This is a genomic window from Bacillus sp. FSL R9-9497 (assembly GCF_038005805.1).
GTDB lineage: Bacteria > Bacillota > Bacilli > Bacillales > Bacillaceae_G > Bacillus_A > Bacillus_A cereus.
Genome location: NZ_JBBOTY010000001.1, coordinates 4,978,007 through 5,093,349 on the forward strand (window position 1 = coordinate 4,978,007; position 115,343 = coordinate 5,093,349).

The window sequence follows — 115,343 nt, forward strand, 5'->3', positions numbered from 1 at the left end:
CTTTCAACTCACTATATAACTGCCCTGCTAACGTTTTATTATGAGCCATAACAAGTGTTGGCTTTTGCACTTCTTTAATGACATTTGAAATCGTAAATGTCTTACCCGTTCCGGTCGCTCCAAGCAACACTTGCTTTTTCTTTCCACTATTAATTCCCTCTACAAGCTTCTCTATAGCTACCGGCTGATCACCTTGCGGGGAATACGCTGAGACAATTTCAAATTGACGTTCCAAGAAAATCCGACCTCCTCATAAAAATCTGTATTATTATTTTACCACGAATACCTATAAAAAACCTAAAAAAACGAACAGATATTCGGTAAAGTTTTCGACAATATACACATAGAAAAAGGAAGGAGTAAATACCTCCTTCCTCTACTCATTCTATTTTTTAGGTACATATACTAAGTCATATCCATTGCGCCCAGCTTCATTCATACAATCTATTAACCGATAAGTACTTTCTGATTCGCGCTGCTCTTTAACAATACTTTTACAACTATCTTTATATAACCCTTTATCCTTCCCAGCAAATTTGTCTTTTCTATTATCTGACACATAAAATATATCGTTCCCACTATACTCTAACGTTTGAAAAATCGGGTCCCCTTCAAGGGTATACTGTACAATTCTTATTTTATCAACTTCCCTTTGCTCGACATTCAAAACGAACTTTTCAAATTTATCTAGATTGAGAATTCCTGCTCCCTTTACAATGACATCATTCTTCTTATCAATTGTAGTGCTAGATGATGAACATGCTACTAAACTAAAGAGAAATAGACTTATAAAACTGGTTCTTTTTCCTATTGTCATCCTCTCCTATAAAAATTATTCGTATACCAGAAAAGCTACTTTCAACTATGAAAGTAGCTTTTCTTTTCCTTTCTCCTTCTTCGGAAAAATCACATATGAAAATGAAATCGCTGTATCAACTAAAAATATAATCGCCCATACTTGACTCACGCGACTTGCAGCTTTATTTAAAACGATTCCCGATTCTAACCAATTACCCCATTGTTCAAATGGAATAAATCCATACGCGAAGTAAAAGAATATGTGCACACCAACGAATAAAACAAGATGTAATACCCAATTTTTTATTTCCTGCTTTGCATAGGCCATGCCTGTTAATTCTACCTGTTCTTCAATAATAGGCGCCGGTTCATTACGCCATTTCGCAACTGATTTTTGTACAAATATATCAAGCTTCTTTAAATCCTTTTTCCCGTAGAAAACTGCATATAATAAAATGATTACAGTAATGATCTGAAAGTTAGAGAACTTTCCTGTTTGATAATAGTCCACTACCCCTAAAGTTAAAATAAACACTTCATTTACGAGGAGTACAATCCCCATAATAAAACTCGCCCTTTTCAAACGGAATCCGTAGCGAAGTAAAAAGAAACCGATAGCTGATAACCAAAATACAATTTCTGCCCCAATTAAAAAATACCAACGATATTCTGCGAGTATACTCATTTATCCTTCTCCCTTTCATCATAAATACGAAAAGCCTCATCCATATATACTAAAAGTTCTTCTTCAATTGGATACATGCTCATTTTCTGTGAATCTTCCTTCGATTTTCTAACTTCCCATAACTTATCTAAAAATGCTTCGTCACCATTAGCCATTTCTAAACACTTCTGCATTAATCTCTTCGTTGCCTCTTGTACTTCATCACTCGTGACTTCTTTACCTTCTTTCATAAAAGTACGTAATTGCTTTAATAAATCTACCCATTCTAAAACATTCGGATCTTCCTCACTCATATTTGGCAAATTCTGAAGCAATTTTTGTTCTTCCTTTGAAAATACTTCATTTTGAAATATTTCACGTATACGAGGAGACTGTTTTGAAAGCTGAATAAGTTCAAACATAACTTTCCAATCAAGTTCTCCCTCTACATCTACCGAATAAACAACTGCTTGTAAAACACGCTCCATTCGATTAAATTTCTTTTGTTCTTCCTGTACAAACCGAAGTTGTTTTTCAAGCGATTTTTTTAAATCCAGCTCACCTTTTACTAACATATTCGCAGCTTCTTTTAATGAAAATCCCATTTCTTTTAAAAATAAAATTTGTTGCAAACGAATAACGTCATTTTCACTATATAACCGATGTCCACCCTCTGTTTTTCCGCTCGGCTTTAATAAATCTATTTGATCATAATAACGTAGTGTACGTACTGTAACCCCTGTTTCTCTCCTCAATTCTTGTATTGAAATCACTACCATCACCTCTTCCCCTTCATTATAAAAGATGACGTAACGTCACTTTCAATACTTTTGTTAAAAAAATACAAAAAGCTGTTTATACTCTTCGTATAAACAGCTCTTACGGAAGTAATCCTTTTTGTACAGCGCGCCCACAAAATAAAATAAGTGCTCCAACGACAACACTCGTTGCTGTTTTATGATAATGAGCTGACATTAATAAATAATATGATAAACCTACAGTGCCAAGCATAATACAAATACTCGGTACTGGATTACGAGAGAAGTTCTGCATTCCCCAAAACAAAGCAAAAATAGCCGTAGCGACACATAATACCGGTAATCCCATCCCAGTTCCCCTTTTTCTATCTATTATTCTTTGTTGCTAACACGCTCGTTGATGCGATACTAATTAATAAATCAAAACCAATCCTTATATATTTAAACGTTTACTCTAATTGAAATCTCTCAAACTTATCGTTCATTTTCTCTCCCCTTACTCCAGCGTAAAGATTTCCTCCACCTTCACTCCAAAATACTTGGCGATTTTTAAAGATAACTCTAGACTCGGATTGTAATGATGGTTTTCAATCGCCACTATCGTCTGCCGCGTCACTTGCATCGCCTTTGCCATTTCAACTTGCGTTATATGATTTTGCTTTCTTAACTCTTTTATTTTATTTTTCACACCCATAGGCTCCACCTTCAAAAGTAAAGATATCTTTACTTGAATTATAAATATTTTCCAGTTATAAGTAAAGATATCTTTACAAATTTTAGAAAAACGTTTCACTGAACACCTACTCTAATAAAGTACAAGAGTAATTCAATTTATATCAGCGCAACTTAAATTATATCGGCGATTTCCCAAATATATCAGCGCAACTCCATTTATATCGGCGATTTTTCAAATATATCGACTTACCGACAAATATCGACATCCGTAGCGCTACTATAATCATAAGAAAAAGCTGTCCCCAAATACCTTCGGGAACAGCTTTCTCCTCTACTACATAAATCCTAGCGCATATACAAGAACGTATCCAAGAACCGATAAGCAAACCGAGCCAATCAGCCCCGCCACGAACGCTTTGCTTCCTAACTTACGGAACGTTTTAAACTCTACATTTAAACCAAGTCCTGCCATCGCCATTGCGATTAGCATATAAGCAATGACAACAATGTATCCCGCAACTACTTCTGGAATAATCCCGAGCGAATGCACTGCACTCATCGCTAAAAATCCGAAAATGAACCATGGAATTGGAAGGTCGCGCCACGATCTTTTTTCCTTGCTTCCTTCACTCTTTCCAAACCATAATCCAATTAAAATTGCTACTGGTACGAGCATTGCAACGCGCGTTAACTTCACGATAACTGCGATGTCTACAGCTTTACTTCCTCCTGGCGCCGCAGCTGCGATAACATGAGCAATTTCATGCAGCGTGGCCCCTGAGAATACACCGTAACCGTATGGAGATAGGCCAAGCACTGGATATAATAACGTATAAATAAGCGTAAATATCGTACCTAAAATAGCAATAATTGCAGCCCCAACTGCCGTTTCATCATCTTTTGCTTTCACTTGCGGCGCAATTGCCACGACCGCTGCCGCCCCGCAAATTGCTGTACCACATGCTGTTAAAATCCCAAGTTTCTTTTCTACCTTAAATACTTTCGTTAGTCCATATACAACGAAAATCGTAAATGTAATAACAACCGCTGCGATGACCAATACTTTCGGCCCTGCCTTCGCAATATCAACAAGATTTAATCGCATTCCAAGTAAGATGATTCCAAAGCGCAGCAACTTCTTACTCGCAAAGTTCGTCCCTGCAATCGCATCTTGAGGGACTCCAATTGCCGCACGCCAAACCATCCCAATTAGAATAGCAATTACTAATTGTCCCATAATATTTAAAAATGGAAGCTCTGCTAAATATTTCGCGGCAATTGCGATTAATAGCGTAATCCCAATCCCTTGCGAAAATCCAAAACGCTTCTTCTTTTGTATAACAAGTGTTTGTTCCATTTTGAACCACTCCAATAATCGTATTGGAACATGCATGTTCTTTCTACTTACATTATAAGAGAGTTTCTATAATAAGTTTAATACCAATACCAAATCTCTATCATCAGAAATACTTATGATAAGATGATAGAAAAAGAAAGGAGCCTATTATATGAACGTAGACATTTTAAAAATTTTTGTTACTGTCGTTGAACAGAAACACTTCTCCCGTGCAGCAGAATTATTAAACCTTTCACAGCCTGGAGTAAGTATGCATATACGCAACTTAGAAAACGAATTTGGCACTACACTTATTCAACGCTCCCCGAAGCACGTCCAAGTTACGGAAGCAGGAAACATATTATATATACATGCAAAGCAAATGCTCTCTCTTTACGAAGATGCGAAACAAGAAATTAACGAACTACATAACGTTGTAACAGGAACACTTCGCATTGGTGCTAGTTTTACAATTGGCGAATACTTACTTCCAAAAATACTGGCTAACTATGCGAATGAAAATCCACACGTCGAAGTTCATACTTTCATCTCAAATACAGAAGACGTTTTGCAAAGCCTTCGCTCTAATCAAATTGATATCGGCCTAGTGGAAGGACAAGTCGTATACGCCGACGTAGATGTTGAAACATTTATGCAAGATGAAATGAAGCTCGTCGTCCCGCCAAATCATCCATTGCTCCGCACAAATGAAATAAATGAAAGTACACTCCAAGATCAAGTATGGGTATTAAGAGAAAGTGGTTCTGGTACACGCGCTTATAGTGACCGCTTTATTCATCAACACCATTTAAAAATGAAACGATTCTTTACATTCAGTAGTATACAAAGCGTAAAGGAAGCTGTTAGTGCCGGGCTTGGCATCGCTATCCTTTCTGATTGGACTGTACGGAAAGAGCTATTAGCAAAAGAACTATTCCACGTCGAAGTTCCCAATGAACAACTAATCCGTCCATTCTCCATCGTGCGCGGTAAATATTTCATTCCATCTAAAGCCATTCAAGTGTTCTTAAATCATGTACATTCTTTTGCAAAAAAACAGAGTTGACCTTCACATTAGTGTGAAGGTTTACAATACATGTAAAAGGAGTGAAATACATTGCGAATTGGAGAATTATCAAAAGAAACTGGCGTTAGTGAAAGATCACTAAGACATTACGAAGAAAAGGGATTACTCCCTTCTAAGCGCCTTGCAAATGGTTACCGTGATTTTGATGAAAGTGCCATCGAAAAAGTGGAGCTTATTCAAATGTACTTACAAATTGGCTTAAATTTAGAAGAGACGGCAAGGATGCTGCGCTGCCTTGAAATTGAACCGCACCTGTACGACAATCCGTGCAGCAGTATCCTTACGCTTTACGAAGATAAACTCAATGAAGTAACAAAGCAAATCTCATTGCTTTCCAACATCCAAACGAATTTGCAAAAACACGTTTCACTCCTAAAACATGCAAAAGAAAAGGGATGATTACATGTTTGTTATACATGGCAGTTCAAGACAAAACGGAAATACAGAAGCTTTAACACATATGATGATAGAGGACATTGAAACAGAACAAATTTATTTGCGTGATCATACCGTCTATCCTATTACAGACCAACGTCATGATGCAGAAGGATTCCAATCCGTAAATGATGACTATGAGCAGTTAACGAAACGCATGCTAGAACACGACACGATTATCTTTGCTACACCATTATATTGGTACGGAATGAGTGGACATATGAAAAATTTTGTTGATCGCTGGTCACAAAGCTTGCGCGATACATCCCTTCATTTCAAAGAAAAAATGAAAGGCAAAAAAATGTATGTTGTCATCGTTGGCGGGGACAACCCAAAGGTAAAAGCATTACCGCTTATTGCTCAATTCCAATATATCTTTGATTTTGTTGGCTCTTCATTTGAAGGTTATGTTATTGGGAATGCGAATGGACTGGATGAAATTAAAAACGATGCTGAGGCGCTGGCAAAAGCACAATTGTATAATGATACATTCAAAAATAGCGAACAGAAATAAGTTTGACAAACCCTTTTGTATGCGCATACAATAAAAGTAATATTATGAAAGGAAGGTACTTTGACCAATGAAGTTCTAATTCTCTTATTTATTTCATCCATCACAAATAGTGAACAAAAATGATGAAAACTAGCAGGGGATTAGTCTGTCCATTTGTCGATACTTTCTTTCGAAACGATCATGTAAAAAATCGTTTATTTATGTACGATTTTTTACATACAAGGGCGACGTTTATCCTCTCTAGTGAAACTAGGGAGGTTTTTTTATGACTATTTTATTCGCAAGTAATATTGAAAAAAGCTTTGGTGATCGCACACTATTTACATTACCATCACTGGAAATTCAAGCACAGGATCGCATAGGAATTGTCGGAGTCAACGGAGCTGGTAAATCTACGTTATTACAAATATTAAGTAAAGAAATAGAAGCTGACAGAGGCATAGTAACTCATCATAGTTCTATCAGCATCATTCCTCAGCTTAGCGAAGAACTACCGGAAACCGCTTCTTCTCTCGCAAAAGGAAAATGGAGTATTTCAAACGTTACCGACGCAATGAGCGGCGGTGAACGAATGCGGCTAAAGATTGCCCATGCTCTCGAACAAAATGCAGGCATTTTATTCGCTGATGAACCAACAAGCCACTTAGATATGGTCGGTACAGAGCAATTAGAAAAGGCACTTTCTTCTTATAAAGGAGCACTTGTTTTAATATCGCATGATCGTGAATTTCTAGATAATATATGTACCAAAATTATTGAAATTGAAGACGGTACTATTCAAGAGTACAAAGGGAATTATTCAAACTATCGAAAACAAAAAGAACGTGAACGAATACAAAAACAAGCAGAATATGAGCAATATATACAAGAAAAAAATCGTTTAGAGCAATCCATTTTACAAAGAAAACAACGTGCTTCTAACATGACAAAAATCCCAACGCGGTTCAGTTCATCTGAATCTAGACTTTATAGGTTAAGTGGGGCTCATGGCCAAGAACAGGTTAGCAAAGCAGCGAAAGCATTAGAGACACGTCTCGAAAAACTAGAAAAGAAGGAAAAGCCAAAGGATCTTTCTCAAGCTCAATTTGACGTGCAATACCATACTCCCATTCATAGTAAGGTGGCAGTACAATTCAATAAAGCAACAAAGAAAATAGGCGACCGCACACTATTTAAAAATATGAATGGAACTATTGCCCCTGGTGCAAAGCTTGCCGTTTTAGGGGCAAATGGAAGCGGCAAAACCACTTTGTTCAACATGCTTCTCACAAACGAGCGTGGCATGCAACTATCGAAAAGTTGTAAAATTGGATACTTCGAACAAACATTATCTATTTTAAAAACAGATAAAACCATTTTAGAAAATGTTCTAGAAGAAACAAATTATACAGAAGCATTCGTTCGAACAATACTTGCACGACTTCTATTCCGCCGTGAGGATGTTCATAAACCTGTGCACGTTCTAAGCGGGGGTGAACGAATGAAGGTTGCACTCGCAAAAGTATTTTTAGGAAACTATAATATGCTTCTGCTAGATGAACCGACAAACTATTTAGACTTAGCAACGCAAGAAGAATTAGAAACCATGTTACAAGAATATCCTGGCACAATACTTTTCATTAGCCATGACCGTGCCTTTATTCGCTCTGTTGCAGACCATATTCTACAAATAGATGAGAGTACACCAAGAATCTTCGACGGTAATTACGAGCAATACACAAAAAGAACCACCGGAGATTCTGTAAACGTTACTGAGCAAGAATTGTTACGATTACAAACAAAATTAACAGAAGTCATCGGCCGGATTTCCATTCCAAATCATCACGATGACATCACATCTCTCGAACAAGAATACGCAAAATTATTAACTCAAATTCAAAAATGTAAAGAAGCGCTCTGATGTCTTCCCTATATATCGACGGGGCCTTCCACATTTCCCAAGAAATATTGAAACTTCGACATACAAAGTAAAAAGCCGTGCATCAGCACGGCTTTTACTTTAAATACGGACAGCAGTCCCGCTCACCGCAACCATTAACATACCTTCGCGAACTACTTCGTAATCCACGTCAATACCAACAATTGCATTTGCATTTTTTTGTCTTGCGAAAGTTTTCATCTCTTCCATTGCGATGTCGCGCGCTTCTTTTAATTTACTTTCATAAGCGCCAGCACGACCGCCGACAACGTCACGAACAGAAGCGAAAAGGTCACGAACGATATTCGCGCCCATAATCGCTTCTCCATTGACAATATCAATATACTCAATAATTTCTTTTCCTTGAATTGTAGACGTTGTTGTTACAATCATACTTTATAGCCTCCCATATGAGATTTTTACCTACTTATGGTGCACTAATTCAGTACAAATTATATTTACGAACTAAACTGAGCTTCGTATAACCTACTGTATCCTCCACCTTGCTCAATTAATTCATTATGTGAACCTTGTTCTGCAATGCCATCTTTATTTACAACGACGATGCGATCTGCATTTTTAATCGTTGCAAGTCTGTGAGCGATAACTAGCGTTGTGCGACCGACAGCTAATTCAGCAAGCGATTTTTGAATCGCAAGTTCTGTCTCTGTATCTAGTGCAGAAGTTGCTTCATCCAATATTAAAATTGGTGGGTTTTTCAAGAACATACGAGCAATAGCTAGACGCTGCTTTTGTCCACCTGAAAGTTTCACGCCGCGCTCACCGATAACAGTATCTAAACCTTCCGGCTGTGAGTAAATTAAATCTTCTAACTGCGCACGTTTTACTGCCTGCCAAATTTCAGGCTCTGATGCCTTTAAATTTCCGTAAGCGATATTTTCACGAATTGTTCCTGAAAATAAGAACACGTCTTGCTGCACAATTCCAATTTGCTTACGAAGTGAAGATAATGTCATATCTTTCGTATCAATCCCATCAATTTGAATTGATCCAGATGATTGCTCATAAAAACGTGGTAATAGGCTACATAACGTCGTTTTCCCAGCTCCTGATGGTCCAACGAACGCAACCGTTTCACCTGCATGTATTTTCAAACTAATGTCATTTAAAATTGGTTCTTTATTTTCATATCCGAACGTAATGTTGTTATATTGAATATCACCATGTACATGTTTAACTTCCATTGCATCTTTAGAGTCTACAATGTCAGGCTCTGTTTCAAGAAGCTCTACATACCTTTTAAAACCAGCGATTCCCTTCGGATAGCTTTCGATTACCGCGTTAATTTTTTCAATTGGGCGGAAGAAAATATTCGTTAATAGAACGAATCCGATAAATCCACCGTACGTTAATTCTCCTTGCAGAACAAACCATGTACCGCATATTAAGACGAAGAGCGTTACGAGCCGCATGAGCATATAACTAATCGATGAATTTAACGCCATAATTTTATACGCCATTAATTTCGTTGTACGGAAACGAGCGTTGTTGACAGCAAATTGCTCTTTCTCAAACTTTTCATTTCCGAATGCTTGCACAACACGAATTCCCCCAACATTGTTCTCAATGCATGCATTAAAATCAGCAACGTCTGAGAATAAACGTCTAAATGTACCTGTCATTTTTTTATTGAAGTAAAGTGCTAACCATAATAGGAATGGAATGACGAAGAACGTTAATAACGCTAACTTCCAGTTAATCATCATCATAAATGAAAATGCCCCAACTAAAGTCATTACGGCGATAAATAAATCTTCCGGTCCATGATGAGCAATTTCCCCAATTTCCATTAAATCGTTTGTAAGGCGGGAAATTAAATGACCTGTTTTATTATTGTCAAAAAATCTGAATGATAGCTTTTGAATATGATCAAATAATTTCTGCCTCATATCTGTTTCAATGTTAACACCAAGCATATGTCCCCAATATGTAACGACATATTGTAAGCCTGCATTTAACATATAAACTGCGAGTAAACCGAAACAAGCCCATAAAATAAGCGTCCAGTTTTGCCCTGGCAATAACTTATCAATAAATTGATTTACGATAAGCGGGAAGCCGAGTTCTAATAATCCTGCGACAACCGCACAAGAAAAGTCGAGTATAAATAAACCTTTATACGGTTTATAGTACGAGAAAAATTTACGCAGCATATCTTACCTCCATTTTCCAAAATTAAAAAGACTCCCTAAATGATAACCATTATCAAATAATTATTCAAGTTATCCGTCTATGAAACTGAAAATAAGCTTTGCGATAGTTGTCGTTTTTTGCTGGAAAGTCGATATATTTGCAAAATCGCCGATATATTTGCAAAATCGCCGATATATTTCAAGTTGCGCTGATATATTCGGATAATCGCCGATATAAATTTCATTTACTAACTATCCTCCCCCCAAAAACAAAAAAGGTATCACCACAAGGTGATACCTTTCCTTCTATTACATCGCTTCCGAATCCCACTCGTGCTCCTGCTCAACGAATACAATACCTAATTCGTGATGCCCACCAGCATATAATGCAGTTTGTGCAAGACGAAGCTCACCATTTGTATCTAATACTTCTAATTTACAAAATGCTCCTGTCGTCTTCGTTTGAAGCGCATCATAAAATTCCTCGGCGCTTTTTGGAATGACTCCATTTACTTTCGTAATAATTTCTCCAGGCAGTAATTTTAGTTCTGCTCCAATTGTATTTGGAATTGTATCTAGTACAACGAGCCCATCATTGCGTGCAGCAAAATATGCTGGTCTTGTTTCATCGGCAATTTTCTCTTGCATCGAAATTGTGAAACGCCCAAGCATTGCGACTCCCATCGCGATAATTGCAAGTACGTGCCACCAATAACTTGCGATTCCTAAAACGAGCACAAGTCCTGCTAATCCATAAACACGTCTTCCTGTAAATAATAAAGCTTCCGTCGGCTCATAACTTTTAATCTTTCTCATAAATCCAATTAAAAATGGAACGAGGAATAGAGAATATGTATTTGAACCGATTGAAACGACAGGCCACCATGAAATAAACTGCGTTACCGCATCACCCGGTACAAGAATAAAAATAGGAACGATCCATAAACGCTTTGATTCGTGTAAACCAATCTTTAATCCACGCTTCCCCTTCCTAATCCTCGGCGTCGAATATCCTACTGCGTTTTTAGAAATCAATAAGCCTTCTACAATAAGCATAACGCCTAGTAAAATAACAAGGGATACAATGGTACTCTCTTCACCTTCTCGAAGCTGTAAAAAGGAAACTGGTAGCTTAGAAGATAATAGAACACATACAATCGCAATGCTAAATGTATAAGCCGCCGATAAATATCGATACATAGCCGTTAATCCAAATAGTAACGTCCAAATTAAAATGGCCCATAAGCTCGCTTTAGAAACAACAAGTCCAAGCCCAATCGTAACAATAGATACTACTAATCCGTATCCAATCCCTGCAAATAGAGAGGTTCGCAGTTCAAACCAAATATCATAAACTTTAAAAGAAAAATCTTTTCGTTCTCTTAACATACGTAAGTATCCAACGAAGATACTACTTATTACAAATATATAGACAGCAGGGTGTAAGAAAAAACGTCCAACTGCCCGCATTATTTCAAAAATCCACGCCTCCATGAACTCATTCACCACCATTTATATCATTCTTTCTTTTTATATTATCATAACTAAACAAACGTTTGTTTAACACAAAAAAATACAGGCAGCAAACTGCCTGTATTTCTTCTTATTTTGCCATTAATTTTAATGCTGACTGTAATTGTAGATCATTTTCTCCAGAACGAATTTTTTCGATAATTTTAGTTTGAATCGCTTCAGCTGTCTTTTTATCAAGCTGTCCTGTCGCTTCCATCTCATTTGCATTTTGGAATGCTTTCAGAGCCGATTCTGTCTCTTTACTAAAGTATCCATCTTCACGACCTGGTACATACCCTAAGCTCTTAAGCATTTCTTGAGCATGTTTTACTTGTACATCATTTGAATTGTATGAAAGTGTTTTTTCAATTTGAATTGGTGTCGCATGATAATAATTTGGTTGCTTCACTTCTACTGTTGGCGCGATTCCTTTTTTATGAATCCAGTTCCCATCCGGTGTTAACCATTTAAACATCGTTAATTTAATGTTGCTGCCGTCTTTAAATGGAACAGCTTGCTGGACAGTACCTTTACCAAATGTCTTTTCACCAATTAAATCGTATCCTTCTCCTTCTTTTAGCGCACCCGCTAAAATCTCTGAAGCAGAAGCACTTCCATTATCAATTAATACTGAAATTGGATATGGTTTTCTCTCTTTCAGTTCCGTAGAGAATTTCTTCTTCTCACCATTTCGCTGCTCTACTTGTAGCATCGGCTTTTTATTCGTCATAATTTCCCCTAGTATATCTTCTACACTATTTAAATAGCCACCAGGATTACCACGCACGTCAATAACTAAGCCTTTTATATTTTTCTTCTCTAACTCTTTTAACTGATCCTTAAATTCTTTCGCTGTATTTTCAGCAAAAGAAGTGATTTGCATATAACCGATATCTTTTCCACTCTCTTGCTTCACAGAACTAAATACTGTAAAGATTGGAATCTTTTCACGCTTAATTTTAAATACGATCGGATCAGTTACTCCCGCACGTTTAATTTCAATTGCGACAGTCGTTCCCTTTTTACCACGAATTTTTAATACTGCTTCTTCACGTGATAAGTCTTTCACACTGTTTCCATCTACAGATAAAATTTGGTCATTCGGTTTAATTCCTATCTTTTCTGCTGGTGAACCTTTAATTGGCGATACGATAATAAGCTTACCGTCCGTCTTGTTCACCTCAGCCCCAATCCCCTCTAATTCGGGATCAAGCGATTCACTAAACTGTTTGGCTGTTTCTTTATCCATATACGTGGAATAAGGGTCCTTCAGCGTAGACAACATACCTTGTATTGCACCTTCAACTAACTTTTCATCTTTCACGTCTTCCACATAACGTGAATCAATTAGTGCATACGCCTCATTAATTTTTGCCAAATTCCCTTGCGCAGTGCTAGCATTCCCACTCGAAATTGTTTGCGTTACTTCTGATGGGTTAACCCCAAATACAGACATGCCTGCAAACATTCCGCCAGCACCAATTAAAAATGCAACAACCATTCCAATAATTGCAACTCTACGTTTCAATGCGGAATTCCCCTTTCCAAAACACACAGGTGGTGTAGCAAAAGGCATCACACAGTGTGTGATGCCTTTACCTATTTCTACTATATGATAAGCTTGTACGAATTATGTTTGCAACTTTTTATACTTTTAAGAAGCGACGAATTGACATTACACTTCCCCACATACCGATTAAAGCACCGATTAACACTAGTAAACCAGCTAATTGGAATACGAACGGACTGTATGGTAGAAGCTCGAAAATTGTTCCGCCAAGTTTTTCGTTAAACACACCTTGCAACGAATTATACGTAATTAGAATTAGGCCAATTGGAATAATTGATCCTAATACTCCTAAGAATAATCCCTCTAGCAAGAATGGCCAACGAATAAACCAGTTTGTTGCACCAACAAGTTTCATAATTTCAATTTCTGTACTACGAGCATAAATTGTAATTTTAATTGTATTAGAGATTAAGAACATCGCTGTGAATAAAAGACCAGCAATTAACGCAATCCCAATGTTACGACCAGTTTTTACAGTATCAAATAATCGTTCAACTTGCCCTTTTCCGTACTGAACATTACTAACAAACTGCATTTTTTCAACTTTCTTCGCGATTGTCGCTGTATCGGTTGGTTCTTTTGCTTTTACAATGAATACGTTTTTAAGTGGGTTATCTTGTTCAAATAACTCAAACGTTTTTCCACTATCACCTAAGCTTTTAATTAAACGTTTTAACTCTTCTTCTTTAGAAGAATATTTAATAGAATCTACTTTTGCAATCTTACTCATATCTTCTTCTAATTTCTTTTGATCCGCTTCTTTTGCAGCTGGATCAATGTGTACACGAATCTCTACATCTTGCTCTACTTTCGTCGCAAAATGGTTCATATTCATAATCGCTGTTAAAAAGACACCTACAAGTAATAATGTAACTGTTACTGCACTAACAGAAGCAAATGTCATCCATCCGTTACGTGATAGATTCTTTACACCTTCTCGCAAATGTCGACTAAGGGTCTTAGCCTTCATATCCGTATCCTCCCTCAATCTCATCTCGAACAATTTTTCCGCCTTCAATCGCGATTACACGATGACGGATTGTATTTACGATATCTGCATTATGCGTCGCCATAACGATCGTTGTGCCGCGCTCATTAATGCGAGTAAAAATATTCATAATATCAAGAGCTGTTTCAATATCTAAGTTACCTGTTGGCTCATCGGCAATTACAACCTTTGGTCTATTTACAATTGCTCTTGCAATAGCCACACGTTGTTGCTCCCCACCTGAAAGCTCACTTGGAAGTGCGTCTGCACGATCTTCAAGGCCTACAAGACCTAGAACTTCTGTTACACGCTCACGAATTGCATCCGGTTCTTCTTCAATTACTTCTAAAGCAAACGAAACATTCTCATATACCGTTAATTTAGGCAGCAATTTGAAATCTTGGAAAATTACACCTAATTGACGACGAAAATACGGAACGTCTCTTTCTGCCAATGTTTCGATAGTAAGTCCATTTACATTAATAGATCCTGTAGATGGTTTCTCTTCACGATACATCATTTTAATAAATGTAGATTTCCCGGCTCCACTCGGTCCAACTACGTATACGAATTCACCTTGTTTAATGTTAACTGTAAGACCAGCAATGGCTTTCATACCATTCGGGTACTCCTTATAAACATTCGTCATTTTTATCATTATTTATCACCCAATACTTAATGATTTTTTTCGAAATACTTTTCTGTACATCTGAAAATAAAAGACATCCTTCATTTTCATTTAGTCATCCTTGTTGAAGGTAGTTTACTTATGCTTTCTCATAAGCAATACCACTCTATGTAATATATTTCAGCAAAATTCTACAAACCCCATTGTAACATCAAACGGTTTCCAATTTGGATACATTTTTGTTACAGTTATGTTACATACCAGAAAAAAGGAAAACGAGCTGACTATATTATCAACTCGCCCATTTCACCTTTTTATTTATGTTCAGCTAACCATGCAGATACTTTTTTCGCATCTTCACCTTGAATAAGTCCTGGTGACATTGAACCACGGCCTTTTTTAATAATCTCTTCGATATCTGCAGCGTCGTACTTACCGCCTACTTTTCTTAAATCAGGTCCAGTTGCCCCTGATAAATCTGTTGCGTGACATCCCGCACAACTTCTTTGGAAAATTTGTTCTGCGCTGTCTGTGCTTGCAGACTGTTTCGAAGACTTACTCTCTTCTTTATTTCCGCATGCTCCTAAAGCAAAAACAACCGATGTCCCTAGCGCAATAGCCAACAATTTCTTTTTCACTTCTATCGCTCCCCATTGTTGATATTCTTTTTATTCCTAACACACTCATTTTCATTATAAGCATTATCTTTATATAGAAAAACTAAGGTGTATTTCATATTCCTCAAAAATACAGTGAGAACCTTGATAAAATAAAGCTTTCATAAGTTGTTTCAATTCTGTGAACAACTTAAAAAACTTCTATAAAGTATCCTTTTTAAAAGGAAAATTAGAAAAGTTCTATATAAATCTTTACCCTATTACCGCTCTATTTTACTATTCTCTACTTTTTACAAAACAATATACAGCATTGTAATCTACATATAATCCCATCAAAAAGAGAAGTTGTCGTTTCCAACTTCTCTTCCTCTTTACTTCATCTATAAAAATAGAATCAAATTCTTTATATCCTCTATTGTCCTCAGCATGCGCCAACAATTTCGTTGGCTTTTTTTCGCTTATTAGATACGAGAACGTAAGTAAGCATCAATAAATGGATCAATCTCTCCATCCATAACAGCTTGTACGTTACCAACCTCCGTATTTGTACGATGGTCTTTTACAAGAGAATACGGGTGGAATACGTAAGAACGGATTTGGCTACCCCATCCGATTTCTTTTTGCTCTCCGCGAATTTCATCTAATTCTGCTTGTTGCTCTTCTAGTTTCTTTTGATATAATTTCGCTTTTAACATTTTCATCGCATGCTCACGGTTTTTAATTTGAGAACGCTCCGACTGACATGTTACAACCGTATTTGTCGGTGTATGTGTAATACGAACTGCTGAATCTGTCGTATTTACGTGCTGCCCACCAGCTCCACTTGCTCGGTACGTATCAATTTTTAAGTCTTCTGTACGTACTTCGATTTCAACTTCATCATTGAACTCTGGTACAACTTCACAAGATACGAACGATGTATGACGGCGCCCTGAAGAATCGAATGGTGAAATACGTACAAGACGATGTACACCTTTCTCTGCTTTTAAGTAACCGTAAGCGTTATGACCTTTAATTAATAAAGTTACACTCTTAATACCAGCTTCATCACCTGGTAAATAATCAACCGTTTCTACTTTGAATCCGCGTTTTTCAGCCCAGCGTGTGTACATACGTAATAACATAGAACCCCAGTCTTGTGACTCAGTTCCACCTGCACCTGGATGTAATTCTAAAATCGCATTATTTTTATCATAAGGATCACTTAATAGTAACTGAAGCTCATACTCATTCATTTCTTGAATTAAGCCTTTTACTTCTGATTCTAATTCCTCATGTAAATCTTCATCATACTCTTCTTTTAAAAGCTCATGCGTGATTTCTAAATTTTCGAACGTCTCATCTAACTGACGGAACTTTCCAACCATATCTTTTAACGCATTCGCTTCATTAATTACAGCTTGTGCGCCTTGTTGGTCATCCCAAAATCCTGCGCCCATCATTTTTTCTTCTAATTCTGCAATTTGTTTCTCCTTAGTAGGGAGGTCAAAGAGACCCCCTAAAAGCCGCTAATCGCTTAGCCATTTTCTCTAATTCCTGTCTAATTTCTACTAATTCCATTTCCTTCACCTCTATGTAATTGCTATTACTTTCGTATGAAAACAAGGGAAACTCTCTCCACTTATTACGGAGAGAGTTTAATCCTTCTTAATTATACATTTTTGATATAAAAGTTTGCAAAACAGCCAAAGCTACCGTCCTATATTACTGAACGATACCACAGCAGTTTTTATATTTTTTACCGCTACCACATTTACATAAATCGTTGCGGCCCACTTGGTCACCTTTTACAACTGGCTTTTTCTTTGCTTCTTCGCCATCGCTAGAAGGATGAACAGCTTCACCTTGAACAACTTCTTGACGTTCTAAGTTTTGTTCAATTTCAGCTTTCATAATGTAACGAGAAATTTCCTCTTCAATAGAGGCAACCATTGACTCGAACATCGCGAATCCTTCCATTTGGTACTCACGAAGTGGATCGATTTGACCGTAAGCACGTAAATGAATACCTTCACGAAGGTGATCCATCGCATCAATATGCTCTGTCCATTTCGTATCTACAACGCGGAATACAACAACCTTCTCAAACTCACGCATTTGCTCTTCTGGCATAAGCTTTTCTTTTTCATTGTATCGCTCTATTAATTTCGCGATAATCGGTTCGCTCATTTCCTCAGGAGCAAGGCGACGTAATTCTTCTTCTTTTACATCTCCGTCTTGAAGAAGGTTTGTATTTAAGTAGTCAACAAGACCTTTAATGTTCCAATCTTCTTCAATTTCCTCTTGTGTATGAAGGGCAACAGCACGTTCTACTGTAGATTTCATCATACCTTCAATAATGCCGCGTAAGTTGTCAGACTCCATTACCTCTTGACGCTGTTTGTAAATAACTTCACGTTGTTGACGAAGTACATCATCATATTGCAGTAACTGCTTACGTGCATCATAGTTATTTCCTTCAACACGTTTTTGTGCAGATTCTACCGCACGAGAAACCATTTTACTTTCAATCGGCTGAGAATCATCCATACCAAGGCGGTCCATCATTGCTTTCATATTATCTGAACCAAATCGGCGCATTAATTCATCTTCCATCGATAAGTAGAACTGCGTAACACCAGGGTCCCCTTGACGACCAGCACGACCACGTAACTGATTATCAATACGACGACTTTCGTGACGCTCTGTACCGATAACTGCTAAACCAACGTTTTTCACATCGTCTCCAAGCTTAATATCTGTACCACGACCTGCCATGTTCGTCGCGATTGTTACAGCACCTTTCATACCAGCCTCTGCAATGATATCTGCTTCACGAGCATGGTTTTTCGCATTTAAGATGTTATGACGTACACCTTTACGCGTTAACATTTTTGAAATAAGCTCTGAAGTTTCAATTGCAACTGTACCTACAAGAACAGGTTGTCCTTTTTTATGACGATTTACAATATCCTCAACAACAGCATTGAACTTACCTTCCATTGATTTAAAGATTAAATCGGCACGATCATCACGAATAATCGGTTTGTTGGTCGGAATTACAATAACGTTCATATTGTAAATGTTACGGAATTCCTCTTCCTCTGTTTTCGCTGTACCAGTCATACCAGATAATTTTTCATACATACGGAAGTAGTTCTGGAATGTAATTGTTGCAAGCGTCATGCTTTCATTTTGAATTTCTACACCTTCTTTTGCTTCAATCGCTTGGTGTAATCCTTCGCTATAACGACGACCTTTCATAAGACGACCAGTGAATTGGTCTACAATTACGATTTCGCCTTCTTGTACAACATAATCTGTATCACGGTGCATAACAACGTGTGCACGAAGTCCCTGATTAATATGGTGAAGAAGTGCTACATGTTTTAAATCGAATAAGTTTTCAATATGGAAAGCTTTCTCTGCTTTCGTAATACCATCTTCTGTTAGCATTACATTTTTCGTTTTCACATCAAATGAATAATCTTTTTCATTTTCTAACGTACGAACAAATGCATTTGCAAACATGTATAGCTCTGTTGATTTTTGAGCTTGTCCTGAAATAATAAGCGGCGTACGTGCTTCATCGACTAAAATAGAATCGACTTCATCGATAATAGCAAAGTGAAGTGGACGTTGAACGCACTGCTCTTTATATAAAACCATGTTATCACGTAAGTAATCGAATCCAAGCTCATTATTTGTGCTATACGTAATATCAGCAGCATAAGCCTCTTGTTTCTCTTCCCGTGACATACTATTTAAGTTAATTCCTACCGTTAAGCCAAGGAACTCATGAAGTTGTCCCATTTCGCTCGCATCACGTTGTGCTAAATATTCATTGACTGTAACAACATGAACACCTTTTCCTGTTAAAGCATTTAAATATACAGGTAATGTAGATGTTAACGTTTTACCTTCACCCGTTTTCATCTCAGAAATATTCCCTTCATGTAAGGCAATACCACCCATTAACTGTACGCCATATGGACGCATTCCAAGAACACGAGTTGCCGCTTCGCGAACAACCGCGAAAGCTTCAGGTAGTAGATCATCTACTGTTTCACCTTTTGTTAGACGTTCTTTAAATTCAAGCGTCTTTCCTTTTAATTGTTCATCAGTTAGTGGCTTAATAGATGACTCTAATGCATCAATTTGCTCAACTGTTTTCTGCATACGTTTAATTTGGCGTTGATTTACATCAAACACCTTTTTTAAAATACCGATCATAGGAAATACGCTCCTCTTTTTATTAAAATAAAACTTCCGATTGTTTTTCTTTTTCTCTATTACAATCAGTCGTTATAAAAATCAAATGTATGTTATGCCAATTTTTCTCCTAATTAAAAAAACTAAAATGTATATACCTAATGATAATTGTAACACTTGTCTTATAACTATGACAACAATCGGCAAGATGTCGGGCCTTATATTCAAAAAAAGTTTTTATTTCATTTGTTACGTTCCTTTTCTCTGTCTCGCTATTTCAATTTCACGTTACAAATTTCGTATTCAATCTAAGTCATATTCTTTCAAGTTTCCTTTTAAAGAATATGACTACCAGAAATTCCTTAATAAAATCTAAATCAACAATTACAAAAAGCCGGAAACTTTGCAGGTGCAGCATCCATAGATACTTACACCTACAAAAAAACTCCGACTTTAAAAGATATTGTTATGTTGCAAGATCTACAAACACCATTAAAATATAGCTGTATCAATCATAAATTTTATTAATTTATCGGTATTTCTAATTCATGATATTTCCCTTTCTTATCCTTTATACAAGAAATGAATTTCACTTTAGTTGATTCATTTGAAAAGTTTTTATAATTTTTATAAGGGTCATCTCCTATAAAATAATTTGTCCCTATATACCCTCGTACTGTTTTACCAGCAGGTATTACAGGATCAAACTGATATTTTTTAGGTAATTCCATTGAATAAGGGATTAAATTATAAAACTCACCTATTTTAGAATAAAACATTGTATCGGAAATAGACTTATTACTAAGCAAGTTAATATCTCGATTTGTTGTATTTGTAATATCTAAAGGTAAAACATACGTCACTACTTCACGGTCTTCATAGGGATCATAAACTTTTGTAGGATCAAGAGGATTGAGTGCATGAAACGTAACTCCTTGCCCATCTTCAAAAGTTCTATTAGATAAAAACTCATCTTTTACCACTTTATAAGATTCATTATTAAGATTTAATGTTTTAAATCTTAATAGACTAGCAAATATACATAGCAACAGACATAATCCAATACTTATTAAGATATGTTTTCTCGTCACTCTTAATCTACCAACTTTCCATTATTAACATGTACAATACGATCTACCATTTCATTATCTAGAACATGCACATCATGACTGGCTACAACAATAGTCGTTCCCTTGGCTTTTTCTACTTTCAAAATATCTAAAACATCTTTTATCCCATCACTATCTAAAGCATTAGTTGGCTCGTCTAATAACAGTAATTTTGGTTGTTCCATTAAAGCTTGCGCTATCCCTAAACGTTGTTTCATACCTAAAGAGTATCTTTTATACTTTCTCTTATCTGTTTTATCAAGTCCAACCCTTTGAATAATATTATAAATCTCCTCATCGGAGATTTTATTGTTAATCGATGATAAAAATTTCAAATTCTGAAAACCAGTATACCCTGGAATAAAACTTGGATATTCAATCAATATTCCCATAGAATCAGGAAATTGCTTTTGTTTTCCAATTATTTCATTATCTATATAAACAACTCCAGAATTCAAGCGCATTAACCCTGATATAGCGCGTAAAATCATCGTTTTACCAGAGCCATTATGCCCCTTCAAAACTAAAAATTCGCCTTTTTTTACTGACAAACTAATATTATCTAACACAATATTTCCTTTTAATCTTTTCGTCATACATTCACATTTAATATAATTGTCCATAAATTATTCACCTATCACATCTAGTTTTTTAAAACAAAAACTACCTAATAAAATCATTACAACAACAATTACTACTCCTATTAAAAGTAAATCATTATATTGAATAGATTGATTATTACCTAAAGTCAATTGAATTGAACTGTGATCAACAAAATACCAACGATTTGGCATAACAAAAGAGCCTAAAAAATAAATACTATGAAAGAAAATAGACAAAAATAGGTACAACAACATTAGTACAAAAACAATAGTTATCGGTATATAAAAAGTTAAAAACTCAAAAATCAAAGCTAATAAAAAGCTTATAATTATTTGAATTAGCATAGTACCTAATATCTTATAAGGAAATTGACTATATAAATTCAAAAAATTATACTCGCCTAAAGAAAGCAAATAGTAAGCGCTAAACCAAATAAAATACATACCAATCCAAATAATAATTATATAAAAAAACAAAGATAATATTTTCGTTAACCACAGAAAATGCTTCTTCTTAACACGAGGAAATAAATAAACACCATTCTGTTGAATATCTGAAAAAGCAAAATTTCCTACAAGCAACAAAGGAGTGATTTGAAAGAATATCCAATAAAAAGGGATAGAAAATCGCCCCTCCTTATAAAAATAAGATAAATCCACAAAGTCTACTCCATGAAAAAATCGATAAAAGGTAACATCTACTAATACAGATTCTTTACCATTACTAAGAGGCTGATTGTATAAAAAAGCAATTGCAATAATAGCGTAAATTAAGAATAAAAAAACCATTATCTTGATGGAATCTCGAAACCTTACATATAAATCTCTTTTTAACAAATAATATAAGATCATAATGTAAACTAGACCACCTCTGTCTCATCATTCATAGAAATATAACTTTTTTTAGATAAAATCCATACACTTATAAAAAAGATAAAAAAACAGCCAAATAAGCGTATAAATAAACCAGTAGCATCTTCAAAGACATTTATATAAAAAGCATTTGTAAATAAAAATCCATGTAATATAAATCTATCTAATAAAACAGCAGTAATCATACATATTATTACAAGTAAACTAGGTAAAAATAATTGCAATAAAGCACTTATCATACATATAAAAACACTCGCAAATAATTGAATGCAAAATAATAATGGATAATTTACATCAACACTAGTTACAGCCATCATAGTTGACATCAAAAACAACTGTAAAATCATACTCCCAGCAAAAAAGTAAACAAAAACGAATAATTTTAAATAATATATAGAAACTAATTTCAATGCATTATTCACTCTGTAAACAACATAAATACTAAAAAAGTTCGACATAGAATATACAGAAAAAACAATTGTTAAAGGAATAAATATAGTCGACAAATTATACAACGACATAACCTTATACAAAGCTTCCAATTCGTTCATTTGCTCTTTTATAATTCCGGTTTCAAAATAATTGAACAAACAACCAATGATACTGACATTAAGTAAAAAGAGAATACTTAACCAAACATATTTCATCCTTATAGTTTCTTTCATAACATTATAAAAGAACATGCTTCCTACTCCCCCGTAAATAAAGAACTACAGAACAAAACCAAATACATAACAGTACACTAAGAAAAATTTGTAATTCAAAAAAGCCAAAATCTTTAATTAAATAATCTTTAGGATTGAGAATCCCTTTTCCAATACCAAGCCAAAAAATATGTAAAATAAATGGAACTAAATAAATAAAATAAACTCGTTTTATAAAAAACGAAACTGATAAAGCTAAACTCGAAAAAACCGCACCGTATAAACCATTTAAAAATACATACATTAGAAAATATAAAGTAGGGTACTTATAATAAACTATATGAAATTGAGCTGTTGGCGAAACAGTAGAAGCCATATAATTTAATATTGGATGCGGAGCAACTGTTGGATAAGTCATCACATATAAATAAAAATTAAATAGTAAAGGGACACTTATAATAAAAAAAGATACAATAAAATTAATAAAATAAAGCAGCTTAAAATAATAACATGTTCCCATCTTAGAAATAACAGGATAAATAAATCCATAATTTTTATCAATTCTATAAATCCCTGCTACAGCCATTGCGGAAAGCATAGGAAATATAAGTAAATAAAACTCACTATAAAACGATAATCTATTAAAATATAAAATATTAGATAAATATGGGGATACCTTTATAATCCCAGCATCGTTAAATCCTTTAGTTGTCACAAACATAGCAATATATTGAGCAATAACAATTACTAACATAATAAATAAAGACAACCAAAACATCCTACCTTTTAAAATCCTTCCTAAAAAGTAACTCATCTATAGCTCCTCCATAAACCATTAAATTTAAATCTTTTTTAATATGAACAATTGATCCGCAACACCATAACATTTCTTTTCTTTATTTAACCAAATGTAACGAAAAGAAACATTTGCTCTCTCTCCTTCAAATTTAGGAAACTCAACTTCATACTGATAAACATCATTTGTGCCTTTTCTTTTTACACTCTTAACTTCTTGTTTCCACTGAATTACTTCTCCATCAGTTTGTTCAATCCGTCCCAAGAGATACGTTGGTTTTTTCTTATTCGTAACACCCGTCAAAAAAACATAATAATTTTCTGGTATAACTCCTAATTTCAATTTTTTATTTGAAAGCTTATCCTCTATTAAACTATCATTTTTTTCTATTTGTCCTTGAAAGAAATCATCACCATTTTCACTTTCCAAAAACACTTGTTCAAAAATAGTATTTTTGTTAATTCCTTTTAATTCAATACTTTTCAAATTATCTTTTTCCGTTAAAGTATCTTCAATATGTACAATAGGTTCATCTACTTTCTTTTGACAAGAAACTAAGAAACTAGTACTCAATATAAAAAAACAAACTAAAATATTTTTTGAAATAAACCTCATTACAGCTCCTCCTATTTTAAAAATGAAATAACAGGAAAAGTCGTATAATCCGGATTTGAAACTATACGACTTTTTCTAGCACTATAAAATAAATAATTTCAATTTATAATTTCTAAATCAATATTCAATGTAAGGTCCACTAGGTCTTACACTATCAGGACTCCAAGCAGTAGGATAAGCATTATTTTCTCTAGAATAACCACCAAATCTCACAGGCACATTTTTCCCATGGTTTTCATATGCATAATTTTGAAAAAGATATGTTCTACCTGGTATCACTGTTCCTTCATGCTTACCTGAAACATTTACCCATTTTCTATCTTCTGCATTTTTATTTTTATCTGCTTCTGTCCAAACATTGAAAGAACCTCCGCCCTTCTCACTGCTCTTCACACGCATATACATAGAGGTAGGCGTCTCTTTAGGACGTGCATTAGTATAATCATATGGACTCCAAAGTCTAAAGGTAAAATTCACATGGTCATCCCTTGTACTAGCCTTAGCCGGTTCGGTTAAAGCGAAAGTACTAGCTAAAATACCTAACGATAAAACAGATCCAAACATAAAACGACTTTTTTTCTTAATGCTCACTAAAAGCACCTCCGATAATTTGTAGCATTATATTGATTGTATTTTTCCACTGAATGAATAAAATCAATATAATACAATATTATGGTAACAACACCTCAACACACCTTCAATGGATTTCAGAATATTTAATATTACTTTTACACTTGCGAACATTTCGTTAAATTTTTAAAAACAATACTATATCCCTAGCAAAGAATTACTTGTAAAGTTAGCTACATTCCTATGCTTGTTCCAAATAATAAAGAGTAACTCACCTCTCTAAGTTTCGAATTTTCTCCTGCTGTTTTGAGGAAATACCGCCTAAAAATCACTTCTTAATGAAATCGGCTACTTATAAAACTTTTTTAACCTTGCTGCGAAAAATACAAAAAAAGCGCAGCCATTTCGGCTGCGCTTTCGAATTATTATTTAGTTTCGATTAAACCGTATTTCCCATCTTTACGGCCATATACAACATTAGTTTCGTTTGTATCAGCATTTGTGAAGACGAAGAAATTATGTCCTAGCATATCCATTTGTAGGATTGCCTCTTCAACGTCCATCGGTTTTAAATCGAATCGTTTTGTACGTACAAGTTCTAATTCATCTTCTTCTACCTCATCCAAAACAGCTACTGCTTCTGGAAGGATAAAGTTCGTTTTCATAGAACCTTTCTCACGTAACTTACGATTGACTTTTGTTTTATGTTTACGAATTTGTCGCTCAATTTTATCAACTACTAAATCGATAGCAGCGTACATATCGCTATTAGTTTCTTCTGCACGAAGTAATAAATCAGTAAATGGTATTGTTACTTCGACACGTTGCTTGTCAGAGTATACTTTTAAATTAACTTTAATCTCTGGGAATGTATCAAAATAACGCTCTAACTTACTTAGTTTTTTCTCTACATATTCCTTTAATGCTGGAGTTACTTCAATATTTTCACCACGAATGTTGAATTTCATAGATGAATTCCTCCTTTCAAGCCTATGTATTATAATTTCGACATTGGCTTAAAAACTCCTTCTAACTTTTTTAAAAAAATTAGTGGAATTGCGATTTTTTTATCGTTTTTTGTTGAAATGAAAAGATGCATCGTTTCTATCTTTATTTTATCCTATTAACATCGTGAATAACGAATATTTCTGTGGACAATTCGTTACAGAAAAGAAACAACTTTTTGACAACTTATCCTATAACAAAAACCCCTTGCGAAAAACAAGAGGTTCTACTATATATAACGTTGCCACAAATGCAGCTTTCTCTTCCAAAAACAATATACCCTACAGTTTCACAACATTAGCTGCTTGTGGTCCACGTGCTCCATCTACAATGTCAAACTCTACTTGTTGCCCTTCTTCTAATGACTTATATCCATCTTGTTGAATAGCAGAAAAATGGACAAATACATCGTCACCATCTTCACGCTCAATAAACCCAAATCCCTTTTCTGCATTGAACCATTTCACTCTTCCTTGCATGTTCATTCCATTCCCTTCACTCTAAAAATCAGGGCATTCGCCCCATATTTTGACTATAACGAATGACAACATATGAAGTCAAAGAAGACTTATCGCCTTTTTATTATCCCTTTCGACACTTCCATATTAACTTCTACAAAGTGTCAAACTAGATACTTCCCTTGCCCCTCTTTCATATAACAAACTTCCGATTTGCCTAACTGTAATCCCTGTCGTATACACGTCATCAACGAGTAAAATATGTTGCCCAGAAAACATCTCTTCTCCCTGAAAATAAAAAGGATTGCTTCCTGACACCCTTTCTTTACGTGTCTTCTTACTTTGCTTTTCTGTTTCCCTTCTTCTTAATGATGGATAAGAAATTTTGACAGGCAAACAAGTTGCTAATAACTCAGCTTGATTAAAACCACGTTCAATTTCCCTTTCCTTACTAAGCGGAACAGCGATAACGGTTGAAACATTGGCAAAATACTTTTGAAATAAACTTCGAAAAGGACGATAAAAAATGTGCACTAACTCTGCATCCCCCCGAAACTTAAACTGTGCTACTATTTCTTTCATCTCATCATCATACATATATAACGAACGGTTTTTAAAAGAACGATACTTCTCCTCTTTCGTCCACCTTATACAATCTATACAAATACCGTCTTCTTGAAATGAGGCAGGAACAAATTCTAAAGGTCGCCCGCACTCCATGCAAATTTCTCCTATAATATAGGAAAGTTTCTGCTCACATCTATCACATATATATTTTCTATGACACTTTACAAAAAAAGTGTACCAACTAATCTTTTCTACAAAACACTCATCACAAAGTAAACAATGCATTAATCGATCAATCCTTGTTCTTTCGCATTTTTATTCATACCTTGAATATGTTTTTTCGCGCGCACCATCGCCTCTGTCTTGCCATAGTGAAAATAAATGACCTCTCCATACGGTGCTTCAAAGCTCCGCCCTGCTCGGCCCGCAATTTGTACGAGCGCACTTTCTGAAAATATTTCTTCTTCCGCCCCTAAAACTGCGACTTGCAAATTTTTCACCGTTACGCCTCGCTCTAAAATTGTCGTTGTAACTAATAATGGGATTTCTCCCTTTCTGAAAGCCGCTACTTTTTCTTTTCTCTCCGGATCTTCTGCATGTACACCTTCAATTCGATTGTTTAATGGTTTTAACAACAAGCTTATTTCTTCTATATATCGCACATGGGGGACGAATAAAAAAATAGGGAATTTTTTATTTAAGTATGTTTGTAACCACTGTAGTAAAACTCGAGGAATTCTTTTATGAATGAGGTTTTTTTTCCAATTCCCGCACCAACAAAATAAAGGAACTGGCAAAGGATGACGATGATATCGTCCAGAAACAATAACACCTTTTTGTTTACCTTGTTTAAGTTTTCGCTTCCATGTTTCATCTGGAGTCGCAGTTAAATAAATACGCGCCGCTTTTTCTTTCATCGCTTGTTTTACCGCGTACTGTAACATTTGATCTGCACAATATGGAAAAGCATCTATCTCATCTACAACCATGACATGAAACGCCCTATAATAACGTAATAATTGATGCGTAGTCGCAACGACTAGTACTGCATCTTTTTCTTTATCCACACTCCCTCCATATAAAGCCGCTACCTGTATATATGGAAATACTTCTTGCAATCTCGGTGCTAATTCCAGAACAACATCCGTTCTCGGCGTTGCGATACAAACTCTTTCTCCTTTTTGAAGCGCTTCGTTAATTCCGTAAAACAACATCTCTGTTTTCCCAGCCCCGCAAGTAGCTAGTCTTGAATACCGAAAAAATTCGAGACAAAACAAAAGAGCACAGCCTGTATATAAAGTGCTACCAACACTCTATATACCGTCCACCTGATTGCGCCAGGTAAACACTTGCTATACTCTCATGAATTATTTTACATCATGCAGGGTTTATTCAGCAACGTTTACCAAATTGGTGACGTTGCTTTTTTGTTTCCACAAAGGAGACATATAGTATGGAAAGAAAACGTATCGATGTTATCGCAACTAAAGAATCCTTCCACAACTTATCATCACTCAAAGATGTAGAAGAACTAAACAAAACTATACGTACATACAGAGATAATATCCGTATGTCTATTAAGCGTACGGATGTACAATCTAAACTCATTACATTACTTGAAATTTTAAAACGCCACAGCTGCAAATATGTAGGCGTTAGTTTCCTATGCAAAAATTCAATTGCTGACATAATGGAAGTTTCATATAAAACTGTACAACGTTTAATGAAGAAACTTGTGGATCTAGAGATGATTAAACAAGTAGCAATGAAACGTAAAAAAGATATGCTTCAAACTTCTAATGCTATTATCATTCAACCAATTGTGGAAGAAGTGTCCAACAAGGTAGATGCAAAAAGTCCTACAAAGTGTCCTACCATTAAAACAAAACCTGTTTCCTTAAAACAAAATATAAAAGATATAAACAAACGTAATAGTAATGAGAATAGCAATACTCCAGAAAAGAATATTGAACAAGCTGATTTCGTTGCTCACTGGGTACCAGAACGTTTTGTTTCTTTAGTTAGCTCTTTTTACAGTGAATCTAAAACAATTCAAGAACTGTGGAAGGTCGTAAGACAGTGCAATAAAATCATTAACCACACAACAGGTAATAAAGCATTTGATAATGACCAGGAGCTTACTATTGGCCTAAAAGCTATTAAAGAGTTTGTTATGAAAATTAAATCCGGAGTAAAAATGAAGAAAGGTAAATTCGCTTATTTCAACGGGATTGTAAATAAATTAATGGACAAGTTCTATTTCGATAAGGAATTTATGGGGATGTAATATTTACAGTTGTTGCATGAAATTGGTATGATTTAGGTATTATTTCAAGGAGGTTTTTTCATGAGTTATGATACAGTCGCATCCTTACAACGTATGCAACAATTACAACAATCTGAAGCCGCTGCTGGGGATAGATTAATTTTAAAAAGAGCTGATTCCAAAGCAGAACTTATAATCACTGTCTCTGCAATAGTATTAATTCCTTTCACATTAGGAATATCCCTTGTATTATTCGCAATTTGGTTCTTAATAAAAGAACTTACAGCTAAAACATATTTAGTAAAAAATGTAGCTACCGGTGAGAAGTTTAGAGTCGACCGGAATGACTTTAAACAATATAAAAAGGACTTTAAAACCAAAGAAAAAGAAGTCAAGAAAATCTCAGACTTATAAAGTGTGAGAATGAGAGGACGTTAATCTTATGAAAGTTATTCGTTCAATCTTTAACGCATTTCGTTTATTGAGTAAAATCATAAACCCTATATTAAAAGCATTATCTAAAAGTAAATTCTAGCTACATAACAACAAAAAAGCCGACTCATAAGAGAGTTGGCTTTCAAATTATTCATATGGTCGATATTTTTCTCTTAATTGCCCTAATTCTTCAGCCAGTTTTTCCACATCTTCACGAAAGTACAACGAAACCCTATCAACTACTTTAATAGGAACAATTCGCCCTTGTTTTACAAGTACATGTAATCTTTGGGTTGTGACACCTAATAAATTTACGGTCTCATTCGCTGTTAAAACTACTTGGTTAACTAACTTTTCTATTTCTTCACGACTTATTTTATAGTCCATACTCATTTTTCTTCCCTGCCTTTTTTCCATAAAGAAATTAAATTAATAACAAGCGCTATAGCTAAAATTATTGTGGAAGCAATTCCTAGGTAGTCACTTACTTCAGGCTTCTTATAGTTTGTTACTGTAACCACTAATACTAAAAATAATGCTAATACCAAAGTATTTCGATCTAACTTCATTTTTACATGGATTGGATTTTGTTTAATTTTGTAATCATGTTATAATCTTTTTTAGGAGTGGGGGAATTTCTTCCCCCGTTGTATTACTTGCGTCTAGTCTTGCGGGCTAGACGTTTTTCTATTTCTTCTTCCTTTTTCTTCTCCTTTCTATCTTTCATATCGTTTAGGTTTTTCTTTGCTGTTATGATTCCTACCCCCATGCCTACTATGTAAGCTAGATTCTTAAGAACCTTTTCTGTTAAGTCCCAATCCATGTTTCTCACCTCCCTTACATATATAATTATACCATAGCTGTTTATTCAAATCAACAGTTAGTAGTTAAATAATTGCTATAAACTAAAAAAAAGCCGTCATAATGACGGCTCTTACTTTAATCTTCAAACTTCACATATTCGCCTGAAACCCATTGGTCTCCACCCACATTATACCAACCATCTCTATATCCCCACGACTGATACTGTTCTCCTTGGTACACATTTTTTACAATGCCATAATTAGTTCCTGGACCTCTACGAACACGCAATACATCTGCTGTAATAGTAACTATTCCTACGCCATTATTGACGGATTGCAAACTTATCGGTGTGCTTTCTCCAGTAAAACGAATGTATGATGAATCATTATAAATCCACTGATCGCCACCAAGGTTTAGCCATCCATTTGATTGTCCCCATACTTCGTAGGACTCACCTTTACTTAATTGACGAATAACCCCGTATCCAGTACCTGGACCTTTACGCAGGTTAATGCCATTCCCCTCAATATACGCAATACCTGTCCCGTTAGTTGACGGTGGAATAAGCGTAGGAGTTACTTTACTACCTCCATTGTATGCATTTTGGACTCTCTCGATAAAGCTATCCCAACGTCCTTCTGCCAACATACGATGAGGACAGTACTTCCCACTCCATGATTGATGTGTACGGACTTTATTAATTGGAATATCGTACTGTTTCATTAGTTGAGCTACAACCATAGCTGCATTGTCTTCCGCTTTATAATATCTATCTCCACCACTTAAAGAGTAGCAAATTTCAACTCCAATAGATTTGCGATTACCATTCCCGTTACCGTCGCCAGTATGCCAGGCGTTACGCTCTAAAGGGATTCCTTGTACTGCTTCTTTATCATCTACCGCGATATGAAACGACACTTGGTTGTCATTACGAATCATATAAGATACTTCATTTTCTGCTGTAGCATCGTTGTAAGTATTGTGGACTGTAATGAATTCCGGATTCATTGTGTAAGGACACTTTATACCATATTTACTTGGGTCAACTAGTTTTTTTCTAATTTCCATTATTGAACATCTCCCTTTTTCTCTTCTTGTTTTTGTTTACCACCTAAAATTTCGACTGCATTTGTTAAAGCTGAAGGCAAAGGTATTCCCATACGCCCTGCATTTTCTAAAAGTGAAAGCAACTCATTTCCGATAAAGAAAAAGATTGTTGCTTCACGAAGAGCACTATTTGAACCCACAATTGCATCAGCTTGAGTAGCTGCTGCAACTAAAAGAAAAAGCACCACCTTTTTGGCGATGCCTTTGAAACCAATTTTACTTTTCAATTCCCCATTAAATCCTGCTGCAATTACTCCCGTTATATAGTCGATTGCTGCCATGATTACTAGAACTTTCAATGTTGTATCCCACCCTCCTAAAAAGTAACCACAGAAGCCACCGAAAGTGGCAATAAAAGCCTTTAACAATACATCAATACGATCCATCTTTTCATCTCCTTTTTTAGCAATAAAAAAAGACCAGCTATCGCTGCTCCTGCTCTGTTTGTGTGTTATTTTCAGTTGGTAATGGTCCTTGTGGAGGATATTCACCTGTAAGTTTAAAATAATCATTTGCACAAATGCGCCTTTTAGCAACTCCTAAATCTAATTCATATAGTCTGGAACCACGACCACATAACTCACATTTTGTTAACACTCTAAAACAAATAGCTCCTCCGTCATCCATTTGCCTCCATACCTCAACTTTACTAGTATCATTGGCAATACCAGCATTGTCTAACATGTCAGCGGGTATTTGAACAAAAACTCCATTTTCTGTTCGTTTTATGTCTACTATTCTTCCCATATAAGGAAGAGTTGCTCCTTCTTGAAAAGGCATCATATAGTTAATATCGTTCATTTATATCTTTCCTTTCTATCCCAATGCATTGAATTTCCAACCATTTGGGCTATTCACGTAAAAGCCTGGGCCAAGATTACCATCTGCAAAACGAATATGTCCCCACTGTTGAAATGCATTCCCACCAAGACTTACACCTTGCAATGCTCGGATGTTAGTGTAAAACTTAACCTCTTTGTTCGTGCTTATATCCAATGTGTATCCATCAGGCGCTATACCTATGTTGGTATTCGCATCTCCTATTGCAATCTTATTAAATGGCTGAAGACCGTCTGCTCTTTCTGCTGCTGCTCTATCCCAGTCATACATAGATGCATATTTGCCACTCACTAAAGTAACACCTGACACGCAAACTGCTGTGCCTTGTCCAATGTTTGCATCAGCAGACTCTACTTTTATAACAACGGCGTGTTCCTGCGGTTTGTAGCTAGCTGGGATTGTAAAAGTAAACGACCTACGCTGAATGTCGCCATAGTATGTGCTAGGTGCATCAAATGAAAGTTTTGATTCATACCATATATCATAATGAACATTATCTCTATACGTTACATAACAAATGTGCAACTGTGGTTTAGCAGTTACTCTCTTTCCATTAATCATAGCGCATCGAAAATGTGCTGATAGTGTATAAATATTGCCTGGATGTATTCCGTTTTTAACGGTTGTTTCAGGATAGTTATACATATCTACTCGTGCTGCATTCACCATTTGTTCATAATTAAACAAGGCTGTATTTTTTTCTATAACTACGTTGCCATTCGCTCTCCACGGAAGACCATATCCACCATCAAAACCCCAATAATCAGGGTTCCCGATGTCTTTCTTTATAGCACTTGAAAAATCATGGTCGCTAATTAGATTGCGTTTAGACATAACTGTTGTTTTCATTCCTCTTTCGTCTTCGTAGAGGAAATCTAACATTTTAATTGATACACCATTTTTATCAATGGTAATTTTATCACCACGAACAGATATAAAATTGGTATCAATCCCTTCAGCCGTAAGCCACTTTACAATTGTCGCTGCATTAATAGCAAGCTTCGCAACATCAATCGTAATTTGCTCTGCCGTTTGATTGATAGAAGAAATAATATCGCCTTTTTTTACGGTACTAAGAATATTTTTCTCAGTGACTTGAACACGTCCTTCTAGCTCTTTTACATATGCATCTTTAGCATACCTACCATCAGATTGAGTTTGTGTATATACTTCTGATTTTGAAGCCTTTAAATCTAATCCTTGCTCATTAATAGTTAAACGATTATCGATTTGCGTTACCTTTTGGTTGTAGTCCGAAGTATTGACTTTATTGGAAACGTCGCTGATCAATTGTTCTTGATTCGTATAATCAAAAGGTGAAGGGTAAAAATCAGTTGACGCAATTTTCCCCGCTTGTAACGTAGGTTGCGAGATCATCAACGTTCCATTTCTTACAACATGGAAACGGAAAAACATCGAAACTGCGTTATCTGGTGCTTTGTATTCATCCGTTTGGAATTTCTTCCATGTATTGATAGGAAGGTTTGCATCTGTAATAGACGAATAAGCCGTTCCAATTCGAGTGCCCGCTTTATCAAAGAACTGAATTTCATACGATGCACCGCGATCCATTGCCGTTGTTCTGTACGCCCACGCGCTAGCTACGTAATAATTACCACCTACACATGGGTATCTATCTGTATACGCTCCACGCCATGAATCCACAGTTAAACCAGATTGTACAGTTTTTAAAACGCCGTATCCTTTGTAATTTAAAGTTGGATCATGTGAAACACTTGCATGAAATCCCCAATACTTCACGCTAGACAGAACCGCGTTTTTGATAATGTTCTCTCTTCCTGCTGCCGAAACATACCCCTGCGCTTCGTCTTTAGAAACGGTTAAAGTGATTTGATTCTTCAGTACGTTAATTTCGCTCGTATGCGTTGTGATTGTTTGTCCTTGTTGTGTTAACGTGTTGCCTTGTGCAGTATTCACTTTTTCAACTTCAGTTACACGCGCCGTAATACCAGTAGATGTAGTTTCTAACACCCCTACACGACTTTTGACGCCTGTTAAACCAGACTCCGTATTTTCCACACGTTGAGTAATTCCATCCACTGTTTGGATAATCTCGGACGTTTTCTTGACGAACTCGGTATTTAATGTGAGATCATCGGCATTTCGATTCCAGTCGGACGCAATCTCTCCTTCTTCGATTTGAACTTTCTTAAATCTGAAAATCTTTCCGTTTGATGCTGCATTTTTCGGAAAACGTAACCTGAAGAATAAACCCGTAATGCCCGCAGTAGTTCGGAATCTGACTTCATATCTTCTCCAATTCGAAACACAAGCAAATGTTTTTGTATTAACTTCTGTTAACGTCCCATTCGATAGATATTCAAACAATACGAAATTCATATCGGTTGAATCCGTGTCGGCTTCGAATGATAGAACGTAATTTGTATCAGCTTTAAAACCGTACATTTCCGTTTTAGCGCTTGTTATATCCGTGAACTGATAGAAAGAGTCGGTGTAATCGTTACATACCATGTGAATATAATCGCCCACGTTTGTAACGGTTGCTTTATTCGTGAAATGTTTCGCTGCTCCTTTATGTTTTACAAACTCGTTGTTACCCGATGAATTTAACAATAAGTTAGTACCGCCAGACAATTGACGATCCATCGGCGACGGCGACCATTCGAGCGGTAAGTTTCCACGGTTTAACATGAAGTTCGAAACTTCGATATCACCGTTTCGACGTAACCATATTACGATTTGCGGGTTTTTAAATGATTTCGTAACTGTAAATGTGTGTGTGACTTTTCGCCATTGTTGAACCGCCGTTCTAGTAACATACAGATTCGATACGAAAGGCTTGTTAGAATCCGTTGTATCCTGTAATTCTACTGCAAATTGATCATCATTAAGATTTGCTGCTGCTGAATTCCATTTAATGAAGAATGAAATAGAAATCTGCTCGCCTACTTGACCGCTTTTCGGGATTAGATCGATCAATTGTTGTTTAACCCCGATATATTGATCAGTAGCAGCGCCCGCATTTGCGATTTTTAAAACTGATCCTAAATCAGGATTTTGCGGAACAGTTATTTTTGCTTTAGCGGTTGAATTATTGTAGTCCCAATCCATAAGACCGCGATCAAAACTTGAATTTCGAATAACGTTACCGCCCCCCGATGTGAACGCATCTTTTGATGATGGTTTGTAACTAGAAACAATATTTCCTTCTTCCAGTTGATAAGCTGCATATTCGAACCTAGTTGCTCCAATTTCCGTAGCCGTGTTGATCGGTTCGAAACGTAAACGATCATCGGACGTACTGATCCATTTGAAAGTATGTGTTACTCGTTGCCATGCAGCGCCCACGTTTGCAACTGTTTTCCCATTGTCCGTAGCTGATCCGCAGTAGAACTTCACATCGACTTTCTTGTCACTATTTGGGCTAACTACTCGCATATACATGCTGAATGTGTAGTCCGTTTGTAACTTCTGTACACCTTGATCTCGTAAATATGCAGTTAAATATTCAAGCCCGCTCCATGCTTCAGTTGACGACCAAACACTCGTATCGAGATATTTTTCAGCAGTTTTTGTATTGCCTGTTATTGCCCAGAAAGGCGTTTCATTATCCTTTGATCTGATCAGCAAGTTTTCAACGCCGAATTTCATCCCGTTAACTTTGCCCGTCACTTCTGAAACGCTCGTACTGATTTTGCCGACTTCGACTTTTAACTCACTTGCTTCCTTCTTCACGTTGACCATATCGCCCTCTAAACCTGCGACTTTTCCGTTTGTCGTGTTTAGTTTACCGTCAACCGTAGTAACTTTTCCGTCGACTGTTGATAATTCCGTTTTAGTTGCGCTTAGTGTGATATCTTTCGCGTTTTGGTTAATTTGCGTTTGTTGGTTCTCAAATTTCTGTAAAACACCCTGCTGATCCGTTGTATATTTACTATTAGAAACCTTACCATTTAAAGCCGTGTCAACGTCTGTTTTTGTGTAGGTGTCCGCTTTGTTTGCTTTACCTTCCATTTGCTGATTAAGCCAGTTAATATCGACTAAATCCTCCATATCGCCTTTGATCTTGTCTAACTCGCCATTAACCCACGTTTGCACATCTTGTTCAAGTTGTTTGGTATCTGGAACGATTGCTTCCCATGTTGTGCCATTCCACTTTTTCAAAATTCCTGGCTTTCCTTTTGAGATATCCAGCCACAATGATTTCCCTGCAACTAGTCCCGTTGTCGGTGCATTAGTGCTTTCTATTATGACTGTTTGCCAGGTTGCAGAATCCTTATTGATTTGATCAGCTAACGCCTTTGCATATTCTGCATCCTCTTTCGCTTTTTGTGCTGCTCTATCGGCTAGATTAGCGTCAATTATTGCTTGTGCTGCGTCTGCTTCAGCTTTTTCAGCGATTAATTTCAATTGATCAACATAATCTTGTGTTGCTTTTCCGCCTAGTTGCGATACCAATTGTTTATAATAACGACGCCATTCTTCAGACTGATCAACAAGTTCACGATAGTCTCCAAACACATATTTATCTTGTGAAGGATCAGTAAATGATTCATCACCAGCGATTGCCCGTGCTTCTAAATAAAGTTTCGGTGTAAATCCTGTATCTTTTATTCGGATTGTATCCCCCTCATTAATCAGCTCATGAGCTAGTCCAAATACACGACCAATACTTTGTGCATTTACTTCATAAGAAACAGATGTATTAACGCGTTTCTTTATCTCTGTTTTCATAAGAGTCATTAAACGTTGTGGTGTTATATCTTGCTCTGTCTCCGGTGTATAGAATCCGAATTTATGTTGTCCTCGTTCATTCCATCGCTGAAATGCATCATTGTCTACAAGATAAGGAACCCCATTATTAATACTAGAGATGGTTATAAAGTCTCCACCTTCTTTTTTTACGAACCCTAATAGGGCTGTACAGATGTTTTGGGAATTCTCAATTCGTTTGATACCCATCAAATCTTTACCAAGAGTTACTTCTTTGCCTGTATCACGTCCTCGCTTTTTCACCATATCTACATAACGACCAACAATTTGAGATCCTACAACTTCCGCGCGATATTGAATTTCTAAATCGAATAAGGAAGCAATGTCTTTTAAAAATTTCAGTGGATTTATGAATTCATCAATCGTCATAGTGTGGAAGCCAGCGTATTCTGTTTTCCCCCTTTTCCACTTCGTACCCACAAGAGCTATATCGATAAACTCATTGACTGTTTTCCCTACAAGCTTCTGTGGATTGATAACGCCAGCTTTCGCGAGTTGAATCCATTCACCAGATGCATAAGCAATGACTGATCTATCATCTGAATCTTTTTCAGCTTCAGTAATTACATATGGAACAATGCGACCATCACGAACTTCTTTTAAAACTAAATTTTGTTGCATGAGTGTAGCTGCATGATCTGTATTATCAAATACTTTAAACTCTAAAGTATCAATGTTATTTTTTATCTCCCAATGTCGCTTATCGTCCCAATAATCTTTTGGTTGTATATTGGAAACGATTTGACTCGTTTTAAAATCAACAACATGTAAGATTCCACTTGGTGTCCTCATCTAAATCGCTCCCTATACGTTACTTTGGCTGTTCCGACAGTTGAAGGCATGATTTCTAGCTTATTCGAACCTTTATGAATAACAGGATAGTCACTAAATATATCTTTTAGATTAATAGCACTTTTACCATTTATCGTTACAAGACTTCGCTCAGTATCAATAACTACTTTGTCACCAACATCAAAGATATAAGGAGGATTATTTTGAGTATTCATGTTAACCTTCCAAATTTTCAAATCGTCAATAGACATTTCCGAACAAAACATGTTATTAGAGAATTGAGAAATACTGATTTGTACTTGAGTAACTTTATTCATATTGACGTTATTTTCATCGAACCATACAACAAACCTTTCAGCATCATCAATTTCCGTACCTAAAATAAATTTAGAAATATACGCTTCCCATCTGTTTCCAGTTCTAGCAAGCCATAAACGACCTCTAAAATTTGTCCAAGTGTCTGGGTGATCTCCATGTTCATTAATAAATACCTGTCCACCTGGTTTTTTACTATTACCAACAGAAGCGAATCCGCTGTTTTGCTCGGCTTCCCATTGAACATCGCTCATCGATATACGAGCTACATAATCGCTATTTTCATCAAGAAGACCTATTTCCACACGTCCCATTTGATCCCAATGATGACTATTAATACGTACATAGGCTTGCATGATGAAATCCTGTAAAGGTCCTTGTGGAATATTCTTTTTGGCTATGCAACCATGCCATCCTTTTACTGTAGGTTCACCTAGATATTCAGCCATAAAACGATATCCATCTGATTTAAACTTTCCTCCACCAGTCATATCTTCTGTTTTAGGAACATCTGTCCATCCTATGGTTGTCCCCATTTCGTCCCATAACACACGTTGATTTCTTTCCACTGGAACCTGGTCTGCTTTCAATGGGTATCCAATGCGAAAATAATCCGTTCCATTCCATACATCAAGAAATGTGGAAGGCTTCGTCACTTCAACCTCTATAATTGGATTGGATTCTACACTTCCTTTATTTTGCACATTTGCTATTAACCCACGTCCATCCATTTCAAATTCTACCGTTTTAGTAGGCCCTAACTTATATGGCATCGGACAAACAAAATTCAAAGTACCTTTACCTAAAGTAACAAAATCCTCAGGATCAAAATCTTCATCAATAACCGCCAGGTATGTCCTATCAGGTGTTACATCAAAGACTAATTCAACAGGTTTTTCTGTAATTAACCACTCTGCTATTTCTTCTTTTAATGTTTCTAGGTCAGATCCATCAGGAACAATAATTCCGACCGGAACAGGTAAAACTCGCATTTCAGTTTCTGTCGTTAATAATCTTGCACCTGGATAACCTGGAACACTTAGAAATTTCCGTTTTAACGGCGCCCACGCTGGTCTTTTCCACCCCTTTTCTATTTGAATAAAATCTTTGCGTATGTTGTTAAATGTAAAAGAACTCATACTGTCACCCCATTTCTTTATAAAATAAAAGAAACCCAAACCTAAAAGTCTGAGTTTCTTTTCGCTTCTCTTTCTTGATATTCGGTTGTATAGCGATAAGTACCGCGTGCCACGTCTCTTCCTTCTAAATTAACAGGTACTTCAATAACTAAATCTCCACCAAGCATTGGAATGACTCCACCGCCAGATGATCCTGAAGAATAATTAATCACTTGATTCGCAACACTAGCTGCCATAGCTTGTCTACTATTTGACATATTTCCATACACACCACTCATAACACTCTTTAACCCTGATAATTGACTCATTGAACTAGCCATCATTCGGCTCATATCACTCATTAGTTGATTCATAGTTCCAGTGATCCCGAGGGATCTTTCTTTTGAAGATAACGGCGTAACTGTAATTGAATTTCCTCTTTTAGTAAACAGTTCGGGGCCTTTTTCTCCAGTAATAAATGAACCATCTCCTACAGGCTTTCCGCCTTTAGCAAGCATCGGTACATGTGGAATAGTCGGCGCGCTAACTCCTGGTATATTGTTTAGTAATTCCGCTGGTGTATTAAAGCCATCTATAAATTTATTTATGATACGAATAATTCCATTGATAGCTGTACGAATACCACTTTTAATACCATCCCATACGCCTAATACTGCTGATTTCATGCCTTCAAATGCTCCACTAACCGCATTTGTTACCCAACGAACAGGAGTCATAATGGCTTCTTTTAATCCATTCCAGACAGAAGATGCGGTTGACTTGATACCTTCCCAAATGTTTGAAAGTGTAGATTTAATGCCATTCCAAATACTACTGCTTGTGCTACTAATCATGTTCCAAACTGTTGAAATGGCTTCTTTGATGCTATTGAATACAGAGCTTGCTGTGGAAACAATTGCGTTCCATAAGCTAGATAGATAGCTTTTAATCGTGTTCCATACTGCACTTGTTGTGGAACTAATTGTGTTCCATGTATTCACAATCCAATCTTTTATTGAAGTGAATATCGGCGTTACAAAAGCTACTAACCCGTTCCAGCATGATTGTAAGAAATTCTTAACAGCATTCCATACAGACATTGTTGCTGAACTGATTGTATCCCAAACGGTTGTAACTGTATTTTTAATCCACTCAAATACAGTTGTTGCAATTGAAACTATTCCATTCCAACAAGTTGTTAAGAAATTTGTAAGTGCATCCCACACCGCTGTAGCTTTTTCTTTAATAGATTCCCATACCGAAGCTAAAAACTCTCGTATAGACTCGAAAATTGGAGTGGCGAAATATAAAATAGCCGTCCAAATTGCTTGTAAGTATTGAGTAATAAAATCCCATACAGTTTGAATCACTGTGGAAATACCGTTCCAAATCATAGAGAAGAAATCAGCAATTCCTTGTAAAATTGGCGTGATAAAAGCTACTAATCCATTCCAGGTCTCTTGGAAGAACTCACTAATTGACGTCCACACTTCGGAAGTGGTTTGGCTAATACTATTCCAAACTTCTGATAGTGTTTCAACTACTCCATCCCAAATTCCAGTCAAATACTCCACAACGGAATTCCAGGTTTCTGTAGTAGTTTCAACGATAGAACTCCATATTTCAGATAAAGACTCAACTATCCCATTCCATAACTCCATTAAGTATTCTTTAATCGAGTTCCAAACTTCCGATGTAGATTCACTAATACTATTCCAGGTTTCACTTGCCCATTGTACAATCCCATCCCATATTCCTACTAAGAATTCTCCAATTGCATTCCAGGCATCAATGGTCCATTGTTTGATAGAATCCCAATTCTCATAAATAAGGACACCCAATGCAACTACAGCGGCTACAACCACGGCGATTAATGCTACCCATCCCATCATTGCAGCCCCTATACTCGATATAACGACGACTATAGGCATTAAAGCCATAAATGCTCCCGAAATCACACCAATAGCAATTGCAATCGCTGTTAACGTTGCTGCTAATTCAGGATTATTAGAAATCCATTCAGCGAATTTAGAGACAAGATCTGCTATAACTTCAAGAACAGGCTGAAGAGCAACTTGTAAATCTTGCATTGCTTGTTGAAATTTAACCGCTGGAGATGCATCTATTTTAGAAGTAGCGCCATGTAAATCCTCTACTCCTTTTTTTAAATCAACTTGTTTGCCTTCTGCTTTCAAAATGGTGTCGATGATTTTCTTTCCTTGGTCTTCCCAAAGAGTACCGAACATCTTCGTGCCAAGTGCATTTCTGTCTGTTGCATTTTCAACGCCAGCTAAAGCCTTGGTTGCTTCAAGCATAGCTTTTTGTCCATTTTCACCACCGCCAGCAATTGCCTGACCCCATTTTTCAAACTGATCCGCCGAAATCTTCGTTTTATCTAAAACCTCTTGCATAGATTTATCTACACCCGCACCAAATTCGGCCATTTTGATACGACCTTCTTTTACACCCGATATGTTCAACAGGATTCGCAACATCCTGCCAGTTCTCTTATGAACTTCTGTATATCACTATACAGACCAGACTATATCATCATCTTTTATATAAGATGCTCCCCATTTCGGATGTCATTGGCTTACACCCTACGCTTTTCAGCTAGTCGTTGCACGTTCCTTTGTTAAAGGCTTCGCTCAGTATTGTCTCTTTTGAGAGTTCCACTGAATTAAGGGAGTTTTCTATGAATGTCGCCACTCATAGGGACAATTTTTTATCCAATAGGTTATCTATATTCCAACTTTTAGTGTCGACTCCTGCAGACATGATTCCTTGGACTTCTTTAGCTGAAAATCCAGCTTGAACCATCTGATCCCCATATTCAGCGATAATATCTAATTGCTCTGGTGGAAATCCTGTTTGCAACAATGTATTAACTAATCCCAATGCTTCCTCATTAGTAATACCTAACGTTGCACCAATTTCATTGGTTTCTTGTATAAGTTCATTAAAATCAATTCCAGCATAGGATGCTGCAATAGTCGCTGCTCCTTTGACTACAGCTGCATTTGTTTCATCAGAAGCATCTTTATTCAATGCCCATTGTCTGCGAACTCCTTCTAATGCCTCTTCAGCATCGACACCATAAGTAGTAACACCTCTAATAGCTTCTTCTACTGATTTTTTTGAAGACTCTGGGACATCAAAAGTGATATCAATTTTTGTTTTTAAGCTCGACATATCCATTGCTTTTTCAACTGCTGTTGCGATTCCGCCACCAGCTGCCAATCCACCAATGACGTTTTCGAGTCCTACTTTGAGTCCTTCAAACTTCTTCTCTGTTCTTTCAGCTTCTTGTTGCAAATCCCTTAACTCGTTTCGAACTTGTTGAATTGAATTTCCAGCATCCACTGATCGAAGAGCACGTTGTAATTTTTCTATGTCAGCTTCTGTTCCTAATGCTTCCCGTCCAATAATTCCAATTGCTTGTTCTAATTGTTTACTTGTTGCTGTACCGCTTCTAATTGCGTTTACAAGACGATTACCTAATGCGCCTGCAAAATCATCAACGCTTTTTCCTGTAGCACTAAACAACGTTTCTAGTTGTCTTGTTGAACTCGCTACATTCTCTTGTTCAGCTTTCATGTTGCCGAGCTTATTTTTCAGACCATCAAGTGACCCTTGTGTAAATTCAATTTCACGCCTAAACGCGCGGTACTGTTCTTCAGAAATCTTTCCGTTTTGAAATTGCGCTTGAACTTGTTGTTCGGCTGCCTTCAATTTATCTAGCTTTTCTGTTGTATTTTCAATTTGTTGAGTCAATAACTTTTGTTTCTGAGCTAAAGCTTCAACATTGCCAGGATCGAATTTTAAAAGACGTTCTACATCTTTTAGTTCTTTAGCCAAGTTGTCACTCTGCTTATTTACATCTTTTAAAGCGTTTTGAAGACCTGTGGTTTCGCCGCCAATTTCAATCGTAATCCCTTTAATTCTTCCGGCCATAATCTAACCCCTTTCTTAGAATGAATCAAAGTCTTTTTGGTTTGCTTTTCTTACTTTTTCTTTGTCTGGATTCTCCATTTCAGCGAATTCAGCAATGTAATCAAAGCAATCACCAATTGTCATGACGTCCAGATCCCAATGCGTTAATTTCGCTTTATAACAAAGAGCAAGGAACGTATCAGTGGTTAATTCTTCATCACTGAATGTTCCTTGCTCTCCATTATTTTTCTTTATTTTTTTTTTGCGCCCATCGTACTTTGAATCATATCCATAATTTCCGGAATAATCTCTGAGATAGGGAATTCATCAAAACCGTCTAACCATGTAATTGGCTCAGCAATTTCTGGATTTGCTGTTTTTGCGTATAACCAAACTAAATCATAAACAACTTCAAAATCCAGTTTACTTGAATCAATATTTGCTAAATCAATAGTGGCTAGCGAACCCTCTTGAGGATTTGAAGGAGACAAAATCCCTAACTTAAACATATCAGCAAATAAATCACGTCTGAATTGCGCTTTATATCGTTTAACAGTAGCTGCTGTACTTTTTAATCGGACTTGTTTTCCGTCTATTGTAATTGTCTTTTCCACTCACTTACGCTCCCTTTTGTATCTCTACTGATTTTTTTGTATATACTTCTTTGAACCAATTATCATAAACTGCTTGTGTTGTTTTAGATGTAGTTTTTGTCTTAACCATACGTCTACCATTAATATCAATTGGACTAGAAACAAATTTAAGTTCATTCGTATTTGGTTCAGCTGAATTTGTTTTCGTCTTAGATGCAACTGTAGGACGACTTGCTGAATTGTTAAATAGAACATGACGAGTCGCTTTTTCATCTCCATCAAATTCAAATAACAATGCAAATTGTTTTCCTTTGGCATCAGCTAGTTCATTTAGTACACCATCTACTTCGTCTAACTCTTCACCTAAAACATCTACAGCAAATTTTTCTGGAATTGTAGCGATATTTAATGCACCATCATAGCCTTGGTTATTACTTGCTGAGTAGTAAAGCATGTCATCAGCATAGAACTCAATTAAATCCCCTCGTGGATCTAATGTTAGTTCAACAGCTCCTGGAATCGGAATTGGAGTTTTAAATTTTACTACCCCATCTAAAATTTCATACAATGCATAATAAACATTTTTTAAACCGAAAGTAACTTTGTTCTCACCCATTTATATCAACCTCATTTCATAAAATTTTTGATACATTTTTTCGGATTCAATAATCCCTTCGAATAGCGAATCGTATGGTATTTCATTATCATCAAGGACCTTTTCAAGTTTGGCTTCTGCAACTAAATCTTTTCTAGTTGTATAAAGCTCTATGTTTAAGTCATTTATCTTGTGATAGACCTTGTTGTCGGCCATTAAATTTGCTGATCCGTCCACAAGAAAACAAATATAAGGTGGCGCTGGAACTGGAGTAGTTGGTGTTGCTGTGAAATGCGAATAAGCCACAGGATATCCTGTAGCATCTAAAATCTTCTTTAATTCACCTAATGTCATTGTTGAACCGCCCTTTCCACACGCTCAACAAAATCATTAATCGCATGCTCTTCAGCTGGAGCAATGTGAACTTTTGGTGGAACACGCCCTCCATTGGCTTTCGCATGGCCAAATTCTAATAAATGTGCAACCTGATGCTTCGTTGCATTGTGAACAATAATTGCATCTCCCATTCTCTTTTTACGCCACCCTTTAGCATATTTACCCGTATCTTTAGGGCTTTTTTGCTTTAATTCTTCTACTAGGGCATCTGCTACTTTTTCCTTTGCAACCTCAATTTCCTCTTCAACAACATTCGCATATCTCTGTAACTCTCTTGCGATATCTGTTGATAGACTATCAATACTTCCCATTAAACTTCACCTCACACACGCTCTTGAGCAATAATAGTGAGCGTTTCATTACTTTCGCCATCATTAATTGGAGGATGTGTTATGTCAAAAATACGTCCTTTAAACTTAATTTTCATAGTTGTTTCAATGTCAGGCCGATATCGAATAATAAAACGGTACGTTCTTTCAGCTTGAGATGCTGCCGCTGCAAAATATTCTTTACCTAGCATTGTTTTAATATCTGCCCAACAAATAGCATAATCAACATCTTTCTCATCGATAACCTGCCCTAAGTCATCTTTACTCGTTTCACTTTTAATAAAAGTTATTCGATGTTTTCTGTTATTACTCAATCTCTTCGGCATCACTAAATACCTCCTGGACAAAGAAAGGTGTCATTGCATCTAAAGCTGCACTCAATTCTTTTTCGGATACACGATACTCATAAAAGATACCAGCACACATAATAACTAGATATTCTGTTTGCTCACCAGTTGCCTTGAGAACATAATTTTGTCCTTGTTTCAAATAAAATGAGAGCATAGAATCATCCATACCCTCATCCCATCTTATATGTTCTTTAAATTTACTAATTAAATCATCCATATTAAGCACCTGGTGTAGTTTGCTGTTTCAAGACGTACTTATAAACTGGAACTTCAAATGGAGAATGAATTAATTGAGCATCTAGTAAGTTCCAGATACGGAAACCTACACGGTTTGTACGTGAGAATAACTCAACTAACTTTTGTACCTCTAATGATCCAATGACATCTTGAATATAGAACTTAGAGAAGTCACCGAAATAGAATACTGGTATATCTGGTGAATCTGGAATATCAATTGCATCTTCTTCCTCAACAGGGAAACCTAATAACGTATAACCAATTCCGCCTTCAACTTGATTAAATGGACGAAGTAATGGGAATCCGTCATCTGTCTTCATTGTTTCAATTTTTGTTAGTGCTGCCGTATTTAACACCCATCGTGCTTTTTTACGTACTTCTTTAACAGGTGTATTTTTCATTTTTACTAATGCATCGTAAAGATTCTTTTCATCAGTTTTAAATTCAACAGCTTTCTTTGCTAATGCACCATCATTTATGTTATTAGCTTCATCGCCATTAACCATATATTGAGTTTCTTTACGAACATAAGCTTTTTTCAACTCGTCCATAACGATTTGTTCAATTGGTAAGCCTGTACGTGCTAATAATTTTTTCGTTACAGTAGCAAGTGCATCAAATTCTGTTGGAGATAGTTCGATTTCATCGAATTCAATATCTGTTTCTGGAATTTCGTTATTTGTTCGCTCATTTTTATGACCTTGAGCTTCTGCTTTCTTAACTAAAACAGGATACTTAATATTTTCTTTTGTTTTCACTCCCGTTCCTAATCGACGTAAGAAGTTTTCTTCTTGAGCATACGTAATAATTTCTTTACTTAAGAAATCTGGAATTGTAACAGAACCATTGCCAGTAACTAATCCTAATGCACGAGCTTCTCTTTCATCAATATTACCTACAATATAATTAGCAAAGGCGGAACGAGTTTCCTTTTCTTTGTTTTTAGTAGATTTATGACCTTTAGTAGAAAGACCTGTTGCAATAGCTGCCATGATTTCAGAACGTTCTTCTTTTGGAATTTCTCTTGATTGATTTGGATCTTCCTTTACTTCTGGATCTTCTTTTTTATCTGGATCGTCATCTTTCTTTTTGTCTGGATCTTCTTCCTTTTCGTCTGCTTCTAATTTTGCTAATTCATCAGCAAGAGTTTTCGCTTCTTCTGTTAATGCTTCCACTTCAGCCTTAACTGCTGCTAATTCTTCCGAACGAACTTCATCCTTTTCTACTTTCCCTTGTAACTCTGCTAATCGAGCTTTATTTCGCGCTTGAGATGCTTTTAAGATTTCTTTTAAGTTCATGTTAATTTTCCTCCAGGACTTTTTTTATTTGTTTAATAATGTTGTTTCTTTCTTCTGTATCATCTTCCACAACTGTTTTTACAACTGCTTCTTCACTTCTCATTTCAATCATGGCTGTATTTTCGCCCCTGGTTTCAATGGAAGTTGCAACATATGCTGGTGTCATATCCAAAATAGAAACTTCTAAGAGTTCTAATTCTTCAATAGATCGTTTTTGAACACCAGCTTCTCCCTCTTCCCAGGAGTCCTTTTCAGAAACAAAACCGAATGACCAGCCACGTAATTCTTTATTCCTTGCCTTCTCAATCACTTTTTCATCTGTAACCGTAGCAATAGCTCTTAAACCAATATTGTCTTCACACAATTCCAGATTGCCATTTTTAATGGAACCAAGATTTCGATTCTTATCGTGGTTAAAAAGCAAGTCCACATTCTTTGCTTTCTTTAACGCTTTTTCAAACGCCTTTGGGACAATTCTCTCTTTGAAATATCCCCTTGGAGAAGGCAACATTCGACTTTCTCTGTCCACAACATTCACATAACCATCAAGTATGACTTGATTCCCTCGGACCTCAATTTTCATTCTCTTCACCTCCTCCCAATGAACCATCGTTTGCTTCTTTCTTACCGATTTCAGTTAAATCATTTGAAATATAAATAGATTGTGATTCCTTTGTATTTTGTTTAGGGAATCCCAGCATATCGGCAACATTGTCAGGTGAAGTAATAGCGGTACGTACCAGGTTATAACCGATATTTGTTTTGTTGCTATAAGTAACAAAATCAAGAATATTAATCTTGAATTTGATTCGTTTCCCCGAATTTTGGCCATAAAAAAGAAGACTCAAATGGTCTTCAAAATTTTTCATTATTGGTCTAACTGCTTTATTGTGGATATACATCATTGCTTTCTCAATATCTTCTTTGATTAACTCTGTGTATGTATCCACATTTATACCTAAAAACTTACCCAAATCCTTTTTGTATACATTTAGGTATGCTAGAGTCTTTTCATCGTCTAACGGGCTTTTAAGCGTTTCTATTTCATAACCTTTTCCTAGAGGAATCATCTTAACTGACCTTGCATCATCAATTGATTCCAACTGATCTAAAATCTTTTTAATTAATTTTGACTGTGTACCATTCTGTGGATTGATATGCGCATCTAATTTTAATAGAAATGCTAGTAATCCACCTTTTTTGTACTTATCGGTCAAGGTTTTCTCAGCTGACATAACGCCCTCGAGTGTATCTCTTCCTAAATCAAGAAGACCTTTTCCTCTTAAATGATCTGCGCCAATATTTTTCACATGACGAATCATAAAAGAGGGAACCTCTTGACCACCAATATTAAAATGTTCTACTAAATTATCATCTAGCTCTGTAAACACATTTGAAGCTAAATGTATTTGAGTACCATTTAATATAGGGAACGTTTCTCCCTCGAGTAAATAGGTATTTGTCATTAATTTAATAAATTCAGATTGCGTTAAATAATTATTAGGATTCTTTAAAATACGAAGTGCAATATCATCTTTAATTTCATTACCAAATTCATCTTCCACAACAATATCAGCCAATACCATTTGATTACTGATGTCTTGTAACAATTCATATACATCACTAGATTGCAAGATGTTTGAATCTGTAACATACACACCGCCGTAACGAATACTTTTTCCTAAAACGTCATCCAGATAACCACGCTTTTCAGCTTGTCTAAATAAAAAATTTGAAAACCTATCTCTTAAACCCAATCTCTCACCGCCTTTCAATTAACGAACGTTAAAAGGATCCTAAACAACTTTTTGTTCGTATTTTAATTCCGTTTTTTCTTTGGCCAAAATTTTATAGTTCGTGTTTATCTATAAATATCATCTAAATATTCATCATACTCTTCATCTGGAATAGTATCTTCCATCATATTCAATGTTTCTTTATGACCAATTAACATGGCCACAAACCCATCGATATGCTCCGGTGATTTTCGTTTAGATGGTGTTTTTAAATTATTAATGTTTGTAATTATCTTCGCATTACTTGCACAGAAAATAAGTAAAGGATTGTCCGTTTTAATTCGGTCCTGGAGTAATAAAATTTCAAAGTCATCAAACGGTTCATTCATGTGAGTTGGGTACTGTGGAACTTCCACACATTGAATTCCGAGCATTTCCCACTTCTCAACAAGCTTTTCAGCCAGAGCTGGATCATAGTTTATTTGACGTAAATCAAAATTCTCGAATACCCATTCCACATACTGATTTACCATTTCTTCATCAACTGTTTTCCCAGGACAAATTGTTACAAAACCTTTTTCAGCTAATGCTTTATACGGAACGTTTCTTTGCTGCTCTTTATCTTCGATTCCAAACTCCGGAATAAAATACATTTGCTTAACGATTAATATTGCATTCCCTTCATCATCGTATGTTGGAATATTTATAGATACACAAGTTAAATCCGTGCGTCTTGATAAATCCACACCGACAACACAAGTTAATCCTTCAATATCATCTAAATAGTCCACAAGCATTTTATCCAGTTGGTCTTTATCGAAATATGTTTCAGCATAATTAACGAATACATCCAAATGCTTCGATAAGAACTCGGCCTTATTAAAGCTATTGTTTTGGGCTTCTTTAAATGCATTCTCAAGAAACTCCATGTTAACCGATACATCCATATTTGGATTAACCATTCGCCAAACATCACGGTCTGTCCATTCAAACTTTTTGTTCGGCTCATAGATCATCATGAACCAGGAATCATCTTTATCATCTTTTAAAACTTCTTTTGCATAAGTGTAAATTTGAGTTCCAAGCGAGCCGGTATTCTTTCCTGCTGTGGAAGTGATGATGTTGAGTGGTTCTTCTTGAGCAATCTGTGCTGAACGTAAGTTATCGTATTGTTCTCGGTCCATTTGAGCATGGACTTCATCAAAATAATTGATATACGGGTTTTTACCTTCGTTACCAGCGTTATCTTTTGTAAGAACTTTAATTACATTTGCATATTTAATGTCTTCTTCCACAAATGTGTATTTAATTGACTTAATTGTGTCTTCTTTACCTTTGTAAATACGAGTATCTGGCCTTAAATCTGGACTATTTTCAATAGTTAATGCAATTGGTCCGGCTGCATTCTGACATTGTTCAAAAGTATTAGCGGAAATATAACAATCAGCGCCTTTTACACCTTCTCCGTACATCGCATAAATAACTGGTGAACCGCCCATAATTGTTTTTCCGTTTTTCTTTGGAACCTGCAAATAAGCCGTACGAATTACTCGCACCGCTTTACCATCTTCATTATATTTTTGCCATCCATAGATGTTAGCAAAATAGAATTTTTGCCAGGACTCTAAAATTAATGGTTGTCCTGCCCATTTTCCTTTTGCATGTTTTAAGAATGTTTCTGTGAAATAAATCATTGCATTCGCTTTTTCAACATCGAACCAAATATCTCTTCGTTTCTTCCATTTCTTATATCGTTTGATTGCCAATTTAATAGAATCAGGATATAAGTGTGGGGCTGCATCTACTTCCGAAACGAATATATCAGCGTAATTTGTTTCAAAATCAATCATCGACTTTTCATCTTTCTAAATTGCACTAATTTATTGCTATCACTAGGCTCCGTGGACTCTTTTTCTGCTTTTCCTTTTTCAAGAAGAACCCCACTTTTTTTGATTAAATCTTTGTTCTTTCCGTCCAGTCCTAATTGCCCCAAATATTTCGCTTTTTGCTTAGACCAGACTTCAACTTGTTGAGCCAATGGATGTTTTGATTCTTTCACATCACCATTTACATTCTTTGTTTTTTGGACTGTTGGAAAGTTGGAATTCTTCCACAATCCATATTTGACGCTGTATATCTCAACTGCATCAAGATAAATTTCAATCAACGGATCAAGCGCTGGCGAATAAGTTCCGGCTTCAACCAAAACATCCATAATACGCTGCGCTTCTAATTCTTTTTTCTTTTCAGCTTCAATTACGACCTTCGATTTTCTGGCCATTCCTTAAATCACCACCTAAAAAAACGAATTTTTTTCAAAAAATCATTTTGAGGTGCGCGTTTGCACCCCCACTCCCTATCCCCCCATAAGGCCAGCGTTTCTTTTTTCGATAGGGGGGCTTATAGTTTCCAGTCGAACTTTTTCTTTTCCTGGTATTTTTCATTTGTTTCTCTTTCTACAATCGGATGACACTTAGAACAAAGTGTATCGATATTATCTGGATCTAATCTTAATGAAGGATTGATTTTAATTGGAACAATATGATGATGATGTGCTTGCTTACCAAACACAAACCTTCCACATCGTTGACACAATCCTTTGTCTCTTTGATAACAGAATGACTTTAAATCTTGCCAGGCTTTTGTACGATAGAATGATCTGTTCTTTGAATACACAACCGTCTTCTTCTGTTTACGTTTATGATTGAGACAGTATCGTCCTTTATCGATTAATGTCTTGCAGCCTTGTTCAGCACAGTACTTCATGATAGTAACTTAATGATGTCTTCTTTCTTTTTAACATCGGCTGGAATCTCAACATTAATCGATGCAGCATAATCACGTAACTCTTTCACTGTCATATCATCTAATTCAGTTACTTTAACATCAATCACTTTATCGTCAGCAAATTTAGCAATCATACTCTTTGGATTTGTAGTTACTTCGAATCCTGGTTCTTCACCCCTTGGAACAAATAGACTTCGCTTTTCTTCATTATGCCAATACTCTGTACCTGATATTGTTTTTCTTATTTCAGTAATCATTTTCCACTACACCACCTATGTAAATTTTATATAATAAAAAGCACCCACTTATGGATGCTTGATATATTCGTATTTATTTATAAAAATGTACAAAAAAACACAATAATTGCTAACTTTCTATTTACACGTATTGCGATACGTGTTATAATTAATTATAGATAAGGAGGTGATAATTTGAAAAGCGAAAGTTCAAAAGCAATAATCAAACGCCTAATGAAATCTGGATATGAATTACATAGCGTTCGTGGTAGCCACCACTACTACAAACATCCAGTTACAGGGATTAAGATTCCCGTCCCACATCCCCGTAAAGACTTAGGCGTTGGATTAACGCAAGCTATCTTGAAACAAGCAGGGCTGAAATAGCCCTCTCGTTTCAAATTTGAACTTAAACATATTATACACCAAACCAATTAAAAGAAAACTTATAAAGGAGAATAACTATGACTAAAGACTATTATGCATTTCCCGCTAGATTTCACTTTAATATTGATGATAGTGTACTTGTAACTTTCCCTGATTTACCTGGTTGCATGACAAGCGGTAAGAATCAAGAAGATGCTTTAATAATGGCTAGAGATGTATTAGGTGGTTTCTTATCAATAATGGAGGAAGATAACGATCCAATCCCTTCACCTTCTCAAATAACAGATATCATAAATGAAAATAGTAATGAGCATATTTTATTAATTGATGTTAGAATGCCCCCATATAGAAACAAAGATAATGTAAAACTAAAAAAGAAAACATTAACTATTCCACAATGGCTTGATGATGAAGCTGTAAACAAGAATATAAATCAATCTAAATTATTAACAGAAGCTTTAAAACAAACGCTAGGATATAATGACAAAACTAATACACCATAAAGGACGCCATATAAGCGTCCTCTTTTTTATATAATTAAAAGCACTCCATAAGGAATGCTTCAAATATTTCATATACTCTTATATAAAAATATCATTAGTAATATTAATGGTAAAAAGAGCAAGGTGTATTTTTTAAATCCCTCTCTAAATTTATACAATAATATTTCCATTTTATATTTCTTTTCATGTTCAGGCTTGCATGTCATATAGTCAACGCTAATATGATTTTCTTTTTCCAAAATTAACTTTTCATAATCTCGGTGAAGCTCCTTTAATTTAACTTGAGTGATTGAACTTGGATTAGCTTCTAATCTTTGCAGTTTATTTAATAACACATTTAATTGTTGATAGTTATTTTCAAAATTACTAGCACGTTCCTTATAATTTTTAACTCCCAAAAACATAGTGAAAAATGTTAATGATAAAGAAGATATTAGCAATATTTTTGTTATATTTCCTTCTCCATCAATAAACCATATAGACAAAAGTAAAACTACTAAAGAATAGAAGTATGAGGTTTTTTCGAAAAACTCATGTTTCTCTCTTAATCTACCTGAAGCTTTTATCCTTGATCTTCTAGTTAAATCAACCCTTCTCTTCAATTCATTAAATACATCCATGTCATTAATAATTGTATCTTGTTGTGTAATGTGTAAAACTTGCTCACTAACCTTTTGTTCAGTACTCATTCAAACATCCCTCCGACACTAATCATAATGTAGTTGGTAATGTTTGTCACCATTATATATAGACATAATAAAAGAGCAACCGTGCACCAGTTGCCCTTTCGTCAATTTCTTATGTTATTACTATAATTCATTTTTTCAAGGGTTTGTATAATGATTACTTACCTTAAGTAAATGTTAAGTTCTATTTGAGTACTCAACCTTTTCTCTCATAGCAGCATGTTTGTTGTAAATGTACTGTGAACTGTAGTTAAGTTCTTCAGCAATCTTTTCTAATGTCATGCCTTCCACATATTTGAGATATGCAATTCTATGTTCCAACCCTTTGAAGGTATTAATTAATTTTTTCAGTTTATACATGTCATTCATCTTATGTGCTAACTCGTATTCAATTGCTTCAATACGTTCTTCTACCTTTGCACCTTCCGATTCAGCAGTTAAACGTACATCTCGCAAATCACCACTGACCCAGCGTTTTAATTCAGCTTTTGTTTTATCTAAGTTGTAATCTAGATACGCAACTTCTTGTTCTAATTCTTGATATACCTTTAGCCAGTTAAACAAATGATGATTCACCTACTTTCTATTCAAATAACGCTTTTATAACACTTCATCATGATTAATTTGTTTTGAAATAACTTTAGCTTCATGACCGTAATATCCGTTATGTTCGTTGTAAGCTACAAATTGGAGAGTCCCTTTAGATGTGACGATATCGACAAACATTACATCACCTTCAAAATACTCACTTTCTATATCCAAATCATGCTTTTCAAGAAGCCCCTCTTTTAATTCTGTATCAGTTATTTTTACATCAATAAGTTGTGCTCCTATAAAATCATTGAAGTCATCTTCTGACATAAAGTAACCAAAGTTTTCACAACAAGATTGTTCATCATCAATCAATAACTTGATTACTTGTTCGTTTGTTGTTATAGCGTAACCACCCATGCTTGACCATCTTACTTTCTCTTGATGTTCTTCAATTTTTAAAATCTGTTCCATTTTCCATTCCTCCGATTCTTATAAAATTCAAATTGTATTAATATCCTGAGCCGAAGCCCAGGACAAATATTTATTCAGCGATACTTCCATCTCCAACAATTTTCAATTGACCAGAAGCAACATCCGTGGTTCCATCTGGTTTAACACTGTACTCTACGCCTTCATGCGGCTCTTCAAAACTCATTTGTCCTTCTGGAACATCATCATTTTGCGGACGACTCTCCATTACTTCTTTAGGAGTTTGATAAGCGAAAGTTAAATCAATCAAGAAATACTGACCGTATTTGTTATATTTCTCTGCGATTTTGTGCATTTGAAGGTTGTCATTTTCTTTAGCAGCTGCAATAATTTCCTCCGCCTCTTCACGTGTATCTGCATAATGTTGTTCCTTTTGATTAAGTTGTACTTTTGCCATTGATAATTCCCCCTAATTAATAATCGTTTTTTGTTTTTTACGAAAATAAATCATTATTTATATGACGCCCTTCTTCAGATATTCACGAGCCATGTATAAGAAATGATGATATATGTAATTACCTGTTGTAGCTGGCTCAATAAATACTGTTGAAAATCCATATCGCACTTCAAATGTTTTTAAACTACCAAGCAACGCTTCTGGTTTGTATTGGCTTATATACTCACCTTTTAATATTTTTTGATAACCTTTTAGATCCTCCACAAGTAGCACAAATGGATGTTTAGCAGCGCGAATCAATTCATTTTCAAACCTTGTACGATCTTTAATCGATTGAACTAATTCATCTACACCATTTTTACGTTCTACCCCAGCACTTAAATAAATATCTCGTGTAATACCCATTTCAAGATTCTTAGGAATTACCGCTGAATAATCAGCTGTATCAATTTTTCTAAGTCTGAATTTAACATCCTTTTTACGGAAATAATCAAGTACATGTTGATTTTTCTGCTCCCTTGTATCTACCATGATTTCTAATGTATCCAGGATTTCCTTTAACTCTTTTTCTGAATATCGATAATGAATTGCTGGCATTTATTTCACCTTCCTAAAATGCAACATTGCACGATTGAATATTGCTTGTGAAAGCTCGTCCGTTAATTTATTTTCATAGTTGGCCACAGATTCTTTTACATATAACCAACCATTAAGTGAGAAGTTTAATGTTAATTCCATAACCAATCTTGCTGCAGCTTCATCATGATTCAACCAATTATTAATTTTTGGATTTATGTCTTGCTCAACACCGATAAAAAAATTAATAATTTTATCTATCGTTTGTTTTACTGCATGATCTTGGTCCGAATAATTCCCTTGCAAATATTTAATAATACGTAGCTTGTATTCTTTAATAACTGATTCAATTTCAGGAGCAACCTTTTCATGGTTCTCAATGTATAAATCATTTCCATCAAGAACGAGCTTCGCTCCCATCGATTGAACATCAACACATATCTGTTTTGGATGCATATTACACCTCTTTTTTTAAAGGGTTATCGAGGGTTACTAAGTTTTTTATTCAGTAACCCACTACAAAACCAGTCGTATCAAGGGTTCAAGGCTTTTTTTAGTCATCAAGGTTACTAAGATTACTTGGTTATCTATTAAAGCCCTATATATATATTATTTTTTTATTTATTTATTTTCTTATAGGCTGTTATAGAAAATTCAGTAACCCTCAGTAACCCATAGTCTATAAACCTTGATATAACAAAGTTTATATGGGTTATTAAAAAAATAGTTTAGTAACCCTTAGTAACCCAAAATCAAACTTTTTTCCTATTTATAGGAGTTATGTTATTCTTCTCTTCTTTTTCCTCACCAGAAAACAGACTAGCTCCTGCAAATTCGTTTAATGTCATTCCATGAATAAAGGTTTTATTTTTTGATCCTTTTTCTTTTTTAAACCCACGAATTTCTAACTGACGATAAAAAGCACGATTCTTTAAATCCATCTCGTTATTTTGATAGCACCATTTTGTATAATTTTCATAAAGTAACTTTGCTTCAACTCTTGCTGTCGAATACACCGCACAATTTTCATCGATAAATGGTCCGAGTATATCCATATCTTCACGATATTCTGCTGTCGCTGCCTTCACGGCTTCAGGAGCACGCAACCCTTCGGCCTGCCACTTCATGCAGCCTTCCACTGCCCAACGCAAAACACCTGGCATTTCTTTTGCTAATTTATCTGGTAAATCATAATCAATCTTGTCTTTAGGTATAGTTACAGTAAAAGGAATAAGCATAATCCTTCTCCAAATACCTTCATCCGAACCTTTAACAATTGGCTTATGGTTGGTAGTGAAGAAAACTTTAAACTCTGGTGTAAACTCAAAATATTCCTGGCGTAAGAAACGTGCAGACATTTTCTCCCCACCGGTGATTTGTTTAACCAGCGCTTCTGATAACTGTTGCCCTTCTTCACTCTCAACAGCCGATACAAAACGAGCTCCATCTAATCTAGCCACATCATTATTGATTCCTGAATCATTTCTCTTTTTTAAGAAGGTGTCACTGTTTGTCTGTCTTCCATAATCACCGAGTAGATCCTGGATGATATTAATAAAAGTAGACTTACCATTACGGCCATTACCAAATAAGAAAAACATTACTTGTTCTTTTGTTACACCGGTTAATGAATAACCAATAGCTTTCTGCAGGTAGTTAATTAATTCATGATCTGCTTCACCTGTAGATGTTTTAAAAATACTTTCCAAGAAAGCTTTCCAGTTCGGACACTCAGCATTTTTGTCATACTTGATTGGAGAAATCTTTGTTAATAACAAGTCACGGTTATGTGGTAATAATTCACCAGTCTTTAAATCGATAACTCCGTTATCACAGTTAAATAAAAAGTTATGTGCATCTAATTCTTTCTTTTTCACTGATACCATCGGTCTTACATCCAATATGCTATTTATCCTAATTGACCGTCTTTCACACTTCTTAGCCCAATCATGCAGTAACTTTGATTGATATTTATCTTCTGTAGCCTTTGCTTCTCCATATATAGCTCTCAACGTTTTGGCCGTGATAGCTTCAATTTGTCTCTTACTATCCTCATGCCAATGCTTACCGTTCCATATAAGCCATTCCAACTCGTTACAGTACCGAACATTTTCGCCATGATAATATGCGATACGTTCAGCATTTCCTAACTCAGTTAAATGAAACTTTGGCGCTTCATCGATAATTTCCTCAGTATCTTCAATTGAGTTATCAGAAATGTAAACTTCATACTTTTTCTCTTCAGGTGGTTCATAATCAGCTATTGTGGAAGGAGTTGAAAGAATCGCTGTATCGATTGTCATTTGCCCATATGTACGGCCATCACTTGAATGTGGTTTATCCCACTTCTCACGAAGTAAGGAAGATTCTCTAAACATTGAATCCATCTTCGCAGCATCTTTATCCGTCCAAAATGCTAAATGATTACATAAGGCCATATCAGTTGAGGAATGATCACCGTTAATCAACATGCCCTGGAATAAATCTTTAATGGATGCACCACTTTTACTATCAAACATTCGCTCCCATAATTCCGCGTTCGATAGACTAGTAATGTCTTCTCGTTCAAATGAAGTAGTACTTTGTTTCTTTTCAGGCTTTGGCTTTTCTTTCAAATACTTCTCAAATAAAACTTTTAATTCATCCGTTCTATCCTCCACAGGGACTTGATCCAGGCAATCACCGGTGAAAGTAAAATATCTTCCATGCCTGTATACTTCTAATCCAATATCAACATTTTTCCGGCCTGTACCTGGTCCTTTTAATGGCAGCTTACCTTTTGCAATAATGTGGATGCCATCACCACTTGGTGAATATTCCGTGTAACTATTTACGATTTCAATAACATCCTCAGCTAAACTTGTAAGAGCACCTTCCTGAATACAATGGTCAATATCTATTCCGATGAATGGATCATCCTTTGAAAACATAAATCCAATTCCGTCATAATCTCCTTGTTCATAGAATTTTATGATTGTCGGGAACGTTGACCAACTTCGTTTATTATTTGATTGAGCCATTTCCCCATTGATTTGATAAGGAACTTTTGTTTTCTTACCATTTCTTACTTCTGACCGCCATAAGATCCAATGAGGAGTGTTTTTAAGCTCTGCCGGTATTTGATTAAATTTGTATCTCATTTGATTTTCTCCCTTTGGAAAAGGGAGCCATTAGTAGCTCCCTCCTATTTGAATCTTGTTAATTAATTTTTAGAATGGTACATCATCATCTGAAATTTCAACGTTAGTACTTGGAGCTGCTACTTCAGAAACCTTAAATCCTTTTACCTCCGGATATTTTTTACCGTTATATTCACGCTCACCTACTACTAATCGCAATGGTTTATTCAGGAATGTATCAGCCCATTCCTTATAGCTGCTAAATTGCATTCCATCTGGGAATTGTGCTGCCTTTGATGCTGCTTGGAATCTCCACATTGCTTTTTCTGTAACAGTAAAATTATCAAACAGAATCTTTTGACCTTGGAATGGTTGGTCCACATCGCTGCGAATCTCGTAATCAACGATTACTCGGTTATTACCTGACTCTGCTTGCTTTAATTCATAATTAACAACCGTTACCTCATATTCACCTGGCTTAATTACCTCAAATTCTGTTGCTTGACTGTGATCTACTTTAAACATTATTTTTCCTCCTTGTTGTTAAAAACTTGTAATCTATCTAAAGCAGCATTTAAATATTTAAGATTGAAATCTTGGAGTTTTTGTTTTGTTTTAAACTCAATTTCATCTAGCATCTTCGCTGCTTCATCACTGGATTCAACAATTTCTATAATTTTTGCAATAAGAGCATTTCTTTCATTCTCTTGCTCCGCTCTTACATCCACACCCAGTTCTAACCATTTATAAATGATTGCACCATGCTCCGGCTTAATTAATTCACCATTTTCATTTATTAAATTAGAATTATCTTTAGTTGGTGTAGCTGTATGGTTTTGCTCCATACGTAGAACAATCATGAATTCGTACTCCAAATCATCTTTCTGAATTGGTTTTAATCCTAACTTACGAATTTGAAGCTTATCATTATCATCACGCTCAGCTTGATATTCTTGCTTAGTACGTAACGTAGCGATAATATGAACATCATTTTCTGTAAGTGATTTAATGAACTCTTTAATAACCGGCTTCATTGTTTTCCAATCTTGAAAACGGCCACCTAAATCTTGCTGCTGGTCCAAGATACCTCCGATACCTTCCCAAGCATGTGAAAGACTATCTGCAATGACTACTTCACAACCATTTTTCTTTAATAATTCAATTGCTTGTTGGTATCGCACTGTGGAATATGGAGCATCAAGTTCTACATATTTAAAGCTACCAATCTTGTAACCTTTAATTGTATTGTTTGCATAAAGAAGCGAACGTTTATGTTCTGTATCGATAACACCAATCTTCTTCCACAATTCTTCTTCTAGTAAATCAGGATAAGCTTCTTTCATCATTCCATATGCCAGGATTAAAGAAGTTAATGTTTTACCTCCGCCACTTGCACCGAACAATGCTATACAAGCTTTCAGCTTTTCACGTTGTGCATCTGTTACTTGCAACATATTTATACCTCCACACTATAAGAAATGGACTCAGGCTTAATCGTCACCCCTGGGACAATTTGTCCATCCTCATCCACAACTACTTTTTCACCGCTGATTTCCGCAATCTTGAATTTCTTCTTCAAGTCACCCCATTTAACTTCCGTCTTTAGACAATCATCAAGATGGTTTTCAATAGCGTATTGAAGTACCTGCTCTTTATCTTTTTGCTCTGGCGCTTCACTACTCTTACGAGTCTTGGATTTACCGTAAGGCGTACTAATAGTTTTCTGCTTTGGATCCGCTGCAAGTTGTTCCGCATGGTAACGATGGATATGACTTTCAAAGAAACTAATGCTATCGTGGATAGGCTTTAATTCTTTTTGCTCCCATTGTGCAATACGGTCACGTTCAATATTTGCCAACGTTGTAATTTTCTTTTCTTCCACTTTAAGTGCAGTCAATTTACGAAATGCCCAATTAAGACCTTCCAAATCACTAATTTCAAATTGCTTCTCCGCATCCTGTAATTCATCAACTTCCGCTAATTCAATTTCTTGTAATGAGTTCATCGATATTACCCCCAAATTTATTTTTCATTTCCTGTGTGCTATACAGCGAATAATATGTAAAACCGTTATTATCAAAAGAAACTTCAAAAGGATAATCCTTGGATACGCGACTTACTATCGTAGGCTGTACTTCCGCTTCCTGTAGCAAGAATTCAAATACCTTGTGAGTTACATGTACTTGATTATCACGAACGCTGATAATTCCTTTATCATATGCATTGTGGATGGCTTGCACACTTTCAGTGATTGTTTTAATATCCATCAATAAAACGCTCCTTTACATGAAATCAATTCATGCTATAATGACTGTGAATTTTGTTTTTCTAAATCACCTGTTGGCGCAGGTGGTTTTTCTTTTTATACCGCCCGAAAGCATTCAACATTTTGTTCCGCAATTAAGTAATTCGTTAGATTCCCTTCAAGTACGGCATTCTGTCCAAACATAAAATACCTATCATCTTGCTTAATTTCACAACCATAGAAATCTTCAATTGGATGATCAGGTTCTTTAGTAGATTCCTTTCCACCAATGTCTTCCACAAATATTGCATCGATATTACTCACACTAATGTGGAATGGTACTGTCGGAGTTGCACCTTCATATTCAATTCCTGATAAAAATCCAAAACTATTTTTAAATGTTTTAAATTGCTCTACTGTAAAACTTGCTTTGGCACCTGATTTAAAAACTAATGTTACTTCCTTCAATTAACTCACCTCCCTTCATATGCATCATTTAGACCGCTTACGTTCTCCCATTTTGCTGTAAATCTCAGCGATGATTAAACCTGTTTTAGTTAGTTCAACATCGTTTGATATTAAATGATTCTGATTCATTCGAGTCAGTTGCGCCCTAGTAATTAATTGCAAGTTATCCAATACAATATTTTTTTTATTGCTGTCTAAAAAAATAAGGCAATGTTCTTTTGGTATGGGACCATGTTCCTTTTCCCACAAGACTCTGTGTTTGTGCCTCCACCGTTTGTGCCAAGGACCTTTATCCGAAACCTTGACTAGTACGTAACCATCACGATCGATTCGTTCACTACCGACTGGTTTATAATTTGTTGCTTGTTGTCCTTTTTTAAATTGCGTCTCAACTCCACCCCTCGTAAGGCCTTTTTTACCCTTATTAAAAGGAACGTGACCTTTTTCAAAGTGGCCAGTTAAACCGCTGGAAATTTTATTATTTTTCTTAAATGTTTTTATTTGTTTTATTGAAATACTCAAATCAAATTCTTTATTTATTAAGTTCGTTAGAGCCTGATTAGACAATCCTTTTGCATTTTCTCGAATAAAAGCCACTTGTTCATCGTTAAAAAGTTTCGCCATCCTTTACCCCTCCAACATTTTTGGTTTGGTAAGATCCTTTGATTTGTATTCTGTATGAAACTTTTGAGCGTTTAACACTAAAGTTCCATTCGAAATGATTTGATTAGCTACGCTTGTTATAGAACGAGCCCTTTCTATTTCCTCGACTAATTTATCTCCCACTAAGTCCTCATCACTTAAACGCTCGAGTTGAGCAAATAAATGATTATTCAAGTCACCTAGCGTATTTCTCATTTAACTCACATCCCTTCGAATTGAAACCTTACGGTTCATTTCCCTTAGCTGACACTTTGCTTCTAATTCAGTAATAAGTAATAACGCTGGACTATTTCTCATTTCTGCACATCTTTTTACAACTTCTGATGCTTTCATTAATTTACTTGCGGATAGTACTCCGTTCATGATTGGTCACCTTCCTTATAAATGAATTGTGTAGACAAAACTCCATCTTTTAAAACAACTTTACTTTCATAATTCGACAAAAATTTTTCATCAACTGACGACTCTACTTCTTCGTCATATCTCCAATATCCAGCCCGAAGTAGAAAATCAGAAAAACCTTCTGGAATAGGTAATTCATAGCCATCTAAAGTTATTCTAGTTACCTCAATACCTTCTCTAATAATCATTTAATACACCTTCTACATTTCAAGAGTGACTCCACCTCCAACTCTACTTAAAGTAGAGTCTACATTAAAAAAAATTTGATCATAACTAATTTCTAGCAAATCACAAATTTTCTTTGCATTTCCTACAGTCACCTCATCAGGGTGATTTTCCATGTTTCTATAAGTTTGAACATGGACATTTAGCTGTTGCGCCATTTCATTTTGCGTAAAACCTTTTAGTAATCGCGCTTGTTTAATAGTGAGAATCATCACTGTCACCTCGTTTCTATTCGCTTGTAAACTCATAATAATCTACTAAAAGTAGAATGTCAACACTAAAAAAACTATATTAATCTACTTTTATACTATATTCCAGAATTTAAAGTAGAATTTTTTCGACTTTTTATTGAATAAACTCTACCTTTAGTATAATATTATAGATATAAAGTTGACGGAGGTCACTAAAATGAGCATAGGAAAAAATATTAAAAAATTAAGGGATAAACATAATCTTTCACAAAAGGAACTCGGAGAAATAGCTGGTGTTTCAGATAAAGCAGTATCAACTTGGGAAAAAGGAATAAAAGAACCAAGAATGGGATCACTTCAAAAAATAGCCGATCATTTTGGGATTTTAAAAAGTGACATAATCGAAGATAAAGATTCTAAAGTTACTCACATCAGACCTAACCAGCCAAAAATTGAAAACAACTGTAAGCCTGTACCACTACTTGGAGCAATAGCTGCTGGAACTCCACTTGAAATGGTAGCTGTGGAAGAGTGGATTAATGTTCCAGTCGAAATAACTGAATCACATCCTCATGCATTTTTATTAAGAGTAGTTGGCGATAGTATGAGTAAAGTAATACCACCAAATATGTTAGCGCTGATAGATCCAGATGTTGAAATTAAAAATGGAGATATTGCTGCAGTTGCCGTTAATGGATTTGATGCAACTCTAAAAAGATTTTATAAGTTCCAAGATGGAATTACTTTAGAACCTGAAAGTTATAATCCTGAATATAAAACACAATTTTATGATTCTAAAACACAAGAACACACTCCTGTTGTAGTAAAAGGAAAATTAGTTTGGTATATGGCACCTCTTAACGCTAAATTTTAAATGTAAAAGGTGATTATTTTGACTAAAGCAGCTATATATATTCGTGTTAGTACGCAGGACCAAGTTGAAAACTATAGTATAGAGGTTCAGCGAGAAAGAATAAGGGCGTTTTGCAAAGCTAAAAATTGGACCGTATATGATGAATATATAGACGGTGGTTATTCAGGTTCAAATTTAGAACGACCAAGTATAAAAAAACTTTTAACCGATTTAAAAAATATAGATGTAGTTGTTGTATACAAATTAGATAGGCTTTCACGCTCTCAAAGGGACACATTAGAATTGATTGAAGAACATTTTCTAAAAAACAAAGTAGACTTTGTATCGATCACAGAAACATTAGATACTTCCACACCATTTGGTAAAGCGATGATTGGTATTCTATCTGTATTTGCTCAATTAGAACGTGAAACAATTGCAGAACGTATGAGAATGGGACATATCAAACGTGCTGAGAATGGATTAAGAGGTAACGGTGGAGACTATGATCCAGCTGGTTATACTAGACAAGATGGACACTTAATAATAAAAAAAGACGAAGCTAATCATATCAAAAGGCTTTTCGATTTATATGAGCAACAGCATTCAATTACTAAAGTTCAGGAAGTTTTAAAAGAGGAAGGTTATCCTATTTGGAGATTTCGAAGATATAGAGATATTCTTTCTAATACATTGTATATAGGACGTGTAACTTTTGCAGGAAAGGAATATGAAGGTCAACATGAGCCTATCGTTTCATCAGAACAGTTTAAACGTGTACAGGCGCTTTTAAAGCGTCACAAGGGACATAATGCTCATAAAGCTAAACAAAGTCTATTATCAGGACTCATAACCTGTTCTTGTTGTGGAGAAAACTATGTGGCCTACAGTACAGGGAAATCTAAAGATGTTGAATCAAAAAGATATTATTACTACATTTGTAGAGCTAAAAGATTCCCAGCTGAATACGAAGAACGATGTATGAATAAAACCTGGTCCAGAAAAAAACTTGAAGATATTATTATAACCGGTTTAAAGCGTCTAACAGTAGAAGACAATGTAAACAACAAACAAAAAAAGAAGATTAATTACGAAAAACTCATTAAAGATATTGATAAAAAAATGGAACGCCTTCTTGATTTATTTACAACTAATACTAATATAAGCAGACAACTGTTAGAGCAACAAATGGAAAAATTAAATTTAGAAAAAGAAAATCTTATTCAAAAACAAAAAAGACAAGAAGAAGAAAAAACAATTGCACAGGACACACTTATTGATAGTATTAAATCCATTGATTTACTTGAATTCAAAGATAAACAAGTTTTAATTAATAAACTTGTAAAACAAATAAATATTGACCATAAAAACGTCGAAATCATTTGGCGTTTTTAAGTAATTATTTTATGTATTCATTTCCGGCTATTCATACAGCCCAAATAAAAAATGATTCTTTTTGCTTAATAGCCTCTATAACTCCTTGCGCCGCCAAATTCTGGCCAGTAGACAACGTCCCGTTCCACTGTAACAAATTTGAATTCTTTTCTCTCTTTCTTTCAGCAATCCCGCGAACAAGTACAGCACATTCACTTACTCTCCCCATCGTTATACACTTCCGGCAATATGTGCACACTTTACTGCACCTTTTACATAAAAACGATGCAAATAGCCGCCGATCTACATTTCCACAGCGTTGGCACATATATTTAGAATTCTTCTTTTTTACACCTTGTACACATACGATCTCTCCCTTCTTTTTCAAATCGTTTAATTCCCTCTGTAAATCTGAAGAAAGTTCTTCTAATAGCAACTGTTTCCCCGATAGCATCAACAATCACCTCCAGCACTACTATAAACCTTTCTCATCATCTCGTAAAAACTCAAAAAAGCCGATAACCTACTTATAAAATAGTAAGCTATCGACTTTATACACATGTTTTATTCTTTTATAAATCCTAGAATCGACCGTATCCTAAGAAATGTTTTTTGTTATACGAACTGTTAATATCACCGTACGCAATTCCTTTATCACTAGCATGGATCATTTGGCCATTACCAACGTAAATACCGATGTGAGATGGACCTGCTTTATAAGTACCTTGGAAGAATACTAAGTCTCCTGGTTGTGGGCTATCTACTTTAGAAACTGAGTTCCAGTAACCCCTAACGTCTTGACGACCTACACCAAAGATGTAAGAAATGAATCCACTACAGTCAAAACCACCGTTTGATGGAGATGCACTTCCCCAAACATATGGCTTACCTAAATATTGCTTAGCTTTACCAATTACGCCAGTATCCGGTGGAGTTGGTGCTGGGTTTTGCTCTGGTGTTTTCTTTTCTGCTTTAGGTGCCTCTTTTTTAGGCTCTTCCTTTTTAGGTTCTTCTTTTTTAGGCTCTTCTTTTTGAGCTTGTCCACCATTGTTTGCTGGTGCAGCTTGCTCTGCAGGTGCTTGTGCTGGTTGAGCTTGCGCAGCTTTAGCAGCTTGCTCTGCTTGTTTTTGAGCAGCAGCTTCTTGTGCAGCTTTTGCTTGTGCTTCTTCTTCGGCAATGCGTTGTAATTGTAATGCTTGTTTCTCAAGCTCTTTCAATTGACCTTCCGTACTTGTCATTGAAGTTACAACTGTATCCATTTTACCGCTTAAATCGTTTACCGCTGTTGCTTTTTTCTCTTTTTCAGCGTCAAGTTCTTTCTTAGCAGTTTCAATTTGAGCTTGTGCTTCTTTTAATTCTTTTTGTTTTTCTTTTACCGTTGCAACATCTTTTTTCACACTAGCTTGGTCTTCTTGTTGTGTTTTCATGATATCTTCATCAGACTCAAGAATTTTAGAAACAGAAGTTAAACGATCAACTAAATCTGCAACGTTTTTAGAGTTTACAAGAACTTCTGTTACAACGTTCGTATTTGGTTGTTCTTGAAGTGCAACTAAACGCTTTCTTAATAACTCTTCACGTTTTGCAATCTTTGTTTGTAATTCTGCAATATCTTTATTTTTCTTTTCAATTAATTGCTCAGTATCAGCAACTTTTTTCATTGTTTCATCAAGCTTTGCAGCATTCTCTTGAACAGATTTATCTAAACCTTGAATTGTTTTGTTTAAGTCATTCATTTGTTTTTGTAATTCATCACGTTCTTGTTGTTGTTTATGTAAAGTGTCATTTTGCGTGTTAATTTGTGATTTCACATCAGAAATTTTATCTTCTGCAAATACATTTGGTGTTAGCCCAGAAAACATTAATCCTGCAACTAATGCACAAGATGCCATTTTTAGCTTTTTCATTTTATTTTTTACACCGCTTTCTTTTTTCTTTTTCCGTATATAACCTATAAAATTTATACCATAATTCGGGATTTTTTTTGCTAATGTTACGTTTTTGTAAAACAAATGTAATATTATATGTAGCTCTAGCGCAAAATGCGTATATTTTTGTATGTATGTGTAGAAATTTATATACTTTTCTCACTTCTATAAACAAAGAAAAAACGTAAGGAATTCCTTACGTTTTATTAAATATACGAATACAGATGAAATGCTACTTCATCCATTTCTCAGCCCAATTTTGGACCTCATCCATAACACTTTCTAACGCTTTTCCCTTGTCAGTTAAGCCATACTCGATTCGAACTGGTACTTCTGGATAGACATTACGAACTACAATGCCCTCGCTTTCCAATTCCTTTAAACGCTCTGACAACATACGATCGCTCATATTTGGGATAATATCTGCGATTTCTCTAAAACGTTTCGACTCTTCAAGCAAAGATTTAATAATTAAGCCAGTCCACTTCTTACTAAGCAGAGTAAAAGCTGACTCAAACTTTGGACATAAACAAGAATTATGCTCCATATGTTTCACCTCTCTTCTATTATAATATAGTTTCTTGTAAAAAGTAAGTTATAAAACTTTCCTCATTATTTTATTTTACGTACATTTTACCATTTCCAAATATTAACTTGTCAACTAAACGTAACATACCCGTAAAAAAACCCTCTTAAAAAGAGAGCTTTTATATCTTTATTACTTCGTATACCATCCAAGACCTAATGCACCTTCACCTAAGTGCGTACCAATTACAGCTCCAAAATAACCTGTACGAATTGTGACGTGAGGATATTTTGCTTCTAATTCTTTCTTCCATTCATTCGCTTCTTCTTCACGTTGCGCATGAATGATAACTGCTTCCATAGGTACACCTTTACTTGCTTGCTCATCAAAAATTTCAATGATACGTTTTAATGCTTTTTTACGTGTACGAATCTTTTCAAACGGAATAATGATTTTATCTCTAAAATATAAAACTGGCTTCACTTGTAACAGACTGCCGATGAAAGCTTGCGCGCTATTCAATCGACCACCACGCTGTAAATGATGTAAATCATCAACTACAAAATAGGCGTCCATCGTTTTCTTCATTTCATCAAAACGAGCGATAATCTCTTTCGGGTTCTTTCCTTCACTTGCTAACTTTGCACCTTCACGCACATAAAATCCTTGTACTTCACAACTAATTTCAGAGTCATACGTGTATACATCAATACCCTCTACCATCTGTCCAGCTGTCGTTGATGTTTGATATGTACCACTAATTCCACTTGATAGGTGAATACTAATAACTGCATCATAATCTTTAGCTAGTTCTTCATATAGCTCAACAAACTTTCCGATTGCTGGTTGAGAAGTTTTTGGAAGTTCCTCTTGTTCACGTACTTTCACATAAAAATCATCTGCTGAAATTTCAGCTTCTTCTTGATAAGATTCTGTTCCAAACACAACGTTTAATGGAATCATATATATATTGAGTTCATCACGAATTTGCTTCGGTATATATGCCGTACTATCAGTAACAATAGCTATTTTCATTTTCGTACCTGCCTTATAAAAAGTTTTATTTCCTAATTTTACACGAAAACTACAAATGGTGCATCCATACATGAAAATGCCGGTTGAAATTATACCTACCATCTCGACAAATTACAACAAAAAGATAAAATACTCACCAAAAACTTCAGCATATTTAGAAAAAATGTTTGAATATAAAAAGGCTCGCTTTTAAAATGGAAAGTACTAGTCATTTTGATAGATAGGGGCGTACACAAGTGCTATTACAATATTTTACAATCAAAGACTGCGGCGAACACGAAATCGTCATTCAAAAATCAAGATTTATTTGTTATATTAGCCGAGCAACGACTGAGGAAGAGGCTCAAGAATTTATACAAAAAATAAAAAAACAACATTGGAATGCAACACATAATTGTTCCGCTTATTTAATTGGCGAACAAGATCATATTCAAAAAGCAAATGATGACGGCGAGCCTAGCGGTACAGCTGGCGTACCAATGCTAGAGGTACTTAAAAAACGTGGACTAAAAGATACCGTTGTTGTCGTAACACGCTATTTTGGTGGCATTAAACTTGGCGCAGGTGGATTAATTCGTGCATATGGAAAGTGTACAAGCGAAGGCATTAATCATGTCGGTGTTGTCCAGCGAAAACTAATGCGTGTGATGCAAACCGAGATTGATTACACATTACTTGGCAAAGTGGAAAATGAATTACGCAATTCAAAATATGCCATTAAAGATATACATTATCTAGAAAATGTCACATTTGATACGTATGTAGAAGAAGACGGCAAACAAGCATTTACAGATTGGATGATTGAATTAACAAACGGGAAATGTACAATTACAGAAGGAGATATGTTGTACTTAGAACAAGATGTTATCTAAGCATAACCCATTTATCACCTTCAAAGATTAATGTAGTGAATTACTTCCCTACAAATGAACTAACGAACTAACGAACTAACGAACTAAGGAGATTATATATGGAAGAACGTTATTATCATCTCCAAAATAGCAGAATAAAAAAGAAGCGAAGAAGGAAACTTTTCTTCTTCCTTATTTTCGCATTTTTATTTGGCAGCATAGGAGTTTATGTGTTAAATTCTTACTCTTCTCTTATGGGGATGTATAGTGGTTTTACTCGTGAAAAATCAGATTTAAGAAACAAAGATGTAGAAATTACAAAGGAACCTTTTACAATTCTCATTATGGGTATAGAAGATTATGCGACAGATGGTCAAAATGGTCGTACAGACTCATTAATGTTCGCAACAGTCAATCCAAAAACGCAAAAGATTTCACTTATGAGTATTCCTCGTGATTCTCGAGTTAAAATTGTTGGCAAAAATAAGGAAGACAAAATTAACGCTGCCCATGCTTACGGCGGAGAAGAAATGGCAATCAAAACTGTCGAAGGCTTTCTAAAAGTTCCTGTAGACCATTATCTGAAAATTGATTTCCAAGGCTTTAAAGGTATCGTTGATGCTGTTGGCGGCGTTACCGTTGACGTACCCTTCGATTTCTGGGAGCGCTCTGACGTGGATTACTACAAAAAAATTCAATTTAAGCAAGGACAGCAAAACTTAAACGGTGAAGAAGCACTTGCTTACGTCCGTATGCGAAAGCAAGATCCAAATGGCGATTATGGTCGAGCTGCTAGACAAAGACAATTACTGGCCGCTGTTGCTCATAAACTAAACTCCACCTCTACTGTATTTAAAATTAAAGATTTAACAGCTGTCGTTGGAAAATATATAAAAACCGACATTCCTATTTCAGACGGACTTGCTCTTTACAATAAACTCTCTGGATTTGATCCTTCTACAATACAAACGTTAAAGCTTGAAGGCGAAGACAAAAAGATAGGCGGTATTTATTACTTCCTTCCAGATCCAATCAGTGTAGAAACGGTGCGTAACGAAATTGAAAAAGAATTAGGAGAAAAAGCAAAAAAACCAACTACAAAAAACAACTCAAATCCTGATTCAAATTCAAGTTCTAATTCTAACGAACAAACAAAAAAAGAAACAAAACAAAATAAAACACCAACTGATCCGCCACCTTCTACAAATGCTCATGCAGAGTGGATTATGCGCAATCAGCCGTAACAAAAAGGCCCAATCTATGCGATTGGGCCCTTTTTATTTACTTATTAAAGTGTTGTAAAATTGCTTCTACAATGCGCTCTGATGCACGACCATCACCGTAAGGGTTAGATGCTTTCGCCATCTTATCATGAGCTTCTTTATCTGATAACAACTCATCAGCAAGGCCGAAGATTGTCTCTTCGTCTGTTCCTGCTAATTTCAGCGTACCTGCTTCAATACCTTCAGGGCGCTCTGTTGTATCACGAAGAACAAGAACTGGTACACCAAGTGATGGAGCTTCTTCTTGTACACCACCAGAATCCGTTAACATTAAGTATGAACGAGCTGCAACATTGTGGAAATCAATTACATCTAGCGGCTCAATTAAATGAATACGGTTATGTTCACCTAAAATTTCATTTGCTATTTCACGAACAACAGGGTTCATATGAACAGGGTACACAACTTGTACATCTTCATGTTTGTCAACAAGACGCTTAATTGCACGGAACATATTACGCATCGGTTCACCTAAGTTTTCACGGCGGTGAGCTGTCATAAGTACAAGACGATCATTTCCAAGTTTCTCTAGTACAGGATGACTATATGTTTCTTTTACAGTCGTTTGTAGCGCGTCAATCGCTGTATTTCCTGTGATGAAAATACGTGACTCATCTTTATTTTCCTTCTGTAAGTTCGTTGCTGATTTTGCTGTCGGTGAGAAATGGAGATCCGCCATTACACCTGTTAATTGACGATTCATCTCTTCTGGGTATGGAGAATACTTATCCCACGTACGAAGGCCCGCCTCAACATGACCTACTGGAATTTGATTATAAAAAGCAGCTAAACTTGCAATAAATGTTGTTGTTGTATCACCATGTACAAGTACAATATCCGGCTTCGCTTCTTTCATTACTTTATCCAAACCTTCTAAACCACGCGTTGTAACATCAATTAAAGTTTGGCGGTCTTTCATAATATTTAAATCGAAATCTGGCGTAATTCCAAAGATACTTAATACTTGATCTAACATTTGGCGATGTTGTGCTGTTACAGTCACAATCGATTCAATTTTTTCTGGGTGTTTTTGCAACTCTAATACAAGAGGTGCCATTTTAATTGCTTCTGGACGTGTCCCGAAAATTGTCATTACTTTTAAACGTTCAGTCATGTGATTGCCTCTTTTCTTTCACTAATTACAGCTTCTATTATGACATATAAAAATATGCATGAGTACATCCCTTTTTAACGCATAACAGAAACTTTTCTATTACAAATACTTTTTCTTCCCACCGAGTAATAATCTATCTTTTGTTTCTTAACATCTTCATCAGTATAACAATTTCTCCCATCAAATAAAATAGGCTCCCTCATAAGTTGTACGTACTTTTCTAACGGATAAGTTTGAATATCTCCCCATTCTGTTACGATAAAAACCGCACTCGCATCTCTAATCGATTCATCTATACATCTACTATATTGTATAGCATCTCCAAATATATTCTTTACATATTGAATTGCTTTTGGGTCATAAAGAACAATATCTGCACCTATATTAATTAATGCTTCTATTATAATAAGAGATGATGCCTCTCTAATATCATCCGTATTCGGTTTAAAGGATGCGCCAAGAACTGCAATCCGCTTTTTATTCATGTTCATAACTTTTTTCGCTTTTTCAATCAATAGCAGCTGTTGCTTATTATTTACTTCAATAACTGCTTTTAACAAACGAAAATCATGAGCAACATTTCCCGCAATTTGTACCAGTGCTTTCGTATCTTTCGGAAAACACGACCCTCCGTAGCCAATGCCCGCATTTAAAAAAGATGCACCGATTCTCTTATCCATTCCCATCCCTTTGGCAACATCCAATACATTCGCGCCTACCTTCTCACATATATTTGAAATTTCATTAATGAAACTAATCTTTGTAGCTAAAAAGGCGTTCGACGCGTATTTAATCATCTCCGCACTTTTAATATCTGTAACATACGTTTCTAAGCATAATTGACTATACAAACTCTCTACTCTTCTTGCTACTTCTTCACTATCCGCTCCAATTACAATACGATCTCCATGAAAGAAATCATAAATACCTGAACCCTCGCGCAAAAACTCTGGATTCGATACGATATGTACTGTATGCCTCCCTTTTAACTTCTCCTCAATCCATCCCTTCATTACATCATTTGTGCCTACTGGAACTGTACTTTTCGTAACAACAATAATATCGTTCGTCGCATATAATCCAATATCGTTACAAGCACTCTGAATATACGTTAAATCTGCCGTCCCATCTAATAAAGGTGGTGTTCCAACTGCAATAAATATAAACTCTACATCATCAAATGCCTCTTCTTTATTTGATGTAAAAGTTAAAGCATTATTCTCATATGCATAATTTATTAATTCATGTAATCTGTCCTCATAAATAGGTAAATCCCCTTGTTTTATCCGTTCAATTTTTTCATCATCTATATCAAAACATGTAACTGAATGCCCTAATTTTGCCAATCCTACTCCTGTAATCAATCCAACATATCCAGTACCTACTATCGTAATTTTCATTTCCTTTCCGCACAGGAATTTACAATAGAAAAGATATGAAATATAGAACTCTTCCTGTGCTTCCTCCTCTCATATTAAAAATGAGAAAACCCTTTTCCTTCTTCATTATATGAATTACTTCCCTTATTTTTTTTAAAGTTTTTGTAAAATTAAATGCACTATAAAGTAAAACTTAATCAGTGAGAATCCGGCTGCCAGTTCACGCGTGATAAATTCCCACATTTTAACACGAAACTTACTCATTTCTACGTGCAACACTTATAATACTGAAATAAAAGTATTCACTATTGAAGAAAAAGAGGAAATGTTACATTCCAAAGCCCAGTACGATTAACCTTCTTATATGATTCAACATTCTATATACAATTGTCATATATTCTATCCGCTTCCATTAACCGTAAAAAGAAAAAAAGATTGAATTCTAATCTTTTTGTGATACCATATGTTATGAGCCTGTAAATAAACATCATAATTTTCAGATAAATATATTTTCAAAAAAAAAAAATTACGTTAGACTATAAAGGGTGGGGTATTAATGGACTCACAAGTGATTTATGCCATTTTGGCATCATTCATCACTGTACTCGTCGTTACTCCTTTAGTTATTAAATTAGCTTTTAAAATAGGAGCGACAGATAAGCCAAACGCACGTAAAGTGCACCAAAAGATTATGCCACGTCTTGGCGGATTGGCAATATTTATTGGTGTAGCTGTAGGATTTGTTGTCGGCGGCTTATATGAACAAAGAATGTTATCGATAACGCTAGGTGCGATTATCATTGTAATCATCGGAATTTTAGATGATATGTACGAGTTATCTGCGAGAGTAAAATTCGGTGGACAACTGTTAGTTGCCATTATGATTGTAAAAAGTGGATTATTAGTGCAAGTATTATATATCCCATTCCTTGGGGATACTGAACTTGGATGGCTTGCTTATCCAATTACAGTATTTTGGCTTGTAGGTATTACGAATGCAATCAACTTAATTGACGGCTTAGATGGATTATCTGCTGGGATTTCATCTATCGTACTTGCAACGCTAGCATATATGGCCTTCACTAGCCCATGGGGTACTGGAACAGCTATTATCTTGCCACTTGCATTAATTATATTAGCAAGTACAATTGGATTTTTATTCTACAACTTCCATCCAGCAAAAATTTTCATGGGAGATACAGGAGCACTATTTTTAGGATACTGTATTTCTGTTATATCGTTACTTGGATTATACAAAAGTGTAACGTTATTCAGTTTTATCGTTCCAATTATCATTTTAGGTGTACCTATATTTGATACGATATTTGCAATCATCCGTCGTATCGTAAATAAAAAACCTATTTCAGCACCAGATAAATCGCATTTACATCACCGCTTACTTGCAATGGGATTCTCTCATCGCAAAACGGTACTAATTATATACGCATTCGGTATTTTCTTTAGTGTAAATGCCATTATTTTCACTAGTGCAACGTTATGGTTATCCATTATTCTTCTTTTCGCTTTGATTTTCTTCACAGAAATCATCGCTGAAATAATCGGGCTTGTGCATGAACGCTACAAACCAATCATTTCCTTTTATAAAAAAGTGAAAAAACGCGAAGACTAATTGTAGTATAGCCTTTTCAATTATGAAATATTCAAATAGCATCCTCTTTCTTATAAGAGGATGCTATTTTTTATTCTCATTTTATATTTCCAAAATATAGATTGTTTGAGAGTTCCTCTATTGGAGAAAGATATACATAATAAGAAAAGTATCAAGTTTTCTTTTTTACATCTTGATTGTCAAACTGAGGGTGAATGTTATGATCAAGCGAGTATTTCAATGTATTATTTTATTTTTAACGATTACTATGTACGTATCATCTAATACTGAAGCAACAACTGTTATTCCTGCTGAATATCATCCAAATACTGAAACAACTTCTCCTACACAAAAAATTGCGTACTTAACATTTGATGACGGGCCAAACAAATATACTACACAGATTTTAAACATCTTAAAAGAAAAGAACGGAAAAGCAACTTTCTTTGTTATTGGCGGAAAAGTGCCACATTACACAAAAACGATGCAACGATTAATTAAAGAAGGACATTATATCGGGCTCCACAGCATGTCACATGATGTAAAACGCCTTTACACTGGTGACCCTTCCACTTTAATTGCAGAAATGGAGCAAACACAAAGCATTGTCCAGCAAGTTACGAAATTAAATACACATCTCGTTCGCGTTCCATATGGTAGTATGCCTTACTTAAAAAAGAATTACCGTGACGCACTTGTATCGGCCCAGTATAAAATGTGGGATTGGACGATCGATACATACGACTGGAAAAGCTATGACAATCCTTCTGCCATACTCGAAAGAGTACGTAATCAAAGTGATGAACAAATCGAAGTCATTTTAATGCATGATTCGAGTGTAACCGTACAAATACTGCCAAAAGTAATTGATTATTTACAGTCACAAGGATACAAACTTCTTCCCTATAATCCTTCTTCTCATCTCAAGGTGAATTTTTGGAAAGACACAAGATTGTAACAGCTTTAGTGCCTATGTGCTAAAGCTGTTTTATTTTTCTCTTCCCACCCTTCCCATTTTTGTGTAAAATTTTAAATAGTGATGAAGTTTCGAGGTGAATAGAAATGAAACGAATAGATCTCATTTTTAACGCAATACAAAAAGGCAATTATACAGAAGGTGTAACCGCATCAGAACTCGCTACATTTCTGCAACTAGATCGCGCCAATGTAAGTAGCGATTTAAACAAACTTGTAAAAGATAAACGTTTATTAAAAACAAATACGCGACCTGTTCGTTTTTACATAGAAACGAACACTTCGTTGGAAACGCATTCAAAAGACATAACTTCATTAGATACATTTGCAATTGAAAATACGAGCCTTAAAATTGCAATTGAAAAAGCGAAAGCTTCTATTCTCTATCCTCCAAACGGTATGCATACTTTACTACTGGGAGAAACAGGGGTCGGAAAGTCTATGTTTGCTTCTTTAATGCACGAATATGCAATTGAAGTTGAACAGCTTCCCAAAGATGCACCATTTATCGTCTTTAACTGTGCTGATTATGCAAATAATCCACAGTTACTACTCGGGCAATTATTTGGGATTAAAAAAGGAGCTTATACAGGAGCAAGTGATCAAAAAGGGTTAATTGAAAAAGCACATGAAGGAATTCTTTTCTTAGATGAAGTACATCGCCTGCCTCCAGAGGGACAAGAAATGCTTTTCACCTTTATTGACCGCGGAGTATACCGCCGCCTTGGAGAAACAGAGAACGAACGTAAAGCACAAGTATTAATCATTACTGCAACAACAGAAGAACCAAATTCATTTTTATTAAAAACATTTACAAGACGTATACCGATGACTGTTACGCTGCCACCACTTCGTGAGCGTACACATAAAGAGCGCTTTGCTTTACTACAGCTATTTTTCACAAATGAAGCAATTCGTCTGCGAAAAGACATTCACGTTAGCCCAAATGCAATGCGTGCTTTCGTCTTTTACAATTGTCCCAATAACATTGGTCAATTAAAAACAGATGTTCAAATTGCCTGTGCGAAAGCCTATTCTGATTTGGTCACAAAGAAACGTGATTCTGTCTATGTTTCAAGTACAGATTTACCTTGGTATATGAAAGAAGGATTGTTCATTGAAAGGAAGAGCCGTCACTTATACCAAATACCAAATGAAACATTTGTATTTACAGGTGAGGAAGGTTGGAGTAATCATAAAACAGAAGATGAAAAACGCTCTTCTATTTACGATTATATTGATTATAAATACGAAGAACTTCAAGCACGTGGTATTGAAGAGGAAGAATTAGAATTACTAATAGAAAATGATGTTCAAAGCTTTTTCGTACAATATTTTAACCAAATATCAAAAAAAACAAGCCATGAAAATGTTTTTAAAATTGTGGATCGTAATATCGTTTCCGTATGTGAAAAAATAGCGGAACTTGCTGAAAAGCATTTATCTAAGACGTTTGATGAAAAAGTATTTCTCGCTTTAAGTTTACATGTACAGACAACTCTACAACGTTTACAAAGCGGAAAACAAATACATCACCCACAATTAAATCAAATTCGTACGAAATATAAAGAAGCTTTTTCCGTAGCTATGCAATGCATTCAACTACTGGAGGAAGAATTACAAATAACAATGCCTATTGATGAAGCTGGCTTTTTAACAATGTTCTTCGTTGTTGATCCAATTCCTGCCTCACAAACAGAAGTAAAAGTATTAATATTAGCACACGGTAATGGCATCGCAACTGAAATGGCAAACGTCGCAAACGAACTTCTCGGCATTGAGGAAGTAACCGGTATTGATATGCCGTTACACGAATCACCGAAAGATTTCTTGGAACGTGTGAAAGTGTATATGAAAACACTACAAAATGTAAATGGGCTTCTCTTACTTGTCGATATGGGGTCACTTGCTTATATCGGTGACATATTAGAAACGGAGTTCAAAATCCCTGTACGTGTTCTCTCGATGACGAGCACACCACACGCACTAGAAGCAGCTCGAAAAGCTCAGCTCGGTTATTCATTAGATGCGCTGTATGAAACAGTAAAAAATTTAACACCATTTTACTTAAACGTACAAGAAGAAAAGAAAAAACCTCTCTCTCCAATGAAATCTGTTATTTTAACAGCTTGCTTAACTGGTGAAGGAAGTGCTTTAGCTATTCAAAAAATGTTAGAGAACTATTTACGATTTGATAAAGACTTAATTGAAATTATTCCGATTAGTATCGTCCATGAAAAAGATTTAACGAAAATGATTGAGAACATAAAAAAAGAGCGTAACATCATTTGTATCGTCACGAATTTCGATGTGCAAGTACCATGCTTAACATATCATTTCCAAGACATCGTAAACTACACAGCGATTCAGCCCATTCAAGAATTAATTACGTATGAAGAAACATATGCAAAAATGGCGGATATTCTTGAACAACAAATGCAGCGTAACGATGGAGCATTACTAATCAAAACAATTCGTTACGCATTAAATACAATTCAGGAATTAATTTCCTTACAGCTAACTCCTGATAGCTTAATGGGTGTTATTCTGCATATGAGCTGTATGGTTGACCGTCTTCAAAAAGGGGAAAGCCTTCTTCCTCACCCTGATAAAGAGAAAAGAAGACAAGATGAGTACTGGATGTATATGAAAGTAAAAAAAGCATTGCAACCAATTGAAAACACATTTGAAATACAAATACCTGATGACGAAGTATTTTATGTTATGGACTTCTTTATTAAAAATCAGCCTGTTAAAAACTAATTGAGGCAATTTTTAAAAATATCGACCGTAACGTGAGTTATATCAGCGATTATTGAAATATATCGGCGCAACTCAGATTATATCAGCGATTTTCAAAATATATCGATTTACCGACAATAATTGCTAAAACTAGCACCTTATATAATGAGAAAAGGCTGTTCCAACATATGGACAGCCTTTTCCTCTATTTCTTTACTTTTCTAACTCGCCCTCTTATTTCTCCTCTTTTTTGTGATTTCGTATGGACATTAACATATACATTTGCTTGAATAATTTCTTGAAGTAAATGTACAAATGATTTCCCTTGTAAAGGTCCCTCAAAATCCTCCACATTCACTACACCAGTAATACTTCCCTCGTTCAAGCTAATCCCTTGCTCCAGTGGACCATACAAATATAAAACAACAGGACCAATTTGAGTAGACTTCCCTAAATGAATTTGACACGATGTAACCTTTTCTATATTTTTTAGTATTACTCTGTAATGCAATTTCGTTAAATCATCACTAAAAATAAACTCTGCTACCCCAAAAGCTTCTGTATTTACAGGAGGCACTTCCCTCTTACCTGTTAACCTGGCAAAGAAATGTGTTGTCATAAGGCATTCTCCTTATATAAATTTCCCAGCACTACTTCTACTACTTTATGGTTTAGACATAATCATTTATGACTTTTTCAATTTTAATTACAAAGAAAAGATTCACAAAATCTTTACATTAGATTTGTTCCTTTTGCTTTACCACTTCTTGTATAATGCACATAGCAAAAACATTCTAGGAGGTTATTTTGAAAAAAAACAAACACACCTTTCACACATTATTAGAGATTTTTCTCGTCTCATTTAAATTAGGACTTACTTCATTCGGCGGTCCTGTCGCTCATCTTGGTTATTTCCACCACGAATACGTGCAAAAAAGAAAATGGATGGATGAAAAAAGTTATGGAGACTTAGTAGCACTGTGTCAATTCCTTCCTGGCCCTGCCAGCAGCCAAGTCGGTATGGGTGTTGGATTATTACGGGGCGGGCTTTTAGGAGCTATTATTTCATGGATTGGATTCACTTTACCGTCTGTCCTTGTTTTAGTTTTCTTCGCCTCATTCCTTAATCAGTTCGATCTTGGGAGTGCTGGCTGGATTCATGGACTAAAACTTGTAGCAGTCGCTATTGTCGCTCACGCCATATGGGGAATGGCGCAAAAGTTAACTCCAGATCGCAACCGTGCGACGATTGCGATTGTAACTGCCGCAATCGTCTTATTATGGCCAAGTAGCTGGACGCAAGTGATCCTCATTATAATATGTGGCTTTATCAGCTGGTTTTTATATCGCAACCAACCAATTAGCCAATCTCAACATATAAAAGTACCTATTTCAAAAAAGATAGCAGTTTCTTGTCTCGTCTTATTCTTTGGACTCTTACTACTGCTACCAATATTAAGACCGTTCTCTTATTACATCGCTTTATTTGATAGTTTCTATCGCTCTGGCGCACTTGTATTTGGAGGAGGACACGTCGTGCTGCCCCTTCTTGAAGGTGAGTTCGTACAAAACGGCATGATGACGAAAGAACAGTTCCTAGCTGGATACGGATTAACACAAGCAGTACCAGGACCACTATTTACATTCGCCTCGTATATAGGAGCAGTGTTAAACGGGACGATTGGGGCAATACTCGCAACAATTGCGATTTTCCTCCCTGCTTTCTTACTCGTTATTGGTGTTTTACCATTTTGGAACAGCGTGAGAAAAATATCATTCATACAAGGCGCACTACTTGGAGTCAATGCCGCTGTTGTCGGTATTTTAATTGCCGCTTTTTACGATCCCATTTGGACGAGTACAGTTATGAATGCTTCAGATTTCGTTTTCGCTTCGCTTCTTTTTTGCTTACTAGCTTTTTGGAAAACACCACCTTGGGTTATCGTTATACTCGGGGCATTTGGCGGATATGCTCTATCCATTTTATAAATAAAAAACGACGGCATGATGTAGCCGTCGTTTTTCTATTAAAACTTCACAAGCTCTATTCCTTCTGGTAATTCGCTCTCTGTTAAAATACGCAATTCCTTCACACGATCCATTACGTAAGAAGAACGCTTCACAAGCTCTGGATCAATATAGGCTGGATGAACCATAATTTCTACCGTTTGTTCACCTTGTACTCTTTCTTTTAACTTCACAAAGTAATCTTCCGTCACACCATCCGCATAAAAGTCACTGTAAAATACATCAGAAAATGGATGCACCGCTCTATCTTCCCCACAACGACGAATTGGAACATTATATTTAGCTGCTAATCTCTCAAGAACATCGTGTAAGATCGGTAATCCGTGTACATGATGATGACTATCTAAATGAGTTGGTGTTAATCCGTAAGATAGGAATTTCTCAATTTGAGCAGTCCACTCTCTCTCAACTTCTTCTGGATTTATATTCCCTTCCCTTACAACACTTTGTTTATGAAACGATCCGTCGCTACCTACAAGTGATGGTACGTCTCCAAGAAGTGGTTCCCCTGCTGTTAATACGAGATGTACGCCTACTCCGAGTAGGTTATACTCTTTCGCTAAGCGTACCGCATGCTCTGTTCCTGGCATATTCATCATCATCGTCGTTGAATTTACAAGTCCATTTATATGCCCATCAATAATGCCGTAATTTGTACCTTCTGTAAGACCGAAATCATCTGCATTTACAATTAACTTAATCATCATAATACCTCCTAATAGAATAAAAAAAGCGGGCTAAATAGCGCCGCTTTTACTTCTCTACCTTTTTAAAGAACTGTGGAAGATATTCTTTATGTGCTTCCAACATTTCATCTAAAATTTGTTTTGCAACTGTATCTGATGGTACAAGTGGATTGATTGTCATAGCAAGCAGCGCCTTATGATAATCCCCTGTAACAGCAGCTTCAATTGTTGTGCGCTCGAATGATTTAATTTGTTGTACTAAACCGCGAACTGGTACTGGAAGGTCTCCAACTGCAATTGGTTTTGGACCTTCTTTCGTAATAATACAGTTCACTTCAACAGCTGAATCATGTGGCAAGCTTGCAATTGTTCCGTTGTTTCGTGTATTAACAGGCTGGATATCACCTTTATTATTGTAAATAGACGTAATTAAGCTACATGCTGCATCACTATAATAAGCTCCGCCACGTTTTTCTAATTGTGGTGGTTTAATATCTAAGTTCGGGTCTTTATATAACTCAAATAAATCATTTTCTAATTGTTTTACTACTTCTGCACGTGTACCTTTTTCAACAGAAGCCTCTTTCTCTTCTTCTAACATTTCACGTGTTTTGTAGTAGTAACGATGGTATGGACATGGAATTGCACGAAGGCCGCGAATAAAGTCTGGTTCCCAGTTAAGCGCTGCGATATTTTCCATCGTAATTTGCTTTTCTGGATCTGTCACAAGCTCTAACACACGATCCATTACACTTACGCCATCTAAGTATACATCTAGTCCGTATACCATATGATTTAAACCTGCGAAATCAACGTGGACACGACTTGCATCTACTTCAAGTAATCTTGCAAGACCCATGCGGATTCCGATTGGAACGTTACATAGACCAACTACTCTTTGAATATTTGTATAACGAAGGACAGCCTCTGTTACCATACCAGCTGGATTTGCAAAGTTAATTAACCATGCATTCGGACAGAGCTCCTCCATATCTTTACAAATATCTAAAATAACAGGAATCGTTCTCAACGCTTTGAATAGACCACCAGGACCATTTGTTTCCTGACCGATTACATCATATTTTAACGGGATTGCTTCATCTTTTGCACGTGCTTCTAATAAACCAACGCGAAGTTGTGTTGTTACGAAGTCAGCATCTTTTAATGCCTCACGGCGATCAAGTGTTAAATGTACCTCGATTGGTAAACCTGATTTTTTCACCATACGTTTTGCTAAGTTACCAACGATTTCTAACTTTTCTTTTCCTGCCTCAATATCTACTAACCAAATTTCACGAACAGGAAGCTCATCATAACGCTTAATAAATCCTTCAATTAACTCTGGTGTATAACTAGATCCACCGCCGATTGTAGCAATTTTAATTCCAGTCATGCTTTATTCCCCTTTCGCTTCAAGCTTTTTATAAAGATCGATAAACTCTGCTGCTAATTCTTTCACTGTAATCGCATTCATTAAATGATCTTGTGCGTGAATTAAAAGAACACTAACCTCTGTTTTTTCTCCTCTTGCTTCTGATTGTATGAGCTCTGTTTGGAAATGATGCGCTTCATTAATCGCTTCTTTCGCCTTTACCATCGCTTCATCTGCTTCTACCATTTTCCCCTGTTTGGCAAATTGAAGTGCCTCCATCGCAAAGCTTCGTGCGTTACCACTATTTAAAATCAATTGGAATGGAATTTGTTCTGCTGTAGTCATCATAATTACCGCCCTCTCTATAAGGTTCAACCGATTTAAATACCCCTTCAGTTTGAACATGTCTATTAAAGTATGAATTTATTAATGATAGTTTAGTGTTCATATAGATGTTTTTCATCTTTTTGAACATGATATAAAGGTAATTGTTCTCACAGGTATCGTTGTCTATGAGAACAATTACTATATTACATAGGTAAAGAATTACTATTACCTTGCGCTGCTGCTTTTTCAGTACGAACAACTGAACGGTCACATAACACAACGAATGGATAATAAATTACCATTGCAATTACAAAGTTGAATAACTGTAGAATTGCACCAGAAATATGTCCACCTGTTACAAGATAACCACTAATAATTGGTGGTGTTGCCCATGGAATCATCACAACTGTTTTTGGTACCCACCCCATAGATATAGCTGTATAAGAAGTAATTACTAATACAATTGGTGTTAGGATAAAAGGTAAGAATAAAATTGGATTTAAAATAATTGGTGTACCAAATATTACTGGTTCGTTAATGTTAAATGCACCAGGTCCAATTGATAAGCGAGATACACCACGTAATTGTGCACTTTTTGCTACGAGTAATACCACTACTAAGAATGCTAACGTCGCACCAGAACCACCAAGGTATACGAAAGTATCAAAGAATGGTTTTGTAATAATATTTGGAACATCAAATGCAGATGTACCACCTTTGAATAAATTCATATTTTTCTCTAATGCCGGTAAGTATAATGGCTCAATAATACCACCAACGATATTAGGCCCATGTAAACCGAAGAACCAAAGAAGATGAACAAGGATTACAATGATAATTGCACTTGGTAATGTCCCTGCTAAACTTTGCAGTGGTGATTGAATCGTATTAAAAATAAATTCATGAACACTTGTACCAGATAATTTCACTGCTAATTGAATACCTGCAACTACTGTTAAGATAACAAATGCTGGAACTATAGCTGCGAAAGATCTTAAAACTGCTGGTGGTACTCCATCAGGCATTTTAAAAGTAATGTTTCTTTGTACAAAGAAACGGAATACTTCAGTAACAAGGAGTGCCACAATAATTGCTACAAATAACCCTTGTGCACCTGTCCAAGCTAAGTTCAATCCGCCTTCTTTCGGTGTTGTTGGTGTAAGAATAATTAACGCACCAAATGAAATAATACCTGCTGACAAACCATCAACGCCGTAAGATTTTGCTAAGTTATAACTTGTTGTAAATGCTATGATTAGTGCTAGAATCGCGAAAGAACCAGTCCACATTCCGCCGCCGACTTGTTTCCACGTTTCACCAAACAAACCTTTCATGAAATCTTGGAAAACTTCAGATGGAAAACCATTAATTAGTGATGCCAGTGCACCAACTAAAATAAGTGGCATAACTGCAATAAATCCGTCACGGATCGCAGCTAAGTGACGTTGCGATCCGATTTTACCAGCGACAGGAACAATATATTTCTCCATAAATGCAATAAACTTTTGCATTTCGCTTCCCCCCTAATTATTTTTTAAGTGTTAATGCGTGATCTAAAACTGCTTCTCCATTCATCATGCCGTAGTGCATTGGATTGATAACGTCGATTCCAACGTTTTTCTCGTCAGCAAGCGTTTTCATTGAAGAGAGCATATAACGAACTTGTGGTCCTAGTAATAATACATCTGCTTGGTCGATATTGTTTTTTACTGCATCCCCAGATACAGCCCAAATCTTTCCTTCTAGACCGCGAGCTTTTGCAGCCGCTTCCATTTTTGTAACTAGTAAACTTGTAGACATCCCTGCTGAACAACATAATAAAATATTCATTTGAAAATCCCCCTTGTGTAGTATAAAAAATTTATGTTTATTTATTTTTCTTTACGCTATTTATTAATGCAATTAGCGTGCCAACTTTTTAAAACCACTAAAATCAGTGCTTTTTCGAGCATTTTCTTTGTGTGTTAACGCTTTCAATTAGTGTGTCGTCCAAAAAACACACAGTGTGTTATAAAACAACACGCTTTTAACACATAACTGTATGAAAATAGATTAGTGTTTAGTCGTCTAGTTGTGTTTAATATGAAAAAACACTAAAAAAACTTTTTCAATGAAAAATAATTCATTATTTTAACCCACTATTTAGTGAAATAAAAAAACCTTGCATAAGCAAGGTTCATTCATCCACCGACATCTTCCTATATAACTCTACAAACTCACTGGCTAATTCTTTCACCGTAATTGCATTCATTAAATGGTCTTGCGCGTGTACCATTAAAAGAGTAACTTCGGTCTTTTCGCCACCAGCCTCTTTCTGGATAAGCTCCGTTTGTACGCGGTGCGCCTCCTTTAATTCCTCTAGTGCTTCTTGTAATTTAGCTTCAGCTTCTGTAAACTCCCCACGCTTCGCACAATCAATTGCTTCCATTGAACAACTTCTCGCGTTTCCCCCATGCAAGATTAAATGAAAAGCTTTCGTCTCTATCGTATCCATTGTAGTTCTTTACTCCCCCTTTTCTTCCGCCAGTTTTTGTTTATCCCATATTTTTAAGAACGGTAAATAAATGAAGAATGCTAGCGCAAAGTTAACAAGTTGCAAAATAACACCTGAAATTTTCCCGCCCGATCCTAAATATCCACTAAAAAGAATAGGTGTCGTCCAAGGTACAGCGGCCCCACTCGGACGTGCAACCCATCCCCATTCCATTGCAAAGTAAGAAACAATTGTTAGCACGACTGGAACTAATATAAATGGAATTAGTAAAAGTGGGTTCATCACAATTGGTATACCAAAAGTTACCATCTCATTAATATTAAATATACCAGGTGCAATTGACAATCTCCCTAAACTTTTTAATTGTTGACTTCGCGCAAATAGTAACATTCCGACAACTAGAGCAAGCGTTGCACCAGAACCGCCCATATAAATCCATAAGTCAAAAAACTGTGCCGTAATCGTATTTGGTACATCTTGCCCAGCTTGAAAAGCAACTCGGTTTTGATCCATTAACGACAACCAAACGGGGCTCATTACACCACCAACAATAGTAGCACCATGAATTCCACAAGACCAAAGAACATGAACGAGAATAACTGCTATTATTGCGCCCCAAAGACTAGCACCAAGTACACTAAGCGGTTCCTGTAAAATTTGTCCTACAATATTATGGATACTGCCAAAAGAAGTATTTTCTATAATTAAGCGTAAAATCCAAATAACTGTTACAACAATAAATCCTGGAACAAGTGCTGCAAATGAACGCGTGACAGCTGGTGGAACTGTCTCTGGCATCTTTATAATTATCTTTTTTTGTACAATAAACCGATAAAGTTCAGTAGATATAAGTGCAATAATCATTGCTACAAATAACCCTTGGCTTCCCATTAATGCAGCTGGGATAGCTCCTTCTACAAGTACACTTTCTTTTGTACTTGGTATAATATATGCAACTTGAAATGGAGTCGCAAGTAAAAACGTCACAAGCGACAATGCCCCGGATGCTAAAGCATCTACTTTATAATACTCTCCAAGTCTGTAAGCGATTCCAAAAACAGCTATTAAAGCCATTATATTAAAAGTTGCACTAACTGGATACCCTAAAGCTCGCTGCCAATTCTCCCCAAACAAACCTGCCATAAAATCGTTATATCCCGGTATCGGCAGTGCACTAATAATGAGGAAAAACGATCCAATAATTAAGAAAGGCATCGTTAAAATAATTCCATCTCGAATTGCTTGTAAATGCCTCTGCTCTGCAACCTTCCCTGCTACCGGCATCACATACTTCTCTAAAAACCGTATCATCTATCCCACTCTCCTCATGGTTTCATTAACAAAGCTGCTTGCAAGATAGCTTCTCCATTACAAAGTCCGTAATGAACAGATTGAATGACATCAACAGGTATCCCTTTATCCTTACATAATTCTTTCATTTTCGGTAATAAATAACGTACTTGCGGTCCAAGTAAAAGGACATCAGCTTTATCAATATGACTATTCACTTCAGAACCTGATACTGCCCAGATTGTTACTTCTATCCCTCTTGCCTCTGCTGCTTTCTCCATCTTTGTAACAATCAAACTGGAAGACATTCCCGCTGCACAGCAAAGTAAAATATTCATCCCGCTTCCCTCCCCCTTTTTCTCTACCTAAGTTATGGTGCACTCCTTGCCACCACTAGGTTACAAATATATATGTCTAGATTTCCTGCTGTATGCCGAGCTTAAAAACAAAAATTTCTTGATTTTCACGCTATTCCATTTATCCGTATTCTCCTAGTAAAGAGGCCCCTAACTCGCTATAATGATTCAGTATGATTTTTTTAATTGATAGGAGGATATATTTATGAAGGCATATCGCTTTCCACTTATTTTATTATCTTCTATCCTAATTGGTGGTTTCATTGGTTATTTCATGGGTGCCGATGCAGTTGCTTTAAAGCCGCTTGGTGACATTTTCTTAAACTTAATGTTTACGATTGTTGTACCTCTAGTGTTCTTTAGCATCGCATCGTCTATTGCTAATATGGATGGATTAAAACGTTTCGGTAAAATTATGTCTAGTATGGCTGGGACTTTCTTATTTACAAGTATTTTAGCTGCTATTTTTATGATTATTGTCGTGAAAGTATTCCCGCCAGCACAAGGTGTTGTACTAGAACTAACACAACCTGACAAAGCCGGTAAAGCTGTTAGTGTTGCAGATCAAATCGTCGGTATTTTAACAGTATCTGACTTCTCGAAGTTACTATCTCGTGAAAATATGTTAGCTCTTATTTTCTTCTCTATCTTAATGGGGATTGCAACTTCAGCAGTTGGCGAAAAAGGAAAGCCATTTGCTACATTCCTACAAGCTGGTGCAGAGATTTCAATGAAGGTTGTATCTTTCATTATGTACTACGCTCCAATCGGACTTGCTGCTTACTTCGCAGCATTAGTTGGCGAATTCGGACCACAACTTCTTGGAACTTACTTCCGAGCAGCAATGGTATACTATCCTGCTTCTCTAATTTATTTCTTTGTATTCTTCACATTCTATGCATACCTTGCAGGTCGCAAACAAGGTGTACAAGTATTTTGGAAGAACATGGTCTCTCCTACAGTTACATCACTTGCAACTTGTAGTAGTGCCGCAAGTATTCCAGCAAACTTAGAAGCAACAAAGAAAATGGGTATTTCTTCAGACGTTCGTGAAACAGTTGTCCTTCTTGGTTCTACTCTTCATAAAGATGGCTCTGTTTTAGGCGGCGTATTAAAAATTGCTTTCTTATTCGGTATTTTCAACATGGAATTCGAAGGACCGAAAACATTAGCAATCGCACTTGTTGTTTCTCTATTAGTAGGAACAGTAATGGGCGCTATTCCAGGCGGCGGTATGATTGGTGAAATGTTAATCGTTTCTTTATATGGCTTCCCGCCAGAAGCATTGCCAATTATCGCAGCAATCAGTACAATCATTGATCCTCCTGCAACGATGTTAAACGTAACAGCAGATAACGCTTGTGCCGTAATGACAGCTCGCCTTGTAGAAGGTAAGAACTGGATCAAAAACAAATTTGCTTAATAAATAGAAAGAGGATGCTCCAAACGAGCATCCTCTTTCTTTGTTGTTAATCCATTCCGCCACAAATTTGTTAAAACCTTCACAAATATTCCACACCTCTTATCCATTCTCCGTACTATAATCATGTATGGAAAAGGAGATGGATCTAATGACTCAAAGCGCACCAGAATTTAAAGTTTTGCAAAGCATTGCATTTCTCGCTGTCGTTTTGCAAAGTTCTTTATTATATACAATGAATCAAGGAAATGTCTTACTTGAGGAATCCCTCATTATGGGCATGCTATTTAATCTTGCAAAATTCTCAGCACCAGCATTCATATTTATCGTTGGATTTCACTTAATTCGTCACTATACGAAGCAATTAGTATATAAAGAATATATTTCTGAAAAAGCGATACACTTACTCATTCCGTATTTCTTTTGGTCTATTCTTTACTTATTAACAACAAACGATCTTATTACATTACAAAGTGGAATAAAAAGTTTATTACTCGGAACAGCCGCGCCCCATCTTTGGTACGTTATTATGATGTTCCAAATTCACTTATTGTTCCCTTTACTATGCACACTTTTTTATTGGTTTCAAAAACGAACAGAAAATAAAAAAGACATATATAAATATATGACCTTTTTCGCTTGCCTATATTTTCTATTAATGTGGTTCTCTTCTCACTATATTTTTAATGGAGAAAAATTAACAAGTTCAACAATTTTACATTATACAGATCGATCATTTCTATTCTACTCATTCTATTTCGTTATGGGCGGCATTGCCGCTGTAGCACTAAAAACTTGGCGTCTATTCGTCATGAAACATATCCCGCTTATAACAATATTATTTTTCATCTTATTTTTATTCATCAATTATGAGTTGTTTAGTTTTTACGGAGCAAACTCTATTCATTTAACTGTTTCTACCTATTTAAAACCATCTATGTTTTTATATATCGTATGCGAAATTATCATACTGTATGTGTTATCTATTATGATAGTACAGCGTCGTGGTTTCTTATATAAAACGTTACGTTTCATTGGAAATTACACGTATGGTGCTTATTTAGCTCATTTATTCTTCTTGCAACTATGCACAAAACTTCTTTCCTTATTCACGCTGCAAGAAAATACTATATTATATAGCCTATTACTATTTGTGTTAACGGCTATTATCTCTATTTCAACAATGGTCATTTGTAGCACAATACCATTTCATACTTGGATTACAGGTCCTTCTCCTACAACAAAGATGAAATGGACGAAGGTTGTATTACGAAAAAATCATAAAAAACTATTCAAGCCATATATTTGATATAATAATACGCATATAAAAAGAAAGCGAGAGACACCTATGATTAATCAAGTTGGACAAATTATGCTATATGTAAATAACCAAGACGAAACAGTACAATTTTGGACAGAAAAAGTAGGGTTCCAAATCATTGCGGAAGAAAATAACGGAAACGGATTCCGCTGGATTGAAATTGCACCGGCGAAAGAAGCAGGAACAAGCATCGTCCTTCACGATAAAGCGTTAATCGCGAAGATGCAACCTGAACTAAACCTAAATACACCTTCACTTATGTTCTTCTCAAATGACTTAGACCGTCTATATAAAGATCTTTCTGAGAAAAATGTCACAGTTGGACAGGTTGTAGATTTACCTACTGGTAGAGCATTCAACTTTGCTGATAATGAAAATAATTACTTTGCAGTAATGGAACGCAAATAAAAAATAAGCTATCCGAAAAAATCGGATAGCTTATTTCATTTTAAGAAACTTGTTCTGCATTCGTTTCTCTATGCTGTATATGGCTCGTGACCCAAGCAATTCCACCGGCAACAACGAGATAACATAACAATATTAAAATTTGCATTTGTAATTGCGACCAATCTCCTAAAGAGATAACATCTTGTAATCCTCTAAGAGAATGAGACATTGGGAGAAACTGTCCAATTTTACTAAGAACAGCTATGTTTAATTCTCCTGGGAAAGTACCTCCGCTCGTCGCTAATTGCAGGACAAGAAGCGTTACCGCTAAGAACTTTCCAACAAGACCAAATACTGTTACTAGCATAAGAATAAATGTCATAAACGTAAAGGAAATAACAATACTTGATAAAACAAAGAGTGGCACACTTGCGACTTCTAATTTCATAACACCTAGCACAACTACATCTACGAGTAGAGCTTGAATAAGCCCAATTAAATATACCAATCCTAGTTTATTAATAAAATGTACCGTTCCGCTTACCTTCATGTTTTGTCTGCGGCCAAGAGGTAAAATATTCGATGCCATAATTCCGCCAACATAAAATGCAAGTGATAAGAAATATGGTGCAATGCCTGAACCGTAGTTAGGAACGTCAGAAACTGTTGACTTCACTAACTGAACTGGCTCTGAGAACATCGTATTGCGTGCATCATCATTACGAACATCCGCTATCTTCTCTGCGCCCTCTCCTAATTTCGTAGAAAGTTCTTTCGCACCATCATCAAGTTTAACAAGTCCATTTGTTAATTTACTAGCACCGTTATTCAGCTCCGTTCCACCACTCGCAAGCTGATTTACACCTTCTTGCAGGGATGTAAATCCATTTCCCCACTTCATAAATCCATCAGCCAAATTCGATGCACCATCTGCTATCTTTTTCGTTCCAGCAGTAGCTTCATTTAACTTAAATCCGAATGTATTCATGCCTTCTTCAATCTTATGTTGACCATCAGTTAGCTTCTTCGCACCTTGTGTCAATTGTTGTTGGCTATTATTTAAAGTACTTGTTGCTTTAGCTAGTCCATTAGACGTAGCAACAATTTTTTGAAAAGCGGGATCTTGCTGCACTTCTGGATGATTTTTCACGTACTCTTCTAATTGTTGTTTTACACTATTTGCCGCATTGTCCGCTTTCGCTTGCCCTTCAGCAAGTTTTTCATTTCCATTCACCCATTCATTTGTACCAGCACTTAATTCACTAATTCCTGATTGTAACGTTTTTTCACCTTGTGCTAATAACTCCATACCACTATGAAGTGATGTCGCTCCTTGACTCAGCTCATTTGCTCCCCCCGTTAAGGCAGATTGGCTAGACGCAAGCTTGTCACTTCCTTCTTTCAATTTCGATGTCCCGTCACTTAAACGATCAATACCATTCGCAAGCTGACTTGCTCCATTTTTTGCATCGGTCGTTCCTTCATGTAATTTCCCCGCACCGTTACTTGCATCACTCAACCCTTGTGCCAAATCTTGAAACTTTGAAAAGACACCTTCTGTATAAGATTTCGTAATACTGTTTGAGATTTTTGTTTTCATATTTTCAACAGCTGTCGTTCCAATTTGAGCCGCTACAAAGTTTTTACCTGGATTTACTTTGTACTGCAACTTTGCTGGCTCTGGTTTCTCATTCATAAGTGTACTTACCTTTTTAGAGAAATCTTCCGGAATCGTAACAACCATATAATATTTATCTTCTTTTAACCCTTCATCAGCATTTTTTTCTGATACGAAATGAAAAGCCAATTCCTTATTTTCTTTTAAATTTTTAACAAAATCGTCTCCTGCATGAATTGTTTTTTCATCCATCGCAGCGCCCTTATCTAAATTCACAACCGCAACAGGTAATTTATCTAATTTTCCGTACGGATCCCAATATCCAGCTAAAAAGAATCCTGAATAAATTAACGGAACGATTAATAAAAAAATTAAAGCGATACGTCCATGTTTATGGTGCCACATCGCTTTCCAATCTTTAAATATAAGTTTAATTCCCTTCATGAAACATACTCCTCTTCTAATTTAACACCCTTCGAATGGTTTAACAGATTTACTATACACGTCACTTTACATACTGTATAATACATCTTTAATTATTAATTCATTCCTTTTGGTCTATAGAAAGGAGACTCGAAATGGAACTGCTCCAGTTAAAATACTTTCAGACAGTTGCACGACTAGAACACATGACAAAGGCAGCTGAAGAATTGCATATCGCGCAACCTTCACTCAGCAAAACAATCGCTAGACTCGAAAAGGATTTAGGAGTCCCTTTATTTGATCGCCAAGGCCGACAGATTACTTTAAATTCTTTCGGAAAAGTATTTTTAAAACGAGTAGAACGTATTTTTCATGAATTAAGCGAAGGGCAGCGAGAAATTAAAGATTTAGCCGAATTACAACAAAGCTCTATTACGCTGGCCGTTTCTATTCCGAGAATATTACCAGAACTACTTGGCTCTTTTTTACTAGAACATCGTAACGTTCGATTCCAACAATTTCTTGCATCCACTCCTTCTATGAAACGACAACTAGATAATATAGAAATTGACTTTTGTATCTCCTCTGTGCCAATTGAAGGTCAGGAGATTGTTTGGGAACCACTTATTACAGAAGAAATTTTCTTAGTCGTCCCTTCAGGCCATCGTTTATCAGGCCGAGAAAATATCCACCTGCATGAAGTAAAAAACGAACCGTTTATTAGTATGAACACTGGCTATGGATTTCGACACTTAACGGATGGATTTTGCAAAGAAGCTGGTTTCACTCCGCATATTGCTTTTGAAGTAGATGAACCGACCGTGATTAGCGACCTCATTAAGCAAGGTCTCGGCATCGCTTTTGTTCCAAGTTTAACTTTATTAAAAAACTCTACTTTAGCATCAAGCAAGTTGCATATTATTGAACCCAATTGTCAGCGAACCATCGGATTAAGTTGGTCAAAAAAACGCTACTTATCAAAAACAGCTCAGCAATTCCGTGAATTTGTGATTGATTACTTCTCCAACATTAGGACGTAAAATTATATCAACAAATAAAAGTTGCCACCCTCATATGGTGGCAACTTTTATTGTTCACTCTTTTTTAATTCCATTTCAGCTAAAAGTGGTAGTACATTATCAAAAATATGCGTATTATTATTTTCACCTGTTACATATCCACCGTAATATCTACTAAATACGTTATCATTTCGGAATGTGGCCATATGATCATACAATTCTTTCGCAAACTTTTTATCACCTGTTTGTAGTACGTACAAAATCGTTAATCCGTATGCGGCTGGCGATTCATAATTCACAGTTTGTTTTCCTGTTTCTAAATTGTAACGACCGTATAGCTTTCCATCCTCCTGGAATTTCTTCTTTATAAATTCCAAATAAGCAGCTGATGAAAGACCACCTAAACTTCGATGATATGCAACGTATGATTGGTCAATAAGATTCACTTCTTTATCGTACGTAAATGTACCATCTTCTTTATACTCTTTCGGGAATGCCCAGCCATGCCTTGGATAATCCGCTAAAAATTGAACGACTTCCTGATATTGCTGAGCAGAAACTTTGTCGTACTTCTTCATATAGGAGAATGCACGTGGATTTATGTATGATGTTGTTACAAAATTATTTTGTTTCCCTGCATCTGCATCATAATAATCAACATAATAATTATCTTTTTTATTATAACGAAGTACAGCATCACTTAATTGATCGGCAAGGTTTTTATAACGCTCTTCCTTATACATTTCATAAGCACGATATAATTGTTCTATAATACGAAGATCATCTATAAGTGCATTTGTAGCTGACTGCCTCTCTCCCTTTTCAGAGAGTTTCCATAAAACGATATGATTCTTATATACGAAATTATCTTGAATAACCTTTACTTGCTCATCAAATAACGCCTGATCATCTTTATCAAGTGTATATTGTAACCATAATCCCGCTGATTCTGATAAAGCTTCACGTCCCTTTGCTTCACCCGTACCTGCCTTAGTATCTACTAAACGATACGTGGCAAGCGTTCCATTGTCATTCACCATATGCCTTAAAATAAAATTTTCTGTACGGTTTCCTTGTAAAGCTGACCAAAATACAATTCCACCTAAAACGATTAAGAAGATAACTCCAATCCCTATATATAAACGTTTCCGCAATCTTTTCACCTCCCTAGTAAGGCTAACCTTAATTTTATCAGAACATACATAAATTTAAAAAAGACAATCCACTAGATTGTCTCCCCCATTTCTATCCCTCGCAAACCTCTTTAGAAGGTTTATATAGCGATTGTACAAGTCGATCATATTCACGACGTGTAATCTCTTTATTATATAGCTTCAATAATAAATCTCTATGCTCTTTTGAAAATGCCATCTTTTTAATGACTTCAGGATACATAAAACACCCTCTCCATTTCACATAAACTTCTTCTTTCCGAAAAACAGAACTTATGTTCGCATAAAAGATTATAAAAGATTCCTGTAAAAAAAACAAACAAAACATGAGAAACTTTTTATTTCTTTCTATTCGAAATATTACAACATTATATTATCATATTCACTTTTTAAATACATATATATTTTTGGTAGTTTTTTTGAATAAATCTTCCAATTCAATCAGAAAATAATGGCAAAAAAGAAGAGGAGTTTACATATGGATACGGTAACATTAGCAAGAGCATTTTTTGGTTCTTCATTAGCATTCCACATTATTTTTGCAACACTTGGCGTCGGACTTTCATTGATGATTTTTATAAGCGAAATACTCTATCACTGGAAGAAAGACTCCGACTATGCCATTATGGCGAAAAGATGGACAAAGGCGTTTGCTATTCTTCTCGGTGTAGCAATTCCAACTGGAACAATTGTTGGTGTGCAAATCTCACTTCTTTGGCCTGGTTTCGCCAAAATTGTTGGGCAAGTTATTTCTGTTCCCTTCCAAATTGAGATTTTCGCCTTCTTTTTGGAGGCTTTATTCATGTCGATTTACGTATATGCAGCCGATAAACTTCCTCCATTTATGAGATTAATCTCGCTATTTTTCGTCATGCTTGGTGCCACGGCATCCGCCGTGCTTATTACATCAGCAAATACATGGATGAATACACCAGCAGGCTTTTCAATGAATCCAGATGGATCTGTTTTTAACGTTGATCCGTGGAAAGCTTTCTTTAATCCAAGTTTTGGCACAAGTGCATTTCATGTCGTTATTACGGCTTATGCAACTGGTGCGGCTGTCATTGCTTCTATTGCTGGATTTAAATTATTGAAGAAAAATTTAAGTACACGTGAAATTGCTTATCATAAAAAAGGGCTGCTATTAGGGCTTGTGGTTACATTTATTACAGGCGCTACGATGTGGCTTTCAGGACATGAATCAGCGATTGCCTTACATAAACACTCACCTGAAAAACTTGCATCTGCTGAAGCTTTATTTGAAACGACATCACACGCACCGCTATCCATTGGTGGAGTTGTGGATCCTAATACACTTGAACTAAACTATGCACTTGAAATTCCAAACATGCTTAGCTTATTAGTGGGACTAGACCCTAGCACTGTCGTAAAAGGACTAAACGAATTCCCACAAGAAACATGGCCACCATTTTATACACATACACTATTCAACTTAATGGTCGGCACTGCTGCGTTTACCTTCGCTGTTGCAGCAATTGCGCTCTTATATTGGTACTTCGTTTACCGAAAAAAAGGAACAGAACTACCGAAGTGGCTACTTTTGGGGGCTGCCGCATGCGGACCAATTATGATGCTCGGTATTGAATTCGGATGGATTTTCAGTTGTAGCGGTCGTCAACCATGGACAATTTATGGTATGCAACGTACCGTCGATGCATCTACACGCGCCGATTTCGTCGGTCCTTTATTTGTTTTGTTCATCATTTTATATATTGGACTCGCTATTTTAACAGTCATTGTTCTACGGACATTCTTTAGAAGACATCCATTAAAGAATGATTTACAACACCAAGGAGGCGATTCTCATGCATGAGGAAAGTATTGCAATCATCATCTTATGGGCCCTTATTTTCGTATACAGTATACTAGGGTCCATTGATTTTGGCGCTGGTTTTTGGGGCATGGTATACGCAAAACATCCGACGCTCGCTGCTAAACTTGCGAATCGGTACTTATCACCAACTTGGGAAGTAACAAATACGTTTCTCGTTTTCGTCGTTGTCGCATTTCTCGGCTTCTTTCCGAAAGCGGCCTTTACTCTTGCGACAGTAATGTTCGTACCAGTTATGTTAATTTTAGTGCTCATTGCAGTACGTAGTACATTTATGGTATTTGCTTACTCCTTGCCAAAATATCAATACCTTCTTCGGGTTATTTCAGGTATTACTGGTCTATTAATTCCAGCACTATTAATTACCGTTTTACCCGTTACAGAGGGAGCCTATATTACAATGTCTGAAGGAAAGGAAGTACTCCTATATGGAAAACTTCTTTCTAGCCCAGTTATCTACTGTTATATGCTCTTCGGACTAACTTCTGAACTATTTCTCTCCTCTCTCTTTCTTGCTGATTTTTCGAGAGAACAAAGTTCAGAAGATACGTATAGAATTTATAGAAGAAATGCTATCATCCTTGGTCCTGCAACGCTCGTTACGGCAATTATTGCCCTCGTTGTAATGGATCCAGAAACACATTGGCTTATGCAAGGATTAATAAAGCAATTCCCGTGGTTTACAGTTTCTATTGTTTTATTCGTTATCGGATACTCGTCCCTTTGGTGGACAAACAAAAAGTACAATACACTAGGATACCCTCGCATTGCCGTTTTAGCTGTCGTCGCTCAATATGCATTTGCAAGCTATGCTTACGGGGTCGCGCATTTACCGTATATTATTTATCCTGACGTAACTGTATTTACAAGCTTTACAACGAAAGAAACGTTCTATGCACTGCTCATTCTATACGCAATTGGGATTGCAATTTTATTACCAGGATTTATTTTCTTCTGGAACTTATTCTTGAAGGATCGTACTTTTTTGAAGGAAAAATAATATAGCATTGGAGTCTGTTCCAAAAGGCATTTTGGGATAGGCTCCTTTTTTCATGTTTTGTCGATAAGTCTATACATTTTAAAAATCGCTGATATATTTTCAGTTGCGCCGATATATTTCAATAATCGCTGATATATTTTAACTTGCGCCGATATATCTCAATAATCGCTGATATATTTTAACTTGCGCCAATATATCTCAATAATCGCCCATATAAATTTCATTTACTATCTTACTGCCCCAATAATTTATAGACTCCTCTCATAATAGTTATTTCACTATTCGTGACACTTGTCCTTTAGCTTGAAAAACACATATTCACTTCATCTCGTTATACGTCTAGTTCTTCTTATTTTTTGCTGAATATACTACCAATATAAACTTGAGACAAGCTACATCTGTTTAAGGGAAAATAGAAAGGTAGGCAAAATATGAGCATTGAAATATGGATTACTATTATTGTATTCTTCTTAACAATGATTGTTATCTTTTGGCGGCCTAGAGGTTTAAATGAGGCGTGGCCAGCAGCAATCGGAGCTGGTATCATCATAATTACTGGACTTGTATCAAAACCAGACATCATGGATATTATAAGTAAAATTGGAGGTGCTTCCATAACAATATTAGCAACTATTGTTATGGCAGTTATATTAGAAAGCTTCGGTTTCTTCCATTGGTCCGCAGCGAAACTAGCAAATTTAGCAAAGGGTTCTGGGCGCCGCTTATACTGGTATATTCAATTATTATGTTTTCTTATGACTCTTTTATTTAATAACGACGGTAGTATTTTAATTACAACTCCAATTTTAATTCTTCTTCTAAAAAACCTTCAATTAAAACCACATCAACAAATTCCTTATTTATTAAGTGGTGCTTTAATCGCTACGGCATCTAGTGCACCAATTGGTGTAAGTAATATCGTAAATTTAATCGCATTAAACATCGTCCATATGACTCTTTATATGCATACTGCTATGATGTTTGTACCTGCAACATTAGGCTTATTATTTATGTCATGGCTCATGTATACAGTTTTGAAGAAAAAACTTCCAAAAAAATTACCTGTTTCTTCATATGATATTGAAGAAATTTTCTTCACGAAAAACTTCCATCCACTAAAAGGAAATAATTCTGTTGATACGAAACAAAAACGGACAAGATTCATGTTAAAAGTATTAGGTTTCGTCTTCCTTATGCGCTGTCTTCTATTCGTTGCATCCTTCTTATCCATCCCAATTGAAATCGTTGCAGTACTTGGTTCACTCGTTCTTCTCATTTGGAGATGGTACTACTTACGAACAAATCCTGTCGACATTTTGAAAAAGACACCGTGGCACATTTTAATTTTCGCCTTCTCTATGTACGTCATTATTTACGGACTCCACAACGCAGGATTAACAGCTGCACTTGTACAATGGCTCGAGCCAGTTGTGAATCAGCATCTACTCTATGCTAGCTTTGCAATGGGCGGACTTGTATCCATCCTCTCTAACGTCTTCAATAACCATCCTGCCCTTATGATTGGTACAATCACATTAACAGAAATGGGACTAGATCCAGTCACATTAAAAACTATCTATCTTGCAAACATCATTGGTAGTGACATCGGTTCACTATTACTACCAATTGGCACGCTAGCTTCACTCATTTGGATGTATATTCTGAAACAAAACAAAATTAAAGTAAAATGGAAAGACTATTTAAGTGTATCCCTTATCGTTATCCCGCTCACAACAGTCGTCACACTATTCCTCTTATTCTACTGGGTACATCTCTTCTTTACCTTATAAACAACAGAAGCCCCATTTGCTACCGTCTTAGCAAATGGGGCTTCTTCTATAATAAAGTTAGGTACTACAGTGTGATCAATCAAGTAAAGAGGTGTAACATGTTATTGATATAAATGACTACCAGCTTCTTTAAATTCTTCTGCTTTCTCTTTCATTCCTTTTTCAATTGCTTCTGTCGTTTCTAGATCATTTTCTTTTGCATATTCACGAATATCATGTGAAATTCTCATACTACAAAACTTCGGTCCACACATGGAACAGAAGTGAGCTGTCTTTGCCCCTTCTGCAGGCAACGTTTCATCGTGATATTCCATCGCACGTTCAGGATCTAAAGATAAATTAAATTGATCGCGCCAACGGAATTCGAAGCGTGCTTTTGAAAGTGCATCATCACGCTGATGAGCCGTTTTATGTCCTTTCGCAAGATCAGCCGCATGCGCTGCAATTTTGTACGTAATAACACCCGTGCGTACATCATCTTTGTTTGGCAAACCTAAATGTTCTTTCGGCGTTACATAACAAAGCATCGCTGTTCCAAACCAGCCAATCATCGCAGCTCCAATCGCCGATGTAATATGGTCATAACCTGGTGCAATATCTGTCGTTAGTGGCCCAAGTGTGTAAAACGGCGCGCCCTGACAAATATCAAGCTCTTTCTCCATATTCTCTTTAATTAAGTGCATCGGTACGTGTCCAGGTCCTTCAATCATAACTTGCACATCATGTTTCCAAGCAATTTTGGTTAATTCACCAAGTGTTTCAAGCTCAGAAAACTGTGCTTCGTCATTGGCATCTGCAATAGACCCTGGACGTAATCCATCTCCAAGAGAGAACGAAACATCGTACTGCTTCATAATTTCACAAATCTCTTCAAAGTGAGTATATAGGAAGTTTTCTTTATGATGGAATAGACACCACTGCGCCATAATCGAACCACCGCGCGAAACGATACCTGTCGTACGCTTTGCCGTGATTGGAATGTAACGAAGTAATACACCAGCGTGAATCGTAAAGTAATCAACGCCTTGCTCCGCCTGCTCAATTAACGTATCACGATATACTTCCCACGTTAAATCTTCTGCAATTCCGTTTACTTTTTCCAGCGCTTGATAGATCGGTACAGTTCCAATTGGTACAGGCGCGTTACGAATAATCCACTCCCGCGTCGTATGAATATTTTTACCTGTAGATAAATCCATAATCGTATCTGCACCCCAGCGCGTTGCCCATGTCATCTTCTCTACTTCTTCTGCAATCGAAGAAGATACAGCTGAGTTTCCGATATTGGCATTTACCTTCACATGGAAATTACGCCCGATGATCATCGGTTCAGCTTCCGGATGATTAATATTCGCTGGTAAAATAGCGCGGCCTTCTGCGATTTCCTTACGAACAAACTCCGGCTCTACCCCTTCACGAATCGCAACGTATTCCATCTCAGACGTAATAATGCCATTACGTGCATAGTGCATTTGCGTAACGTTTGCACCTTGCTTTGCTCTAAGCGGCTGGCGATCCATTTGCGGGAAAACAGGTGTATGCTTCGAAGCTACTTTCACACCGTCATCCTCTGGTTTCACTTCACGCCCTTCGTATGCTTCTACATCACCACGCCCCATAATCCAAGAGTGGCGCGGCGTTGGAATTCCTTTTTCCAACTCGACCTTATACGCAGGATCTGTATAAGGACCGCTCGTATCATACACACGGATTGGTGGATTTGGGACGCCATTCGTTTCACTTTGTTCAATCTCACGCATCGGCACTTTCATACCTTCTCGTGGTCCATCCACATATACTTTCTTACTCCCTGGTAAACTAGATTTCAATTCAATTTGCTCAGCTGAAACAGATTGTTTCATAATTTTTGTTGCCCCCCTGTTCGTGACAAGGACGAGATATGGCCAGCGCATGCCAAAATAAAAAGAGCCAGGTCCATAAAAAAATAAGGACCTGGCTCATAAAGACATCATTATGTAAAGCCGTTAACTTCCCTACGCTGGTACGAGCCAGATCAGGTCCAAAGGGTTAAGAAGTTCACGCGCTTCTCTCTCAGCCTACGCATACGTTAGGCACCCCTAGTTTATCACTGATTTAATTTTCAATACTTTCCCATCATACACGATAATCTGAAAAATGAAAAGTTTATTTCTTTTGCACTTTACGGAATCATCCAAGTTAAATAATATGCCTGAACATAAGTCATAATCCCCACAATTATGACGAAGAACAAGCTATGTTTCACTGTAAAACGGAACAAATCCGATTCTTTTCCAGCAAGACCAACTGCTGCACAAGCGATTGCAATCGACTGCGGAGAAATCATTTTCCCTGTTACACCGCCTGTTGTATTTGCTGCAACGAGAAGCACTTCAGATACGCCGACTTGCTGCGCTGTAATGGCTTGTAAATTTGAGAACAGTGCATTCGCAGACGTATCAGACCCTGTTAGGAATACGCCAATCCAGCCTAAAAATGGTGAGAAGAACGGGAATAGTCCGCCAGTTCCGGCTAATGCTAACGCTAACGTAGAAGATAGACCAGAATAGTTTGCGATAAATGCAAACCCTAGTACAAATCCGATAGATAGAATTGGCATTTTTAATTCGCTTAACGTTTCTTTAAATGTCACTGCTGCATCTTTTACATTCATTTTCAAAATAAACATGGAAATGATACAAGCAATTAAAATCGCTGTTCCAGTTGCCGATAATACATCAAACTTCAGAATTGCCTCGTAAGGCGTTGGTTTATTTACAATTGGCTCTGCTTTCATTACTAGATTATGCAGACCTGGAATTTCAAACTTAAATACAAGACTTTCTAAAGCCCCTCCTGGAGCGAATAATGCCTTAAAGAAACTTTGGCTCCAAATGACTACCATAACCGTTAATACGATAAATGGGGACCATGCCTTCACTACTTTTCCAAACGTTAATTTTGGCATCGATGCTACTGTCGTTGTTGCTGCTACTTCACTATTTGCTTGCCCAGATTGATAAGTTTCTTTCGGCTGCCAAACTTTTAAGAACAGCGCTAAACTAATTAAACTTACAAGTGCCGATGTAATATCCGGAAGTTCCGGTCCTAAAAATGTCGCTGTAATGAACTGCGTAATCGCAAATGAACTACCCGCTACAAGTAACGCAGGCCACGTTTGTCTTATCCCTTTAAATCCATCCATTAAAAATACGATAAAGAATGGAACAAATAATGATAGGAACGGTAATTGATGCCCAGCCATTTGTCCAATTTTATGTGGATCAATACCTGTTACTTGTCCAGCAACTGTAATCGGAATTCCCATCGCTCCGAACGCCACTGGTGCAGTATTTGCAATCAAACAAAGACCTGCTGCGTATAAAGGATTTAACCCAAGACCCGCAAGAAGCGCTGCTGTAATCGCTACTGGTGCCCCAAATCCTGCCGCTCCTTCTAAAAATGCTCCAAATGAAAATCCAATTAAAATAACGAGTAGACGATGATCGTTCGTAATCGATAATACCGATGCACGAATCACATCAAATTGACCTGTTTTTACAGAAATTTTATATAAAAATACGGACATAATGATAATCCAAGCAATTGGCCATAACCCGTACAAAAAACCGTATCCGGTTGCTGCCATTGCCATCGTGAACGGCATTTTATAAGCGAATAACGCTACTAAAACTGTAAGTACAACTGTAATAAATCCTGCCACATACCCCTTCATGCGGAAAACTGCTAAAGCTAAGAAAAAAAAGATAATCGGAATAAGTGCGACCGCTGCCGAAATCCAAATGTTTCCGAATGGATCATAAACTTGTGTCCATGTGTTCATTGTTCTCTCCCCCTAAAGAATCCCCTTTTAAATAGAATAACCTCATCAATAGACTATCAGGTCATCATACCTTTAATCCTAAAATAAAAAAACGTTTAAGAAAACGTTTTCAACAACTTTCATTTATACTGTACCATAACAATTTCTATTAAAAAAGATTTTTTTGAAAATTTTATTATTTAACAGAAAATCTTACAAAATCGTCACGTTCTTGTAATGTTCATCGATAGGAAGTTTGCCAAAATTATTGCATAATAATAGTATAACAACAGAAATTATTCATGAGGTGATATATATGAACGGAAATAAAATATTAGCTGCGTTATCATACTTTAGTGTACTATTTGCCCCTATCTTATTCCCTATTATCGTTTGGATTGTGGGAGACGCTGAAACAAAACCACATGCAAAACGTGCTCTATGGACACACATCATTCCAAGTATCGCTACATTCATTGGCGTAACTATTCTAGGAATTATGGGTCTTGGATCTGATCAACCAGATGTAACACTTGGAATTGGATCAATGATTGTCTTAGCTATTTGCGGAATCATCAGCTTATACTACTTCATCTGGAACATTGTAAAAGGAATTAAAGTGCTGAAAGCTTAATTTTAAACAAATGTTTGTTTAAAAAGGGCCCCTTGCAATTTGCAAGGGGCCCTTTTCCTAATTCGTTCACTTTATCTTCTGCGTTTCTTCTTTTTTCTCATCATTTTCTTTCGGCGCGTATTCACTTTATCCGCTATAATGTGGAGCGTACTCGCCACAACAATTCCCATTAAGAACGTTACAATTTCAACCTCATGCTTCTTCGCAATTTCTATTAAATTACCATCCAGTGCGATTACATTTAATAGTAATAAAAATGGAGAAAAGACGATTAACATGTACGCAATACGAATTACATCACCAAGTATAATCGTATGTGTAAAGAAAGATCGATGCGGCATTACTTTCTTATAAGGATACCAAAATATACGTAAGAAACCCCATTTGTTATAAGCATTACTGTACGTATCTAAATCTGGTGTTAAAAATGAAGTACCTACTAAAAAACCAATCGCAAAAGTTAATAAAAAATCAAAATTTGTTAATCCATACGAAAAGAGCAAAAACAAAACAACCGGAAGGGATATTAAGTTTATTTTCGTATGCGTTCTTCCTGATGGCATAATGCACTTCCTCGCTTACGTTCGTCCTGTCACCTTATGACAGGTTTCACCTATTGACCTAATTTCTGATCGATAAATGTTGTGTCTATATCCGAACCAAACCATTCTGCCAACTTCACTCGTGCCTTATCTTTCACATCTTCATTGACGTATAACGACACCTGTATTAGTGCGGCCGTTAACGCCCCCAAATCATCCGTATAGCCAATTCCAGCAATGAAATCTGGAATCGCATCAATCGGTGCAATAAAATAAGCAAGTGCTCCAATTACAATAATTTTCACTCGTTTTGGAACATCGGGTCTTTGCAAAACGTAAAACAGTAATAAACTTGCATAAATGACCGATTGCCCTGCTTGCTTTGCAACATGTTTTACTTTCTTCCAAAACGCTTCAACTGAAAATTTTTGTTTCATGTAAAAAGCCTCCCTATTTTTAAAAAGAAATAAGCTACAATATGTTATCAGTAAAAGTTCATGGAAATTACACAAAACCTATCAATGAACTTTTATTGTAACAAACAAACTAAAAAAGAACAAGTGTTCGTTAATTTTCACACTATTTCCTTCATATAATAGATTTCTAGATAACCCTTACCCATATTCATTTCTTATTTCTCAACAAAGAAAATTTTCACTTCCACTTAACATTCTGCTCTACCTTTGTTATATTTTCTAGTTGACGGACATATAAACGAATGTTAAAGTTTTCTCTGGTAGTGACAAATCTTATACAAAAAATGTAAAATGTTATAGTGTTTCTCAGAAATGAATTTTGTTGTATAATACAGAAATGACGTTATGCTTATGAGCAACAAAAGAAACCAAAAGGGTATGCATAGTTATAGTCGTATATGGGTGAATATAGAACCTTTAATTATGGCCAAGAAAACTATGTATTTTTTATTTTAACATTTTTCGCTCCAAAATCGACCAAGCCTGATAGAGAAAGGGTGGAAATGAATGAAAGAAACCTTGAAATCACAATTTCAAAATGTGCGTTTCACTGTATTCGTAGCTTTAGCCTTATGGCTGAAAACTTACCTTATTACACGCACAAGCTTTGATTTAAAACTTGAATCTTTCATGCAAGAATTCATTTTATTCCTTAGCCCATTAGCAGCATCATTACTGCTTGTTGGTCTTGCATTATTTGCAAAAGGGAAAAAACGTAACTATATAGCACTTGGAATTAATTTTGTCTTAACAATCGTTCTTGTTGGTAACGTAATGTTCTACGGATTCTACAATGACTTCGTTACATTACCGGTGCTAGGACAAACATCTAACTTCGGAAGTTTAGGTTCTAGTGTGAAAGAATTATTTAACTACAAAATTATCCTTGCATTTGCAGACATTATCATATTCTTCGTTCTGTTGAAGAAAATGAAAAACTTTGCACCTACAGAGCGTGTAGCACGCCCGATGCGTTCCCTATACTTCGTATCAACAGTTGCTATCTTCTTCGCAAACTTAGGACTTGCAGAAGCTGAACGCCCAGAACTATTAACACGTTCATTCGACCGCGTTATGCTTGTTAAAAACTTAGGATTATATGTACACCAAGTATACGATCTTGGCTTACAAGCAAAATCAAGTTCACAAAAAGCGTTCGCTGACGGTAGTAAATTACAAGAAACAGAAAACTACGTAAAAACAACACAAAGTAAACCAGATCCAAATATGTTCGGTACTGCAAAAGGGAAAAACGTAATTGTTGTCTCTCTTGAGTCATTACAAACATTCTTAATTGGTGCAACAGTTAACGGACAAGAAGTTACACCATTCTTAAACCAATTTACGAAAGAAAGTTATTACTTTGATAACTTCTTCCATCAAACTGGTCAAGGTAAAACATCTGATGCTGAATTCCTAGTAGATACTTCGTTATATCCACTAGACCGCGGTGCTGTATTCTTTACACACGGTAACAATGAATATACAGCAACTCCAGAAATTTTACGTCAGCAAGGGTATCACACGTCGGTATTCCACGCAAACAACGCAACATTCTGGAACCGTAACATTATGTATCCAGCACTTGGTTATGATCGTTACTACAACGAGCTTGATTACAAGATTACGCCAGAAACAAAATTAAATTGGGGATTAAAAGATATCGAATACTTCGATCAATCTATTGATATGTTAAAACAAGTGAAGCAACCATTCTATACTCGCTTCCTTACTTTAACGAATCATTACCCATTCACTTACGATGACAGTACAAAATTAATCGACGAATATAATTCTGGTGATGGAGTATTTGACCGTTACATGGTAACTGCTCGTTACTTAGACGAAGCAATGAAACACTTTATTGAGCGTCTAAAAGCAGAAGGTATTTACGACAACTCAGTAATCGTATTCTACGGTGACCACTACGGTATTTCTGAAAACCATAACCGTGCAATGGCACAGTTCTTAGGAAAAGAAGAAATCACTGCATTTGACCATATGAACTTACAAAAAACACCGATGTTTATTCACGTTCCAGGTCAAAAAGAAGGTAAAACAATTTCGAAACCAACTGGTGAAATTGACATTAAACCAACTATTCTAAACTTACTTGGTGTAGATTCTACAAATGACGTTCGATTCGGTCATGATGTATTCTCACCTGATAATAAAGGATTTGTTGTTCTTCGTGACGGTAGCTTCGTTACAGATAAATACATGTACACAAACAGTACATTCTATGACCGTGCTACTGGCGAAGTTGTACAATTACCGAAAGAAGAATCCCAACCACTAATTGATCGTGCCCAAAATGAATTGAACATGTCTGATAAAATCATTGAAGGTGACTTACTTCGCTTCTCTGAAAGTAATAAGATCAAAACTGGTGAAGTAAAAACAGTTATTAAAGAAGAAAAGAAGAGCGCTGAGTAATCTCAGCCTCTTTTTTATTTTCTTCCATACAACTACTTATATTCATTAACTTTAAAATTACATAACCTTTACCAAATATTCACATAGTGTTAATGAAGAATCTCTATAATAAAATATGTAAACGAGGTTCTACATATTTCTTATCTCTCATCTTTCGTAAGATCCCTTAAAGAAATGTGTAAATCTTTTGTTTCTACTTTCTTATAATTGTCTTTCAACTTGTTTTGTTTCCATACACAAAGCATTCAACGAGACAATGTCCCTATGAAAGATAGCTACCCTCCTTGTGCAGCATTCCATAAGAATGTTGCTTTTTTTTATTTAAAAGCAGGATTCTCATTTCTTATTTTCGAATTTGTATATACAAAATGCTGTAAAGTGAAACTTTAATCAGCCCTCACCAATCGGGCATTTACGGGCAGTAATTCGCCCACTTCACTTCTTTGCTCTACCCGAATTTGTAAGTAGGGGCTTTACTGCCGTTAATGCGGGGTAAATCATCCTTATTTCTCTATGATTTACAAATACATATACGGTCATATGTAGAGAATTGCTCACATAAAAATTACTATAGTGATTTTTATCTCGCATGAATGAAAGTTTCACGTTACTTACGTACTTACGAAAGGATGGGACGGAAATTGGCATACGAAAAATTTGTACTTTGGAATGATGAAGTTATTGATACAACAAAACAACAAATGTACATAGAACTTGAAGAGAGAGGTTCGCAGTTCGGAGATGGTGTCTATGAGGTTATTCGCCTATATAAAGGGAACTTTCATTTATTAGATCCGCACATAACGAGATTATATCGATCCATGGAAGAAGTAGAATTATCGCTCCCTTTCTCAAAAGCTGAGCTCATCACTTTACTTTACAAATTAATTGAACGAAACCATTTCCACGAAGATGGCATCATTTATTTGCAAGTATCTCGTGGTGTACAAGCTCGCACACATGTATTTTCATATGACAACCCTCCGACAATTTATGCCTATATTACAAAAAAAGAACGACCAGCTTTATGGATTGAATATGGTATACGCGCTATATCAGAACCCGATACTCGATGGCTACGCTGTGACATTAAATCATTAAATTTATTACCAAACGTACTAGCTGCTACGAAAGCTGAACGGAAAGGCTGTAAAGAGGCACTTCTCGTAAGGAACGGTATTGTAACGGAAGGGAGCCATTCCAACTTCTTTTTAATTAAAAACGGAACGCTTTACACACATCCAGCCAATCACCTTATTTTAAATGGCATTATTCGTCAATATGTCCTTTCTTTAGCGAATACTCTTCACATTCCTGTGCAGGAAGAACTTTTCAGCGTTCGTGACGTTTATCAAGCAGATGAATGCTTTTTTACAGGCACAACGATTGAAATTTTACCAATGACCCACCTTGATGGGACCGCGATTCAAGATGGGCAAGTTGGGCCTATCACCAAAAAACTGCAAAAATCTTTTAATCAAATCTTATTACAATCCAATATGGCATCTTCTTAAACACGAATAATTTCTGTCCTTTCATATTCAATATATGCATTTAAATGGAAATCAAGGTGTAATTTTATGCCTTGATTTTTTTCTTGTAATCTTTTTGTCATATTCAGATTCCTATATAAGTCTTGACAGTAATCGACATGCTCTTTAGAATTTTTAACAGTTGGTAAATATTTCTTCACTACATTACAGACAGAAAGGAATCGACAAATTATGAAAAAGTATCTTGCCGGTCTTGCGGCAGTGTCTGTAGCAGGAGGAGCAGCACCTACACTTGATAGTGTTCAAGCTGCACCTGAACAAAATACACAAAAAGCTGCTACAACTGTCCAAGCTTCTGCATCAAACAGCTCATCTTATAAGGTAAACGCGAGCGTATTACATGTTCGTGCGGGATCAAGCACTTCTCACGACATCATCTCACGCGTTTATAACGGTCAATCACTAAACGTGATTGGCGAAGAAAACGGTTGGTTCAAAATTAACATTAATGGACAAACAGGCTTTGTTAGTGGCGAATTTGTATCAAAAAGTGGCGCAGCAAACAACAATGTAAGTACAGGTGGAAACAATAAAGTTACCGCTGATGTATTACGTGTACGTACAGCTCCTAACACATCTAGTTCTGTTTCTGGGCGTGTATATGAAGGACAAACATTAAACGTAATTGGACAAGAAAATGGTTGGGTGAAAATTAACCATAATGGACAAGTAGGTTATGTAAGTGGCGAATTCGTATCTGGCGTTTCTTCTAATGCAGGTTCTTCAAACAACAATACGAATAATAACAACCAAGAAGTAAAACCAGCAAGCGGAAACTATACAGTAAATGTATCTTCCCTTCGCGTTCGTACAGGTCCTAGCACTTCTCATACAACTGTAGGTTCTGTCAAAAAAGGACAAGTAGTACAAGTTGTTGGCGAAGTTCAAGATTGGTTCAAAATCAATTACGCAGGACAAACTGCTTATGTAAGCAAAGACTACGTAACAAAAGGCGGTTCTAACGAAAACGTTACAGAAGGCAACAAACAAGAGCAAAACAATAATAATGGAACTATTCAAACTGGTGGTTCTTACGTGGTTAACGCTACATCTCTACGTGTTCGTACAGGCCCTGCCGCTTACCATAGTGTAATTGGTGGCGTTTTAAATGGTACAACATTAAACGTAGTTGGATCTGAAAACGGTTGGTTTAAAGTAAATTACCAAGGAAAAACAGGCTTTGTTAGTAGCGAATTTGTGAAATTCGTTAAAGGTGGCACTACTACTCCTGAGCAACCAAAACAACCTGAAAAACCTAACCAAGGTGCAATTGGCGACTACTACATTAATGCTTCTGCACTAAATGTACGTAGCGGCGAAGGTACAAATTATAGAATCATAGGCGCACTTCCACAAGGACAGAAGGTTCAAGTAATCTCTGAAAACTCTGGATGGAGCAAAATTAACTACAACGGTCAAACTGGTTATATCGGAACACGTTACCTGTCTAAAACACCAGTTGGAGGCGCAGTAGATAATAAGCCTAACAATAACCAAAATAACAATCAAAACAATAACAACAATAATAATACAGGCAATAATAGCGGCGACAGTTCTTCCGTACTTGCATATGCAAAATCAATGCAAGGTGTACCGTACGTTTGGGGCGGAACTTCTGCTAACGGCGTAGACTGCAGTGGCTACATCTACCACGTATTTAAGAAATTTGGTCATAACATTAGCCGTCAAAGTGTTGCGGGATATTGGAGTAGCCTACCAAAAACTTCAAGTCCACAACCGGGTGACTTAATTTATTTCCAAAACACTTATAAATCTGGTCCTTCACACATGGGTATTTACCTTGGAGGCGGATCGTTTATCCAAGCTGGAGATAAAGGTGTCGCAATCGCTTCATTAAGTAACTCTTATTGGAAGAGCCATTTCTTAGGATACACGAAAGCACCTTAATTAATAGTTTCAAAGCCTTCTAGTTTACTAGAAGGCTTTTTTGCTATGAGTTCAACATATTACTCCCTTTCTCCTACCTTCTCTCTACAAAAATAATGTATCCATTCTTCCATTTCATACACTTTATTCTGCAAAAACAATGCATAACGTTATCATAATGTATATATTTTCATAAAAAACATAACCTATTTCATGTCTATTTATTTTATATGTGTTTTTTTGAAGAATTTTCTTTTTATTTAAACTTTTCATTAGACGTTTGACCTCCGATGTCCATTATGATAAGTTACTAAAGATGTTATATTCGCAAACGTATAGACAACTGGTTTATACACTGTTTTTACTATGAGGAAGGAGCATACACTGCATGAATCTTTTATGGGGAATTGGCGGCGTGATTGGAGTATTAGCAATTGCTTTCTTACTATCTTCCAACCGCAAAGCTATTAATTGGCGCACAATTTTAATTGCGCTAGCATTACAAATGTCATTTTCATTTATCGTATTACGATGGGACGCTGGTAAAGCAGGTTTAAAACACGCTGCTGACGGTGTTCAAGGATTAATTAATTTTTCTTACGAGGGAATTAAGTTCGTTACTGGGGATTTAGTCAACGCAAAGGGACCTTGGGGATTTGTATTCTTTATTCAAGCACTACTTCCAATCGTATTTATTAGTTCATTAGTAGCAATCTTATATTATTTCGGTATTATGCAGAAATTTGTTAGCATCGTTGGTGGTGCATTAAGTAAACTTCTTGGAACTTCTAAAGCAGAAAGCCTAAACTCAGTAACGACTGTATTTTTAGGACAAACTGAAGCTCCAATTTTAATTAAACCTTACTTAGCACGCTTAACAAATAGTGAATTCTTCACTATTATGGTAAGCGGTATGACAGCTGTTGCTGGATCCGTTCTTGTCGGTTATGCAGCAATGGGTATTCCGTTAGAGCACTTATTAGCAGCTGCAATTATGGCGGCTCCATCGAGCTTATTAATTGCGAAACTAATCATGCCAGAGACAGAAAAAGTAGATAATAACGTTGAACTTTCTACAGAACGTGAAGACGCAAATGTTATTGATGCAGCTGCACGCGGCGCATCTGAAGGTATGCAACTTGTTATTAACGTAGCAGCAATGTTAATGGCTTTCATCGCATTAATCGCTTTATTAAATGGATTATTAGGATGGGTTGGTTCTCTGTTCGATATTAAACTTAGCCTTGATTTAATCTTTGGTTACTTATTATCACCATTCGCAATCTTAATCGGGGTTTCTCCTGGTGAAGCGATACAAGCAGCAAGCTTTATCGGTCAAAAACTTGCAATCAACGAATTCGTTGCATACGCAAACTTAGGACCACACATGGCAGAGTTCTCTGACAAAACAAATCTAATTTTAACATTTGCAATCTGTGGATTTGCAAACTTCTCTTCTATCGCAATTCAATTAGGTGTAACAGGAACGTTAGCTCCTACTCGCCGTAAACAAATTGCACAATTAGGGATTAAAGCAGTTATCGCTGGTACATTAGCGAACTTCTTAAACGCAGCAGTTGCAGGTATGATGTTCCTATAAACTTATATAGAGTCTTCTCTTTCTACAAGAGGAGACTTTTTTCATGCAATCCAAACGTCTTTTATGTATCTATTAATCAATTTATCCTAAATATAAGCACATTATGATACAATAATGTTTAAGTCTTTTTATTTTTCTTATGAAAATAGAGATACTACTTGTTGTTGCCCTTCAAAAGAGTTTAACGACATAGTCAATTTCTTAATAATTGCGCATACTACAAGTATCTATTGATGAAATAGCTTTAAGGAGGAAAGTTTTGTGAAAGATAAGTTCTATAAAATCCTCTCTATGTGGATTTTACAAATTGTATTTTATTTTACTACTGTATATGTGACGAAATATGAGCATGCTCTCATTTTTACAATAATATACGTAATCGTAAATGTACTATTCTTATTTTTAGCTGACAAAACAGCATTTGTTTTCTTCATACTAGGAACCATTATTTCCGTATTTTATTTGTTCTATCAAGCATGGCTTCACTTATGGAGTACATCAGATCAATGGCAATATATGATTACCCACTTCCTGATGGCAGCTAACTTCTTCATTGTATATATAACAACTCACCTATTGAAAAAAGTGGTTCATGAAAATAAAGCTTTAACTGAGCGTGTGAGAACATTGGAACAATATATTGGAGAATCCAAATTACTAACAAGACAAGAATTTGAGAGACGCCAAGCGTTATTAACGACTGCAATGAATCGTCGTAATGAAACAGGCATTATTGTTTACTTTGATTTCACTTCCTTTAGTAAATATACAAAGGAAAGTGTTATGGACCGTGTAGCTTCTTTATTAGTTGAAACGGTAAGGAATGATTTTGACCTTGCTGCTGAATATGATAATAATACGCTAGTTATTTTATTACAAAACACAAATGAAGCTGGTGCTGACATTGTAATGAACCGCCTAAAACCAAAAATGGAGCAATGGCTTGCTGCTAAAGCAATCAAAGATATAAAAATTTCACGCGAGCAAATTGGAAACAAAGGACAGACACTGTTATGATGACTCTCGTTATACTTCTTTTATTCCTTCTGTTTTGCGTACTCGTTTTTTGGATTAGTATCACATTTTCAATTAAATATGTACTTATTTTTACGGCCTTTCTATTCTCTGGCTTACTCGTTTACTACTCTTTCTTAACAATCGCGGGCTTAATTCACCGAAATAGTAAACGAAAAGATCGTACGCTAGAACATTATCCGAGCGTCGATATTTTCATACCTGCCCATAATGAAGGCGTCGTTATTAAAGATACTTTAGAGGCGATGGCAAAGATTGAATATCCAGGAAAGCTAACTATTTATTTATTAAATGATAACTCTCAAGATGAAACACCTGAAATCGGCGATGATTTCGACAAAGCTTATGCTCATATTCGCCATATTCGTGTTCCTCCCGGTGAACCGAAGGGTAAATCACGTGTACTAAACTATGGGCTTAGTATTTCAGATGGTGAGTACTTCTGTGTTTACGATGCAGATAACCAACCTGAACCACACGCACTGCGAATGCTTGTAGAGCACGCTGAAACAACTGAAGATGCTGTTGGAGCTGTTGGACACGTTCGTACAGTAAACGAAAAAAGAAACTGGTTGACGCGAATGATTTCGCTAGAATTCCAAATCTTCCAGCTCCTTATGCAATCTGGACGCTGGTTACTATTCCAAACGGGCTCGCTGACAGGAACAAACATGCTTCTTCGTCGCTCCGCACTAGAAGAGCTTGGTGGCTATGACCCTTATGCAATTGCAGAAGATGCTGAATTAACATTACGAATTACACAAAAAGGTTATCTCTTACCAATCGTCCCAGAATCAGTTACTTGGGAACAAGAACCAGAGCATTTAAAAATTCTTATTAAACAACGTACACGTTGGCTCCAAGGAAATTTATATATTTTAGAAAAAATGTTCTCATCATTAAGTTTCTTTAAAGGAAAGCTGCTTGTTCATTCCTTACAACAAGTTCTAGTGTATGTTGTATTTTGGCTATTCCTAATCATTTCGAACGTTTGGTTTGTAATTGGGCTGCTCGGGATATTCCAAATTCAATATAGCATTCCGCTACTATTTATGTGGTATGTCGCATATATTACATATGTTTCTCAATTATTTAGTGCCCAGAGTGTCGAACGAACCTTTACACCGACTAATATTTTTATTAGCGTTATTATGTACTTTACGTACGCACAGCTCTTTACGTACTTATTTATTCGTAGCTTAATCTTATACTTACGTGCAAAGAGCAAGAAACAAGTCATTGGCTGGGATAAAACAGTTCGATTCAAAAAAGATAAATAATAAAAATAAGCACAGAGCGCCGTATGCTCTGTGCTTATTTATTGCCGTATAAATTATATATCAGACAATACCCCTTAGCTGAAAGTAATTTCACGTCCATCCCCCAACGAACGATCGACCTTCATTTATATACGAAAAAGTGATTGCTATTTTTGTAGAACCAATTGCTTCTCTTGCTGTTCTTTGCGCGTTTCAGTCTTAGGTTCCGTGCTTTCTTGGACACTACGATGTGCCACACGTTTCAAACAAATATGCTTCCACTTTCTTTCGTAACGTTTCATTATTCTAGATGTCCCCCTTGAATGCGCTTTAAAACTATTTGAAATCGCTTACAGGAAATAATATAGCACATATATATAAACGTGACAACACATTTCCGACAATTTTTTGTCAAAAATATGAATAGAATTCGTAAGGGATCGAATATTGTCGAAACCTATCGTTTTTTCTTCGTATAAAAGGCATACTACTTATATGGTAAAGTATTTTATTTCCCCTACCCGCATTTCAAATTCCTTCTATATAAAGTGAGATTTTAATCAGTCATCACCAATCAGACTTTTACAGGCAGCCCGATTTCTTTGCTTTTGCTGACTTTTGAGTTGGGGGGCTTACTGCCCGACAAATAGAGGGATTAAAAAAAGAGCTGATATAAAATCAGCTCTTTTCCTTCTATTATTAATGACGCTTCATACGTCCTTCTTTTTGTAACTCTTTAAATAATGCTGCCATCATAAAGAAAATAACAAAGACGAATGGGAATGCTGCAATGATAGCTGCCGTTTGTAAGGCTTCTAATCCGCCAATATATAATAAGGTAGAAGCTATCGCGGCTAGAACGATACCCCAAATCATTTTAATACGATTTGGTGGGTTTAAACTACCATGTGTCGTTAACATGCCTAAAACAAATGTTGCAGAGTCTGCAGATGTAATAAAGAATGTAGAAATAAGAAGAATCGCTAAAACAGATAAAGCTGATCC

The 115,343-nt window shown here is 36.0% G+C and carries 117 protein-coding genes, 2 pseudogenes and 1 riboswitch (2 of these 120 running past the window's edge); of the genes and pseudogenes, 30 read left to right on the forward strand and 89 right to left on the reverse strand.

The annotated features are described in order from the left end of the window. The 7 genes from uvrB to MKY21_RS25820 all read right to left on the reverse strand — a co-directional run. A protein-coding gene (gene uvrB / locus MKY21_RS25790; protein WP_061664397.1) for an excinuclease ABC subunit B crosses the window boundary here: on the reverse strand, nt 1–235 show its beginning. It extends 1,742 nt beyond the left edge of the window; 235 of the gene's 1,977 nt are visible here — the first part of the coding sequence; its start codon is at nt 233–235; its stop codon lies beyond the left edge, outside the window. Nucleotides 236–385: 150 nt separating this feature from the next. Continuing rightward, nucleotides 386–817 (reverse strand): DUF4362 domain-containing protein, encoded by a 432-nt coding sequence (locus tag MKY21_RS25795; RefSeq protein WP_098782508.1) that lies wholly within the window; start codon nt 815–817, stop codon nt 386–388. Between the two features lie 45 nt (nt 818–862). Continuing rightward, on the reverse strand, nt 863–1,483 hold the full coding sequence (locus MKY21_RS25800) for a hypothetical protein (protein ID WP_000025226.1): 621 nt from the start codon (nt 1,481–1,483) through the stop codon (nt 863–865). Next, entirely contained in the window at nt 1,480–2,241 is a 762-nt protein-coding gene (locus tag MKY21_RS25805) for a MerR family transcriptional regulator (protein ID WP_206905404.1), read from the reverse strand. The genes MKY21_RS25800 and MKY21_RS25805 overlap by 4 nt, the downstream gene beginning before the upstream one ends. A gap of 100 nt (nt 2,242–2,341) precedes the next feature. Continuing rightward, nucleotides 2,342–2,569, reverse strand: coding sequence for a hypothetical protein (locus tag MKY21_RS25810; RefSeq protein ID WP_016118883.1), 228 nt, complete (start codon nt 2,567–2,569; stop codon nt 2,342–2,344). Between the two features lie 147 nt (nt 2,570–2,716). Then, entirely contained in the window at nt 2,717–2,914 is a 198-nt protein-coding gene (locus MKY21_RS25815) for a helix-turn-helix transcriptional regulator (RefSeq protein WP_000538364.1), read from the reverse strand. A gap of 315 nt (nt 2,915–3,229) precedes the next feature. Then, a complete protein-coding gene (locus MKY21_RS25820; RefSeq protein ID WP_044795023.1) occupies nt 3,230–4,252 on the reverse strand; it encodes a YeiH family protein in 1,023 nt (340 codons plus the stop codon). 151 nt (nt 4,253–4,403) lie between these two features. Between MKY21_RS25820 and MKY21_RS25825 the strand changes: the two genes are divergently transcribed. From MKY21_RS25825 to abc-f, 4 genes are all read left to right on the forward strand, one after another. Further along, nucleotides 4,404–5,297, forward strand: coding sequence for a LysR family transcriptional regulator (locus MKY21_RS25825; RefSeq protein ID WP_001099988.1), 894 nt, complete (start codon nt 4,404–4,406; stop codon nt 5,295–5,297). A 51-nt stretch (nt 5,298–5,348) separates the two neighbouring features. Beyond that, nucleotides 5,349–5,717, forward strand: a complete 369-nt coding sequence (locus MKY21_RS25830; RefSeq protein WP_001219199.1) for a MerR family transcriptional regulator — start codon at nt 5,349–5,351, stop codon at nt 5,715–5,717. A 4-nt stretch (nt 5,718–5,721) separates the two neighbouring features. After that, nucleotides 5,722–6,267: a flavodoxin family protein gene (locus MKY21_RS25835; RefSeq protein WP_000497612.1), complete on the forward strand. Its 546-nt coding sequence runs from the start codon at nt 5,722–5,724 to the stop codon at nt 6,265–6,267. Between the two features lie 265 nt (nt 6,268–6,532). Next, the gene (gene abc-f, locus MKY21_RS25840) at nt 6,533–8,167 is read left to right on the forward strand and encodes a ribosomal protection-like ABC-F family protein (RefSeq protein ID WP_098782510.1); all 1,635 of its coding nucleotides are present in this window, start codon (nt 6,533–6,535) and stop codon (nt 8,165–8,167) included. Between the two features lie 99 nt (nt 8,168–8,266). Here the strand turns inward: abc-f and MKY21_RS25845 are convergent, their stop codons facing one another. The 20 genes and pseudogenes from MKY21_RS25845 to comFA all read right to left on the reverse strand — a co-directional run. Beyond that, on the reverse strand, nt 8,267–8,578 hold the full coding sequence (locus MKY21_RS25845) for a heavy metal-binding domain-containing protein (RefSeq protein WP_000637523.1): 312 nt from the start codon (nt 8,576–8,578) through the stop codon (nt 8,267–8,269). A 65-nt stretch (nt 8,579–8,643) separates the two neighbouring features. After that, nucleotides 8,644–10,359, reverse strand: coding sequence for an ABC transporter ATP-binding protein (locus MKY21_RS25850; RefSeq protein WP_000944624.1), 1,716 nt, complete (start codon nt 10,357–10,359; stop codon nt 8,644–8,646). A gap of 288 nt (nt 10,360–10,647) precedes the next feature. Continuing rightward, entirely contained in the window at nt 10,648–11,832 is a 1,185-nt protein-coding gene (locus MKY21_RS25855) for a PDZ domain-containing protein (RefSeq protein WP_000388615.1), read from the reverse strand. A gap of 109 nt (nt 11,833–11,941) precedes the next feature. Continuing rightward, nucleotides 11,942–13,378, reverse strand: a complete 1,437-nt coding sequence (locus tag MKY21_RS25860; RefSeq protein WP_000830313.1) for a S41 family peptidase — start codon at nt 13,376–13,378, stop codon at nt 11,942–11,944. 118 nt (nt 13,379–13,496) lie between these two features. Continuing rightward, on the reverse strand, nt 13,497–14,390 hold the full coding sequence (ftsX, locus tag MKY21_RS25865) for a permease-like cell division protein FtsX (protein ID WP_000645025.1): 894 nt from the start codon (nt 14,388–14,390) through the stop codon (nt 13,497–13,499). Beyond that, nucleotides 14,380–15,066: a cell division ATP-binding protein FtsE gene (ftsE, locus tag MKY21_RS25870; protein WP_000594321.1), complete on the reverse strand. Its 687-nt coding sequence runs from the start codon at nt 15,064–15,066 to the stop codon at nt 14,380–14,382. The genes ftsX and ftsE overlap by 11 nt, the downstream gene beginning before the upstream one ends. 284 nt (nt 15,067–15,350) lie before the next feature. After that, nucleotides 15,351–15,674: a cytochrome c551 gene (cccB, locus tag MKY21_RS25875; protein WP_000727970.1), complete on the reverse strand. Its 324-nt coding sequence runs from the start codon at nt 15,672–15,674 to the stop codon at nt 15,351–15,353. 440 nt (nt 15,675–16,114) lie between these two features. Next, a protein-coding gene (prfB, locus tag MKY21_RS25880; protein WP_096001716.1) for a peptide chain release factor 2 occupies nt 16,115–17,213 on the reverse strand; the annotation gives its coding sequence in 2 pieces (ribosomal slippage) (nt 16,115–17,140 and nt 17,142–17,213; 1,098 coding nt in all). Nucleotides 17,214–17,357: 144 nt separating this feature from the next. Then, nucleotides 17,358–19,865, reverse strand: a complete 2,508-nt coding sequence (secA, locus tag MKY21_RS25885) for a preprotein translocase subunit SecA (RefSeq protein WP_000579387.1) — start codon at nt 19,863–19,865, stop codon at nt 17,358–17,360. 503 nt (nt 19,866–20,368) lie between these two features. Continuing rightward, nucleotides 20,369–20,896, reverse strand: a complete 528-nt coding sequence (locus tag MKY21_RS25890; RefSeq protein ID WP_033668381.1) for a hypothetical protein — start codon at nt 20,894–20,896, stop codon at nt 20,369–20,371. A 41-nt stretch (nt 20,897–20,937) separates the two neighbouring features. Further along, nucleotides 20,938–21,576 (reverse strand): ATP-binding cassette domain-containing protein, encoded by a 639-nt coding sequence (locus MKY21_RS25895; protein ID WP_000371027.1) that lies wholly within the window; start codon nt 21,574–21,576, stop codon nt 20,938–20,940. A 3-nt stretch (nt 21,577–21,579) separates the two neighbouring features. Beyond that, nucleotides 21,580–22,344 (reverse strand): hypothetical protein, encoded by a 765-nt coding sequence (locus MKY21_RS25900; RefSeq protein WP_033667451.1) that lies wholly within the window; start codon nt 22,342–22,344, stop codon nt 21,580–21,582. A gap of 71 nt (nt 22,345–22,415) precedes the next feature. Continuing rightward, nucleotides 22,416–23,111, reverse strand: a complete 696-nt coding sequence (locus tag MKY21_RS25905) for a hypothetical protein (RefSeq protein ID WP_000466507.1) — start codon at nt 23,109–23,111, stop codon at nt 22,416–22,418. Continuing rightward, nucleotides 23,098–23,886 (reverse strand): hypothetical protein, encoded by a 789-nt coding sequence (locus tag MKY21_RS25910; RefSeq protein WP_000120044.1) that lies wholly within the window; start codon nt 23,884–23,886, stop codon nt 23,098–23,100. The genes MKY21_RS25905 and MKY21_RS25910 overlap by 14 nt, the downstream gene beginning before the upstream one ends. Before the next feature lie 27 nt (nt 23,887–23,913). After that, complete coding sequence (locus MKY21_RS25915) at nt 23,914–24,483, reverse strand: hypothetical protein (RefSeq protein WP_341077661.1); 570 nt, start codon at nt 24,481–24,483, stop codon at nt 23,914–23,916. 117 nt (nt 24,484–24,600) lie between these two features. Then, nucleotides 24,601–25,074: a hypothetical protein gene (locus MKY21_RS25920; RefSeq protein ID WP_000023377.1), complete on the reverse strand. Its 474-nt coding sequence runs from the start codon at nt 25,072–25,074 to the stop codon at nt 24,601–24,603. 404 nt (nt 25,075–25,478) lie between these two features. Then, on the reverse strand, nt 25,479–26,021 hold the full coding sequence (gene hpf / locus MKY21_RS25925; RefSeq protein WP_000671186.1) for a ribosome hibernation-promoting factor, HPF/YfiA family: 543 nt from the start codon (nt 26,019–26,021) through the stop codon (nt 25,479–25,481). Nucleotides 26,022–26,339: 318 nt separating this feature from the next. Further along, nucleotides 26,340–26,537 carry a cold shock protein CspC gene (gene cspC / locus MKY21_RS25930; RefSeq protein ID WP_001990088.1) on the reverse strand — a complete coding sequence of 66 codons (198 nt, stop codon included), beginning with the start codon at nt 26,535–26,537 and terminating at the stop codon, nt 26,340–26,342. 126 nt (nt 26,538–26,663) lie between these two features. Further along, nucleotides 26,664–27,368 carry a ComF family protein gene (locus tag MKY21_RS25935; protein WP_033683590.1) on the reverse strand — a complete coding sequence of 235 codons (705 nt, stop codon included), beginning with the start codon at nt 27,366–27,368 and terminating at the stop codon, nt 26,664–26,666. After that, nucleotides 27,368–28,324, reverse strand: a pseudogene (gene comFA / locus MKY21_RS25940) (ATP-dependent helicase ComFA); the annotation flags it as partial. The gene MKY21_RS25935 and the pseudogene comFA, both read right to left, overlap by 1 nt. Nucleotides 28,325–28,536: 212 nt before the next feature. Here comFA and MKY21_RS25945 point away from each other — a divergent pair. Next, nucleotides 28,537–29,370, forward strand: a complete 834-nt coding sequence (locus MKY21_RS25945) for a helix-turn-helix domain-containing protein (protein WP_341077665.1) — start codon at nt 28,537–28,539, stop codon at nt 29,368–29,370. A gap of 60 nt (nt 29,371–29,430) precedes the next feature. After that, complete coding sequence (locus MKY21_RS25950; RefSeq protein ID WP_341077667.1) at nt 29,431–29,763, forward strand: hypothetical protein; 333 nt, start codon at nt 29,431–29,433, stop codon at nt 29,761–29,763. 168 nt (nt 29,764–29,931) lie between these two features. Here MKY21_RS25950 and MKY21_RS25955 read toward each other — a convergent pair whose 3' ends face one another. The 22 genes from MKY21_RS25955 to MKY21_RS26060 form a co-directional block, all read right to left on the reverse strand. After that, nucleotides 29,932–30,171 carry a helix-turn-helix domain-containing protein gene (locus tag MKY21_RS25955; RefSeq protein WP_033690498.1) on the reverse strand — a complete coding sequence of 80 codons (240 nt, stop codon included), beginning with the start codon at nt 30,169–30,171 and terminating at the stop codon, nt 29,932–29,934. A gap of 265 nt (nt 30,172–30,436) precedes the next feature. Further along, nucleotides 30,437–30,607, reverse strand: a complete 171-nt coding sequence (locus MKY21_RS25960) for a hypothetical protein (protein ID WP_061186062.1) — start codon at nt 30,605–30,607, stop codon at nt 30,437–30,439. A gap of 116 nt (nt 30,608–30,723) precedes the next feature. Further along, entirely contained in the window at nt 30,724–31,656 is a 933-nt protein-coding gene (locus tag MKY21_RS25965) for an N-acetylmuramoyl-L-alanine amidase (RefSeq protein WP_341077669.1), read from the reverse strand. After that, nucleotides 31,656–32,081 (reverse strand): phage holin family protein, encoded by a 426-nt coding sequence (locus MKY21_RS25970; protein ID WP_060851555.1) that lies wholly within the window; start codon nt 32,079–32,081, stop codon nt 31,656–31,658. The genes MKY21_RS25965 and MKY21_RS25970 overlap by 1 nt, the downstream gene beginning before the upstream one ends. A 37-nt stretch (nt 32,082–32,118) precedes the next feature. Beyond that, nucleotides 32,119–32,496 (reverse strand): hypothetical protein, encoded by a 378-nt coding sequence (locus MKY21_RS25975; protein WP_341077672.1) that lies wholly within the window; start codon nt 32,494–32,496, stop codon nt 32,119–32,121. A gap of 15 nt (nt 32,497–32,511) precedes the next feature. After that, entirely contained in the window at nt 32,512–38,082 is a 5,571-nt protein-coding gene (locus MKY21_RS25980) for a phage tail spike protein (protein ID WP_341077674.1), read from the reverse strand. Further along, entirely contained in the window at nt 38,079–39,536 is a 1,458-nt protein-coding gene (locus MKY21_RS25985; RefSeq protein ID WP_341077675.1) for a distal tail protein Dit, read from the reverse strand. Before MKY21_RS25985 ends, MKY21_RS25980 begins: the two co-directional genes overlap by 4 nt. Nucleotides 39,537–39,577: 41 nt before the next feature. After that, the gene (locus MKY21_RS25990) at nt 39,578–41,959 is read right to left on the reverse strand and encodes a phage tail protein (RefSeq protein ID WP_341077961.1); all 2,382 of its coding nucleotides are present in this window, start codon (nt 41,957–41,959) and stop codon (nt 39,578–39,580) included. A gap of 265 nt (nt 41,960–42,224) precedes the next feature. Further along, on the reverse strand, nt 42,225–43,472 hold the full coding sequence (locus tag MKY21_RS25995; protein ID WP_098316054.1) for a hypothetical protein: 1,248 nt from the start codon (nt 43,470–43,472) through the stop codon (nt 42,225–42,227). Nucleotides 43,473–43,699: 227 nt separating this feature from the next. After that, nucleotides 43,700–44,062: a hypothetical protein gene (locus MKY21_RS26000; protein ID WP_016084513.1), complete on the reverse strand. Its 363-nt coding sequence runs from the start codon at nt 44,060–44,062 to the stop codon at nt 43,700–43,702. A 4-nt stretch (nt 44,063–44,066) separates the two neighbouring features. Further along, nucleotides 44,067–44,657: a major tail protein gene (locus tag MKY21_RS26005; protein ID WP_098506942.1), complete on the reverse strand. Its 591-nt coding sequence runs from the start codon at nt 44,655–44,657 to the stop codon at nt 44,067–44,069. Next, nucleotides 44,658–44,990: a hypothetical protein gene (locus MKY21_RS26010; RefSeq protein ID WP_341077678.1), complete on the reverse strand. Its 333-nt coding sequence runs from the start codon at nt 44,988–44,990 to the stop codon at nt 44,658–44,660. It abuts the gene before it with no gap. Then, complete coding sequence (locus MKY21_RS26015) at nt 44,987–45,343, reverse strand: HK97 gp10 family phage protein (RefSeq protein WP_341077679.1); 357 nt, start codon at nt 45,341–45,343, stop codon at nt 44,987–44,989. The genes MKY21_RS26010 and MKY21_RS26015 overlap by 4 nt, the downstream gene beginning before the upstream one ends. Before the next feature lie 11 nt (nt 45,344–45,354). Continuing rightward, the gene (locus MKY21_RS26020; RefSeq protein ID WP_341077681.1) at nt 45,355–45,687 is read right to left on the reverse strand and encodes a phage head closure protein; all 333 of its coding nucleotides are present in this window, start codon (nt 45,685–45,687) and stop codon (nt 45,355–45,357) included. Next, a complete protein-coding gene (locus MKY21_RS26025) occupies nt 45,668–45,928 on the reverse strand; it encodes a head-tail connector protein (RefSeq protein WP_086405524.1) in 261 nt (86 codons plus the stop codon). The genes MKY21_RS26020 and MKY21_RS26025 overlap by 20 nt, the downstream gene beginning before the upstream one ends. A 1-nt stretch (nt 45,929) precedes the next feature. Then, on the reverse strand, nt 45,930–47,246 hold the full coding sequence (locus MKY21_RS26030) for a phage major capsid protein (protein WP_341077689.1): 1,317 nt from the start codon (nt 47,244–47,246) through the stop codon (nt 45,930–45,932). A 1-nt stretch (nt 47,247) separates the two neighbouring features. Beyond that, nucleotides 47,248–47,829: an HK97 family phage prohead protease gene (locus MKY21_RS26035; RefSeq protein ID WP_341077691.1), complete on the reverse strand. Its 582-nt coding sequence runs from the start codon at nt 47,827–47,829 to the stop codon at nt 47,248–47,250. Next, on the reverse strand, nt 47,819–49,003 hold the full coding sequence (locus MKY21_RS26040; RefSeq protein WP_341077693.1) for a phage portal protein: 1,185 nt from the start codon (nt 49,001–49,003) through the stop codon (nt 47,819–47,821). The genes MKY21_RS26035 and MKY21_RS26040 overlap by 11 nt, the downstream gene beginning before the upstream one ends. A 104-nt stretch (nt 49,004–49,107) precedes the next feature. Further along, nucleotides 49,108–50,832, reverse strand: coding sequence for a terminase large subunit (locus MKY21_RS26045; protein ID WP_341077695.1), 1,725 nt, complete (start codon nt 50,830–50,832; stop codon nt 49,108–49,110). Then, nucleotides 50,829–51,263, reverse strand: a complete 435-nt coding sequence (locus MKY21_RS26050) for a P27 family phage terminase small subunit (protein WP_341077697.1) — start codon at nt 51,261–51,263, stop codon at nt 50,829–50,831. The genes MKY21_RS26045 and MKY21_RS26050 overlap by 4 nt, the downstream gene beginning before the upstream one ends. 119 nt (nt 51,264–51,382) lie before the next feature. Further along, the gene (locus MKY21_RS26055; protein WP_000872542.1) at nt 51,383–51,748 is read right to left on the reverse strand and encodes an HNH endonuclease; all 366 of its coding nucleotides are present in this window, start codon (nt 51,746–51,748) and stop codon (nt 51,383–51,385) included. After that, a complete protein-coding gene (locus MKY21_RS26060; protein ID WP_098434446.1) occupies nt 51,745–52,026 on the reverse strand; it encodes a hypothetical protein in 282 nt (93 codons plus the stop codon). Before MKY21_RS26060 ends, MKY21_RS26055 begins: the two co-directional genes overlap by 4 nt. 174 nt (nt 52,027–52,200) lie before the next feature. On the opposite strand from MKY21_RS26060, the gene MKY21_RS26065 reads away from it, so the two are divergent. Both MKY21_RS26065 and MKY21_RS26070 read left to right on the forward strand, forming a co-directional pair. After that, nucleotides 52,201–52,392: a type II toxin-antitoxin system HicA family toxin gene (locus MKY21_RS26065; protein WP_000834382.1), complete on the forward strand. Its 192-nt coding sequence runs from the start codon at nt 52,201–52,203 to the stop codon at nt 52,390–52,392. Nucleotides 52,393–52,469: 77 nt separating this feature from the next. Next, on the forward strand, nt 52,470–52,895 hold the full coding sequence (locus tag MKY21_RS26070; protein ID WP_137000173.1) for a type II toxin-antitoxin system HicB family antitoxin: 426 nt from the start codon (nt 52,470–52,472) through the stop codon (nt 52,893–52,895). Nucleotides 52,896–52,963: 68 nt separating this feature from the next. Here MKY21_RS26070 and MKY21_RS26075 read toward each other — a convergent pair whose 3' ends face one another. From MKY21_RS26075 to MKY21_RS26155, 17 genes are all read right to left on the reverse strand, one after another. Further along, nucleotides 52,964–53,584 (reverse strand): SLATT domain-containing protein, encoded by a 621-nt coding sequence (locus MKY21_RS26075; protein WP_199717428.1) that lies wholly within the window; start codon nt 53,582–53,584, stop codon nt 52,964–52,966. 174 nt (nt 53,585–53,758) lie between these two features. Next, nucleotides 53,759–54,145, reverse strand: coding sequence for a hypothetical protein (locus MKY21_RS26080; protein WP_341077706.1), 387 nt, complete (start codon nt 54,143–54,145; stop codon nt 53,759–53,761). A gap of 36 nt (nt 54,146–54,181) precedes the next feature. Next, nucleotides 54,182–54,586, reverse strand: a complete 405-nt coding sequence (locus MKY21_RS26085) for a DUF7448 domain-containing protein (protein ID WP_341077708.1) — start codon at nt 54,584–54,586, stop codon at nt 54,182–54,184. A 70-nt stretch (nt 54,587–54,656) separates the two neighbouring features. Then, a complete protein-coding gene (locus MKY21_RS26090; protein ID WP_341077710.1) occupies nt 54,657–55,001 on the reverse strand; it encodes an organic solvent tolerance protein OstA in 345 nt (114 codons plus the stop codon). 57 nt (nt 55,002–55,058) lie between these two features. Next, complete coding sequence (locus tag MKY21_RS26095; protein ID WP_341077713.1) at nt 55,059–55,598, reverse strand: ERCC4 domain-containing protein; 540 nt, start codon at nt 55,596–55,598, stop codon at nt 55,059–55,061. Continuing rightward, on the reverse strand, nt 55,599–56,033 hold the full coding sequence (locus MKY21_RS26100; protein WP_086405512.1) for a hypothetical protein: 435 nt from the start codon (nt 56,031–56,033) through the stop codon (nt 55,599–55,601). Between the two features lie 296 nt (nt 56,034–56,329). Then, a complete protein-coding gene (locus MKY21_RS26105; RefSeq protein WP_341077714.1) occupies nt 56,330–58,717 on the reverse strand; it encodes a phage/plasmid primase, P4 family in 2,388 nt (795 codons plus the stop codon). 69 nt (nt 58,718–58,786) lie between these two features. Then, nucleotides 58,787–59,221 carry a DUF669 domain-containing protein gene (locus tag MKY21_RS26110; protein ID WP_053514276.1) on the reverse strand — a complete coding sequence of 145 codons (435 nt, stop codon included), beginning with the start codon at nt 59,219–59,221 and terminating at the stop codon, nt 58,787–58,789. Then, nucleotides 59,221–60,150 (reverse strand): AAA family ATPase, encoded by a 930-nt coding sequence (locus tag MKY21_RS26115; protein WP_063676110.1) that lies wholly within the window; start codon nt 60,148–60,150, stop codon nt 59,221–59,223. Before MKY21_RS26115 ends, MKY21_RS26110 begins: the two co-directional genes overlap by 1 nt. A 2-nt stretch (nt 60,151–60,152) precedes the next feature. Further along, a complete protein-coding gene (locus MKY21_RS26120; RefSeq protein WP_341077716.1) occupies nt 60,153–60,701 on the reverse strand; it encodes a host-nuclease inhibitor Gam family protein in 549 nt (182 codons plus the stop codon). Beyond that, nucleotides 60,679–60,963, reverse strand: a complete 285-nt coding sequence (locus MKY21_RS26125; protein WP_151617093.1) for a hypothetical protein — start codon at nt 60,961–60,963, stop codon at nt 60,679–60,681. The genes MKY21_RS26120 and MKY21_RS26125 overlap by 23 nt, the downstream gene beginning before the upstream one ends. A gap of 95 nt (nt 60,964–61,058) precedes the next feature. Then, on the reverse strand, nt 61,059–61,409 hold the full coding sequence (locus MKY21_RS26130; protein ID WP_016125195.1) for a YqaI family protein: 351 nt from the start codon (nt 61,407–61,409) through the stop codon (nt 61,059–61,061). 24 nt (nt 61,410–61,433) lie between these two features. Then, nucleotides 61,434–62,033, reverse strand: a complete 600-nt coding sequence (locus MKY21_RS26135) for an HNH endonuclease signature motif containing protein (protein WP_341077724.1) — start codon at nt 62,031–62,033, stop codon at nt 61,434–61,436. Between the two features lie 3 nt (nt 62,034–62,036). Then, nucleotides 62,037–62,267 carry a hypothetical protein gene (locus MKY21_RS26140; RefSeq protein WP_098213900.1) on the reverse strand — a complete coding sequence of 77 codons (231 nt, stop codon included), beginning with the start codon at nt 62,265–62,267 and terminating at the stop codon, nt 62,037–62,039. Then, nucleotides 62,268–62,435, reverse strand: coding sequence for a hypothetical protein (locus MKY21_RS26145; protein WP_341077729.1), 168 nt, complete (start codon nt 62,433–62,435; stop codon nt 62,268–62,270). Then, the gene (locus MKY21_RS26150) at nt 62,432–62,662 is read right to left on the reverse strand and encodes a hypothetical protein (RefSeq protein WP_242280653.1); all 231 of its coding nucleotides are present in this window, start codon (nt 62,660–62,662) and stop codon (nt 62,432–62,434) included. The genes MKY21_RS26145 and MKY21_RS26150 overlap by 4 nt, the downstream gene beginning before the upstream one ends. A 12-nt stretch (nt 62,663–62,674) precedes the next feature. Further along, nucleotides 62,675–62,911, reverse strand: coding sequence for a helix-turn-helix transcriptional regulator (locus tag MKY21_RS26155; protein WP_086389734.1), 237 nt, complete (start codon nt 62,909–62,911; stop codon nt 62,675–62,677). Between the two features lie 196 nt (nt 62,912–63,107). Between MKY21_RS26155 and MKY21_RS26160 the strand changes: the two genes are divergently transcribed. Both MKY21_RS26160 and MKY21_RS26165 read left to right on the forward strand, forming a co-directional pair. Further along, a complete protein-coding gene (locus MKY21_RS26160) occupies nt 63,108–63,764 on the forward strand; it encodes a LexA family protein (RefSeq protein WP_341077733.1) in 657 nt (218 codons plus the stop codon). A 9-nt stretch (nt 63,765–63,773) separates the two neighbouring features. Then, nucleotides 63,774–65,138: a recombinase family protein gene (locus tag MKY21_RS26165; RefSeq protein WP_341077735.1), complete on the forward strand. Its 1,365-nt coding sequence runs from the start codon at nt 63,774–63,776 to the stop codon at nt 65,136–65,138. A 34-nt stretch (nt 65,139–65,172) separates the two neighbouring features. On the opposite strand, the pseudogene MKY21_RS26170 reads toward MKY21_RS26165, so the two are convergent. From MKY21_RS26170 to MKY21_RS26185, 4 genes and pseudogenes are all read right to left on the reverse strand, one after another. After that, nucleotides 65,173–65,571: pseudogene (locus tag MKY21_RS26170) on the reverse strand (DNA/RNA helicase); the annotation flags it as partial. 127 nt (nt 65,572–65,698) lie between these two features. After that, on the reverse strand, nt 65,699–67,129 hold the full coding sequence (locus MKY21_RS26175) for a C40 family peptidase (RefSeq protein WP_000499470.1): 1,431 nt from the start codon (nt 67,127–67,129) through the stop codon (nt 65,699–65,701). Nucleotides 67,130–67,277: 148 nt separating this feature from the next. Beyond that, complete coding sequence (locus tag MKY21_RS26180; protein WP_000400857.1) at nt 67,278–67,592, reverse strand: winged helix-turn-helix transcriptional regulator; 315 nt, start codon at nt 67,590–67,592, stop codon at nt 67,278–67,280. Nucleotides 67,593–67,763: 171 nt separating this feature from the next. Beyond that, nucleotides 67,764–68,606, reverse strand: coding sequence for a DegV family protein (locus tag MKY21_RS26185; protein WP_000684725.1), 843 nt, complete (start codon nt 68,604–68,606; stop codon nt 67,764–67,766). A 236-nt stretch (nt 68,607–68,842) separates the two neighbouring features. On the opposite strand from MKY21_RS26185, the gene MKY21_RS26190 reads away from it, so the two are divergent. Further along, complete coding sequence (locus tag MKY21_RS26190) at nt 68,843–69,478, forward strand: YigZ family protein (protein ID WP_341077739.1); 636 nt, start codon at nt 68,843–68,845, stop codon at nt 69,476–69,478. A gap of 98 nt (nt 69,479–69,576) precedes the next feature. Beyond that, nucleotides 69,577–70,701, forward strand: coding sequence for an LCP family protein (locus MKY21_RS26195; RefSeq protein WP_074624910.1), 1,125 nt, complete (start codon nt 69,577–69,579; stop codon nt 70,699–70,701). A 37-nt stretch (nt 70,702–70,738) separates the two neighbouring features. Here MKY21_RS26195 and wecB read toward each other — a convergent pair whose 3' ends face one another. Next, on the reverse strand, nt 70,739–71,854 hold the full coding sequence (gene wecB / locus MKY21_RS26200) for a non-hydrolyzing UDP-N-acetylglucosamine 2-epimerase (protein ID WP_000140145.1): 1,116 nt from the start codon (nt 71,852–71,854) through the stop codon (nt 70,739–70,741). A 74-nt stretch (nt 71,855–71,928) separates the two neighbouring features. Next, nucleotides 71,929–73,254, reverse strand: a complete 1,326-nt coding sequence (locus tag MKY21_RS26205) for a UDP-glucose dehydrogenase family protein (RefSeq protein WP_201144761.1) — start codon at nt 73,252–73,254, stop codon at nt 71,929–71,931. Nucleotides 73,255–73,789: 535 nt separating this feature from the next. Here MKY21_RS26205 and MKY21_RS26210 point away from each other — a divergent pair. From MKY21_RS26210 to MKY21_RS26220, 3 genes are all read left to right on the forward strand, one after another. Next, nucleotides 73,790–74,863, forward strand: coding sequence for a glycosyltransferase family 4 protein (locus tag MKY21_RS26210; RefSeq protein WP_000378319.1), 1,074 nt, complete (start codon nt 73,790–73,792; stop codon nt 74,861–74,863). Nucleotides 74,864–75,062: 199 nt separating this feature from the next. Further along, the gene (locus MKY21_RS26215) at nt 75,063–75,800 is read left to right on the forward strand and encodes a polysaccharide deacetylase family protein (RefSeq protein ID WP_016118900.1); all 738 of its coding nucleotides are present in this window, start codon (nt 75,063–75,065) and stop codon (nt 75,798–75,800) included. 104 nt (nt 75,801–75,904) lie between these two features. Beyond that, entirely contained in the window at nt 75,905–78,580 is a 2,676-nt protein-coding gene (locus MKY21_RS26220; RefSeq protein ID WP_000820967.1) for a PRD domain-containing protein, read from the forward strand. A 184-nt stretch (nt 78,581–78,764) separates the two neighbouring features. Here MKY21_RS26220 and exsM read toward each other — a convergent pair whose 3' ends face one another. After that, entirely contained in the window at nt 78,765–79,178 is a 414-nt protein-coding gene (exsM, locus tag MKY21_RS26225) for an exosporium regulatory protein ExsM (protein ID WP_000207046.1), read from the reverse strand. A 188-nt stretch (nt 79,179–79,366) separates the two neighbouring features. Between exsM and MKY21_RS26230 the strand changes: the two genes are divergently transcribed. After that, complete coding sequence (locus MKY21_RS26230; RefSeq protein WP_341077747.1) at nt 79,367–80,548, forward strand: chromate transporter; 1,182 nt, start codon at nt 79,367–79,369, stop codon at nt 80,546–80,548. Nucleotides 80,549–80,586: 38 nt separating this feature from the next. Here MKY21_RS26230 and chbG read toward each other — a convergent pair whose 3' ends face one another. The 8 genes from chbG to MKY21_RS26270 form a co-directional block, all read right to left on the reverse strand. Beyond that, the gene (gene chbG / locus MKY21_RS26235) at nt 80,587–81,291 is read right to left on the reverse strand and encodes a chitin disaccharide deacetylase (RefSeq protein ID WP_000593488.1); all 705 of its coding nucleotides are present in this window, start codon (nt 81,289–81,291) and stop codon (nt 80,587–80,589) included. 49 nt (nt 81,292–81,340) lie between these two features. After that, nucleotides 81,341–82,666, reverse strand: coding sequence for a 6-phospho-beta-glucosidase (celF, locus tag MKY21_RS26240; RefSeq protein ID WP_000145763.1), 1,326 nt, complete (start codon nt 82,664–82,666; stop codon nt 81,341–81,343). Nucleotides 82,667–82,669: 3 nt separating this feature from the next. After that, nucleotides 82,670–82,993 carry a PTS lactose/cellobiose transporter subunit IIA gene (locus MKY21_RS26245; RefSeq protein ID WP_000989059.1) on the reverse strand — a complete coding sequence of 108 codons (324 nt, stop codon included), beginning with the start codon at nt 82,991–82,993 and terminating at the stop codon, nt 82,670–82,672. 182 nt (nt 82,994–83,175) lie between these two features. After that, nucleotides 83,176–84,483, reverse strand: coding sequence for a PTS cellobiose transporter subunit IIC (celB, locus tag MKY21_RS26250; RefSeq protein ID WP_001168837.1), 1,308 nt, complete (start codon nt 84,481–84,483; stop codon nt 83,176–83,178). Nucleotides 84,484–84,499: 16 nt separating this feature from the next. Continuing rightward, nucleotides 84,500–84,802 carry a PTS sugar transporter subunit IIB gene (locus tag MKY21_RS26255; RefSeq protein WP_001023563.1) on the reverse strand — a complete coding sequence of 101 codons (303 nt, stop codon included), beginning with the start codon at nt 84,800–84,802 and terminating at the stop codon, nt 84,500–84,502. Nucleotides 84,803–85,148: 346 nt separating this feature from the next. Beyond that, nucleotides 85,149–85,466, reverse strand: coding sequence for a PTS lactose/cellobiose transporter subunit IIA (locus MKY21_RS26260; RefSeq protein WP_000379645.1), 318 nt, complete (start codon nt 85,464–85,466; stop codon nt 85,149–85,151). 9 nt (nt 85,467–85,475) lie between these two features. After that, complete coding sequence (celB, locus tag MKY21_RS26265) at nt 85,476–86,777, reverse strand: PTS cellobiose transporter subunit IIC (RefSeq protein WP_016118904.1); 1,302 nt, start codon at nt 86,775–86,777, stop codon at nt 85,476–85,478. Between the two features lie 14 nt (nt 86,778–86,791). Then, a complete protein-coding gene (locus MKY21_RS26270) occupies nt 86,792–87,094 on the reverse strand; it encodes a PTS sugar transporter subunit IIB (protein WP_001023554.1) in 303 nt (100 codons plus the stop codon). Between the two features lie 223 nt (nt 87,095–87,317). Here MKY21_RS26270 and MKY21_RS26275 point away from each other — a divergent pair, with 223 nt between their 5' ends. The 3 genes from MKY21_RS26275 to MKY21_RS26285 all read left to right on the forward strand — a co-directional run bounded on the left by MKY21_RS26275 (nt 87,318) and on the right by MKY21_RS26285 (nt 90,261). Next, entirely contained in the window at nt 87,318–88,535 is a 1,218-nt protein-coding gene (locus MKY21_RS26275) for a dicarboxylate/amino acid:cation symporter (protein ID WP_000649376.1), read from the forward strand. A 148-nt stretch (nt 88,536–88,683) separates the two neighbouring features. Next, a complete protein-coding gene (locus MKY21_RS26280) occupies nt 88,684–89,841 on the forward strand; it encodes an acyltransferase (RefSeq protein WP_000194295.1) in 1,158 nt (385 codons plus the stop codon). 39 nt (nt 89,842–89,880) lie between these two features. Then, nucleotides 89,881–90,261 carry a VOC family protein gene (locus MKY21_RS26285; RefSeq protein WP_000610162.1) on the forward strand — a complete coding sequence of 127 codons (381 nt, stop codon included), beginning with the start codon at nt 89,881–89,883 and terminating at the stop codon, nt 90,259–90,261. Between the two features lie 40 nt (nt 90,262–90,301). Here MKY21_RS26285 and MKY21_RS26290 read toward each other — a convergent pair whose 3' ends face one another. Further along, nucleotides 90,302–92,302: a YhgE/Pip domain-containing protein gene (locus MKY21_RS26290; RefSeq protein WP_000676209.1), complete on the reverse strand. Its 2,001-nt coding sequence runs from the start codon at nt 92,300–92,302 to the stop codon at nt 90,302–90,304. A gap of 134 nt (nt 92,303–92,436) precedes the next feature. On the opposite strand from MKY21_RS26290, the gene MKY21_RS26295 reads away from it, so the two are divergent. Then, the gene (locus MKY21_RS26295; RefSeq protein ID WP_000421943.1) at nt 92,437–93,321 is read left to right on the forward strand and encodes a LysR family transcriptional regulator; all 885 of its coding nucleotides are present in this window, start codon (nt 92,437–92,439) and stop codon (nt 93,319–93,321) included. 47 nt (nt 93,322–93,368) lie between these two features. On the opposite strand, the gene MKY21_RS26300 is transcribed toward MKY21_RS26295, so the two are convergent. Together MKY21_RS26300 and MKY21_RS26305 are read right to left on the reverse strand one after the other, a co-directional pair. Further along, on the reverse strand, nt 93,369–94,454 hold the full coding sequence (locus MKY21_RS26300) for a hypothetical protein (protein WP_001231677.1): 1,086 nt from the start codon (nt 94,452–94,454) through the stop codon (nt 93,369–93,371). A gap of 91 nt (nt 94,455–94,545) precedes the next feature. Continuing rightward, the gene (locus MKY21_RS26305) at nt 94,546–94,695 is read right to left on the reverse strand and encodes a hypothetical protein (RefSeq protein WP_000283179.1); all 150 of its coding nucleotides are present in this window, start codon (nt 94,693–94,695) and stop codon (nt 94,546–94,548) included. Nucleotides 94,696–94,950: 255 nt separating this feature from the next. On the opposite strand from MKY21_RS26305, the gene cydA reads away from it, so the two are divergent. From cydA to MKY21_RS26320, 3 genes are all read left to right on the forward strand, one after another. Next, nucleotides 94,951–96,306: a cytochrome ubiquinol oxidase subunit I gene (gene cydA / locus MKY21_RS26310; protein ID WP_000381982.1), complete on the forward strand. Its 1,356-nt coding sequence runs from the start codon at nt 94,951–94,953 to the stop codon at nt 96,304–96,306. Beyond that, entirely contained in the window at nt 96,299–97,324 is a 1,026-nt protein-coding gene (locus MKY21_RS26315) for a cytochrome d ubiquinol oxidase subunit II (RefSeq protein ID WP_000544169.1), read from the forward strand. The genes cydA and MKY21_RS26315 overlap by 8 nt, the downstream gene beginning before the upstream one ends. A gap of 431 nt (nt 97,325–97,755) precedes the next feature. Further along, on the forward strand, nt 97,756–99,114 hold the full coding sequence (locus MKY21_RS26320) for an arsenic transporter (protein ID WP_341077751.1): 1,359 nt from the start codon (nt 97,756–97,758) through the stop codon (nt 99,112–99,114). Between the two features lie 101 nt (nt 99,115–99,215). Here the strand turns inward: MKY21_RS26320 and thiC are convergent, their stop codons facing one another. Further along, nucleotides 99,216–100,976 (reverse strand): phosphomethylpyrimidine synthase ThiC, encoded by a 1,761-nt coding sequence (thiC, locus tag MKY21_RS26325; protein WP_341077754.1) that lies wholly within the window; start codon nt 100,974–100,976, stop codon nt 99,216–99,218. Nucleotides 100,977–101,088: 112 nt separating this feature from the next. Continuing rightward, nucleotides 101,089–101,204: riboswitch (TPP riboswitch) on the reverse strand. Nucleotides 101,205–101,275: 71 nt separating this feature from the next. Next, nucleotides 101,276–102,937 (reverse strand): L-lactate permease, encoded by a 1,662-nt coding sequence (gene lldP, locus MKY21_RS26330; RefSeq protein WP_001099341.1) that lies wholly within the window; start codon nt 102,935–102,937, stop codon nt 101,276–101,278. Between the two features lie 295 nt (nt 102,938–103,232). Here lldP and MKY21_RS26335 point away from each other — a divergent pair, with 295 nt between their 5' ends. Then, a complete protein-coding gene (locus MKY21_RS26335; protein WP_001014099.1) occupies nt 103,233–103,550 on the forward strand; it encodes a DUF4870 domain-containing protein in 318 nt (105 codons plus the stop codon). A gap of 71 nt (nt 103,551–103,621) precedes the next feature. On the opposite strand, the gene MKY21_RS26340 is transcribed toward MKY21_RS26335, so the two are convergent. Both MKY21_RS26340 and MKY21_RS26345 read right to left on the reverse strand, forming a co-directional pair. Next, nucleotides 103,622–104,113 carry a metal-binding protein gene (locus MKY21_RS26340; protein ID WP_001139060.1) on the reverse strand — a complete coding sequence of 164 codons (492 nt, stop codon included), beginning with the start codon at nt 104,111–104,113 and terminating at the stop codon, nt 103,622–103,624. Between the two features lie 50 nt (nt 104,114–104,163). Further along, on the reverse strand, nt 104,164–104,529 hold the full coding sequence (locus tag MKY21_RS26345; protein WP_000810369.1) for a YkvA family protein: 366 nt from the start codon (nt 104,527–104,529) through the stop codon (nt 104,164–104,166). Nucleotides 104,530–105,075: 546 nt separating this feature from the next. On the opposite strand from MKY21_RS26345, the gene MKY21_RS26350 reads away from it, so the two are divergent. The 6 genes from MKY21_RS26350 to MKY21_RS26375 all read left to right on the forward strand — a co-directional run bounded on the left by MKY21_RS26350 (nt 105,076) and on the right by MKY21_RS26375 (nt 114,359). After that, nucleotides 105,076–107,004: an LTA synthase family protein gene (locus MKY21_RS26350; protein ID WP_000665350.1), complete on the forward strand. Its 1,929-nt coding sequence runs from the start codon at nt 105,076–105,078 to the stop codon at nt 107,002–107,004. A 629-nt stretch (nt 107,005–107,633) separates the two neighbouring features. Next, the gene (locus tag MKY21_RS26355; RefSeq protein WP_074624925.1) at nt 107,634–108,518 is read left to right on the forward strand and encodes a D-amino-acid transaminase; all 885 of its coding nucleotides are present in this window, start codon (nt 107,634–107,636) and stop codon (nt 108,516–108,518) included. Nucleotides 108,519–108,728: 210 nt separating this feature from the next. After that, complete coding sequence (locus MKY21_RS26360) at nt 108,729–110,465, forward strand: C40 family peptidase (RefSeq protein WP_000760292.1); 1,737 nt, start codon at nt 108,729–108,731, stop codon at nt 110,463–110,465. Nucleotides 110,466–110,832: 367 nt separating this feature from the next. Continuing rightward, entirely contained in the window at nt 110,833–112,044 is a 1,212-nt protein-coding gene (locus MKY21_RS26365; protein WP_001051029.1) for a NupC/NupG family nucleoside CNT transporter, read from the forward strand. A 261-nt stretch (nt 112,045–112,305) separates the two neighbouring features. After that, nucleotides 112,306–113,061 carry a diguanylate cyclase domain-containing protein gene (locus MKY21_RS26370; RefSeq protein ID WP_074624915.1) on the forward strand — a complete coding sequence of 252 codons (756 nt, stop codon included), beginning with the start codon at nt 112,306–112,308 and terminating at the stop codon, nt 113,059–113,061. Further along, a complete protein-coding gene (locus MKY21_RS26375) occupies nt 113,058–114,359 on the forward strand; it encodes a glycosyltransferase family 2 protein (protein ID WP_000988751.1) in 1,302 nt (433 codons plus the stop codon). Before MKY21_RS26370 ends, MKY21_RS26375 begins: the two co-directional genes overlap by 4 nt. A 678-nt stretch (nt 114,360–115,037) precedes the next feature. Here MKY21_RS26375 and opuD read toward each other — a convergent pair. Beyond that, nucleotides 115,038–115,343, reverse strand: partial view of a glycine betaine transporter OpuD gene (opuD, locus tag MKY21_RS26380; protein ID WP_001230116.1) — the 3' portion only. Its footprint extends 1,209 nt past the window's final position; the window shows 306 of its 1,515 coding nt (coding positions 1,210–1,515); the start codon falls outside the window, past its right edge — the gene reads right to left on this strand; it ends in the stop codon at nt 115,038–115,040.

Bases quoted from the DNA above. Each gene is read 5' to 3' on its own strand.
- secA (WP_000579387.1), bottom strand. From the start codon at position 19,865: ATGATCGGTATTTTAAAAAAGGTGTTTGATGTAAATCAACGCCAAATT.
- MKY21_RS26185 (WP_000684725.1), bottom strand. From the start codon at position 68,606: ATGAAAATAGCTATTGTTACTGATAGTACGGCATATATACCGAAGCAA.
- cydA (WP_000381982.1), top strand. From the start codon at position 94,951: ATGGATACGGTAACATTAGCAAGAGCATTTTTTGGTTCTTCATTAGCA.
- MKY21_RS26340 (WP_001139060.1), bottom strand. From the start codon at position 104,113: ATGCCATCAGGAAGAACGCATACGAAAATAAACTTAATATCCCTTCCG.
- MKY21_RS26095 (WP_341077713.1), bottom strand. From the start codon at position 55,598: ATGCCAGCAATTCATTATCGATATTCAGAAAAAGAGTTAAAGGAAATC.
- MKY21_RS25970 (WP_060851555.1), bottom strand. From the start codon at position 32,081: ATGGATCGTATTGATGTATTGTTAAAGGCTTTTATTGCCACTTTCGGT.
- MKY21_RS26115 (WP_063676110.1), bottom strand. From the start codon at position 60,150: ATGTTGCAAGTAACAGATGCACAACGTGAAAAGCTGAAAGCTTGTATA.
- MKY21_RS26285 (WP_000610162.1), top strand. From the start codon at position 89,881: ATGATTAATCAAGTTGGACAAATTATGCTATATGTAAATAACCAAGAC.
- MKY21_RS26150 (WP_242280653.1), bottom strand. From the start codon at position 62,662: ATGATTATTAGAGAAGGTATTGAGGTAACTAGAATAACTTTAGATGGC.
- MKY21_RS26030 (WP_341077689.1), bottom strand. From the start codon at position 47,246: ATGAACTTAAAAGAAATCTTAAAAGCATCTCAAGCGCGAAATAAAGCT.
- MKY21_RS26275 (WP_000649376.1), top strand. From the start codon at position 87,318: ATGAAGGCATATCGCTTTCCACTTATTTTATTATCTTCTATCCTAATT.
- MKY21_RS25810 (WP_016118883.1), bottom strand. From the start codon at position 2,569: ATGGGATTACCGGTATTATGTGTCGCTACGGCTATTTTTGCTTTGTTT.
- MKY21_RS26305 (WP_000283179.1), bottom strand. From the start codon at position 94,695: ATGTATCCTGAAGTCATTAAAAAGATGGCATTTTCAAAAGAGCATAGA.
- MKY21_RS26025 (WP_086405524.1), bottom strand. From the start codon at position 45,928: ATGGATGATTTAATTAGTAAATTTAAAGAACATATAAGATGGGATGAG.
- MKY21_RS26180 (WP_000400857.1), bottom strand. From the start codon at position 67,592: ATGGAGCATAATTCTTGTTTATGTCCAAAGTTTGAGTCAGCTTTTACT.
- MKY21_RS25910 (WP_000120044.1), bottom strand. From the start codon at position 23,886: ATGAGTTACTTTTTAGGAAGGATTTTAAAAGGTAGGATGTTTTGGTTG.
- MKY21_RS25805 (WP_206905404.1), bottom strand. From the start codon at position 2,241: ATGGTAGTGATTTCAATACAAGAATTGAGGAGAGAAACAGGGGTTACA.
- MKY21_RS26105 (WP_341077714.1), bottom strand. From the start codon at position 58,717: ATGAGATACAAATTTAATCAAATACCGGCAGAGCTTAAAAACACTCCT.
- MKY21_RS26060 (WP_098434446.1), bottom strand. From the start codon at position 52,026: ATGATTACTGAAATAAGAAAAACAATATCAGGTACAGAGTATTGGCAT.
- MKY21_RS26320 (WP_341077751.1), top strand. From the start codon at position 97,756: ATGAGCATTGAAATATGGATTACTATTATTGTATTCTTCTTAACAATG.
- MKY21_RS26145 (WP_341077729.1), bottom strand. From the start codon at position 62,435: ATGAACGGAGTACTATCCGCAAGTAAATTAATGAAAGCATCAGAAGTT.
- MKY21_RS26005 (WP_098506942.1), bottom strand. From the start codon at position 44,657: ATGGGTGAGAACAAAGTTACTTTCGGTTTAAAAAATGTTTATTATGCA.
- MKY21_RS25980 (WP_341077674.1), bottom strand. From the start codon at position 38,082: ATGAGGACACCAAGTGGAATCTTACATGTTGTTGATTTTAAAACGAGT.
- MKY21_RS26085 (WP_341077708.1), bottom strand. From the start codon at position 54,586: ATGGAACAGATTTTAAAAATTGAAGAACATCAAGAGAAAGTAAGATGG.
- MKY21_RS25835 (WP_000497612.1), top strand. From the start codon at position 5,722: ATGTTTGTTATACATGGCAGTTCAAGACAAAACGGAAATACAGAAGCT.
- MKY21_RS26270 (WP_001023554.1), bottom strand. From the start codon at position 87,094: ATGAATATTTTACTTTGCTGTGCAGCGGGAATGTCTTCCAGTTTGATT.
- wecB (WP_000140145.1), bottom strand. From the start codon at position 71,854: ATGACTGAACGTTTAAAAGTAATGACAATTTTCGGGACACGTCCAGAA.
- MKY21_RS26070 (WP_137000173.1), top strand. From the start codon at position 52,470: ATGACTAAAGACTATTATGCATTTCCCGCTAGATTTCACTTTAATATT.
- exsM (WP_000207046.1), bottom strand. From the start codon at position 79,178: ATGACAACACATTTCTTTGCCAGGTTAACAGGTAAGAGGGAAGTGCCT.
- MKY21_RS25985 (WP_341077675.1), bottom strand. From the start codon at position 39,536: ATGAGTTCTTTTACATTTAACAACATACGCAAAGATTTTATTCAAATA.
- MKY21_RS26295 (WP_000421943.1), top strand. From the start codon at position 92,437: ATGGAACTGCTCCAGTTAAAATACTTTCAGACAGTTGCACGACTAGAA.
- MKY21_RS26375 (WP_000988751.1), top strand. From the start codon at position 113,058: ATGATGACTCTCGTTATACTTCTTTTATTCCTTCTGTTTTGCGTACTC.
- MKY21_RS26360 (WP_000760292.1), top strand. From the start codon at position 108,729: ATGAAAAAGTATCTTGCCGGTCTTGCGGCAGTGTCTGTAGCAGGAGGA.
- MKY21_RS25990 (WP_341077961.1), bottom strand. From the start codon at position 41,959: ATGGCCGAATTTGGTGCGGGTGTAGATAAATCTATGCAAGAGGTTTTA.
- MKY21_RS25855 (WP_000388615.1), bottom strand. From the start codon at position 11,832: ATGGAGGCGTGGATTTTTGAAATAATGCGGGCAGTTGGACGTTTTTTC.
- MKY21_RS26135 (WP_341077724.1), bottom strand. From the start codon at position 62,033: ATGGCGAAACTTTTTAACGATGAACAAGTGGCTTTTATTCGAGAAAAT.
- celB (WP_001168837.1), bottom strand. From the start codon at position 84,483: ATGCAAAAGTTTATTGCATTTATGGAGAAATATATTGTTCCTGTCGCT.
- MKY21_RS25935 (WP_033683590.1), bottom strand. From the start codon at position 27,368: ATGCATTGTTTACTTTGTGATGAGTGTTTTGTAGAAAAGATTAGTTGG.
- MKY21_RS26110 (WP_053514276.1), bottom strand. From the start codon at position 59,221: ATGTTTAAAGTAGATCACAGTCAAGCAACAGAATTTGAGGTAATTAAG.
- MKY21_RS26075 (WP_199717428.1), bottom strand. From the start codon at position 53,584: ATGAGTACTGAACAAAAGGTTAGTGAGCAAGTTTTACACATTACACAA.
- celF (WP_000145763.1), bottom strand. From the start codon at position 82,666: ATGACTGGAATTAAAATTGCTACAATCGGCGGTGGATCTAGTTATACA.
- MKY21_RS26120 (WP_341077716.1), bottom strand. From the start codon at position 60,701: ATGAACTCATTACAAGAAATTGAATTAGCGGAAGTTGATGAATTACAG.
- MKY21_RS26365 (WP_001051029.1), top strand. From the start codon at position 110,833: ATGAATCTTTTATGGGGAATTGGCGGCGTGATTGGAGTATTAGCAATT.
- MKY21_RS25900 (WP_033667451.1), bottom strand. From the start codon at position 22,344: ATGGTTTTTTTATTCTTAATTTACGCTATTATTGCAATTGCTTTTTTA.
- MKY21_RS26050 (WP_341077697.1), bottom strand. From the start codon at position 51,263: ATGGCCAGAAAATCGAAGGTCGTAATTGAAGCTGAAAAGAAAAAAGAA.
- MKY21_RS26260 (WP_000379645.1), bottom strand. From the start codon at position 85,466: ATGGATACGATAGAGACGAAAGCTTTTCATTTAATCTTGCATGGGGGA.
- lldP (WP_001099341.1), bottom strand. From the start codon at position 102,937: ATGAACACATGGACACAAGTTTATGATCCATTCGGAAACATTTGGATT.
- MKY21_RS25965 (WP_341077669.1), bottom strand. From the start codon at position 31,656: ATGGAAATTAGAAAAAAACTAGTTGACCCAAGTAAATATGGTATAAAG.
- MKY21_RS26015 (WP_341077679.1), bottom strand. From the start codon at position 45,343: ATGGGAAGTATTGATAGTCTATCAACAGATATCGCAAGAGAGTTACAG.
- MKY21_RS25800 (WP_000025226.1), bottom strand. From the start codon at position 1,483: ATGAGTATACTCGCAGAATATCGTTGGTATTTTTTAATTGGGGCAGAA.
- MKY21_RS26155 (WP_086389734.1), bottom strand. From the start codon at position 62,911: ATGATTCTCACTATTAAACAAGCGCGATTACTAAAAGGTTTTACGCAA.
- MKY21_RS25960 (WP_061186062.1), bottom strand. From the start codon at position 30,607: ATGGATTGGGACTTAACAGAAAAGGTTCTTAAGAATCTAGCTTACATA.
- MKY21_RS26010 (WP_341077678.1), bottom strand. From the start codon at position 44,990: ATGACATTAGGTGAATTAAAGAAGATTTTAGATGCTACAGGATATCCT.
- MKY21_RS26125 (WP_151617093.1), bottom strand. From the start codon at position 60,963: ATGGATATTAAAACAATCACTGAAAGTGTGCAAGCCATCCACAATGCA.
- MKY21_RS26345 (WP_000810369.1), bottom strand. From the start codon at position 104,529: ATGAAACAAAAATTTTCAGTTGAAGCGTTTTGGAAGAAAGTAAAACAT.
- MKY21_RS26055 (WP_000872542.1), bottom strand. From the start codon at position 51,748: ATGAAGTACTGTGCTGAACAAGGCTGCAAGACATTAATCGATAAAGGA.
- MKY21_RS26245 (WP_000989059.1), bottom strand. From the start codon at position 82,993: ATGATGACTACAGCAGAACAAATTCCATTCCAATTGATTTTAAATAGT.
- MKY21_RS25820 (WP_044795023.1), bottom strand. From the start codon at position 4,252: ATGGAACAAACACTTGTTATACAAAAGAAGAAGCGTTTTGGATTTTCG.
- MKY21_RS26035 (WP_341077691.1), bottom strand. From the start codon at position 47,829: ATGAAAATTGAGGTCCGAGGGAATCAAGTCATACTTGATGGTTATGTG.
- ftsX (WP_000645025.1), bottom strand. From the start codon at position 14,390: ATGAAGGCTAAGACCCTTAGTCGACATTTGCGAGAAGGTGTAAAGAAT.
- MKY21_RS25905 (WP_000466507.1), bottom strand. From the start codon at position 23,111: ATGTTCTTTTATAATGTTATGAAAGAAACTATAAGGATGAAATATGTT.
- MKY21_RS26290 (WP_000676209.1), bottom strand. From the start codon at position 92,302: ATGAAGGGAATTAAACTTATATTTAAAGATTGGAAAGCGATGTGGCAC.
- MKY21_RS25850 (WP_000944624.1), bottom strand. From the start codon at position 10,359: ATGCTGCGTAAATTTTTCTCGTACTATAAACCGTATAAAGGTTTATTT.
- celB (WP_016118904.1), bottom strand. From the start codon at position 86,777: ATGATACGGTTTTTAGAGAAGTATGTGATGCCGGTAGCAGGGAAGGTT.
- abc-f (WP_098782510.1), top strand. From the start codon at position 6,533: ATGACTATTTTATTCGCAAGTAATATTGAAAAAAGCTTTGGTGATCGC.
- MKY21_RS26195 (WP_074624910.1), top strand. From the start codon at position 69,577: ATGGAAGAACGTTATTATCATCTCCAAAATAGCAGAATAAAAAAGAAG.
- MKY21_RS25895 (WP_000371027.1), bottom strand. From the start codon at position 21,576: ATGGACAATTATATTAAATGTGAATGTATGACGAAAAGATTAAAAGGA.
- MKY21_RS26350 (WP_000665350.1), top strand. From the start codon at position 105,076: ATGAAAGAAACCTTGAAATCACAATTTCAAAATGTGCGTTTCACTGTA.
- MKY21_RS26215 (WP_016118900.1), top strand. From the start codon at position 75,063: ATGATCAAGCGAGTATTTCAATGTATTATTTTATTTTTAACGATTACT.
- MKY21_RS25955 (WP_033690498.1), bottom strand. From the start codon at position 30,171: ATGGACTATAAAATAAGTCGTGAAGAAATAGAAAAGTTAGTTAACCAA.
- MKY21_RS26100 (WP_086405512.1), bottom strand. From the start codon at position 56,033: ATGCATCCAAAACAGATATGTGTTGATGTTCAATCGATGGGAGCGAAG.
- MKY21_RS25845 (WP_000637523.1), bottom strand. From the start codon at position 8,578: ATGATTGTAACAACAACGTCTACAATTCAAGGAAAAGAAATTATTGAG.
- MKY21_RS26335 (WP_001014099.1), top strand. From the start codon at position 103,233: ATGAACGGAAATAAAATATTAGCTGCGTTATCATACTTTAGTGTACTA.
- hpf (WP_000671186.1), bottom strand. From the start codon at position 26,021: ATGAAATTCAACATTCGTGGTGAAAATATTGAAGTAACTCCAGCATTA.
- MKY21_RS25975 (WP_341077672.1), bottom strand. From the start codon at position 32,496: ATGAACGATATTAACTATATGATGCCTTTTCAAGAAGGAGCAACTCTT.
- MKY21_RS25815 (WP_000538364.1), bottom strand. From the start codon at position 2,914: ATGGGTGTGAAAAATAAAATAAAAGAGTTAAGAAAGCAAAATCATATA.
- MKY21_RS25795 (WP_098782508.1), bottom strand. From the start codon at position 817: ATGACAATAGGAAAAAGAACCAGTTTTATAAGTCTATTTCTCTTTAGT.
- MKY21_RS25915 (WP_341077661.1), bottom strand. From the start codon at position 24,483: ATGAGGTTTATTTCAAAAAATATTTTAGTTTGTTTTTTTATATTGAGT.
- MKY21_RS25945 (WP_341077665.1), top strand. From the start codon at position 28,537: ATGGAAAGAAAACGTATCGATGTTATCGCAACTAAAGAATCCTTCCAC.
- MKY21_RS26045 (WP_341077695.1), bottom strand. From the start codon at position 50,832: ATGATTGATTTTGAAACAAATTACGCTGATATATTCGTTTCGGAAGTA.
- MKY21_RS26315 (WP_000544169.1), top strand. From the start codon at position 96,299: ATGCATGAGGAAAGTATTGCAATCATCATCTTATGGGCCCTTATTTTC.
- ftsE (WP_000594321.1), bottom strand. From the start codon at position 15,066: ATGATAAAAATGACGAATGTTTATAAGGAGTACCCGAATGGTATGAAA.
- MKY21_RS26220 (WP_000820967.1), top strand. From the start codon at position 75,905: ATGAAACGAATAGATCTCATTTTTAACGCAATACAAAAAGGCAATTAT.
- thiC (WP_341077754.1), bottom strand. From the start codon at position 100,976: ATGAAACAATCTGTTTCAGCTGAGCAAATTGAATTGAAATCTAGTTTA.
- MKY21_RS26355 (WP_074624925.1), top strand. From the start codon at position 107,634: ATGGGACGGAAATTGGCATACGAAAAATTTGTACTTTGGAATGATGAA.
- MKY21_RS26210 (WP_000378319.1), top strand. From the start codon at position 73,790: ATGGACTCACAAGTGATTTATGCCATTTTGGCATCATTCATCACTGTA.
- MKY21_RS26020 (WP_341077681.1), bottom strand. From the start codon at position 45,687: ATGCCGAAGAGATTGAGTAATAACAGAAAACATCGAATAACTTTTATT.
- MKY21_RS26160 (WP_341077733.1), top strand. From the start codon at position 63,108: ATGAGCATAGGAAAAAATATTAAAAAATTAAGGGATAAACATAATCTT.
- MKY21_RS25950 (WP_341077667.1), top strand. From the start codon at position 29,431: ATGAGTTATGATACAGTCGCATCCTTACAACGTATGCAACAATTACAA.
- chbG (WP_000593488.1), bottom strand. From the start codon at position 81,291: ATGATTAAGTTAATTGTAAATGCAGATGATTTCGGTCTTACAGAAGGT.
- MKY21_RS25825 (WP_001099988.1), top strand. From the start codon at position 4,404: ATGAACGTAGACATTTTAAAAATTTTTGTTACTGTCGTTGAACAGAAA.
- MKY21_RS26205 (WP_201144761.1), bottom strand. From the start codon at position 73,254: ATGAAAATTACGATAGTAGGTACTGGATATGTTGGATTGATTACAGGA.
- MKY21_RS26090 (WP_341077710.1), bottom strand. From the start codon at position 55,001: ATGGCAAAAGTACAACTTAATCAAAAGGAACAACATTATGCAGATACA.
- MKY21_RS26255 (WP_001023563.1), bottom strand. From the start codon at position 84,802: ATGAATATTTTATTATGTTGTTCAGCAGGGATGTCTACAAGTTTACTA.
- MKY21_RS26140 (WP_098213900.1), bottom strand. From the start codon at position 62,267: ATGAGAAATACGCTAGGTGACTTGAATAATCATTTATTTGCTCAACTC.
- cspC (WP_001990088.1), bottom strand. From the start codon at position 26,537: ATGCAAGGAAGAGTGAAATGGTTCAATGCAGAAAAGGGATTTGGGTTT.
- MKY21_RS26280 (WP_000194295.1), top strand. From the start codon at position 88,684: ATGACTCAAAGCGCACCAGAATTTAAAGTTTTGCAAAGCATTGCATTT.